Source organism: Gilliamella sp. wkB112 (assembly GCF_001690685.1).
Lineage (GTDB): Bacteria > Pseudomonadota > Gammaproteobacteria > Enterobacterales > Orbaceae > Gilliamella > Gilliamella apicola_J.
The window spans coordinates 1-115,343 of the sequence record NZ_LZGL01000005.1; the positions used below are offsets into that span (position 1 = coordinate 1).

Below are 115,343 nucleotides of genomic sequence, written 5' to 3' on the forward strand. Positions count from 1 at the left end.
CAGACTTTTAAGTTAAGTAGTAATAAAATACATACCAAATTCGGTGGAGCGGTAGTTCAGTTGGTTAGAATACCTGCCTGTCACGCAGGGGGTCGCGGGTTCGAGCCCCGTCCGTTCCGCCACCTTATTTAGGGGCGTAGTTCAATTGGTAGAGCACCGGTCTCCAAAACCGGGTGTTGGGAGTTCGAGACTCTCCGCCCCTGCCACACATCGATGATTTGCTTTAATTTTAACCAATCAGTCAAATCTATCTATATAAATTACAGAAAAATGTTTACAGATTAACTTAGTTAATTATAATTCCCGCCCAACTATGTATACAACCTAGAGGATAGAAAATGGCTGAGAGTTTTGTAAGTCAACAACGTTTTTTTGATAATAAAAATTATCCAAGAGGATTTTCTCGTCATGGTGATTTTACTATTAAAGAAGCTCAAATTTTAGAAAAATATGGTTGTGCCTTTAAAGATCTTGATGCAGAAGTCAGAAAACCTGCTACAGCGGAAGAAAAATCATTTGTTTCTGTTTGTAAAGGGAAAAAGGAAGCATCTACAGACTTTGAAAAAGTATGGCTTAAATATCTTGCTCGTATAAATAAACCAAAACGTTTTCATACATTATCTGGAGGTAAACCTCAAGTTGATGTTAGTGATGATTTTGTTGATAATGATGACTAAATTTTTTTAGCCAATATTTTTGTGTAGTTGAATCAATAAACGATCCATAGAACGATAACTCAATGCTTCTGAAAGATGTTTTCGTTCTATAGTTTCCGACAAATCCAAATCAGCGATAGTACGGGATACTTTCAATATGCGATGCCATGCTCTTGCAGAAAGTCCTAGTTTTATTAATGCCTGCTCTAAATAATCACTATCGGCGTTAGATAATTGACAATAAAGTTGAATTTCTTTCGACATTAATTGGCTGTTTAGTTTTTTGTTTCTTTTTAATTGTTTTTCTCTACTTTGTAATACGCGAATTTTTCTTGATTGTGTCGATTCAGCGTGAACTATTTTCTTACTTAATGTGCCTTGTGGTAATAAAGGTACTTCGATAGAAAGATCAAACCTATCCAAAAAAGGTCCCGAAAGTCGATTTAAATAACGAATAATTTGTTGGGGAGTGGTGCGGTTATGTGTACCTTGATAATGTCCAGTTGGACTTGGATTCATGGCTGCAATAAGCTGAAATTTAGCAGGAAACTTAATTTTAGCATTTGCTCTTGAAATCGTAATTTCTCCTGACTCGATTGGTTCACGCAAAGCATCTAAAACTTTACGATCAAATTCAGGTAATTCATCTAAAAAAAGGATACCATTATGGGCGAGAGATATTTCACCCGGTTTAGGAAGACTGCCGCCACCAACAAGTGCGGCAGGGGATGAACTGTGATGAGGTGATCTAAATGGTCGTTTACGCCAGTTCTTAATTGAACCATTTAGACTAACTAAACTAGTTATTGCTGCACTTTCAAGCGCTTCGTTATCAGTCAAGGGTGGCAATAAAGAAGTTAAACGTGTTGCCAACATGGTTTTACCTGTTCCTGGGGGACCGATCAATAGTAGATTGTGACCACCTGCCGCAGCAATTTCTAAAGCTCTTTTGGCATGTTCTTGACCAATTATATCTTCTAAATTAGCTTGTTGATCCTCAGTATTTTGATATTCACGATATTCAACGCTAGCTAAATCAATTTGTTCAAATAAATGTTGACATAATTCAGATAAGTTATTGGTAATTAAAGTATTATTATCATGAATTAGCGAGATTTCAGATTGATTTTCTGCAGAAATAATTAACGTTCTATTTTTTCTTTTAGATGAAATTGCTGCTGGAATTGCTCCTTTTACTGCTCTTATATCACCTGAAAGTGCTAATTCACCTAAAAATTCGTATTGCGCTATATGTTCTGTAGGGATTTGTTCTGTTGCAGCAAGAATAGCAATAGCGATTGGCAGATCAAAACGGCTGCCTTCTTTAGGTAAATCCGCAGGAGAAAGATTTACAGTTATTTTTTTAGAAGGAAACGTAAATCCGCTATTAATAATGGCACTACGGACACGGTCTTTTGCTTCTTTCACTGTAGTTTCAGGTAACCCGACTAAAACAAAACCAGGTAAACCATTACTTATGTGAACTTCAACATTAATTTGTGGTGCCTGAATACCAAAAGAAGCTCTAGTATAGATAATTGCAAGTGACATAATATGGATAAACTGTAGCTATAAAATATTGGTATAGAGTAAATCTAATTATAATAAGAAATAGGCTAAATTTGTCACTTTTGAGGACTATCTTCCATTAAGAATTGTAATGTTGCAAAAACTATCAATTTCATTGTTTGGTAAAAAATTTGGTAATCAATAGAGATATAAAAAATAAACAAGTGTTAGTTAATACAACAGAAGGTCCAGTTGGTGTATCATAAAGAAAAGAGCAGTATAAACCACCAATAATTGATAGCATCCCTAATATTATTGCAATTAAAGCCATATGTTCAGGAGTTTGCGAATAATATTTCGCGGTTGCTGCAGGAATAATAAGTAATGAAGTAATAATAAGTGCTCCTACAAACTTCATTGCGATGCCAATTGTAAATGCTAACAAAATGGTTAAAAGTAACTTAGTAAATTGTATATTAATCCCATCACTAAAAGCTAATTCTTCACTGACAGTAATAAATAGGAAGTGATTCCAACGCCAAATTAATACAAGACCTATTATGAGTACGCAACCAGTAATCTGATAAACTTCTGTCATGGTGACGGATAAAAGATCACCAAATAAATACCCCATTAAATCAACTCTAATATTTTTCATTAAGCTGATCACAACCAAGCCTAGTGATAATGCACTATGTGCCAAGATGCCAAGTAATGTATCAATAGGAAGTTGTTTTTGTGATTCTAACCAAAGTAATCCTAGAGCTAATATAAGAGTAACAAAAATTACCGCATAAAATAGATCAACATGCAGTAAAAAACCAAAAGCAATCCCTAATAAAGCTGCATGTGATAATGTATCACCAAAATAAGACATTCTACGCCAAACCACAAAAGTACCTAATGGTCCGGTGACCATTGTTAAACATAATCCCGCTAATAATGAAGGTAATAATAACTCAATCATTTTGTTTTCCTTGCCCTATATTAGGTAAAATTATGTGACTTGTATTGTTATGATTATTTTTGCAACAATCATGTTGATGGTTGTGATGATGTTGATAAACCGCAATACTAGTAGCACCTTGCTGACCAAAAAGAGCAATAAACTCAGGATCGTTCGAAACACTAGCAGGAGTACCAGAACAGCAGATATGGTGATTTAAGCAAATAACTTCATCCGTTTTGGCCATAACTAGATGAAGATCATGAGAAACCATCAGTACACCGCAGTTGAACTGGGTTTTAGCATTAGCGATTAGATCGTATAACAGGATTTGACCATTAACATCTACACCTTGTGTTGGCTCATCAAGAATTAGTAATTGTGGATGTTTGGCTAGTGCTTGAGCAAGTAATACTCGCTGTAATTCGCCACCAGATAACTGATGCATGGATTTATTAATTAAATAATCAGCATTTACCATTGATAGTATATTAATAATATCATGATTTTTTAGTTGTTTATTCAACTGCATAAAACGTTTAACAGTAATTGGTAAAGTAGGATTCAAATTTATTGTTTGAGGTACATAACCAATAGTTAAATTAGGATCTCGGTTAATGGTTCCTGAAGTAAGTGGAATTAAACCTAAAATAACTTTAACTAGAGTTGATTTTCCAGCCCCGTTTGGTCCAATTAATGTAATAATCTGATTAGGACTTACTGTAAATGAAATATTATCTAATATTTTTTGTTTATTGATTTCAACACCAACCTTATCAAGGCTAATTAATCGAGACACGGTAATGATAATCCTTGTTCATCCATATGTTATGTTATATTATAACACTCATAAAATTTATTCCAGCACATTTCATAACCATTGGGTAATAAAGTGAAAAAATATATTGTCGTCGATGTCAAACAGCTAATTCAGCATTTGATAATAGGTATTTTATTTTTGGTAATCGGTACGTCATTTTCATTTGCTAATGCTAAAGTTATTTCGTCGGTAAAGCCGATAGGTTTTATTACCGAGGCTATAACTGCGGGAGTAGTTGATACTGATATTCTATTACCTGATGGTGCATCTCCGCATACCTACTTTTTAAAACCTTCAGATTTAGCTAAGCTTAAATCTGCTGAATTGGTTATTTGGGTTGGTGAAGATATGGAAACCTTTATGCCAACTGTTTTAAAGAATGTTGATAAACAAAAACAAATAGAATTGATGGCAGTGCCAGAAATTAATGCGCTACTACAGATTAGTAATGAAAAACATGAAGATTTACAGGATAATCACTCAGATTCTCATCATGGTGAATATGACGAACATATTTGGCTTTCACCAGCAATCGCTAAAATTATTGCTAAAATAATTCATGATAGACTTATTATACTATATCCAGATAAAAAAACTTTAATTGACCAAAACCTAAACGAATTCACTTTAAAACTGGTTGAAACAGAACAAAACATTGCAAAAAAATTAATTAGCGTTCAAAATAAAGGGTATTTTGTGTTTCATGATGCTTACGGGTATTTTGAGTCACAGTTCGGATTAAAAAATCTAGGTAGTTTTACCATAAATCCAGCAGTACAGCCAGGTGTTCAAAAAATTTATGCTATTCAACAAGAGCTAATAGAACGGAAAGCTGTATGTGTTTTTAGAGAGCCACAGTTTAGCCCTGCAATGATTGAAAAATTAGTGAGTGGAACGAATGTTCGGATTGGAGAATTAAATCCATTAGGAACAGGTGTTATTCCAGCAAAAGATGCGTATTCACAATTTTTATTAACATTAACACAGCAACTGTTGGATTGTTTAGATAATAATTAGTTAAGGTTAATTTTGGCACAACAAATTAAATCCCCTAATGTTGAAAAAAATAAATTTAAAAATCCTTATTTTTCAGTATTAGGAGTTCTTGTCATTGTTATCTTGTTCACTATTTTGTGGCGTCCTCTCAATTTGGATCGCACTGTTTATGTTCCTTTAAATCCCCAAGCTGAAACCACAGTAACTGATAATCCTCATTCCTCAGTGGTTGTAGGTGATGGTAAAATAGAGATGGTTGACAGTAAAGCGTCTAAGCAATTAACTGAATCATCAGATATTCCTGAGGATGAGATAGCTAAAGATGAACTTGATGATATTATTGATGATAAAGATAACACGGTACAATATACCATAGCGCGCGGTGATACTTTGCATGATATTTTGTTACGTTATAATGTTAATAAAAATGATGTATATCAACTAACTACAAAATTTAAACAACTGGCAAATTTAAGAATAGGTCAACAAATCAGTTGGACTACTGATGATGATCATAATTTACAAAGTTTTAGTTGGACAATTTCAAGTAATAATATTCGTATATATGAAAAATCAGGGGATAAATTTGTCGAAAGTTCGGAAACGGCGGATGGTGTTCCTCAAGATATAGTCATTAAAGGTGAAATTAAATCTAATTTTGTAGCAGATGCGCGTAAAAGTGGATTAACCAGTAGTGAAATAGGTATTATTACCCGGGCATTACAGTGGCGGTTAGATTTTCGACGTTTACAAATTGGCGATAAATTTTTGGTGTTATTATCACGAGAAATGCATGGCAAACGTATGTCTAATAGCCAATTATTAGGTGTTCGAATTAAAAATGGTAGTAAAGATTATTATGCAATTTTAGCTGACGATGGTAAGTATTATGATATAAATGGTGGTAGTCTAGCGCAAAGTTTTGTGCGTTATCCGTTATCAAAACGTGCGCGAGTATCTTCAGCTTTTAATCCGCGTCGTTTACATCCAATAACTGGTCAAGTTACGCCTCATAATGGTGTCGACTTTGCAGTATCTCGGGGAACACCAGTGTTATCAGTAGGTAATGGTGAAGTAGTCATTGCCAAATATAGCGGTTCCGCAGGTAATTATATTGCGATTCGCCATGGACGCCAGTATATGACCACTTATATGCACTTAGATAAAATTCTAGTAAAATCAGGTCAACAAGTTAAGCAAGGGGATAAAATTGCCTTATCCGGGAATACGGGGCGCTCAACTGGACCGCATTTACATTTCGAATTACATATTAATAATAAACCAGTAAATCCATTAACTGCAAGTTTACCGATTTCTGAAGGTTTAACGGGTAAATCTAAAAATGCATTCATTGCAAAAGTTAAGAACATTAAACCACAGCTTAGCTTATAACAATTTCTGTATTCAAACGTTAGCCTGACCTGAAACTTCTTTACAAAAAGAACACAGATATATAGCATATAAATTGTGTTATTATAAATCATTTTATTATGAATATTGAATACTAGGTGTAGTTTGAAAAAGTCAACCAAATCAAATCAAAAAGACAAGCAAATCAAAAAACGGACACTTTCACGACGATTGTGGTCACTATTGTTTAAACTATTTTTAATTTTTGTTGCTGTTACGGTAGTGTACGGTATTTATCTCGATCAACAAATCAAAGAAAGAATTGATGGTAATGTTTGGGAATTACCGGCTGCAGTTTATGGACAAATTATTGATTTGGAACCTGATAGTGAATATAGCTTAAATGATATAGTCACAATGCTTGTTGGCGCACAATATCGTCAACAAGATACCAAAGCAACAAGACCAGGTGAATTTATTGTTAGTAATGATAGTGTCGAAATTTATCGGCGCCCATTTACTTTCCCTGACGGTGAAGAACAAGCTTTTCGAGTCAAAATTACTTTTTATGATAATCGTATTGACCGTATTACCAATTTAGATACAGGGCGCGATTTTGGATTATTAAAAATTGATCCTAAATTGATTACTATGATGCATTCACCTAACGGCGAACAGCGATTATTTGTTCCTTTGAAAGAGTTTTCTGATTCATTGCTACAAACGTTAGTGGCGACTGAAGATAAAAGATTTTATGAACATCATGGTGTAAGTCTTTACTCTATTGGTCGAGCAATTTTTGTCAACTTAACTACCGGGAGAACAGAAGGGGGTAGTACTTTAACTCAGCAGACAGTTAAAAATCTCTTTTTAACCAATGAACGTAGCTTAAGCCGTAAAATACGTGAAGCCTATATGGCGATAATATTAGAGTCTCGTTACAGCAAAGAGCGTATTTTAGAACTTTACTTGAATGAGGTATATTTTGGTCAAGCTGGAAGTGAAGAGATCCATGGTTTTCCATTAGCAAGTCTCTATTATTTTGGTCGACCAGTAAATGAACTCACTCTTGATCAACAAGCAGTACTTGTTGGTATGGTAAAAGGTGCTTCATTGTATAATCCATGGACTCAGCCACAGCAAGTTATAGAGCGCCGTAATGTGGTATTGAAGTTAGCTCAGCAACAAGGGATTATTGATGAAGAGTTATATAACTTATTAAGTCAACGTCCACTTTCTGTATTACCTAAAGGGGGCGTTATTTCGCCGCAACCGGCATTTATGCAAGTTGTTCGTAGTGAATTGCGTAAACAATTAGTCGATCAAGCAGATCATCTTTCAGGGATGAAGATTTTTACTACATTTGATCCTGTTGCGCAATCTGCGGCAGAGCAATCTGTAACCAACGAAATTGAAACCTTACGTAAATCAACGAATAAAGATTTACAAACGGCGATGGTGATTGTAAGTCGTGAAACAGGTGAAATTAGATCGATTATTGGTAGTGCCGAACCTCGGTATCCAGGCTACAATCGTGCATGGTTAACTCGGCGAGCTATTGGATCGTTGGCTAAACCATCAACTTATTTGACGGCATTAGGACAACCAGATCGTTACCAACTTAATACTTGGCTTAATGACAATCCATTATCAATTAAACTTGATAATGGCAATTATTGGGAACCGAAAAACTTTGATCGTAAATATCGTGATCGGGTAATGTTGATTGATGCTTTAGCTCTTTCACTCAATGTGCCAACGGTGAATTTGGGCATGGCGCTTGGACTTGATACAACCAAAAATACTCTACAAGCCTTAGGAGTACCAGCTGATCGTATTCCTAATTTACCATCAAGATTGTTGGGTGCTTTAGAATTAACACCTCTAGAAACAGCTCAGATGTTCCAAACTATTAGTAATAATGGGCAGCGTTCGCCATTAACAATTTTGCGTTATGTATTAAATGAAAAAGGAGAATTAGTATATCAAAATTATCCTCAGCAAATTCAGGCTGTATCACAACAGTCCGCGTATTTGACTACTTACGCAATGCAACAGGTTGTTGAATCAGGTACCTCACGTTCATTAAAATCAAAATATGGAGTATTCAAATTAGCCGCTAAAACAGGTACTAGTAATGATTCTCGTGATAGCTGGTTTACTGGTATTGATGGTAAAAATGTAGCGGTAATTTGGATTGGACTCGATGATCATTCACCAATGAAATTAACCGGAGCAACAGGTGCATTAAAAATTTATAGTGAATATTTACAAAATAATCCGCCTAAAAAACTGATATTACCAGTACCACAAAATATTTATATGGTACCAATCGATAGTAATGGTCGCTGGCAATGTGATAGTGGAGCAGGACGAACTTTACCTGCGTGGACAGTTAGTCCGCAAAGTTTATGTTCTGGTAATAACCAATCAGTACCTGAGCAACAAGCACCAACTTGGGTAACTGACCTGTTGAATAATTAAGTTGAAAATTATGCCCGAATTACCTGAAGTTGAAACGAGTCGCCAAGGGATTTTACCTTATTTAAAAGAACAAACTATCCAACAAATCATTGTTAGACAACCTAAACTACGTTGGCCAGTGGATAAAGCAATTACACATGCACAAGGTCAAGTCATTTTAGATGTAAAACGACGTGCTAAGTATTTGTTATTGCAATTGCCAAATAATTGGATTGTCATTCATTTAGGTATGTCGGGTAGTTTGCGGATTTTATTAAATAAGCAAGAACCATCTAAACATGATCATGTGGATCTGGTATTAACTAATGGAGTCATTCTTCGTTATACAGACCCTAGAAGATTTGGTTGTTGGCTGTGGGCAGATTCAATTGATGATGTAACTCAGTTAAAGCATTTAGGGCCGGAGCCGTTAAGTGCTGAATTCTCGGCCGAATATCTGCTAGAAAAAGCTAAGAGAAGTCATAAACCTGTTAAAAGTTGGATTATGGATAATCATATTGTGGTAGGTGTGGGTAATATTTATGCCTCTGAATCACTTTTTATGGCAAGAATTAATCCGAACCGCAAAGTTAATTCTTTACAGTTAATTGAACTAGAAAATTTAGTTACGGCAATTAAGCAAGTGCTAGCTAAGTCAATTGAACAAGGAGGCACCACCCTAAGGGACTTTTTGCAATCGGATGGTAAACCTGGTTATTTTGCACAACAGTTGCAAGTTTATGGAAGGACCGGCGATAAGTGCCAAGTTTGTTGTAATGAAATCCAATCACAAAAAATAGGTCAACGAAATACTTTTTACTGTATAAATTGCCAAAAATAAACCAAATTAACTAATTTTTGTAAATCAAAATTTCCTGTTATTAACCTTATGTTATTAATAACCAATGAATTGTAGTAAAAAAAATCTTTTCAAATACTTTAAACATAACTTAAATCGGATTAGTATACTCAAAAAAATTATTATGATTATTTATTATTGTTAATAATTATATTCAAATAAATATTAAAAATCTTTTTAGATTAAGAGTATGGACTTGTTACACGATATCGGCTATCTTTCTTGCTGTAAAAATATTTATTTTTGGGGAGAAGTAATATGTGACACTCATTAGTGATAACATATTAATTATATAAAAGTTTTATATTTTGATTTATTAACTAGTTAAATCTATTTCAACGTAGTATTTTCGTTTTATATTAAGGAATTTAAGATGATCAAATTTGCTTCTCGCTTTTTGATGACTTTGTTTATTTTATTTTACTCCATGGTCAGTAATGCTGAAGTACATATTGTTATTACTGATGGAGTTAGTTCAGCTAAACCAATTGCAGTTATACCATTTAGATGGACTGGATCTGGTGAACCACCACAAATGATTGAAGAAATTGTTGCTTCAGATCTACGTAATAGTGGTAAATTTAATCCTATCGATGTCAATAGCATGCCCCAAAAACCAACAACTGCTTCCGAAGTTACCCCAGTAGTATGGAATAAACTTGGAATTTCTGCGGTTGTTGTCGGTAGTATTCAACCTGACGCTTCAGGAAAATATCTTATCACTTATCAATTAGTGGATACAGTAAGTCGTCCAGGAGCTATTTTAGCGCAAAATCAATTTTCTATTGAGAAACGTTGGGTTCGTTATGCTGCTCATACAGCTAGTGATGAAATTTTTGAATCTTTAACTGGTATTCGCGGTGCATTTAGAACACGAATTGCTTATGTAGTTAAAACTAAAGGACCATTTACCCATGAACTTCGTGTTTCAGATTATGATGGTTATGATCAAATGACAGTGCATCGTTCCAAAGAACCTTTAATGTCGCCTACTTGGTCACCAGATGGAAGAAAATTAGCTTATGTAACTTTTGAAGGTGGACATTCTTCACTGGTTTTAAAAACATTAGATAGTGGATCTGTTGAAACGATTGCCTCTTTTCCACAACACAATGGAGCTCCTGCATTTTCTCCGGATGGCACTAAATTAGCATTTGCTTTGTCAAAAGGTGGAAGCTTAAATTTGTATATGATGAATTTAAGTTCTAAAAAAATTACTCAAATAACTTCAGATCGTAGTAATGATACAGAACCATCTTGGATGCCTGATAATCAAACTATTGTTTATACATCGGATCAAGCTGGTCGGCCACAACTATATAGTATTAATATTAATGGTGGATCACCGCAAAGATTAACATGGGATAATACTCAAAACCAAAATGCTCGTGTTTCACCTGATGGTTCTTTTATTGCTATGATTTCCACCAATAATGGTGAACAACATATTACCCGTTATGATGTATCAACAAATACATATCAACGTTTAACCGATACATTTTTAGATGAAACTCCTAGTATTGCACCAAATGGTACTATGATTATTTATAGTTCATCGCAAGGCTTAGGAACAATTTTAAATTTGGTTTCAACAGATGGAAACTTTAAAGCTAAGTTACCAGCGTCCGATGGACAGGTAAAATTCCCCGCGTGGTCACCATATTTGTAAGGAGTGCTTAAAATATAGTCAATATTATAAATATTAAAATTGTACAAAACGAAAGGTCGTTATAATATATACTGCTAATCTTCCTAATCGATAACATAAAGTGTGTTACCTGAAGCGGGTTAGATGTATAATAAAATATAAGTAATAATTTATTCAAACATAAAGGAGTTAATACAATGCAATTTTCTAAATTTATTAAAGTAGCTGCGGTTGCTTTACCATTAATCGCTGTAACAGCTTGTTCGTCTCATAACAAGAATAATATGAATGGTAATGCAAATGGTTCTTTAACCCAAGCAGAACAAGAACTACTTCAAAAACTACAACAAATGAATACAGTATATTTTGATTTTGATAAATATAATGTTAAAGCAGATTATACAAGAATGTTAGATGCTCATGCTGAGTTCTTACGTGCACATTCTTTCTTAAGAGTAGTTATTGAAGGTCATGCCGATGAACGTGGTACTCCAGAATATAACATCGCTCTAGGCGAACGCCGTGCTTCTGCAGTTAAATCTTATCTACAAGGTAATGGTGTTTCATCAGATCAAATGTCAATCGTTTCTTACGGTAAGGAAAAACCTGCTGTATTAGGACATGATGAAGCAGCTTACGCTAAAAACCGTCGTGCAGTAGTTACATATTAATTATGTCTTATAGCGGCTGATTATTCAGCCGTTTATTTTTTAAGTTCACGTTCGAGTCTTATAATATGTATAAAAAAACTCTCTCATTGTTCTTATTTCTTATTTTTGCGGGTTATGGTTGTGCAGCAGGTAGTTCTGAAATAGATAGGACGGTGCAAGCTCAAGGGCAATTATTGATTCAAAATCAACAAAAGATTAGTGAGTTACAATCAGATGTTGATACTCTACGAGGGCAGTTGGAAGAAACTAAATATCAACTCAATCAAACGATTGAACGTCAAAAAATGATATTGCAGCAAATGACCAGTGGTTCAGGGTTAACTTCGAGTACTAATTCTGATTCAACTCCTGACGATTCGGCCACATCAACTTCAAATTCAACTGTAATTCAATCATCTTCATCATCTCAAGTTGCAGATTTATCTGGCTGGACAACATCAGGGAATGATAAAAATGATTATAATTATATAATGCAGTTTGTTGGCGATAGCAAACAAACTAATGAATCAATTGCCGCATTTCAACAGTTTTTACAAATCTACCCAAAGTCTAGTTATCGATCCAATGTTAACTATTGGTTAGGTCAATTATTTTATAAACAAGGTAAGAAAGATGATGCTTCATTTTATTATGCTACTGTAGTAAAAGATTTTCCTTCTTCGCCTAAAGCGGCAGATAGTCTTTATAAAGTTGGAGTAATTTTATTAGATAAAGGCGACAAGAAAAGTGCTAAAGCAGTATTTCAACAAGTTGTCAACAAATATGCTAATGATAAAAATGCAGTTGATTTAGCAAATAAAAAATTAGCATCGCTTTAATTATGTGTATAAATAACCATCTGTTGAAAAAAAATTGACAGAAAAAGGTTGCGCAGTTTAGCAATTAAAAGTACTATAGCAACCCGAAATCGCTTGTAGCCTTAACAATTAAGACCACAACTATTTCAATTCAAAATGGGTTGTTAGCTCAGTCGGTAGAGCAGCGGACTTTTAATCCGTTTGTCGAGCGTTCGAATCGCTCACGACCCACCATATTTCTCTCCTTATACTTCAATTAACAAAAGCACTTAATTGATAACTCAAAAAGCATTGAAAAACTAAAATTCTGCTAGGTCATTTGCAGTATTGATGATAACCACTAAAAATAAAAGTCGTGTTTATAATGATGAATTTTCATCATGAGATGGTTATGGAAATTAAGATGATAAGTTTAAATAGCAATCAAAAAGGGAAATTAATCCCTTTTAGAATATTAGTGCATTTTAGCTGCTAATTCGATGATTTTCATTGTCACTTCAAATGATTTATGAAATGATGAAAGCGGCAGAAATTCATAACAAGAATGGAAGTTATGTGCGCCAGTAAAATAGTTAGGTGTAGTAAGACCTCTGGCAGAAAGAGCTGAACCATCTGTCCCGCCACGCATAGCAATCGTATTTGGCTGAATATTTAATTGTTCAAATGATTGATAAATTAAATCAATTGAACGGCGATCATTACCTAAATAGTTAGCTATATTGCTATACGTATCAGTTATTTTATACTTAATTTTAGCTCGAGGGTACTTACGACTAATAAAATCAACTACGTCTTGTATATAACTTTTGCGTGCCTCATATTTGGCAAGATCAAAGTCCCGAATATTCATCTTCAAAGTTGTGGTACTTTGATTACCTACAATATCATTAAACCAAAAATAACCTTCTTTACCTTCAGTATGTTCAGGGGTCTCAAAGCTATCAAAACAGTTAATAATATCGTTTGCCACACGGATAGGATTGATTAAAACGTTTTTTGCTGACATAGGATGAGCTGATACACCTGCAATTTCAATAGTTGCAGAGCCTGCATTAAATGTTTCATAAACCACTTCACCTAACTCACAACAATCTATGGTATAAGCAAAATCAGGTTTGAAGCGGTTTAAATCTAACTTCTTAGCTCCATTAAGCCCCACTTCTTCGTCGGGTACAAAAGCGACATAAATGTCACCATGAATACATTGTTGTTGCTGCAATTGGTCTAACATTGTCATCACTACAGCAATTGCCGCTTTATTATCGGCACCAAGTACACTAGTTCCGTCAGTTACAATAAGTTCATCATTAATATATTTATTTAATTCAGGATGTTCAGCTACTTTAAACCAAATATCTTTTTGTTTATTTAATAAAATATCTTGACCGGTAAATTTAACTCGTTGAGGATTAATTTTATCTGATAATGCCACATCAACCGTATCTAAATGCGCAACGAATCCAATTTTAGGTGCATTTGGCTTATTACCCACTAATTTAGCCGTCACGATACTGTGCTCATCAAGGAATACTTCTTGTAAATTAAGTTCAATTAGTTCTTGTTTAAGCACTTTTGCTAATTCGGTTTGACCTGGTGTCGATGGCACTTGTACACAACCAAGCGCACTTTGGCTTGGTATGCTGACATAACGTAAAAAACGGGTAACTAGTTGTTCTGTAATATTCATAATAGATAACTCCTTATTAATGGCTAAAGATTTGCTGCAGGGTAAACATAGCCACTATCAAAGCCAATAGGTAACCCTAAGAACCAAAATAGCAATAGATTTACTGTTAATGCAATAAGTAAGGCTGCTGTATATGGGATCATCATTGAACTTAAAGTACCAACTCCAGTATTTTTGCAGTATTGCTGGCAATACGCAATAATTAATGGATAAAAAGCAAACATTGGTGTACTAACGTTAACGGCTGAACTGATGCGATACGCAGCTTGTGTTAATTCTGGAGAAATACCGACTGACATCAACATAGGCACAAAAATTGGAGCTAATATCGCCCATTTAGAAGAAGCAGAGGTAATTAGTACATTTAACATACTAGTTAAAATAATAACGCCAAAAATTGTTACTACTGACGGCATATGCAATGCTTTTAAAAATTCTGCGCCAGCAATTGCAATCAATGTACCAATTTGAGAATTAGAAAAAACATAAAGAAATTGCGCACAAAAGAATGCAAAAACAATAAATGGAATTAATGATTTAGTTATATTTTCCATCGATTTTACAATATCGCGAGATGACTTAAATACACCAGTAATAAAACCATGTATCAGACCAGGAATAGCAAAAAATAAAAATAGTAGTGGCACAATAATTTGCATTATGGGAGCTTTATTACTAGTCATGCTCCCATCTGGTGCTCTTAATAATGAATTTTCTGGGAGTAATAATAAAACAAGACTAATTGCAATAATCATAAACACAATTGATGCTAATTTAAATCCACGATTTTCAATTGGCGTAATAGCTGGTGAATCAGCAATATTATCCAATTGTAAATCTTTATTCAAAGGCATAGTGGCATGCAACCGAGGCTCTACAATTTTATCCGTAACAAACCAACAAGCTAATAAAACAAAAAAAGTACCACCAAAACTTAAAAAGTAATTACACAAAACATTGACTTGATAAGAAGGATCAATAATTTGTGCGGCACTTTGGGTAAAACCTTGCATAATTGGATCAATTATTGATGGAGTATAACTTGAACTAAAGCCTCCAGCTAAACCTGCAAAAGCCGCAGCAATACCAGCAAGTGGATGACGACCTGTTGCATAAAACATCATCGCTGATACTGGCATTAAAATTACATAAGCGGAATCAGAAGCTATGTGGCATACCATACTGACAAAAATAACCGATGGTGTAACTAATTTTTTAGGTGTTACAGCAAGTAATTTTTTAAGTAAAACATGGATATAACCACTACTTTCCGCAATACCTATTCCCAAAGTTGCGACAATAGTAATTCCTAAAGGGGGAAATGTGACAAAGTTTTGTACCATTTTGGTTAAAAATATCACCAAATGATCGGGAGCTAACATATTGACTACAGCTAATTTTTCTTGTGTCACAGGGTTTATATAATTAAAACTCACAAAAGAGAGTAATAAAGAAGCAACAAAACAAATAATTAAAGCGTAGAAAAAAAGTGTAGTTACATCGGGGATTTTGTTTCCAATTCGTTCTATGGTATTTAAAAAGCCACCAGTTTTTGTTTGCGAAGGGCTAGTTGTATGATTCATAAGAAATTAGTGTAAATATTGTTCGGGGCGCCAATTTATCACATAATTTTATAGCAAGCAAATAGCTAAATATTACTATGTTTTATACTTAAACATAAGTATTGTCTTAAACAATTTCACATTATAATTACTTATAAGATCGTTAAATTTGAAATTTACTTTAATGAGCATACTTGCAAATATTTGGATATGATATTTGTAAGTGAATTTATTCACCTTCAACAGAAATTCATTTCTATAATTACTAAAAACTTATCAAGTTGTTTCAACTTAAGTATGAGGGTTAGTATAAAATTGCTTTTTTTTAAATTAATAGTATATTTGATTGAATATTTAGTTATTAAAAGTGAATAAATATTCGTTTTATATTGTTTGTTGATGAATATACAAATAAGAAATAATATTAGCAATGGGGATTTATTATGGTTTATGATATTGATTTAATTGAATATATTTATCAACATTATCCGCAAAAAATTGACATAATTCGTCAAAAACTTGGTAAGCCGTTAACTTTGACGGAGAAAATTCTTTATGCACATCTTGCGCAAGGAGAAAATCTTAAAGCATATAAACGTGGTGAGGATTATGTTAATTTTTCCCCTGACCGTGTAGCTATGCAAGATGCAACTGCGCAAATGGCACTTTTGCAATTAATGAATTCAGGCCGTAAACGAGTAGCTGTGCCTTCGACAGTACACTGTGATCATTTAATTCAAGCATATAAAAATGCCCATGATGATTTAATTATTGCAGAAAGTAATAACCAAGAGGTTTATCAATTTCTACGCGATGTTTCAAATAAATATGGTATAGGTTTTTGGAAGCCGAATGCCGGCATTATCCATCAAGTAGTACTTGAAAATTATGCTTTCCCTGGTGGCATGATGATAGGTACTGATTCTCATACTCCTAATGCTGGTGGTTTATCAATGATTGCAATTGGCGTTGGAGGTGCTGATGCCGTTGATGTAATGGCTGGTATGCCGTGGGAATTGAAAATGCCAAAAATCATTGGTGTCAAATTGACAGGAAAGTTATCTGGTTGGACATCACCAAAAGATGTAATTTTAAAACTTGCTGGTATTTTAACTGTTAAAGGTGCTACAAATTCCATTATTGAATATTTTGGTGAAGGAGCGCAATCATTATCCGCAACAGGAAAAGCAACTATCTGTAATATGGGTGCAGAAGTAGGTGCAACTACTTCAATTTTTCCATATAGCCAAAAATCGGCGGATTATCTAATCATGACAGGTCGCCAAGAAGTAGTGGATTTAGCCAACACATTAATTGACTGTTTCAACCCAGATCCGCAAGTATTGGTACAACCGACAGAATATTATGACCAATTTATAGAAATTAATCTTAGTGAGCTAGAGCCTTATGTTAATGGGCCGTTCACTCCAGACCTAGCTTATCCAATTTCCCAGCTCGCTAAAGCGGTTAATGAACACCATTATCCGGATAATATGGAAGTTGGCTTGATTGGTTCTTGTACTAATTCTTCTTATGAAGATATGATGAGAGCTGCATCGGTGATTGATGCTGCTAATCAATTGGGATTGACTATTAATGCCAAATTAATTGTCAATCCTGGTTCAGAACAAGTGAAATATACTTCAAAGCGTGATGGTATATTGACTCATTTTGAACAAGCAGGCGCAGCGATTATGGCCAATGCATGTGGACCTTGTATAGGTCAGTGGCGCCGAGATGAAGTTGTCGACGAACATAAAAATTCAATTGTAACTTCGTTCAATCGTAATTTTGCCAAAAGAAATGATGGTAGCCCAAATACTTATGCATTTGTATGTTCTCCTGAAATAGTAGTGGCATTATCTATTGCAGGTAAACTTAGCTTTAATCCACTCACAGACACGTTGGTAAATAACAAAGGACAACAAGTCAAATTACCAGAACCAACGGGTGATGAATTACCAAAATACGGCTTTGCTGTTGACGATGCAGGTTATGTCGAGCCTATCGCTGATGGTAGTCAGGTGGAAGTACGTATTGCCCCTAATTCACAACGATTACAACAACTTTTACCTTTTTCTCCATGGGATGGTAAGGATATTATTGCACAACCTCTATTGATAAAAGCGACGGGTAAATGTACCACAGACCATATTTCTATGGCTGGTAAATGGTTAAAATTTCGCGGACATTTGGATAACATCTCCAACAATATGTTAATTGGTGCGGTAAATGCATTTAACCAACAGACTAATTCAGTATTAGATGCTCAAACAAGGAACTATACTGAGGTACCGGCCTTAGCGCGAAAATTTAAAGCAGAAGGATTGGGATCCATTGTTATAGCTGAAGAAAACTATGGTGAAGGTTCATCGCGTGAACATGCAGCGATGGAGCCTCGCTTTTTAAATGTTAAAGCAATTGTAGTTAAATCATTTGCGCGTATTCATGAAACTAATTTAAAAAAACAAGGGATGCTAGCTTTAACTTTTATTGATAAAAGTGATTATGATAAAGTCCGTGAAGATGACAAAATTAGTATTACTGGATTGACCGATTTTATACCAGGGAAAAATCTTACTTTAACACTTCATCATAGTGATGGAAGCCTGGATTCATTTGCTGTGGCGCATACCTATAACCAAGCCCAAATTGATTGGTTCAAAGCCGGCAGTGCTTTAAATAAGTTAAAACAAGAAGTTAACTAAAACCTAAAATAAAAAGGAACCGATAATATGAAGCAACAAGTTTTAATTGAAAATGGACAATTAGTTGTACCTGATCATCCTATTATTCCTTTTATTGAAGGGGATGGTGTCGGTAAAGAGATTTGGGGGGCAGCCCGTCAGATTTTTGATAAAGCAATTGCAAAAGCTTACCAAGGTAAACGAAGCATTGAATGGCATGAAGTACTTGCTGGTGAAAAATCATTTAATCTTAATGGTTCTTGGCTACCAGATGAAACAATGAATACTTTTAAACAGTACCTTGTTGGTATTAAAGGTCCTTTAACTACGCCAGTAGGTGGTGGGATTCGTTCGCTTAATGTCGCACTTCGTCAAGAGTTAGATCTTTATGTGTGCTTGCGACCAGTACGTTGGTTTAAAGGAGTTGAATCACCAGTTAAATATCCGGAAAAAGTTAGTATGACTATTTTTCGTGAAAATACTGAAGATATTTATGCTGGTATTGAATGGCAGCAAGGTACACCGGAAGCGGAAAAATTTTATCAATTTATATCACAACAAATGGGAGTAAAAAAAGTCAGGTTTCCTAACACTTCATCATTTGGTGTTAAACCCGTTTCAATTGAAGGCTCTGAGCGCTTGATTCGCTCGGCTATCGAATATGCGCTACAACATAAACTACCGTCGGTTACATTAGTACATAAAGGTAATATTATGAAATTCACTGAAGGTGGATTTAAACAGTGGGGGTATGCATTAGCAGAGTGTGAGTTTGCTGATAGCGTTTTTACTATGAACCAATATGCAAAACTTCAAAAAGAACAAGGTAATGAAGTAGCAAAACAAGCATTACAAGCAGCAAAATTAACGGGGAAATTAATTATAAAAGATGTCATTTGTGATGCATTTTTACAAAATACCTTATTAAAACCTGAAGACTATTCTGTGGTTGCTACATTGAATCTCAATGGCGATTATGTATCAGATCAGCTTGCTGCGATGGTAGGAGGTATTGGTATAGCACCGGGTGCCAATATTAATTATATGACTGGTCATGCTATTTTTGAAGCTACTCATGGTACTGCACCAGATATCGCTGGCAAAAATCAAGCAAATCCTTCTTCATTATTATTATCCGGTGTAATGATGTTTGATTATCTAGGTTGGTATGAAGTAGGGCAACTGATCACAGGAGCAATGGAAAAATTATTTCAAAATGGTAAAGCGACAGTTGATTTAGCTCGATTTATGAAAGATGGTGAAGAGTTAACTACCAGCCAATTTACTCAAGCTGTTATTGATAATTTATAGAGTCAGGAGTTAAACGAAAATGAAAGAAAAATTCTTGGTTTATAAATTATCTGAAACAATAAAAAGTACCAGTAAAATAGATACACATTTATTCGAAAAATTCAATGTTAAACGCGGATTGCGTAATGCAGATCATACAGGAGTATTAGTCGGTTTAACCAGTATTGGTGATGTAGTTGGATATGAACGTTTGCAAGATGGATCATTAAAACCGATTCCTGGTAAATTATTATATCGAGGGATTGATATTGATGATTTGGTACATAATGCACAGCAAGAAAAACGTACTGGTTTTGAAGAAACTATCTATTTGCTATTATCTGGTAATTTACCAGATGCAGAAGAGTTACATGATTTTTCACGCTTACTATGTGAATCGATGGCGTTAGAAAAGCAAACTAAAATAGCCATTATGGAACTTGAAGGCCATGATGTGATGAATATTTTAGCTAGAACTGTGCTCGAAATGTATACCTATGATCAAGAACCTGATGATACCTCACGCGATAACTTGATGCGTCAATCAATTGATTTAATTGCTAAATTTCCTGCTATTATTGCTTACGCCTATAATATGTTAAGCCATAGCGCTAAAGGAAAATCACTGCATATTCGTCATCCTCATGAAGATTTTTCTATTGCTGAAAATTTTTTATATATGATGAAAGGATCGAACGGTTATACTGATCTTGATGTTAGAGTACTAGATTTAGCAATGATTATTCATGCTGAGCATGGTGGTGGTAATAATTCTACATTTACAGTGCGTGTGACTAGCTCAACTGGAACAGATACCTATTCATCGATTGCTGCCGGCATAGGTTCACTAAAAGGTCCATTACATGGTGGTGCTAATCTACAAGTCGGCAAAATGTTAAAGCATCTCAAAGAAGTAATTAAAAATTGGGCAGATGCCAGCGAAATTGATAGCTATTTACAACGTATCTTGAATAAAGAAGTGTTTGATAAAAAAGGTTTGATTTATGGTATTGGGCATGCGGTTTATACGGTCTCCGATCCTAGAGCTGTATTGCTTAAAGAGATGGCCTATGAACTTGCCAAAGAGAAAGGTCGCGAACAAGAGTATAACTTTTTAAAGTTGCTTGAGGAACGAGCAATTCAGGCCGTTGTTAATCGTAAAAATGCCAGAACCAAAAAACAGGTTTGTGCTAATGTCGATTTTTATTCCGGATTTGTTTATGACATGATTGGTTTGCCTAAAGAGGTATATACACCACTATTTGCTATGTCCCGTATTGTTGGTTGGTGTGCCCATCGAATTGAAGAACTAAACTTTGATGATCGCCGAATTATCCGACCTGCTTATAAAAATGTGGGAGAGATTATGGAATTTGTTCCATTAAAAGATCGTTAAACTTACTCATTGTTCGTAAGCAACTGACGGTGCTTTATAATCTAAGTTTATTGAAAAAAGCATGGTGATTTAAAAGAATAATTTGTAGACTATGCCACAGTATTTGTTTTAGGCTGTATATATGAATCTTCTAAAATCTTTAGCGGCAATTAGTTCAATGACCATGGTTTCACGCGTATTAGGTTTCGTACGTGATGCCATTATTGCTCGCTTTTTTGGGGCAGGGATGGCTACCGATGCTTTTTTTGTCGCCTTTAAGCTACCTAATTTACTCAGACGTATTTTTGCTGAAGGTGCTTTTTCTCAAGCATTTGTGCCCATTTTAGCCGAATATAAAAATCAACAAGGTATTGAGGCAACGCGAACTTTTGTTGCTTATGTTGCGGGTTTATTAACCTTAGTTTTGGCTATAGTTACGTTAATAGGTGTGGTGACTGCTCCTATTGTTATTATGATTACGGCACCAGGATTTTTACAAGAATCTACTGAGAAATTTGAGTTAGCCACAACCTTGTTACAAATAACGTTTCCCTATATCTTTTTTATTTCACTTGCTTCTCTGGTAGGTGCAATATTAAATACTTGGAATCGGTTTTCTGTCCCCGCATTTGTGCCAACTTTGCTTAATATAAGCATGATTGTATTCACATTATTTTTAACATCTTACTTTAATCCACCGGTTATGGCATTGGCAGTTTCTGTAGGAGTAGGGGGGATTTTGCAATTACTTTATCAACTTCCATATTTGAAAAAAATTGGCATGTTGGTGTTACCTCGTATTAGTTTTAAAGATAGTGGTGTTTGGCGAGTATTAAAGCAAATGGGGCCGGCTATTTTAGGCGTATCAGTTGGCCAAATTTCGTTGATTATTAACACTATTTTTGCTTCCTTTTTAATTTCAGGTTCGGTATCTTGGATGTATTATGCCGATCGCCTAATGGAGTTTCCAGCTGGTGTACTCGGTGTGGCTTTAGGGACTATTTTATTGCCATCGTTAGCTAAGAGCTTTGCCAAAGGTGATCATAAGCAATATTCAGAACTGCTTGATTGGGGATTACGGCTCTGTTTCTTATTAGCCTTACCAAGTACTGTAGCTTTAGGAGTAATTTCACGGCCATTAATATCAACATTATTTGAGTATGGGCAATTTACTTTAAATGATACATTAATGACGCAACGCGCCTTAGTGGCCTATTCTATAGGATTACTCGGTTTGATTTTGATTAAAGTATTAGCTCCAGCATTTTATTCACGACAAGATATTAAAACTCCTGTAAAAATTGCTATTTTTACTTTAATTTTAACGCAATTAATGAATCTTGCTTTTATTGGTCCTTTAAAGCATGCAGGTCTTTCACTATCAATAGGTCTTGCTGCTTGCTTTAATGCCGGATTATTGTTTTGGCAACTACGCAAAAAACAACTTTACCAACCACAATCAGGTTGGCGAGGATTCCTTATTAAAGTGATTATAGCTGTTATTTTAATGTCAGTAGTATTATGGTGTGGTGCACAGTGGCTACCTGATTGGTCAACAGGATCAATGTTAACACGAGTTATACGCTTATTGTTGTTAGTTATTGTGGGGATTATAGTTTATTTTGGATCACTTGTTGTGATGGGTTTTAAAATTAAACATTTTATTAAACGTATTGAATAATAGGAATATATGTAAAAATGTTTCAGGAGAGCATAATGTTTAAGTATAAAATCCTTAATAAAAAAGGAAAGTTAAGTGCAAAAATTATCTTTTTTTAAACTGCCAATGATTGGTACAATAATATACTTTTTAATCAGTTTTCTCTTATATTTTCTATTTACTGTACTTTATTTTTCTTATCAATTACATCACCCATTTACTTACTTATCATTTAGAGATATTGGAGAAAGAATAATTGTTCGTCTCTTTCTTGAAACTTTATGGTTATTTGGATTTCTATCTTTAATACTGTGCTCAGCAACCATCAATATGGTTAATAAAACTAATATAAGATTGTTAGTTATCACTATGCCGATATTGTCATTCATTGCTTATTTTATTCGATTAAGTATAAGATCCAATATTATAGGCTTCGGAATGTTCTTTGATATATTACTTAATATCTTTGGTACTATTATTAGTTTGTTATTTTATAGCCTATCTGCATACTATTTAATGAAGTTTTTTGGAAGATTTTTTATAAAAAATCAATCACCATTTGTAATTACCACAATGAATAGTGTTAAAATCCATTTTATTTTGTTTTTAGTATTTAACAGTTATATATTGATATTAGGATATAACTTAATCGTAAATTCATTCGAACATGTTTATATTCTTGGCACTAAGCAGTATCAAAGCATTAACTTTTTTAATATTTTCTTTGTAATAAGTCTACTATTGAGTATTTTTTCGTCCAAAAAAAATTTTTTATGTGCTTTTAAAAAAATTCAATACGATAAACTTATCAATAGTTCACTGATAGCAAGTGGTATCATTTTAATTTGTATCTTTATAGATTATTTTTTTATGCTCCAATACATGGATAAACTGTATATTAATTCATTTCGAGAAGTTTTTAACTTACCTTATTTAATCTTTTTGTTATTATTACAACCACTTTTCTTTTGTTTGATTCTAAATATCGTTACCAGACGTTATTTTTCCTAGAAAATAAATAACACTAATTATTATTAAACATAATATTGAAAGATAGTTTATCTATATTGATAATAATAACTTTATTATCATTATTCAATTAAAGAAGATTGGACTTACTAATTAGGGAAGTTAAATGGAAAAAGTATCTTTTTTTAAATTGCCTTTTATTTTTGTTGTGTTGCTTTTTGTCTTAGACTCATTAATTTGTAATGTCTTGTTTATGTTTAATGTTCTGGCAGTTTATGACGATTATTTAACCTTATTGCCTTTTTTGAGTCGAATGATCGTTTATCAACTATTTCGTTTGATTCCTGATTGTTTATTCTTTTTTGTGGTTTGCTCCATAGCACTATATCGTTCGAATATTCATATTGTTACATTAAAAAATATAGCAATATTATTATTAAATATATGTCTGCTTAATGCGATATCTTATTTGTTATTAGAGTCAGCCGATTTTCTTTATAGAAGTATGCTATCTAATATTATTCCTTCTGATTCATGGCTAGTTTTTCTGTTTATAGGTACTATTCCTAGCTATTTAAGTTATATTTTGGGCAGTTTATGGCTTTACTTTTTTATCAAATTTTTCAGTAAATGGTTTGATAAAAGTAAGCAACCATTTGAATTAACTAGCGATAATAGCCGTCTAATTCATTTAACGTTATTTATGGTAGTGTTCTTGTTTATTGGGCTTGAGGTGACTTCATCTATTATGGATGTTTCGATTTATCAAAATAAATTCTATATTTCTTACACAACCAATATTATTTTGCCGCTAATCACTTTTATCATTAGTGCATTGATAGTCATATTGATAATTGGTAATTCATTTACTCAAACCTTTATGATTTTACAAACAGGTCGAATTATAAGAAGTATCGCAGTTGCATTTTTGTTATTATTCTTAGTTAATTGTTTTTTTATATTTACTATTTTTATACTCGATAATTGTGTGGATTGGTCACATTCATCTTTTTCTTTGTTAGCTAAGATAGTAATAGGATTAGTCTCATTTATTTTCTCTTGCTTAATTCTTCGTTATGTCACTCAAAGATACTTTTCGCGAAGAAATAAATATTGTGATAGTTTTTAATTTGTTTGATTATTAGCAGTTTTTTGCAAAAAATCACAAATCTCTTGTTGCGATTTTAAAACTCTGATTTGTTGAAGGAGCTCCGATGCTTGTCCATAATATTGTTTCAAATAGGCTAGCCATTGTTTAATACGTGCAGAATGATAAAGTGGCTTAACATTATCAATTGGTGTGGTGGCGTAGCTAATTAATATTTGCATTACAGCTTGCCAATTCAACGCCGGTTCAGAATAACGAATCATATTGGCTAGGTTAGGAATATTTAGGATACCACGACCAAGCATAATATGATTAGTTCGACTTTGATTGACGCAATTTTGTGCATCTAATGCTGAAGAAATTTCACCATTGGCAATAACTGGAATTGTTAGTTGTTGTTCAATCAACCCAATCGTATGCCAATCAATTTTATCTGCCCTGTAGCCGTCTTGTTTTGTTCTACCATGAATAACAATTTCGTCGGCTCCGGCTAATTGGATGGCATCAGCAATATCAAAGCACAATGATTTATCATCCCAACCTAAACGAATTTTTACTGATAGTATGTTAGTTTTAGTAATAGCTTGTCGTACTTGTTTAACAATATTAAATATCTGATCAGGGTACTTTAATAAAAAAGCCCCACCTTGACTGCCGACTACGGTTTTTGCCGGGCAACCAAAGTTAATATCCACGCCAAATGACCCTAATTCAATAGCTTTAACTGCATTTTCTGCCATCCATTCTGGTGATTGTCCAAGAAGTTGTACTCGAACCGGTGTCCCAGATTTAGTTTTGCCTTGATTATGCAATTCCGGGCAAAATCGGTAAAAAGTTCGTTGAGATAGTTTATGATGGGTAACACGTATAAACTCAGTAACACAATAATCAAATTGATTAATTTCAGTTAAAATTTGCCTCACGTTATAATCTAGCACTCCTTCCATGGGAGCTAAGATAATTCTTTTCAGTTCCATTAATTAACCTTATGTAAGTTTTTAGTACCACATACGGGGCAATTAGCTTGTTTAATTATAGTTACCTGATTAAATTGCATATTCATCGTATCAACCATAAGTAAACGACCAATCAACGGTTGGCCATAATTGGTTAATACTTTTATAGCTTCCAATGCTTGCATAGAACCAAACATTCCCACTAATGGAGCCATTACTCCAGCCTCAACACAAGTAAGTTGATCTTGACCGAATAAGCGACTTAAACAATGATAGCAAGGTTGATCATTTTGATAAGTAAACACCGTTAATAACCCTTCCATACGAATAGCCGCACCGGAAACTAACGGTTTTTTTACGGCATAACAACAACGGTTAATTTGTTCACGAGTAGCTAAATTGTCAGTGCAATCAATCACAATATTATGCTGTTTAATTAGTGAAATTAGCTTAATATCATCAAGTTGTTGATTAACTGTTTCAATGACTGTATCTGCATTAATATTAGTTAAGACTTGTTGAGCTTGCTTAACTTTATATTGATTTACAGATTTTTCAGTATATAAAATCTGCCGATTTAAGTTGGATTTTGACACCGTATCAAAATCAATTAATGTTAATTTGCCAACCCCCGCAGCGGTTAAATAGAGTGAAGCTGAACAACCGAGCCCACCTAAACCAATAATGAGTGCTGAACTGTTTTTAAGTATTTGTTGTTTATCAATATCAAATCCACGTAAGGTAATTTGTCTATCATAACGCAGAAGTTCTTGATCACTAAGTTCTTGCATGGGGATAATTTCAGTTATCAATAATTGAAGTACATTATAGCAGAAACTTGGCACACCAAAGTGCCAAGCTATTAGAATTATTCATCAAAGTCAGTTAATGTATTAAAAATTATCTACGGTTATTAGTGGCTTATAGCTTGAGATTGAATACAATAAAATTATTACAAAATAACTACTCTGCTTAACATAACGTATTAGCATTAACAAATCGGTACGTTAATATAAAAGATAATTAGAGTATTTAAAAAATAATTAAATAAATCGCGAGTAAATCTCAATAAATACCTTTATATGGGGTTTATTTAATTTATAATACTTAATATTTTATAGGTTGATATTTAAACAGGATATTTTATGCGTTCGATTTATTGTGGTCAGTTAACAGCAGCTCATATTAATCAAGAAGTAACATTATGTGGTTGGGTCAATAAACGCCGAGATTTAGGTGGTATGATTTTTATTGATATGCGTGACCGTGAAGGGATAGTGCAAGTCTTTTTTGATCCTGACTATCAACAAGCCTTCCAACTGGCTAGTGAATTGCGTAATGAATTTTGTATTCAGATTAAAGGCAAAGTAAGAGCGAGACCAGAAGGGCAAGTCAATAAGGACATGGCTACAGGTGAAGTTGAGGTTCTTGCTACAGAACTGACGATTTTTAATCGTAGTGATGTTTTACCACTTGATTTTAACCAAAATAATAGCGAAGAACAGCGTTTAAAGTATCGTTATATTGATTTACGCCGTCCGGAAATGACCGCAATTTTTAAAACTCGCGCTCAGGTGACAGCATTTGTACGTTCATTTATGAATGAACATGGTTTTTTAGATATAGAAACACCGATGTTGACTAAGGCTACTCCTGAAGGGGCTAGAGACTATTTAGTACCAAGTAGAATTCATAAAGGTGAATTTTATGCTCTGCCACAATCACCACAACTATTTAAACAATTACTGATGATGTCAGGTTTTGATCGTTATTATCAGATTGTTAAATGCTTCCGGGATGAAGATTTAAGAGCAGATCGCCAACCTGAATTTACGCAAATCGATGTTGAAACTTCCTTTATGACTGCAGAGCAAGTACGCGAAGTTATGGAACAAATGATTCGTGAGCTTTGGTTGCATGTGAAAAATATTGATTTAGGTAAATTCCCGATTATGACTTTTGCGGAGGCAATGCGTCGTTTTGGTAGTGATAAACCTGATTTACGTAATCCTCTTGAGATTATTGATGTTGCTGATTTAGTCAAAGATGTTGATTTCAAAGTATTCTCAGCACCTGCAAATGATGCTAATGGTCGTGTTGCATTGCTATGTGTACCTAATGGTGCTCAGTTAACTCGTAAACAATTAGATGAGTATACTCAGTTCATTTCAGTTTATGGTGCCAAAGGTATGGCATGGATTAAAGTAAATGAACGTAGCAAAGGCCTTGAAGGAGTTCAAAGCCCTGTAGCTAAATTCTTTAGTGCAACACAAATGGATGCCTTACTTAACCGTGCGAATGCTAAAGATGGTGATATCTTATTATTTGGCGCTGATAGTTATAAAGTAGTCAGTGATTCATTGGGTGCATTACGATTGAAGGTTGGTAAAGATTTAGGCATAACTGACGAAAGTAAATGGGCTGTACTTTGGGTAGTAGATTTCCCTATGTTTGAAAAAACAGATGAAGGGCTAAGTGCTATGCACCATCCATTTACTTCTCCTAAAGACTATTCTCCGGAAGAATTAATTAAAAATCCTGAAAATGCTGTAGCAAATGCCTACGATATGGTTATTAATGGTTACGAAGTTGGTGGTGGGTCAGTAAGGATTCATCGTCCTGAAATGCAGCAAGCTGTCTTTTCGATTTTGGGTATTAATAAACATGATCAGCGTGAAAAATTTGGTTTCTTACTTGATGCCTTAAAATATGGTACGCCACCGCATGCCGGACTGGCGTTTGGTTTAGATAGATTAACCATGTTATTAACTGGAACTGATAATATTCGCGATGTGATTGCTTTTCCTAAAACTACGGCGGCAACCTGTTTATTAACTGATGCCCCAAGTCCGGCTAATCCAGTAGCCTTAATTGAACTTGGGATTGAAGTTAGCGTAAAACAGTGACAGTTTAATGCAAAACTTTAAAAAACCGGAATCCGTTTTAGTGGTGATTTATTGCCAAACAACCATGCGTTGTCTTATGTTGCAACGCATAGATGATCCTAACTTTTGGCAATCTGTGACAGGTAGTATGGAGGATAACGAACGGCCTTATGATACGGCGGTTCGTGAGATCTTTGAAGAAACGGGTATTGATATAATTAAGCAAGATCTAACATTACTTGATGCTAAGCATACGGTTGAATTTGATATTTTTCCGCAGTTTCAGCATAGATATGCGCCAGGTATAAAAGTAAATAAAGAGCATTGGTTTTATCTGCCACTTTTAAGTGAAATGACACCAGTACTTACAGAACATTTAGCTTATCAATGGTTAAGCATCAGTGATGCGATCAATCTTACCTTATCGCCTAATAATGGTGAGGCTATTGGTAAAATTGATCACTTTCTTAAAATTAATTAGGAGGTAGAAAATGAAATTGAGTCAATGTGCCATCGTTCTATCTAGCTTATTGTTTTTTACACATAATAGCTATGCGGAGATAAATATAAAAAAATGCGAACCTAATCCAAGTAGCTATATTTTTTTTGATGAAATTGATTCTGAAAAAGCCGAAAAACTGATTAATTACCAGTTACATGATCAACCAGAAAAACGAGAAAGTAGTGTAATTAAAATTTTTACCAATGAAAATGCGGATGATAGAAACTATTGGATAGCATCGTTTAAATCCGATAATCAATCTGAACAATATCTATTTTATCAAGTGGATCAAGATAAAATAATTAAAATCGACGATAAACAATTTCAAACATTATTACCAAAAATTATTGCATGTAACCTAAATAAACAAGTACCACTGTATAGTGAAAACTTTGATGCCGATTAATTACACGTAATTATTTAATTTTTAAAATAATAAAGTATATTAAGGTTATTAAGTAATATTACAAGGTAATGGAGTAAAAATAGATGAATTTTGCTAATTTTCGTGAATTCTTAGATTACCTTGAGCAACAAGGTGAATTAAAAAGAATCACTTTTCCTGTTAATCCTTACCTTGAAATGACTGAAATTGCTGATAGAGTATTACGTTGCGAAGGCCCAGCTTTATTATTCGAAAATCCAGTAGGTTATGATATGCCAGTTCTTTGTAATCTATTTGGTAGCGCTAAACGTGTGGCAATTGGAATGGGTCGGCAAAACACTTCACAATTACGTGAAATTGGAGAATTTCTGGCTTTCCTACGCGAACCTGAACCACCCAAAGGAATTCGACAGTTTTTTAATGTATTACCTAAATACAAACAAGTATTAAATATGCCAGTTAAACACCGTTCATCTGCACCATGTCAGGAAGTAATCTATAAAGATGAAGAGGTGGATTTAACTCGTTTGCCCATTATGAAATGTTGGCCTGAAGATGTTGCGCCATTGTTAACTTGGGGATTAACCATTACTAAAGGACCTCTAAAAGATCGACAGAATGTGGGTGTTTATCGTTTACAATTACTTGGACAAAATAAGTTAATTATGCGTTGGTTGTCACACCGTGGTGGGGCGCTTGATTTTGCAGAGTGGCAACAAGCTCATCCCAATGAAAAATTTCCGGTGGCTGTAGCAATCGGTGCTGATCCGGCTACAATTTTGGCCGCGGTCACCCCAGTTCCAGATACTTTACCAGAATATGCTTTTGCAGGATTATTGCGAGGTGAACGCACTGAAGTTGTAAAAGCACTGTCCAATGATTTAGATTTACCAGCAACAGCTGAGATTATTCTTGAAGGTTATATTGAACCGAATGAAACTGCCCCCGAAGGTCCTTATGGCGATCATACGGGGTATTATAATGAAGTTGAAAAATTTGCTGTTTTTACTGTAACTCATTTGACTCGTCGTAAAGATGCTATTTACCATTCGACTTATACTGGGCGCCCACCTGATGAACCAGCAATCATGGGATTAGCATTGAATGAGGTATTTATTCCAATTTTACAAAAGCAATTCCCCGAAATTGTTGATTTTTATTTACCACCAGAAGGGTGTTCTTATCGGATAGCTATTGTGACGATTAAAAAACAATATCCAGGACATGCTAAACGGGTGATGATGGGGATTTGGTCTTATTTACGCCAATTTATGTACACCAAATTTGTGATTGTATGTGATGATGATATTAATGCTCGCGATTGGAAAGATGTCATGTGGGCTATTTCAACACGTATGGATCCTCACCGTGATACAACATTTATTGATCATACTCCAATTGATTATCTTGATTTTGCCTCACCGACATCTGGTTTAGGTTCTAAAATGGGTTTAGATGCAACTAATAAATGGCCAGGTGAAACCGCACGAGAATGGGGAAAAGTTATTAAAAAAGATCCTGAAATTATTGCTCGGGTGGATAAAATTTGGGATGAACTTGGATTATAGTTTATCATTTAATTACTCTACATCTATGTTTCATTATTGACTAAAACTGCAATGTTTTTAAAAAACAAAAACTATTCCCATATGATTCATTTATGTATAATTAAAACTTAAGTAAAGATAACCAGATAATTATGAAAAAAATTCAAATTTTGTTGACTTTGTTGCTAGCTATTTCTGGTAGTGTGATAGCTAGTGAAACCAAAATCCCTTCTGATGCGGAGCTAAACGTTGCAGATCCTAGTGCATTGATTCCTTCTTTGCGCACATCAGCGGAAAAAGGCGATGCGCAAGCTCAATACTCGCTAGGTAGCATATATCAACAAGGGCTAGGTGTTGAAGTTAATCATATTCGAGCTTTATTTTGGTATAAAAAAGCTGCTGATCAAGGCTTAGCTAAGGCACAAAATAATGTAGCCTATATGTACCAAAATGGTTTAGGAACAACCCCTGATTTAGTTTTAGCATTTAAATATTTCAAATTAGCTGCAGATCAAAATTATGCATTAGCTTTATATAATTTAGGATTAATGTATAAAGATGGAGAAGGAGTACAAAAGAATACTGTAACTGCTATTAATTATTTGATAAAGGCAGGAGATAAAGGTATTTATGACGCTTATCTTAATTTGGGAATTATGTACTTTTTTGGTGATGGTGTAAAACAAGATCGCATGGTTGCAGCAGATTGGTTTAGTAAAGCCGCTAAAAATAACGATCCGGAAGCCCAATATTATCTGGGATTGATGTCAGAATATGGCGATGGTTTAACTAAGGACTATGTTGCCGCAAATTATTTTTATACCCAAGCTGCAGAAAATGGATATGTGTTGGCTATGTATAATTTAGGGATTATGTTTGCAACAGGTACAGGGACTAAACCTGACAATGTTCAAGCGGCACATTGGTTTACTAAAGCAGCTGAGGCAGGTAATGCTGATGCTCAATATAATATTGGTGTGATGTACGAAGTCGGTGGCGGTGTACCGAAAGATGCTAAAAAGGCTGTTGAATGGTATACAAAAGCTGCCGAACAAGGTAGTGTCGATGCACAATATAATTTAGCTATTAAATATTTAGAAGGTGAAGGCATTGAAAAAAATAAAAACCGTGCTGTGTATTGGTTTACAAAAGCGGCAGAACAAGGTGATCCAGATGCTAAAGCTTATTTAGATGAATTATTGAAAGACAAATAAAAAAGGACAAATGTCCTTTTTTTGTATACTTTATTTTAACCTGAATTACGCATACCAGCTGCAATTCCTGAAATAGTGATCATCAAACCTTGCTCTACTGTAATATTCTCATCATCATGGCTATGCCGTGAACGGTTTAATAATTCTACTTGTAGCAAGTTTAATGGCTCAATATAGGTATTACGTAAAGCAACTGATTCAGCAATCCACGGCAAGTCAGCCATCAAACTAATGTCATCAGTAATACTCAATACAGTGTTGATATCTTGAGTTAACAAATTGCGTAATTCTTCACCAAGTGGCCACATAGCAGGTTCTACTAATCGTTGTTCATAATATTCATGAATGTTGGGATCAGCTTTAGCATATACCATCTCAAGCATACCTAAACGTGCATTAAAGAATGGCCATTTATGATACATTTCTTGCAGAAGGGCTTTTTGTCCTTTCTCAATGACAAATTTTAAAGCATCTCCTGCACCAAGCCAAGATGGCATCATTAAACGATTTTGCGTCCAAGCAAAAATCCATGGAATCGCACGTAAGCTTTCTATACCACCGCCAGTTCGTCGTTTTTGTGGTCTTGAGCCAAGAGGTAATCTGCCTAATTCAGCTTCAGGAGTAACAGATCTAAAATAATTAACAAATTCTGGACGTTCACGTACATAGCTACGATAACATTGGCAGGAAATATCTGACATTTCATCCATTATAGATCGCCATGCTTGTTTAGGTTCAGGTGGCGGCAATAAATTTGCTTGTAAAATAGCTGAGGCATATAGCATTAAGCTACTTAATGCAACTTCCGGTAAACCAAGTTTGAAACGGATCATTTCCCCTTGTTCTGTAACTCTCAATCCACCTTTTAACGATCCTGGTGGTTGTGAAAGTAATGCCGCATGAGCTGGAGCGCCACCACGACCAATCGAACCACCACGGCCATGGAATAGCACCAGATTAATATTATATTGATTGAATAAATTTACTAACTCTTCTTGTGATCGATATTGTGCCCACGATGCAGCAAGTGAACCAGCATCTTTGGCGGAGTCAGAGTAGCCGATCATTACCATCTGTTTGCCTTGGATCTTATCGCGATACCAAGGAATATCCAATAGCCTTTGCATTACTGTTTTAGCATTATTTAAGTCATCTAATGTTTCAAATAATGGTGCTACCGGGATATTTTTTTCACAATTTACAATTTTAAGAAGTAAGTAAACCGCTAGAATATCAGAAGGAGCTTTCGCCATGGAAATAACATAAGCGGCGATTGATTCTTCTCCTGCCTTTTTTATTACTCGACAAGTATCTAACACTTCTTGAACCATAGCATCAGGTTGCCAATTATAGGGTAATAAAGGGCGATTAGATTGTAACTCAGTCAATAAAAATTCTTGTTTTTCTTGTTCTGACCAAGAGGCATAGCTGCCTAAATTAAGTTCTTTAGTTAAGGCATCTAATGCTTCAGTGTGCACAGAACTATCTTGGCGAATATCTAGTCTTACTAATTGTAAACCAAAACTTTTTATGCGGCGTAACGTATCTAATAGAGGTCCATGAGCGATAGTCGACATACCATTGTCAATTAATGATTGGTAACAGGTATAAAGTGGAGTCCATAATTGTTCATTCTTAACTAAAATGTCAGTTGGAGCTAACACTTGCTCATTATTAAGTAACGATACAATATAGCTATGCGTTTTCACCAGACGAGATCGCAGTTGCTTCATTACTGCTCTATAAGGTTCAGATGCTAATTTATTCGGTTCATCTAATAGATTAATAACAGATTGACTACATTCTGTCATTGATAATTCACGAACTAATATTTGAATGTCAGCTAAAAATAATTCAATGGCTTTCAAACGAGCCTGTAACATCACTTTGCTAGTGACTTTGGCTGTAACATTTGGGTTACCATCGCGATCTCCACCCATCCACGAAGTAAATTTAACTGGAACATGATCAACTGGTAATTGTTCATCAAAAGCATCAACTAATTGATCGTTAAACTCACGTAAAAATAGTGGTACACCTTCCCATAAACTGTCTTCAATAACCGAAAACCCCCATTTAGCTTCATCTATAGGAGTAGGGCGTTTTTTACGAATTTCATCGGTATACCATGCTTGGCATACAAGTTGTTTTAAGCGACGCATAATTCGATCTACTTCATAGTCAGCTAAATCGTTATGATCCAGTTGTGATAGACAACTATTAATAGCGGTATAAGTATTAATCATGGTTCGACGATTAATTTCTGTAGGATGAGCAGTTAATACCAGTTCAATGGATAAATCTTGAATTGCTTGGTAAATAGCTTCCTTGGAAAAATTTAGATTTTTTAGTGTACTAAATAATTCCTTCATTTTTTGAGGACTATTAGATGCTTCCCCATGCGGTGAAATGCCATAATATTCAGCCGCAGTATTAACCAAATTTAAAAATTGATTAAATGCACGAGCAACATGTAATAAGTCCTCATCATTAAGATTTTGAATTAATTTCAATAGTTCATTATGAGCTTGTTTATTACCTTGCTGGGCTGATTTTGACAACTGCCTAACCCGCTCTACTAATTCAAATGTTTCATTACCCGTAGCACGTTTAATTGCATCACCGAGTAAAGTACCTAACATATTGACGTTGCTTCGCATAGAAGAGTATTGAATATTCATTGTATTCTCGTTGTGTTTTTATTATAGCTAAGCAACTTTAAGCAAAATTATTAAGGCGTTAATCTAAAGTTGTTTAATTATAAAAAGTGGTTAATTTAGCAAATTATATATACTTTATAACAATGTGATTGTTAGGTTAAATCATAAAATTTTATATTATTAACTTGTATAATTGGTTTTAGTTATAAGAACTAAATAAATATACTAAAACATACATTAAATCTAAAATATTTTTTTCAAAAAAATTTTCATAAGTATTGGTTTTTTATGAAGACAAATCATCAGTAAACTGTATCTTGTAGTGATTTGGGTATATACTATCAACATGATAAATGTAAGTTAGGTTATTTAATGAACATTGTTTTTTATATCGCGTCGATTATAGCAATCTTCGCTAGTATAAAAGTGATTAGTAGCTTACGTGTAGATAAGGCTATTTTATATCTGGTTATATCGTTTTTTGCATCAGCTTTAATATTTATTCTTCTTGATACTTATTTTTCGGCTATTTTATATATTATTTTATTTATCGGTGGTACAGTTACCTTGTTTTTATCGGTGGCAACTATTCTCCAAATTCGTATTGATAATATTGAACAAGGTAAGCATGGCATAAGTCCTAAAATTTGGTTAGGTCCACTGATCCTAGCTTTTATTTTATTAGTTGTGCTTCTTTATGCAGTAGTGAGCACTGACTATTCAAACTTGAAACAAGCAAATGATTCGTTGCACGAAATGTCATTAAACTCGTATATTTTGATTATTGAGTTAGTCGGTTTTTTATTATTAGGTGCGGTAGTAATTACTTATCATTTTATGCATCGCCTGTTATCGGAGAAGTAATATGATACCACTCATGTATTGCCTTATCTTTGCTGCTATTTTATTTGTGATTGGATTATTAGGTATAATGATTCGCCGTAATCTTTACTTTTTATTACTCAGTTTCATGATAATGAGTAACGGTGCGATTATTGCGTTAGTTGCAGCTAGTAGTTATTGGCAACAATCTGATGGGCAAGTACTTGCTATCATAGCAGTCATTGCTGTGTTAGCCGAAATTTGTGTAGGGCTTGCTTTACTTGTTAAATTAATTTACCGACGTAAAATCTTTAATATTGATTCACTGAGTGAAATGAAAGGATGAATTTACTTTATTTAACTATTATTGTTCCATTGATCTCCTTTTTGTTATTACTTAGCTTAGGGAGACATATTCGCTCAATTAATATCATAATTATTGGTATTAGTACTATGCTAATGATTATGCTAATTACCATTTTTTCCTGTATTGATTTTAGTAAAAATACGGTTCCAGATATGTCATTAGTTTATACTAGACCATTGTGGAATTGGTTTTCCGTTGGTGATTTTGTAGTTCCCATTTCATTGACATTGGATGGCTTATCTCTGACTTTTTTAGTGTTAATTGCTTTCTTTGGTTTTTTAATCTATTTTTTTGCGGCTTGTTACTTAACCTCTAGAAAAGAGATTTATACATTTTATGCCTATAGTAATTTATTAATTGCTAGTATGTTGACCATTGTTTTAGTTGACAATCTTTTGGTTATGTTAATTGGTTGGGAAGGAGTGAGTATAAGTACTTACTTACTTATTGGCATTTATTATAAGCAAGTCCGTAACGGTTATGCTGCGGTTAAAGCATTTGTTATTATGCATTTAACTGATATCTTTTTAATTATTGGTATTTTCCTGCTGTATCAAACTGTAGAAACTTTAAATATTCGTGATGTATTAACCCAAGCACATGATAATTTAGCGGTTGATTCCGACATTATATTTTGGATCACCTTAATGTTATTTCTGGGGGCTATGAGTAAGTCAGCACTTTTCCCTATGCACTCATGGTTTGCGGAAACAACATTAGCGCCAATGCCAGCAGTAGCTTTAATGCAATCTTCAACTGTTATATTGGCTGGGGTTTATTTAATATTAAGATTAAATAATCTATTTATGATGTCTAGCGATATACTAACTGTAATGACCTTAATTTCGTCATTAACTCTGTTATTTGCCAGCACGATTGCGCTAGTTCAATATGATATTAAACGTATTGTCACTTATACTAATTTAGCGCAAATCAGTTACCTTTTTTATGCATTTGCTACCGAAAATTGGAATCTATCATTAAACTGTTTGATTAACTATGCTGTTACTAGCACATTACTTACTTTATCGACTGCTATTTTAATAAAAAAATGTCAAGGTGAACGCGATATTAGTAAATTAGGTGGTTTAATCAACAATTTTCCTATTTTGTATAGTATCTTTTTATTAATCATGCTGTCGTTAAGTGCAATGCCTTGGATATCTGCATCTTTTTATGTTAAAGGCGATATCATTTGGGGATTAATGGCAGAGGAAAATTTAGTTGCAGGTACCATAGGTTTACTTGGAGTTTTATTATCCAGTTTAAATATTTGGCGATTAATTTTTATGGTATTTTACCATAAACAAAGAATTTACCATTTTACCAAGACTAAATGGATAGCTTATTGCCCTATTTTTATCTTACTGATTTTTACAACAGCCTTGTTCATTTATTTCCCTTTACCAATTCAAGGAGTTATTCCAATTGCTGATTTAGACACTAATGGTCAGTTATCCTTTCAACTTCTGTTAGCGGCGGTGACTTTATTAAGTTTTCTTATTGCTTATTTATTGTATGCACATCCAAATAGTGAAGTGCAAGAGGTATTAAATACTCCAATAGTCAAATTCTTAGTGCGATTATGTTGTGGTGATTGGCGGTTTGATTTTTTACTAAATACTATATTTGTTAAACCTTATATCTACTTAGCTAATGTCTTTAAACGAGACCCTTTAGCTATGTGGGATGATTGGATTATATGGGGAATCAAAAAAATAAATTCGTATATCGTCAACCTAGAAAATGGGCAACTAAGATGGTATATGGTATCGATGGTAATAGGTAGCATTATTATCTTGATGTTACTGATTTTTATTTGATTAAGGTGTGATTTTTCATGTTGCTGTGGCTTGTTTTCTTACCCGTAATCGGCGGACTTATTGGATGGTTATGCCATGTATTTTTACAACGGATAGTAAACTCTGTAAATATCCAAGTTCGGTGGTATAAGTTACCAATAGTCGTAGCCTTTATAACCATTGTCATTACATTACTAATAGCGATTAATTTATGGATAGAAGCTATAGATGTTTTACAACAAGGAACCAATTGGATAGATGAAGTAAATATTGAGTGGATCCCATTGCTTGGCATACAATTTCATCTGGTTTTAGATGGATTTTCATTATTAATGATAACCGCAACACTCTTTATTGTGATGTTGACGATTATTTATTCTATTAAAGAAAATTTAGGTAATTTAGGGCTGTTTTATCTATGCATTTTATTTATGACATCGGCAGTAATGATGTTATTTGTGATAACTGATCTTTTTTTACTATTCTTTTTTTGGGAAGCAGTCGCAATTCCAATCTATTTCTTGATTTCATTATGGGGAAGGCGAGACTCAAGTTCACAATTGCGTTTTAATGGCGCAAGTAAGTTTTTGATTTATACCCAAATTAGTAGTTTATTAATGTTAGTATCTATAGTTTCGTTAGCTTTAATAAATTGGAATTTAACTAATACTTGGACATTTGATTATCAAATTTTAACTAAAACACCTATCTCCAGTTACACAGAGTTTTTATTAATGTTAGGTTTTTTGGCCGCTTTTATAGTGCGTATACCATTTGTACCATTTCATAATTGGTTTATCGAAGCGCATATTGAGTCCTCTACAACCGGATCTATGATGATAAGTGGTTTGTTACTAAATACAGCAACATTTTGTTTATTACGTTTTGTTATTCCGCTATTTCCCAATGCATCTCTGATGATTATGCCATTAATGTTGTTGCTGGCTTTATTTACAATAATTTATGCCGCTTTATTAACATTTAATCAGACCGATATAAAAAAAATAATAGCCTATGTTCATATAGCTTTAATGGGATTTGTAACAGCTATTATTTATAGTGGTTCTATACTTGCTTATCAAGGAGTGGTGATTCAGATGATTGCCATTAACTTGGCTATAGTGGGCATGTTTATTATAAGTGGATTATTAGTAGAGTGTTATTCTACTCGTAATATTAGTCAGTTTACAGGACTCAAGGAGCATGTTAGATACCTTTCCTCGTTTTCATTATTCTTTATACTGGCTGTTTTAGGAATTCCCGGTACTGCTAATTTTATTGGTAATTATATGATGTTACTAGGTAGTTATACTTCATTCTATTTTTATTCAATTTTATTAGTGATTGGCCTATTATTGTTGTCGATTTCATTTATTATCCGTATGCAACCTATTTTTTATGGCGTAGTTGATAATGGCACCATTACCAAACGGTTGCTTAGTAAAAAGGATATTTTGTTGTTAACCAGCATATTATTTGTACTTATTTTTATTGGTTTATACCCGCAGTTGATTCTAGATATGTCCTATTCCGTTATGAATCAAATACAACAATATATAATTTCAGAACGAATGGGAGAGTAAAGCATATGCTAGCCTTATCACCGATTTTTATATTAAGCTTTGCCATCATTGTTTTGCTGTTTTCAGTGTTTATTTTAAAAGTAAACACCAGATGGTGTACCATTTTAACTGTATTAGGCCTGCTCGGTGCTTTAATTTGTTCTACTGCAATTGGTTATAAAATTTCTATTAATACGCAAATGATTACAGATATAAGTAGTGACAATATGCAAATATCTGTACCTTCATCAACACCAGTTACAGACGCTAATTCTTCTAATGAAGAAACCATAGCTATTGATGCGGTACCGACCGAACCAGTAGTCCCAGCCAGTAATAGTGAGAATAATCATGACAACGTTAGTAGCGAAACAAATTTACAGTCCAATGTCGATAAGAATGAATGGCAAGCTCACAATATTACGGCCTTATTTACCTGTGATGGTTATGGGCTCCTTTATACTAGTTTAATTTTGATTATTGCAATTATAGTAGCAAGCCTAACTTATCGTTGGTTTATGCACGAACAAAATCATCATGGTTTATTCTATGTAATTTTGTTATTTATGACATTGGGTGGAGTAACACTCGTTTATGCTAGTCATTTGATGTCCTTCTTTATCGGTTTAGAATTATTGTCAATTCCATTTGTTGGACTAATTGGTTATCAGTATCAACAAACTCACTCACTGGAAGCGGCAATAAAATATATGATTTTATCCGCTGTTGCCAGTGTGTTTTTATTGTTGGGTATTGCTTTTTATTATGCCACTACGGGCGAATTAACCTTCAGTGGTTTAAGTTATCAACTATCGACAATGTCATATCCAAGTACATTACTGTTAACTGGTGTTTGTCTGATGTTAGTGGGAATAGGCTTTAAATTATCACTAGTTCCGTTTCAACTTTGGCTGCCTGATGTCTATCAAGGATCACCAACTGTAGTTGCGTTGTTGTTTTCAACAGTGGGTAAAGTGGCCGTATTTTGTGCTATAGCTAGATTATTTTTGTTAGCACCGATTGTGAATAATGAAACCATTCGTATCATTTTAGTGATCATGGCATTTTGTTCTATTTTGTGGGGTAATTCATTAGCCTTAATGCAAAGTAGTGTGAAAAGGCTATTGGCTTATTCATCAATTGCCCATTTCGGTTATTTATTAATTGCTTTAATCGCGGTGCAATATCAAGTATTGGCATTAGAAACCATTGGTGTTTATTTAATTAGTTATATATTAGCCAATATCTGTATATTAGGAGTGATTAGTTTAGAATCACATTCTGATGAATTACAAGATCATGAAAATGAAGTTGATTTATCAGGATTATTCTGGCGTCGTCCAATTCTTGCCTTATCAATGGGGTTAGGATTATTATCATTAGCAGGGGTGCCACTTACCGCTGGTTTTGTTGGTAGATTTTTACTAGTATTGCTAGGCGTTACAGCCGAATTATGGTGGTTAATGGGGGCGGTAGTCATTGGTAGTGCATTGGGGCTTTATTTTTATGCGCGCTTGATTATTAATCTTTATATAAGGCCAGTAAGTCGGGATGATCAACTATCAATGAGTTCTGTAATAAAATTAAAATGGCAAGATATTAGAATAAGTGAGTTATTTATTGCCATTTCAGCTCTATTAACACTGTTATGCGGGATTTACCCTAAATGGTTGTTTAGCTTAGTAAGTATGGCCCAATATTTAACTACATAATTATTATTAAGCTATAAACTTTTCTGGTAGATTAATCGTGCTGACAAGTATAAATTATAGTCTTCTTTAATTTATACTTAAACGTATGCCACTCCTGAAACATTTTTACAATAAATAGTTAATATTAGATTCATTTATTGTGTTATAATTTCGAACTTTAAAAAGTAAATTTGAATTAAGAGGACAAGTATGGACTTTTTTATCTCTAAAGCGTATGCAGACGCTGGTCAAGCAACTGAAAGCAATCCTTATTTCTTACCTATCATGTTGGTAGTATTTGGCTTATTTTTCTATTTTATGATTATGCGCCCACAACAAAAACGTGCTAAAGCTCATCGTGAACTTATGTCTGCTATTTCCAAAGGTGACGAAGTGTTAACTAATGGTGGTTTAGTTGGTCGTGTATCTAAAGTTAACGAAAATGGTTATATTGCGTTAGAGTTAAATGATTCTACTGAAGTAGTAATTAAGCGAGACTTTATTACATCAGTGTTACCAAAAGGAACAATGAAATCACTATAATAAGATAATCTTGTTATAGTTCATTGTGTTAATTACCTAACCCACAAGAGAATATGTCGTGTTAAACCGCTATCCTTTGTGGAAGTATATAATGTTGGTCGTCGTGATTTGCGCCGGCCTACTTTATGCACTTCCAAATATTTATGGTGAAGATCCTGCTATACAAATATCCGGTTCACCGGGTTCTGAAATTACTGTAACCACACAAGATAAAATTAAAAAACTACTGACTGATAATAATATAGAACCTAAGTCATTTGTATTTGAAAACAAATCTATTTTAATTCGTGTTGGTGATAATGATACACAGCTAAAAGCCAAAGAACTAATTTCTGAAGAATTAGGTGACACTTATATTGTTGCCTTAAATTTAGCTCCCGCAACTCCAGCTTGGCTTACCATATTCGGTGCAGAACCAATGAAATTGGGGCTTGATTTACGTGGTGGTGTTCACTTTTTAATGGAAGTGGATATGACAACTGCTTTAAGTAAACTAGCTGAACAGTCTATTGAAAATTTAAAAGTTGAGTTTACTAACAGTAAATTAAAATACAAATCTGTTGCAAAAGATAGTAATCAGCAAATTGTTATGCAATTTGAGAATACAGAAGATCGCAATAAAGCAATTACTAAAATTAATGGTTTACAGGATTTCAACGTTGCTTCTCAAAGCGAAAATAGTATTGTACTTAATATAAGTGAACAGCGATTACAACAAGCAAAAAATGATGCTGTACAACAAAATACTACAATTTTACGTAATCGTGTAAATCAGTTAGGCGTAGCTGAACCAATAGTCCAACGTCAAGGTTCAGATCGAATCGTAGTAGAATTACCAGGTATTCAGGATACCGCTTTAGCTAAGCGAATTTTAGGGGCTACAGCAACACTAGAGTTTAGACAAGTAAATGAAGACAATACCGCTAATTTACCCGCTATGCTAAATGGTGATATGCGAGTACCTTATGGTTCAGAAATTAAATATATGGCTAATGGTCGTCCTGTTTTGTTGTATAAGCGTATTGTTTTGACCGGCGATCATATTACTGATTCTTCCTTCAGAGTAAATGAATATAGCCAACCAGAAGTCGCTATTACCCTTGATGGTGCAGGTGGTAAAACCATGTTAGATTTTACTCAGAAAAATCTGCATAAATCTATGGCCACATTATTTGTTGAATATAAAGACACCGGCAAACGTGATGAAAATGACAAGCCAATTCTAGAAAAACAGGAACAAATTATTAATGTTGCTACTATTCAAGGTATCTTTAGTGATCGCTTCCAAGTAACCGGTATTAGTAATGTAGATGAAGCTAAAAATTTATCTCTGTTGTTACGAGCAGGGGCATTAATTGCGCCGATTCAAATTATTGAAGAACGGACTGTTGGGCCATCAATGGGTCAAGAAAATATTACTCAAGGTTTGGAATCTTGCTTATGGGGCTTATTGGTTTCAGTTATCTTTATGTTAGCTATGTATCGATTATTTGGTCTATTCGCTAGCTTAGCCTTAGTTGCTAACTTAATTTTAATTGTTGGCGCTATGTCTTTATTGCCGGGGGCAACACTAAGTATGCCAGGAATTGCCGGGATTGTGTTGACTGTTGGTATGGCAGTTGATGCTAACGTATTAATAAATGAACGTATCAAAGAAGAACTGAGTAATGGTCGCGGAGTGCAACATGCAATTAATGAAGGTTATGCGGGTGCATGGAGTAGTATTTTTGATGCCAATTTAACCACATTAATCACAGCAGTTATTCTTTATGCTGTTGGAACCGGCTCAATAAAAGGTTTTGCGATTACTTTAGGCATTGGTATTGTAACATCAATGTTTACTTCGATTGTAGGTACGCGAGCACTAGCCAACTTGATTTATGGCGGCCGTCGTGTCAATAAGTTATCAATTTAGAGGTTTATTGTGATTATTAATAAAAAAGAAAATCATGATGTTAGAGAGCTGAATCATGGTCGCAGAGTCCTCGACTTTTTGAAGTTTGGTTTTATTGCTTTTGTTATTTCAATGTTATTAGTTGTCGCCTCATTTGTAGTGATCTTTGTCAAAGGTTTTAACTTAGGCCAAGATTTTACCGGCGGTACTACCGTTGAATTAACCGTAGTTAAATCAGTGAATCTCGATGACTTACGTAACAGTTTACGTGACGCCGGGTACCATGAGCCAATTGTGCAATATTATGGTAGTAGTAAAGATATCATTATTCGTTTGGCTGCAGCTAAACAAGAAGATGGTAATGTTTCATCGGTGATAGATAATGCTTTAGGTACTAAAATATCTAATCTAATTCATAAAGACATTGATGCAGATGCTCAAATCAAACGTATTGAATTTGTTGGCCCGACAGTAGGTGCCGAACTTGCACAAGATGGTATCTTGGCAATTTGTGCCGCGCTAGTCTGTATTTTGATCTATATTGCCTTCCGTTTTGAATGGCGATTTGGTACAGGAGCTGTAGTGGCATTAGCCCATGACGTTGTGATCACTGCTGGTTATTTATCGCTATTTGATAGAGAGCTAGATCTGACAATTATTGCGGCAATGTTATCGATAATAGGTTACTCACTTAATGATACCATCGTAGTATTTGACCGTATCCGAGAGAATTTTAGAAAAATTCGTCGAGCTTCACCTTATGATGTAATTAATATTTCATTGACCCAAACATTACATCGAACTTTAATGACCTCAGGAACGACACTAGCGGTAGTTATTATTTTATATATCTTTGGTGGTTCTATGTTAAAAGGGTTCTCGGAAACATTAGGCGTAGGAATTTTACTTGGTACTATCTCTTCTATCTATGTTGCTGCTTATATGTCACTTAAACTAGGTGTCAAGCGCGAACACTTTATGCCACCTAAAGTTGAAGCTGAAGGTGCAGATCAACCTTCTATTTTAAGGTAATTAGTTAAACTCTGCCGATGAGTGGCAGAGTTTATTTGATCGCATTTTAAACAACTAGTATCAAATAGATTGACAGTTATCATGTTGTTGCATATTATTAGCCGCAGTTTCACACTTTCTATTGGGGCCATAGCTCAGCTGGGAGAGCGCAACGCTGGCAGCGTTGAGGTCAGGGGTTCGATCCCCCTTGGCTCCACCAATTCACTATCCCAATCCATATTAGCTCGCAAATTTCAACCGAGAGAACAGATATGTGGCACTATAGCTTATACATATATTTATATGTCCGATAAATACAAAATTAATTTATTAGAATCAGAAAGAGATTTGATGCACATGTGGGATAGTATGTATAAACTGAGTGTATGGGAGTGTGGGCGTAATGAATTGTTAACGGAAATTCAGGGTAATAATAATAAATTTGTTACTGAAAGGTGTAGATGAACAATGCCAAGATTTAGCTTTAGTGGATAGGGTATTTTATTATTCGCATTAATAAAATACCCTATCCACTAAAATAATGAATTAATTTTCACACTAAAAAATCAATGCTACTATGTATATAATTTTATATTAAAACAATTAATTTAATCTATTAACTATATAAGGACGTAAAGATGAAATTTTGTGTAGCTTGTTCAATGCCTCTTGAAAAAGAAGAATTTATAGCGCTCCATAATTCGAATGGTGATTTTTGTATTTACTGTGTTGATGACCAAAAAAAAGTAAAGTCATGTGAAGATATTTTTAAAGGTGGCGTTGAGTATTTTATAAATGAAGAAAACTACCCTAAAGAATATGCTGAAAAAATAGTTAGAAAAAATATGACGTTGCTTCCTTATTGGAAAAATAATCCATCAGCTTGCTTAAAAGGTGAAATGCTTTCCGATGAGGAATTTAAAAAACTATTTTGTGAATAATATTCATTAATGTAAATAATTGTGTCAAAAATAGTTTTTGCTAATTAATTTAAGCACAATTACAAGTCATCACTAGGAAACATAATCTTATGAAAACACCAGAACAATGCCTTAATATGACGGAAATTCGTACTGAAATCGATAACATTGATCATAGTGTTATTCAACTATTGGCGACTCGATTTACCTATGTGAAAGCTGCAAGTAAATTCAAAAAAATACTACCGAAGTTCAAGCCAAAGAGCGTTTTAATAGTATGCTAGAACAACGCAAACAGTGGGCTATTGAGTTAGGATTAAATGGTGATATTATTAAAGACCTTTATGCCGATTTGGTTAGATATTTTATTAATGAAGAATTAAAGCATTTCAATAATAAAGAAAAATAAGTGAGTTTGCCCATGGGATATACTAATAAACAGCAGTTATTAACTGAAATTAATAAAACGGCTCAATTATTTATCGATGAATTTAGTTCGATCCCTGAGTCGCAAAAAGATGTTTTAGTTGACGGCGTCGATCGAACACCCTCACAAATGCTTGCTTATCAACTTGGTTGGTTAAATTTAGTTAAATCTTGGGATGATCAAGAACTGGCTGGTGAAAATCCAATATTACCGGCTCCTGGTTATAAATGGAATCGCTTAGGTGATCTCTATCATGAATTTTATAAAACCTATCAAAGTTTATCGTTACAAGAGTTAATCTTGTCATTTAAACAACAAATTAAAATATGGAATAATTGGATTGAGTCTTTAAGTGAAACGACACTCTTTACTAAAGATGATCGTAATTGGACTAAACCCTATCCTGAAGCTTGGACTGTTGCGAAGTTTATTCACATTAATTCAGTCGCACCTTTTAAATCATTTAGAACCAAAATCAGGAAATGGAAAAAATTACATACCGCAATTTGAGATAATTTTAAACAGTTTATTTCAACATTGTTAAAGAGGGAAATTATGGCTTTTTCAGAACAGGAATATAATCAACTGGCGGCATTAAAGTTTGTTGGAGCCAAAATAATCGAGCGCCTTGAACAAATGGAACTCGATTCCTTTGCTAAATTACGCAACTCTTCATTAGAAGAAATTCTTAACAAAGGTGCATTACTAACCGGATCTAGCTGTTGGAAAAATAGCCATCAAGCCAAAACCGCTATTTTAAATATTTTAACATTGGTTAAACAAGCATAGTTGTTTTGAATTCTTCTCTGGTATCAATTTAAAGCGTTTTATAGCCTTTATTTTTTCAAAATCTGGTAACTAAGTATTTTGTCGGATCCTATAAGTATATTAAATGAAACGGTATACATTCCTGAATATTTTTTACAATCGGTTTATCCCTATGTGTATAGGGAACAGGGAGCGATCATCACTCGCAATTAAATCAGATTCGGTTTATCCCTATGTGTATAGGGAACAGATCTGATGAATCCTGGTATTTATCAATTAAACGCGGTTTATCCCTATGTGTATAGGGAACAGACCAATTATAACCTATTGTTTTATAATTAAAATAGGAGGAGCCAAAATTCTACCAAATTTTTAGCTGATTTTTTAATCATAAATATTGAGAAAAAATTTGATTGTTATAGTATTAAAATTTAAGCATTAATTGGCATAAAATCCTAGTTCTTTTGAGTAAAATAATGCGGTTTTGTCTTTTTCAATTAAGATGATAATAGCATTGGGGCGGTGAATCTGTTTTCTAAGTTTTTCTAAACGGTTTTCGTCAAGCTGTGGGATATTACGTTCTACTTTTAACCATTTTCTTTTATTCAATGTCAAACGACTTTGTTCCCAAGCATAATTACTATTTGTTGAATATGGCATAATTGTATCTTGTTCGATATATGCAAGATAAATATCAACATTATCACTTGTTAAGCGAGTTGAAATCTCCATATTATTTTGCCATATATCATGACTTCCTCGGCAGTAACCGTTTTCAAAATTTAATGTATTGTGTTCAGCTATAGATGCTTGACTGAGTTTTTTTCCTTCTGCATCATAAAAACTATTTTGTAAACCACTTGGTGGTTCAATCTCTTGATTATAGACCGATTCAATCAATAACCGCGCATCTTCAGGCATTTTAATATAACCTAATTGTTTAAGTGTTTGTTGAGTTAACCATAATAGTGCATGATTGGAGTACACATAACTAGTATTACGAAAAATAGGACTATTTAGCCAATCTTCATTAGGATTATCTTGCCATATCGGTGCTAAAATAGTAATTATCGGTTGACCGCGATCATCATTAGCTTGTATATGTTTATCAGAAGGTTTGATATTTCCCTGTTGATCTCGAACGTGTCTTTGTAAGCGTCCTGCTCGTTGGATCAATAAATCAATAGGAGCAATATCACTAATCATCTCGTCAAAATCGAGATCTAATGATTGTTCAATCACCTGCGTAGCAATAATAACTTTTCCGTGACGGATGTCATGATTTGAGGTTTTGCCAGCCCAGTACAATGTTTTTTCTTCGATCGCTAATCGATCACAAAATGCAAAACGACTATGAAACAGCAAGATACTATCAGTATCTAGATTTAATTTCAGTTGTAGTTGCTGATATAAATCAATAGCATCTTGGACACTATTTTTGATCCAACAAATGATTTTGCCTTGTTGTATTGTTTGTTTGATTTTATCGATACCTGAGTCAATATCAGTAATCCAATCAATTTTCACTTGCCTTTTGACTTCATCTCGGGTTGGTAAAGCTTGTTCAATGAGTCCATTATGATTGAGTTGTGTCATTAATGGGAAGGGTGCTTGTTGATTGATTGTTAAACCTTCATTACTTGCTGTTAATCCTTGATAAAAAGCATTAAGTAATTTATCACGTAAAAAAGTAGGTAATGTTGCGGTAAGAATAATAGCACTACCACCTTGCATGGCATGATAATTTAATAGAATTTCTAGCAATTTAATCATGTAACTATCATAAGCATGGATTTCATCTAAAATAAGTAATTTATGTTGTAAACCTAATAACCGTAATGTTTGATGTTTAAATGGTAAAACGGCTATAAGGGCTTGATCAAGCGTACCGACACCCACTTCAGCTAGTAACGATTTTTTTCGGCTATCAACAAACCATTCATTACACTCGGCAATAATACTTGGTTCATCGTTTTTATATTGTTGTTGACTATTATCATCTTTAGTTAATATCGATTGATTAAAGTGTGGGTTCATATGGCTTGCACCATGCGCTAACACTAATGACGGATGGTTATCTGCTTGATATAACTGCCCATAAACACTTGCCATGCGTTGATAAATCGCATTAGCTGTTGCCATAGTAGGTAAAGCAATATAAATGCCGCGGGCTTTTTGCGCGGACATGAGACGGTGAGCTAAAATCATTGATGCTTCAGTTTTGCCAGCTCCGGTGACATCTTCTAAAATAAATAGCTCGGCGCCTTTATCTGTAATCGGACAAGATAAGGCATGTTGTTGTAATGGTGTTGGTTTTTCAATAAAGGGAAATAACGTTGCGATATCTTTGAATGGGATCATTGGTGATGATTTAGGTAGCGTTGCTATGGCTTTTTCGGCCTGAGGCATGGCGTGTTTATACCAATACTCCGATAACGGCATGATTTCAGAGCAAAATGGGAAGTATTGTTCATTCGAACCGAGCCAGTCACTTATTACCGTTATTGCCGCGAATAACCAACTTACTCGTTTGAATTTTTTCCTTAGTTTTTTATCAAAAAAGTAAGGTGGATATTGTTCTAATTTATGTTCTGTCAAAAATAATTGATTTATTGCTTTGAGGTAAGCTAATGATGCTTGTTTATCCTGTTTAGTAAAAGCTAATGAACCATAAACATTTTGTAATTCTGGTGGTTTACCATGATGTCCAGTCATGATTAACAACCAAGTATCTAGTGTGGAGTCAATTTTTTCATCATAATTGTCAAAAAAGATTTCATTTTGGTTTATGAGAAAGTCCCGCCATAGCCAAAAACCAAGTGAATCATGTCTGGTAAGGTATTGCTTGCTATGATCAGCGGCAATTAATTGTGGAAAGTTATGTTTGAATAATTGTTGAAAACCGTTGGCAAATTTACCAATATCATGCCATGCTAAAAAGTAAGCAAACCATGATGCCGCTTTTTCATTTTCATCGGTTTGAAAACCGATTTGTTCAAAAAGTTCAGCTGAGTTAAAGTAGTTATGTTTAACTAGTTGATACCCACATGCAGCGACATCTAAATTATGATAAGCGAGTAAATGGTAGCAAGCAGTTTGATCACCTTGATGACATTTTCCCCAATATTGATAAAACGGCGCTGTTAACAAAATTTAGCTCCTGATACTATGTTTAGTTAGGAAGATAGTTATTACAATATATATTCCATTTGTATATCACAACGTTGATAAGGGGATGAATACCCAGTGATTTCTTTAAACCCAAGTTTTCGATAAAGTCCTATTGCTGGTTTTAATTTGGTGTTACTTTCTAAATAGATTTTTTTAGCGCCGAGTTCTTTCGCCTTATCTAAGGCTGTTTTTCCTAAAAGAAAGCCGATTTGTTTCCCTTGCGCTTTAGGTGATACTGCCATTTTGGCTAACTCATAATCATAATTGTTACTATTTATTTTAATTAAAGCGCAGCTACCAACAGGTATATTTTCTAATAGAGCAATAAAGATGTGCCCTCCATTATCCAGAATATATTCTTGCGGGTTATCCAGTGCTTTGTAGTCTGATTCTTCCATTTCGAAGTAATTTTTGATCCACTCTTCATTTAATGATCTAAACATTGCTTGATAACAAGCTTGAAATGGGACAATTTTAATCATTTTTTGCCTCTAATTTGTTTATAACCCATCAACCGCTAATTTAGTAGTATCGCGGATGTTTTTTATTAATTAATATAACTTCTTTTCTTTAAAAATAAAGTCTAATTTTAACTCAAGGAATTTAGCATGTTATGATTTAATTATATACTAAAGTATTATGTGCCCCTGAAACATTTTCACACAAGGTGAGTTAATTTTTTGTGCCTTGAAACGCTTGAATATTAATAATGTAAAGCGATTGTTTATAGTAATACTATAACTTATTTTTAAGATTGTTAATTAGGTTTTGCTCATTCGATTGAAGTTTGGCAAAATAGACAACTTAATTAGTAAAAATAACATCGTCAATAAATGGGTAGTAATAAATTTTAGGTGGAAGATTAAGCGCAGTTGACACTGAGTATTTGATAAAACAGGAATTAAATTAGGATGATTGAACAGATTAAACAAAAAATACTAGCATTGTTCCTACTTAGTTGTCTGAGTGGCTTAGTCATTTTTTCTGTGCCTGTTTATGCTGATCAAGCAACACCAATGTCATCTGAACCACAACCAGCAATAGATACAACGGAACCAATTTCATCATCTGCAAGCACAGGTTTACATCAAACAACAGAGAAAATTTATCATCAAAAAGTGTTTTCATTATTGGGTGAGCCTAAATATGCCGATGATTTTGACCATCTTGAGTATGCTAATCCCAATGCTTATAAAGGTGGAACCATAAAATTAGCTGAAATAGGTAATTTTGATAATTTTAATCGATTTGCTAGTCGAGGTGTTCCTGAACGAAATTCAGCCTCTCTGTACGATACTCTTTTTACTAATACCGCTGATGATATTACTAGCTTTTATCCACTTATTGCTACTTCGATAACTTATTCAGATAGTTATCGTTGGGCGGAAGTTACCATTAACCCCGATGCGCGTTTTCAAGATGGTAAACCGATCACCGCTGAAGATGTGGCTTTTACCTTTCATAAATTTATGACTGAAGGAGTTCCTCAATATCGAGTCTACAATCAAGGGGTAACAGTTAAAGCAATAGGTAGTAATCGAGTACGTATTGATTTGCCAGCTACTGACCGCGAAAAATTACTTTCTTTTGTTGGTAATATACCAGTTATTCCCAAACATTTTTGGCAAGATCATGATTTTTCGGAACCAATTAGCACTCCACCAATTGGTAGTGGTCCTTACTATATTAGTGACTATAAGATGGGACAATATGTGGTTTACAAGCGTAACCCTAATTACTGGGCGACTAATTTGCCAATTAATAAAGGCTTATATAATTTTGATGAAAAGCGTATTGAGTACTACATGGACAACAGTATTGCTTTGGAGGCATTTAAGGCAGGAGAATACGATTTTCGTGGCGAATCCCAACCTAAAAATTGGTTTACTCAATATGAAGGTAAATATTTTGATGCCAACGAGATTATAAAGCAAGAAAAACCAGTACAAACAGCTACAGATAGTCAGTGGTTAGCTTTCAATTTGCAAAAAGATCTATTTAAAGATATTAAAATTCGCGAAGCAATAACTTTAGCTTTTGATTTTGAATGGTTAAATCATGCTTTTTATTATGAGAGTTATAAAAGGCCTTACAGCTTTTTTGAAAATACCATTTATGCAGCGATAGGCAAACCTACTGAACAAGAATTGAAATGGTTGATACCTTATAAGCATATTGTTCCTGAACGTGTGTTTGATAATGCTTATTATGTACCTAAAAGTGATGGCACGGGGTTTAACCGTGACAATTTACTGAAAGCTAGTGAACTATTAAACCAAGCTGGGTGGATTATTAAAGAGGGGAAACTTGTCGATGTTAAAACACAGCAGCCTTTTGAATTTGAACTGATTGCTGATCTTGGGGATGATATTAAATATGCTATTCCTTTTCAGCAAAATTTGGCTCGTTTAGGGATCACCATGAAAATTACAACCTTGGATCATGCGCAATTTATTCGTCGCTTGCGTGAACGAGATTATGATATGGCGCCACGTAATTATTATGCGGTGAATTACCCAAATTCAAACTTAATGATCAGTTGGGGTAGCCAATACCTTAATTCATCTTGGAATGGTTCAGGTTTACACAATGAGGCCATTGATAATCTCATTGTAGAGATCATTAAGAATGTGGACAACCAAGAAGAATTAATTCCGCTCGGACGGGCACTAGATAGAATATTAACTCAAGAATATCCAATGATCCCGATGTGGTATAACAGTAAAACTTATTACGCATTTTGGAACAAATTTGGTCAGCCAGCTATAAAACCGATTTATGGTATTGGCATTGATAGTTGGTGGTATGATGCCAATAAAGTAGCTAACTTATCAAAGAATCGGGAACATTAATATGCTAAATTATCTTATTCGTCGCTTATTATTGATTATTCCTACACTATTTGTGATTTTAACGATTAACTTTTTCATTGTGCAAGTAGCACCTGGCGGTCCAGTTGATCAAGCACTATCTATCATTGAGAACGGTCCACAAACTGGTCAGGGATTATTACCCGGAGGTGATAGCTCTGCGGTACCATTACAACAACCTAAAAATGAATCTAATTATCGGGGTTCACGTGGACTTGATCCTCAAATTGTGGCAATGATAGAAAAACAATATGGTTTTGATAAACCAATTATTGAACGTTATATGGAAACACTTAAAAAATATGTGGTTTTTGATTTTGGTAATAGTTTTTTTAAAAATGAATCGGTACTAGGTTTAATTGCTAAAAGTTTACCTGTTTCAATTTCTTTAGGGCTTTGGAGTACCATAATTGTTTATTTAATTTCAATTCCTTTAGGTATTCGTAAAGCAGTTAAAGATGGTTCAACTTTTGATTTTTGGTCAAGTACTCTGATTACTATTGGTTATGCCATACCACCTTTTTTATTGGCAGTATTACTAATCGTATTATTTGCTGGTGGTAGTTATTGGGATATTTTCCCATTACGCGGATTGGTTTCTAACCATTTTGAACAACTGGACTTATGGGGTAAAGTTAAAGACTATGCTTGGCATATTTGTTTACCAACTATAGCTATGGTAGTTAGTGGTTTTGCATCATTAACAATGTTGACTAAAAACTCATTTTTAGATGAAATTCGCAAACAATATGTTATTACTGCACGAGCCAAAGGATTAACTGAACGGCAGATTTTGTATAAACATGTATTTCGTAATGCCACTTTATTAATTATCTCAGGCTTTCCTGCTGCGTTTGTTGGAATTTTATTTACTGGTTCGTTATTGATTGAAATTATTTTTTCACTTAATGGACTTGGACTATTAGGCTATGAAGCCATTATTCAGCGTGATTATCCGGTAATTTTTGGTTCCCTGTATATCTTTACCTTAATTGGACTTATAACTAAATTGTTATCTGATTTATCTTATATGATGATTGATCCGCGTATTGATTTTGAGGTTCGCAACTGATGACCACAAACTATTCTATTAATCAGCAACGTTGGCAACGATTTAAACATAATCGCCGTGGTTATTATTCTTTGTGGCTATTCTTGATTTTTTTTGTAATTAGTCTGTTTTCAGATTTTATCGTTAATGACCGACCTATTTTTATTAAATATCAAGATAATTACTATTCACCAATTTTTCATTTCTATCCTGAATCTGAATTTGGTGGGCAGTTTGCCACCCAAACTAATTATTTAGATCCCGCAATCCAAAGTAAAATCGAGGCTAATGGCTGGATCTTATGGCCACCATTTCGCTATAGTTACAATACATTAATTGCTGATACTCCAAGCACTTTCCCAACGCCGCCATCGACAACTCACTGGTTAGGCACCACCGATGCCGGTTTTGATGTGTTAGCTAATATTTTGTATGGTTTCCGAGTCTCAATGTTATTTGCTATTTTTCTAACCTTCATTACCTCAATTATTGGGGTGATAATCGGCGCTATTCAAGGTTATTATGGTGGTAAAGTTGATTTAATCGGGCAAAGGCTGATTGAAATCTGGAGTGGTCTACCGGAGTTATTTGTGATTATTCTATTAGCCAGTATTTTACCTCTTAATTTTTGGTGGTTACTTGGTATTGTAGTTCTTTTTGGCTGGATGGCTTTAGTGGGTATTGTGCGTGCTGAATTTTTACGTACCCGTAATTTTGATTATATTCGCGCAGCAAAAGCCATGGGGGTTAGCGATAGTAAAATTATGTTCCGCCATATGCTACCTAATGCAATGGTTGCAACATTAACTTTTTTACCATTTATTTTGTGCGGTTCAATTACTACTTTGACTTCACTAGATTTTTTAGGCTATGGGTTACCGATTGATTCTCCTTCACTTGGTCGTTTATTGCTACAAGGGAAAAATAATTTACAAGCACCATGGCTAGGTATTAGTTCATTTTTAATTATTGCTACCTTATTGTCATTATTAATATTTATTGGCGAAGCAGTAAGAGATGCATTCGATCCTAACAAAGGAGGGTATCGATGAGTTCTCCTTTATTATCGATTCAGGATTTAAGTATTGCATTTACAAAAAATGCAAAAGAGCAATTACAAGTTGTAAGTAATATCAGTTTTGATATTAATGAGCAAGAAACCCTAGCATTAGTTGGTGAATCAGGTTCAGGTAAAAGTGTGACTGCGCTTTCGATATTACGCTTACTACCTAAAGAGCAAGTTACTTATCCAACTGGTGATATTTTGTTTGCAGAAAAATCTTTGCTTAATACATCAGAAAAAGAGTTACGAAAAGTCCGTGGTAACCAGATTAGTATGATTTTTCAGGAACCTATGGTGTCACTTAATCCATTGCATACGGTTGAAAAACAGTTGTATGAGGTTTTATCATTGCATCGAGGGATGCGCCGTAATGCTGCTCGTGGTGAGATTTTGCAATATCTAGATCGAGTGGGGATTAAACAGCCTAAAAATAAATTAGCGGCTTATCCGCACCAATTATCTGGAGGTGAAAGGCAACGGATAATGATTGCAATGGCAATTTTGACTCATCCAAAATTATTAATTGCTGACGAACCGACAACTGCATTGGATGTATCAGTACAGGCACAAATCATTCAGTTGCTTAAAGAGCTAAAAAATGAACTCAACATGAGTATGTTGTTTATTTCTCATAATTTAAGTATTGTCAAAAAGTTAGCTGATAAAGTTGCGATAATGCAACAAGGGCAAATTGTTGAGTGTAATAATCGGCAACGTATATTTTTACGTCCAGAACATGAATATACTAAAACATTATTAAATTCTGAACCCACCGGTGATCCGGTACCGTTACCTGATATTCCGGGAATATTACTAAATGTTAACCATCTTAAGGTTGAAGTGACAGGTAAAAAACACCTATTTGGTACAGAAAAAAAGAGGATTGTTGACAATATAGGGTTTGCTGTCCATCAAGGTGAAACAGTTGGTATTGTTGGTGAATCAGGATCAGGTAAGAGTACGACAGCTCTAGCTATTTTACGGTTGCTTAAATCGCGAGGAGACATTTTATTTGATAGTCATCCAATACAAAATCTGAGTGGAAAAAAACTGTTGCCATTTCGTAGCCGTATCCAAGTGGTATTTCAAGACCCATTTTCTTCACTTAATCCACGTTTTAATGTGGAGCAGATAATTAGTGAGGGATTAGTTACTCATAAAAAATTAAACAAAGCGGAACGTGAAAAAGCCGTTATTGATATTATGCAAGAAGTGGGCTTAGAGCCTGATATGCGTTTCCGTTATCCAACGGAGTTTTCTGGTGGACAACGGCAACGTATAGCTATTGCTAGAGCTCTTATTTTACAACCGGAACTATTGATTTTAGATGAACCGACTTCATCACTTGATTACACAATTCAACGACAAATCATCAATTTGTTCAAATCATTACAAGAAAAACATCAATTGAGTTATATATTTATTAGTCATGATTTATCAGTAGTTTATTCATTGTGCCATCAAGTTGTAGTAATGAAAGACGGTAAAATTATTGAGCAAGGCTCACGTGAAAAAATCTTTTATTCGCCAGACACGGATTATACGAAAGCATTATTATCTTTTTTGGATAAACCGCCAAAACCAAAAACAAAGACACTTATTCATGTTGATAAAGTAGCTAAAGTAGAACCAAAAGAAGATTTAAAAGAGAATAAAAAACAAGATGAAGAGGTCAATTGGGCTGATGCTTTATTAATGCGGAAAAAGTAAGATTTCCATGAAAATTATATAGGGTTTTAATATACTGATATTAAGATAATATTATTTTTAATAAATAGATTAATTAGGTTAGCGAGTTATTATGAACAAACGAACTTTAGCTTTTTTATTAACACCATGCCTATCACTTTTCTCAATTAATGTGTTAGCGCTTACTTGCAGTAATGAAGTCGGTGAAAATATTGTTTCATCAAATAATTATATTTTCCAGATACTCGATTTTATCGACACCCCTGTGAAGGGAATTAAGCAAGAAACTAGAACTATTAATACGTCAATTGATGGAAAGGGTGTTACTGCAACAGCTAAGCAAACACTACAATACGATCGCAATGGATTAATTTCCCAAAGTAAATATGATCTGTACTCAGGACAAAATCAACGACTTTATTCCGAACACTTGCATAAAAATACTACAGGTTGGGAAAATATTATTGAAGATGTAGAGGATAAAACTACTAGTATCGTGCAATTTACTACTGACGATCAAGGTAGAATTATGCAGTCACTACAAACTAAAAAAGCTTTAGATTTTGTCTTTGTGGAAACCGATACTTACCATTATGACAATAACAGTTGCTTGATTAATAAGAATGTTCAATGGCAACTTAAAGAAATTAATGCCAATGGTAAATTTACTGGTACAAATCAAAATGGGGCATCAAAATATACTTTCGAATATAAAGAAGATCAATTAGCGCATGTTTTATATGATTTTAGTAATAACATGAAAAATGAAACGGCTTTCTTATATCAATTCGATGATAATAAACGCATTAACACTATTCAATCGTCGTTCTTATTTGCTCGTAAAGATGCGACTCAATATACGACCAAATTTTTTGATTTTAACGATAAAAATGATTGGCTTTCAGCAAGTAAAGTAAAGGCAAACCAAGACAATAAACATATTAGTATTACTAGAGAACTGACCTATTATTAGTTGTCCTAATTACAATAGCGTTATGTTTGATAACGCTATTTTTTATGGAATTAAGTTAATTTAAACTCGTATAAATAATATGTAAATTGCGTGAGCTGTCCAAGCGAGTGCCAAGGCATAAATAAGAAATTTCCCGCGTTTAGGATAAATTTTAAATTCACTCAATATAGTTAATATTTTGGGTAATCCAAACCAGATTGGCAGTGAAATCATAAGTAATAAAAATACTCTACCAAGATCAGTATTAACTAATTTAAGAATATAAGAACGGCTAAGTGCATTACCATATGGAATAATAAACGCCATAATAGCAATTACAATTGGTGAAAAGATTGCCGCCCAAGTCCCACCAAGTACAAATAATCCTTTAGCAACTGTACTATTTGATTGTTTATTTTCTGATTGTTGATTTTTCATTATTTAAATACCACTTATTTTAATACCAATAGAAGTAAATAAATCGATATTGCTATTGTTACGATCCATAAAAAAGCAGAGATTAACCATGCTCGTGATTTTTGATTACCCTGATTTAAAGATGCTATTTTAGTTGTTGAATTAAACCATAGTATTGAGTGTAATAAAGCAATTAATAGTGCCAAACTATTGAGCGCAACAACAATTGGATTATGTAAAAAAAAGATAAAGCGATAAAATTCATCTTGCCCCATTGCATTGGTGTACATGCAAATAACGCCAAACATTAACACTAGGCTCACCCAAATCATAGCAAATGGAATTAACCTTCGCATGATAATAATCAACCGTAAGGACTTTGTTTCGGGTTGAAGAATATTAAGGTTATTACAATTACCTTGATAATCACTAATTGGATATTTATCATTATTTTTTGGATTCATAAATCTCTCAATGTTACTTTTATATTTGTGCAACTTCATTCATGGCTAAAGGTTAGTATTGCACTTACATTGTAGTGGTAAACCTATTTTAGGTTGCTAAATTAAATCGCGTAATAATATCGGTTTTTAATAATATAAAGCTTCGCATAATGTGCGTCATATTTTATTTTGTGTATATATAATAGATTTAAAATCAGTTATATTGATAAGCGGTACCGATAAATTATTAGTTTTGTTCAAGGAGGAGTTAACTTGTCTTCTTTATCTCTTTTAGATGAAAAATGGATCCCGGTGATTCATTTTGATGGTCATCACAGCAAGATTAAACCCAGTGAGCTTATTGATGAAACTATTTCTGATATCGCTTACTTTCGTTCAGATTTTCAAGGCGCCGCCTACCAGTTTCTTATCGGTTTATTGCAAACTACCTTTTTTCCCGAAGATCACGATCAATGGCAGGAGTATTGGCGAGAAGGTATTGAACAATCTGAATTAGATAAGGCATTTACTCAAGCCAAATCAACAATGCAATTTGGTGTAACTAAACCTGCTTTTATGCAAGATTTTACTAAATTAGACGGTAATACCGTTGCCATATTCTCCTTACTTGTAGAAGCGCCGGGTGAAAATGCTATAAAGAAAAATACCGATCACTTTATCAAACGTGACTTTGTTAAAGCAATCTGCGCCCATTGTGCGGTAATTAGCTTATTTACCTTACAAACAAATGCTCCCTCTGGTGGGCAAGGGCATCGTGTCAGTTTGCGTGGCGGTGGGCCTATCACCACCTTAATCATGCCTGCATTAAATACCGCAACACCATTATGGAAAAAGCTATGGTTAAACGTTATGCCACTCGACAAAAAAGAGAGACCCTCTAAATTTGATGAATTGGTTTTTCCGTGGTTAGCACCAACCCAAACCAGTGAGCCACCCAAAAATCTGAGCGTCTTTCCTTTGCAAGCAAATTATTGCCAAGCTTTTTGGGGGATGCCGCGTCGAATTGAACTTGATTTTGAGCATACCGAGCAAGGTCACTGTGATTTATGTGGTGAAGCTTCATCGCAACTCATTAAACAGTATCAAACTAAAAATTATGGTATTCAATATCAAGACTGGATACACCCCTTAACTCCTTATCGTAAAGATAATAAAACAGGTGCATCAATACCCATTAAAGGGCAGCCGGGAGGGTTAGCCTACCGTGATTGGCTGGGTATGGTAATAAACACTAATGATACTCAATCGGCAGAAATTGTAAGCGCGCATTATCAGCGTAGGTTTAAATCAACCGAAAAATTTGGATTATGGTGTTTTGGTTATGATTTTGACAATATGAAGGCTCGTTGCTGGTATGAACACGCTTTTCCTGTCATTCCTGCTTTAGCTGAGCCTGACAGTGATTTAGAAGATCTCATTTCATTGTCGTTAGCACTGGCTAAAGATACCTTACCGCTATTACGCAAAGCTATGAGTGCAATAAATCGACAATCAAGCGCGGTAGATATGGCCTACTGGCAAGAGACTGAACCAGCATTCTATCAATTTGTGAATCAACTTATTGAGGAAAAAGATAATGCTAATGGGCGGTTTACATGTTTATCTAATTGGGCTAAGAGCTTACGCAATTATATTACGCAAACTTTTGATAAAAACGCTTTTGCTAATCCAGATGAGCGAATAATTGCAGAAATTAAAATTAGTGCCAGAGATAAGTTACTCACTGATTTTAATAAACTTAAACAGGCTAAAAAGATAAAAGATGCCCAGTAGCATTGCTTGCAAATATGGAGAATAACATGTTAGATAATTTTATCAAAAAGCAGATCATCTTAAATGAGAGCCATAAAAAGTGTATTAATGAGTGGTTTGCATTGTTACAACAACGGTCATACACATTTAATGGCAAAAGCTATAATGGTTTAAAGTTACGTGCCGAGCTACGCCGCGCATCATCACTGGATGAGGTAAGGAGTCAGGAAGGCTACTGGATTTTAGCTGATATCTTTTTCGCAGAAGGTAGCGGTTTAGCGGAAAACACTGTTCATCATCAAGCTTTAACGCTGTTTGTAGCGGTGGTGATTTATGCCAAAGCCAATAATAGCAATGCCCCCTTTGCTTCTCAACTGAGTGAAAAAGTGCGAGGTGGTGAACGTAACTTTTTATCTAAGCTCCGTTTTGAGCAACTTGTAAATAGTGAAACGGATGAAGAGTTTTGTCGTCGTTTAATTCGTGCCGTTAAATTACGCGGAGCCAATGGCGTAAACCTTTTTTCGTTAGCTGATAGTGTTTTTTTATGGGTACAAGAGAGGCATGATCGTCTACATGATTTACCCGCCAATTCCGATCCGTTTAAACGTAATTCTGTTCGCTGGGCAAAGGATTACTACTCGACTAAAAAAACTTCTAAGGAATAATGACTATGACAACATTTATTCAATTACATTTGTTAACTGCTTATGCACCGTCTAATTTAAATCGTGATGATCTTGGACGCCCCAAAACGGCCAAAATGGGGAATAGTGATCGCTTACGTATTTCCTCACAGAGTTTAAAAAGAGCGTGGCGAACATCAGACACTTTTTATCAGGCATTAAGTGACCATATTGGTACTCGTTCACGACGTTTTGCCAGAGAGTGGGTGTATACACCAATGCATGATCAAGGTATTTCCGATAAAATTGCTATGGCGAGTGCGGCAAAAATAGCTAGCCAGTTTGGTAAAGTTAAAAATGAAAAAACACCAAAAGATCCGCTAGCCAATTTGGAGATCGAACAACTGGTACATATCAGTAATGCTGAACAACAAGCGATTGATAAGTTAGTGAAACAGTTAATTAGTGATAAACGTGAGCCAACCGATGCCGAAGTTAAGTTATTACGTAAAGATAATAGTAGTATTGATATTGCGCTATTTGGGCGAATGTTAGCAGATAATCCAGCATTTAATGTTGAAGCCGCTTGTCAAGTATCTCATGCTTTAGGCGTAAGTACCGTAACAATTGAGGATGATTTTTTCACCGCAGTTGATGATTTAAATACCAATGAGGAAGATGCTGGTTCGGGTCATTTAGGTGAACGAGGATTTGCATCAGCATTGTTTTATACTTACATCTGCATTAGTCGCGATTTACTACTGGATAATTTAAATGGTGATGAAGCGCTGGTTGAGAAAACGCTCAAAGCGTTAACCGAAGCCGCGAGTAAAGTTGCGCCAAGTGGAATGCAAAACAGTTTTGCTTCGCGTGCTTATACCTCTTATTTACTGATTGAAAAAGGTTCTGCTCAACCACGTTCTTTAGCGGTTGCTTACTTTAAACCGATTCGTAGTGAAGATATGGTGAAAGATGCAATTGAACGTTTTGAGCAACAACTTGATAAGTTTGACCAAGTCTATGGTCAATGCGCCGATAGCCGTTATAAACTTAACACTGAAACTGGAGAAGGAACCTTCGCTGAGGCATTAGATTTTGTTGCACAAAAATAGGGAGTTTTAAAGATGACCAAACATCTTATTTTTCAGATTTATGCGCCATTTACCTCATGGGGCGAGCCTGCTGTCGGTGAGGTTAGGCATAGCAACGTTATTCCTTCGCGTTCGGCATTATTAGGGTTAGTTGCCGCCGCATTAGGCATTCGCAGAGATGATAGTCAACTTGATAACTTTAATTGTCATTATCACTTTGCTATTCGACCCTTTATTAGTCAATGTAGCTGGTTTAGCGATTTTCATACGCTACAAGTGCCAAAAGCTAATAAAAAACAGTATTTGGCTACCCGATTTGATGAGCTACGGCGTGATCCTCAAGAGTTAGAAACCTTACTTTCTCGGCGTGAGTATTACAATGATGTTTATTATCAAATTGTGATGACCGAAACTGAAAATGCGCCTTATCTGGTTATGGACATAAAGCAGGCGTTATTAACGCCTACCTTCCCGTTGTACATTGGTCGCAAAAATTCACCATTAGCCTTACCTTTATCACCAGTTATCTTTGAAGGATCACTTTCTGAGGCATTTATTTTTGCGGATCAACACTATCAGCAATATCCTTCAATTAGTCTTTTATTGGATGAAAAAGCTAGTGAATATTATTGGGAAAATGCCGGTCAAGATGCCACATTGGTAGTGAAAAAAATCCAACTTCGCTACGATCAGCCAATAAACCGGAAACGTTGGCAATTTGAATCGCGGTTGCAATATTCAGGATATTTAACAGGGAGCGAATAGATGTATTTTTCTCGAATTACACTTAAATTAGAGTGTCTTCCTTACGCCATGCAAAAGAAAATCCACAGTATGAAACAATACGCCATTCATCAATGGTTATGGCAACTGTTTCCTAATGAGGAGAAAAGACCATTCCTTTTTCGTGAACTTCAGTCAGGTAGAAATCAGCAATATTACCTATTATCTGAGGTTGCACCACTTACTCAGCATGAACTATTCTTGATTGAGAGTAAACCCTACTCACCACAATTAACAGAAGGTATGGAGTTAACTTTTTCGTTAAGGGCAAATCCGGTTATTTGCAAACAGGGTAAACGTTATGATGTGATGATGAATGCCAAATATTTAGCAAAAAAACAGGGTTTATCTACGGCGGAAGTCAAAATTAATCAAGACCAAGCTGCAATTGATTGGTTAGTTAAACAAGGTAAACAAAGAGGATTCTCCCTATTACAAGATGCTAATGGGCAAATTAGTTGTCAAGTTATGGATTATTTTCAACATCAATTTATCAAGAAAAAAGAACTAAAACCTATCAATTACAGCAGCGTTGATTTTGAAGGTATTTTGAAGGTTACCGATCCCAATCTTTTTTTAGAAACGATCTATCATGGCATCGGTAAAAGTAGAGGGTTTGGTTGTGGTCTATTCTTAATTAAACGCCATTCATAGGTAAGTGATATGGTTTATATTCCTTTAAACCCGATCCCGTTAAAAGATAGAACATCAATGATATTTTTACAGTATGGTCAAATTGATGTTATCGATGGAGCGTTTGTTTTAGTCGATAAAAATGGCATTAGAACTCATATCCCTGTCGGCTCTATTGCCTGTATTATGCTAGAGCCAGGTACCCGAGTTTCCCATGCGGCTATAAAATTAGCCGCCACTGTCGGCACTTTACTTGTTTGGGTCGGTGAAGCAGGAGTTAGAATGTACTCATCGGGGCAACCTGGAGGGGCAAGATCCGATAAACTCCTCTATCAAGCAAAGTTGGCGTTGGATGATGATTTGCGTTTAAAGGTAGTAAAAAAGATGTTTGAATTACGTTTTGGTGAACCCGCCCCAAGTCGCCGTTCTATTGAGCAATTACGGGGAATAGAGGGGGCACGAGTACGCGAAATCTATTCATTACTCGCCAAACGTCATCATGTTAAATGGCATGGGCGACGATATAATCCCAAAGATTGGCAAAAAGGCGATACAGTAAATCAATGTATCAGTGCTGCAACATCTTGCTTATATGGGATAACGGAAGCGGCTATTTTAGCAGCAGGTTACGCGCCGGCGATTGGTTTTGTTCATAGCGGCAAACCTCTTTCTTTTGTTTATGATATTGCAGACATTATCAAATTTGATACTGTGGTACCTAAAGCTTTTGAAATCGCCACTAAAAAGACAGGCGATCATGAACGAGAAGTTCGTATCGCTTGCCGAGAAATTTTTAGAAGTCAAAAAACGCTAACCAAGTTAATACCATTAATTGAAGATGTGTTATCTGCTGGTGAAATTGAACCACCACCACCGCCAAAAGATATCCAACCTCCGGCAATACCAGAACCACAATCACTTGCGGATTGTGGTTTTAGGAGCCACTAACATGAGTATGGCTGTTGTGGTAACCGAAAATGTACCGCCAAGGTTAAGAGGGCGTCTTGCTATCTGGTTATTAGAGATCAGGTCTGGTGTCTATATAGGTGATATATCCCGACCAATTAGAGAAATGATTTGGCAACAAATCATTGAACTGGCTGAAGAAGGGAATGTTGTCCTTGTCTGGGCAACCAATACCGAATCAGGTTTTGACTTTCAAACTTACGGTACTAACAGAAGAGTTCCGGTAGATCTAGATGGTCTACGATTAGTCTCATTTTTACCTGTTTAAAATCAATAGGTTAAAGTTCTTTAAAAATAAGGAAAAGTTGGTAGAATTGAAGTGTTGTTATAACTTTAAATAAATCAAATATCTATGATTAGAGTGTTCCCTGTACCCACAGGGATAAACCGAACGTTCTACATTTGAACTCTATCTTATGTGGGTGTTCCCTGTACCCACAGGGATAAACCGACGATCTTTAAAGACAGAAAGTGAAATTCCTAGTGTTCCCTGTACCCACAGGGATAAACCGGAACGTGTAAATGAAACAATGTTACCAAGCGGGTGTTCCCTGTACCCACAGGGATAAACCGGCATTATTACGGAAGAAGAATTTCAAGCGCAAGTGTTCCCTGTACCCACAGGGATAAACCGCCCTAGATCGCATCATGATCGGTTTTAATGGTGTGTTCCCTGTACCCACAGGGATAAACCGAATTATCAAATCAATTATGGGATCGTGCCGAAGTGTTCCCTGTACCCACAGGGATAAACCGTAGAGACCTATTGGATAATGCAGTACAAGATTTGTGTTCCCTGTACCCACAGGGATAAACCGCTCGATGTTGGCGATCCATTCTCTTCAAGAATGTGTTCCCTGTACCCACAGGGATAAACCGGCAACTTACTTAAGTACAGATATAACGACGAAGTGTTCCCTGTACCCACAGGGATAAACCGCGACATTTCACGAATATCTTGCCCCATTTGCTGTGTTCCCTGTACCCACAGGGATAAACTGTCGACCAATTTTACCAACAGCAAACAGCAGATATGCCCCTTGTTAAATATTTTGTTCCTAAATTCATTATCGGTTGCAATTAATTCAGTTAATCAATTAGAAGATCTTAGCTATTATTACCTTAAATTATATAAAAAAGTTATTTAGTATCGATATTTTCTTAGACTATTACATAATAATAAAACAAAATTTTTTACTTTATATTGCTTGAATTATTTATCTTATGCTAAGTTTCGCTTAAGTATATTTTACTGTATGCAGAAATGAATAATTCAAATCATAAAATTCCGGTTGGAATTATTGGTATTATTAGTGCTATTGGTATTGTATATGGTGATATTGGTACTTCACCATTGTATGTACTCAAGTCTATCATTCATGGTTTACCAAATAATCAGTGGGCTGACCCTTTTTATATTTTAGGAGCTGTTTCATGTGTGATTTGGACATTAACTATTCAAACAACACTCAAATATGTGATCATTACTTTACGTGCTGATAATAAAGGCGAAGGTGGTATTTTATCTTTATATGCTCTTATTCGCCGACGTTATCAATGGACATTTGTTATTGCAATTATTGGTGCCGCTGCTTTACTGGCGGATGGAGCCATAACTCCTGCTATCACCATTATTACTGCGATTGAAGGTTTGAATGTTATTTATCCTTATATTCCAGTGATTCCGGTAACCCTATTATTAATCGCGATTTTATTTTTTATTCAACCATTAGGAACTGGATCATTGGGTCGTTATTTTGGTATAGCGATGACGATCTGGTTTACAGCATTAGGTATTTTAGGGCTTTACCGATTAGTGCCGCATTTGAATGTATTGGCTGCTTTTAACCCTATTTATGCGCTACGATTTATTATTGAAGCACCTGATGCATTAGTTATTTTAGGGGCTATTTTTATGTGTACCACTGGGGCCGAGGCGCTATATTCCGATTTAGGTCACTGTGGTTTGAAAAATATTCGTATTTCTTGGGGATATGTGAAAAGTTGTTTGATTATTAATTATTTAGGGCAGGCTGCATGGATAATTTATAATCCTGAAGTCATTAGCCCTGATGTCAATCCTTTCTTTATGATGATGCCGGAATGGTTCAGATTAATTGGTATCATCATGTCAACATTGGCAGCATTTATTGCCTGTCAGGCGTTAATTAGTGGTGCATTTACAATTATTAGTGAAGCTATTTCATTGGATTTATGGCCAAATGTACGAGTTAAATATCCGACTTTAATTAAAGGACAGATGTTTATCAGATCGATTAATTATATCTTGTTTATTCTTTCTGGATTAATGGTACTCAGTTTTCAATCGTCAATTAACCTAGAAGCTGCTTACGGATTAGCTATTACTCTTAGCATGTTGATGACCACGGTATTATTATTCTTTTATTTTATGAAAAATAATAAACCACTTTGGTATAGCGTACCGTTAACACTATTTTTCATGTTAATTGAAATCGGTTTTTTTGTTGCTAATATACAAAAATTCTTCCATGGTGGTTTTGCCTCAATTTTAATTGCTGGTTTTATTTTTATTATTATGTACTCTTGGTTTACCGGGCGCCGTTTAAAACGTGAACATAATTCATTTGTTAAATTGGATTCTGAATATTTAGCTAAAATTATTGCAATTAGTCGTGATAAAACTATTGAGAAAACTGCCACTCATCTTTTTTATTTAACTCGGGCGCAAGGTTTACACGCGGTTGAGAGTAAGATAACTTACTCGTTATTTGAGCGCAAACCAAAGCGTGCAGACACTTATTGGTTTATTTCTATTAATCGGATGGATGAACCATATAAATTTGAGTATCAGATTGAAGTTTTAGCACCATATAAAGTCTTTCGTATTGATCTAAATATTGGTTTTAAAGTGGATATGCATGTTGAACAATATGTACAATTAATTGCAACTAGGATGGAACAACAAAATTTAGTTAATTTATCCTCAAGGTACCCTTCAATAAAAGAACAACGTGGTGATAGTTTATATGTAATTGTCGAACGTACATTGCGTAATGTTGATATTAATTTTATAAATCGTCCTTTTTTAGCGCTTTATTCTTTTATCAAAAGAAGATTCACTTCTGATGCAGAAATGTTTGATATCGATTCAACTCTAACTTTAGTTGAATTTGTGCCCATGATTGCTAATGAATATGAAACAGATGGTGAAACCTTAAAACAACTTATTGAGCAATCACAAATGGGAATTACGGGATCGTTAGATGTTTCTGATACGGGATCTGATATTAATTATGATTAACTTAAAAAAAATTAAAAAATAGGTAGAATAGTACAATTGTAATAGTAGATTAAAGTTTCATAAATTATTTACAGTTTATTATTCTAACAATAATAAAAGGGAGAAGCATGACCGGCAAATTTATTGTCATTGAAGGGCTTGAAGGGGCGGGTAAAACTACTGCGATTAATACCGTAGCTCGCATTTTAAAGCAACATAATATTGGTGATTTGCAATATACTCGAGAACCTGGCGGTACGCCAATTGCTGAGGCATTACGCAATATTATCAAAAATGGTATAGATGATGAACCATTAACAGATAAAGCCGAACTATTAATGCTATATGCTGCGCGTATACAACTTATTGATAATGTTATTAAACCTGCCCTAAAATTAGGTAAATGGGTTATCGGTGATCGCCATGACTTATCAACCCAAGCTTATCAAGGTGGTGGTCGCCAACTCGATAGAACGTTTATTGAGATGTTAAAACAACAAGTATTAGGTGATTTTAAACCAGATCTCACGTTATATTTGGATATTGATCCAGAAATTGGTTTAATGCGAGCAAAATCTCGAGGAGAATTGGATCGAATTGAACAACAATCTTTATTATTCTTTAAGCACATTCGTCAACGTTATCAAGAAATTGCACAAAATGATGATACTATTATTACTATCGATGCCTCCCAATCAATTGAGAATGTAGTTAAGCAAATTGAACAAGTCTTAGCAAAATGGTTATCAAAACAGGATAGTAATGTATGAATTTTAGTGATTATCCTTGGCTTAAGTTACCTTATCAACAATTGGCTAGTGGTATTTTACGTCAACGTGCTCACCATGCTTTATTAATTCACTATGTTCAAGGTAGTGGTGAAAATGAACTTATTACACTATTAGGTAATCGGTTATTGTGTGAAACAGCACACCAATTAGAACCGTGCCTGAATTGCCATAGTTGTCAGTTGTTTTTGGCTAATAATCATCCTGATTATTATGTGATTACTAATGAACAAGGGAAGCAATCAATCGGTATTGATCAAATACGTAATATATCCAGTAAAGTTTATGAAAAATCTCAGCAGGGCGGGAACAAGGTTATTTGGATTAAACACGCGTCTTTAATGACTGAAGCAGCAGCTAACGCGTTACTAAAAACGCTAGAAGAACCACCGGAAAAAACCTATTTTATTTTAAGTGATGAGCATAATCGTCACTTATTACCTACAATTTATAGCCGTTGTTTCAGCTATTTATTGGCTGTTCCTGAGTTAGAACAATCTATAGAGTGGTTAAAAAAACAACATAATCAACAGTATAATGATAATGAACTTGCCACTGCATTATTATTGAGCGAAAATGCGCCATTAACTGCTTTAGCTTTATTAGAACCAGAAAAATGGCTACAGCGAAAACAGTTTTGTGATAATTTATCGAATTTATTGCCACAAAATAATTATTGGCAATTAGCAAAAACTTTTGATCATGAGCAATTTTTAGAGCGAATTAATTGGTTTAGCACTTTATTAAGTGATGCGCTAAAAGCAAAACAAAAAGTTGGTCGCTTTATTGTTAATCGTGATCAAGTACCATTAGTTAGGTTACTGGCAACCAAGAATAATGAAAAAATTGTAACTCTTTATGATTTATGGTTGCAAGCAAGATCTCAGCTACTTGCCGTGACTGGATTGAATAAAGAATTAATTGTTTATAATGTACTAGCTCAATCAGAATTGATTAATTAATGTTCTGAACTTTTGGTTGATTTGTAAAAATGTTTCAGGTTAGGTATATGTTTAAGTAAAAAGGGATTGTAGTGACTTATTTATCTATCGAATTTGGTTTGCTATTTATTGCCTTCTTCGCCTTATATTGGGGGTGCCGTTTACGACCCAAATTACAAAATAGATTATTGTTAATCGTCAGCTATTTAGTCGTTAGTAGTTATAGCTGGCAATTTGCACTTATTCTATTTGTTTATACCTGTGTTATTTACGGCTTGTCTATTAAGATATCTAAATCACAATTTCATGCCAAACGATGGCTCATTGTAAGTTTATGTGTAGCTATTACTAACTTAGCTGTATTTAAATATTTTGATTTCTTTCGCTATGAGCTACAAAATCTATTGAATCTTTTGAATATATCGTTGCTATTGCCTGTGGTTTCGGTATTGATTCCGATTGGCATTTCATTTTATACCTTCCATTCGGTAAGTTATTTGGTATCGGTAAAGAAGCAAGAATTGCCGGTGGCTAAATTTTGGGATTTTGCTTTATTTTTATCCTTCTTCCCAAGTATTATTGCCGGACCAATTAACCGAGCTAAAGACTTTTTACCTCAAATTACTATTACCGAATCGCGGGAAATTTTAGAACCATTTCGAGCCTTTACCTTGATTATTTTAGCAATAATTAAAGTATATTGTTTTGGTGGTTTAATTAGTGATAATTGGGTTAAACCTATCTTTGCCAACCCATTAGAATTTAGTGTTATCGATTTAGTTGTTGGGCTTTATGCTTACGCCATACAGATTTACTTAAACTTTTCTGGCTATACGGATTTAGTAACAGGTATTGCTTTGTTATTAGGTTTTCGTTTACCTATTAACTTTAATTGCCCATATTTATCGTTAAATTTACGAGAGTTTTGGGGGCGTTGGCATATTAGCTTATCTCACTGGATCCGTGATTATATTTATATTCCTCTTGGTGGTAATCGTCGCGGTTTTACTCGAACACAAATTAACGTTATGGTGGCGATGCTACTTTCCGGGTTATGGCATGGAGCGGGTATTAATTTTATTATCTGGGGGGCTTGCCATGGTATTGGCATTGTAGCCTTAAATATAGGGGATAAGTACTTGGGTCGCGATTGGTTAACTAAGCGATCACCATTTGTAGCACGTTTGTTAACTTGGCATTATATTTGTTTTACGTGGTTATTTTTTAATAGTGAAAGCCTTGCTGATGCGATAGATTACTTAGTCGCATTAACGCATAATTTTTTAGTTGAACCGCATTATGCTGGGGCATTTTTAATAATCTGCTTTATTTATTTGGCTTATCCAATATGTAAAAATCTACCCGACTGGTTTACAAACCAAATTAGTAAAATAAATCGAAGTTATTTGCCTTTTGTTTTTATTTTGATATTGTGGTTGGCTATTTATATTGCACCATCTGGGGTGCCAAATTTTATTTATGCTAATTTTTAATTATTATGATATATAAAAAATCGTTTGCAAAAAATAAAAAAAAACCTAGATCGAATTCTAAACGGCAACGTCATAATTCGCTGAATAAAAGTGCTATTAAGTTAACAGATAAATCAAAAAATAATCATAATAATTTGCCTATAAATACTCAGAAACCTTTGACTGCAAAGTATATTTTAGTTGTATTGTCATTTACAGCTATTGTATTAATGGGTATTTATTACAAATCAATACTTATTTATTGGCAACAAACTTATCATTCGGATCTTTTGCATAGCGATTCCTTAACGTATACAGCAACTGAACAACAAAATGATGTAATCAGTGAAGATGAAACTAATCAACAAAATATTGCTTTGCTTGAAAATGATGTTCCAACTCAATCAAATGATATTGCATTACCAGCTAATGATGTTCAACAACCCAAATTGGAGGTAACGCAGTCTGAAGTTATAAAAGAAGATGGTGATGGTAAACATATTGAAAAACAATCAAATCAAGTTGAATATAGCCATGAACAAATAGTTAAAGATAACGTTGAACCAGAAACATCTAACCATATAGATAATCAAAATTTAACAATGAATCAACAAGATGTTACCTTAACTGAAGTGTCAGATGTACCATTGCTTGATTCTCCGGCTCCAATTGTATTAACGGAACATGATAAAGTTTTCTTTGCCGGTGATTCGTTAATGCAGGGAGTTGCACCATATGTCAAAAAAATGTTATTTAAACAGTATAAAATTGAAAGCTTTGATTTAAGTAAACAAAGCACAGGACTTGCTTATCCTAGTGCTTTTGATTGGCCAAAGGCTATTAATGATAATTTAGTAGCCAATCCTTCAATTAAACTACTTGTGGTATTTTTAGGACCAAATGATCCTTGGGATTTTCCTGTTAAAGGGTACGTTAAATATGCTAAATTTAAATCTGAACTTTGGGAAGAGCAATACCGTTTACGGATAGAGGCAATTTTAAATAGTGCTAGAGAGCATAATGTTCAAGTACTTTGGCTAGCAGCACCTTGTATGCGTAAACCAAAGCTAAATGAAGGTATGATTTACTTGAATATTTTATATAAGTCAGAGTTAGAAAGGAATCAACAACATTTTTTAACAACCAATAATTTATTAGGTTGTACTTATGAAAAATTCAATAACTTTATTGAAACAGATAAAGAAAAAATTAAAGTGAGAGTTGATGATGGAATTCATTTTACGTCAATGGGTCAAAAAATACTGGCAAAGGCCATTATGGAAAAAATCACTTTCAAAGAATAAGAGGTTATCTATAATGCTTAAGTTTTTTAAATATATTATTGCTGCCCTTGCCGTGACTATTACTGTTGGATGTAGTGTGGCAGAAAGTAAAACAACCACGACTGTATCAGGCGTTATTGATTTTGGTGATCCCAACACAAAACAATTTGTAACACGATTAAAATCGATAGCAAGCAATAAAAACAAAGGTCAAGTGGTTAATATAACTCAATTTGGGGATTCACATACGGCTGCTGATTTTTTTACTGGTGAATTCAGAACATTAATGCAAGAAAAATATGGTAATGCTGGGATTGGTTGGGTAACTCCGGTTTCAATAAAAGGGCAAAATCATACCGCGGTCAATTGGAAATTTAAAAATTGGGATGTATTAAGTAGTAGAACTTTAACTAATCAAGATTTCCCTATGGGTGGATTTATTGCTAAACCGACTAAAGATCAGGCAACAATCCAAATCATTCCCAGCACTTTAAACAATAAAGATTGGCAGGTTAAATTAACCTTTAAAACACTAAAAAACTCGACCGATTCAATTAAACTTTATGACGTAAATAATAAGCTGATTAGTTTTAATTATAATCCTAAAACTAATATTTGGCAAACATCTTCAGTTACTTCTAAACTGCCATTAGTGATTACAAGTAAGAACGATGTTGAATTAGGTGGTATTTGGTTAACCAGAAATCATCAATCTGGGGTGGTGGTTTCGGCTATTGCCACCAATGGAGCAAAACAAAACATTTGGCAAAAATGGAGTCCAAGTTGGTTTAAAGAATTGGCCTCCTCGCAAAGCGACTTAGTGATACTTGAGTATGGAACCAATGAAAGCTTCGACGAAACCTTAGATTTTAATGAATATCGTAAAAATTTAGTTAGTAATATTCGTCAAATTCGTAAGTCATTACCTAAAGCTGCAATTTTGTTGATATCACCGCCAGATACCATGGCGAATGAAAAACAAGCACCAAAATCGTTTGCACAAATAAAAAATATCCAAAAACAAGTAGCAAAATCTGAAAAAACATTATTTTGGGATTGGCAGGCGGCAATGGGTGGTAAATATTCTATTAAAAGTTGGCGGCAAAAAGGACTTGCTCGACCAGATTTAGTTCATCAAACCTTACAAGGTTATAAAGAGAGTGCTCGGATCTTTTATGCTGATTTGAATGAATTTGTTAAAAAAAATAAATGATAGTTAAATTTTAAAAAAGGAATAAATAAATTATGTCATCACCAATCATTGTTGCTGTTGATTTTGCTGATGTTAAATCGGCTTGGGAATTTATTGATCGGGTCGATCCTAAAGATTGCCGTCTAAAAATTGGTAAAGAATTGTTTACTCATGCTGGGCCTGATTTTATTAAACAGGTTATGCAAAAAGGTTTCGATATTTTTTTAGATCTTAAATTTCATGATATTCCTAATACAGTGGCTAAAGCAGTAGCGGCGACAGCTGATTTAGGCGTGTGGATGACCAATGTGCATGCGAGTGGCGGTTCTCGGATGATGGAAGCTGCTAAAGATGCTTTGTATGTATATGGTAAGGATGCGCCATTATTAATTGCTGTTACCGTATTAACTAGTATGGAATCAGCGGATCTAAAAGAAATTGGCATCAACGTTTCACCTCTTGAACAGACCACTAAATTAGCCATTTTGGCAAAGAATTGTGGCCTTGACGGAGTCGTATGCTCAGCTAAAGAAGTTCAAAGCTTTAGGACTCGTTTGGGGGGTGATTTCAAATTAGTTACGCCAGGTATTCGACCGGCTGGCTCTAATCCTGATGATCAACGTCGTATTATGACTCCACAACGAGCACAAGCTGCTGGATCTGATTATTTGGTAATAGGACGGCCAATTACTCAAGCTAAAGATCCTTCTAAAGCATTACAATCAATTTTATCTACCTTAGATTTAAGCATAGGTTGATACTGGTATGTCAGGAAATCCACTTGTTTATAGCACTGATCAAGGGCGTATTAAACCGACAGAAACAATGGCAACTCGTCCCAAAGGGGATGGGATTATCCGTATTCAACGACAAACATCAGGACGTAAAGGTAAGGGAGTTTGTGTTATATCAGGATTTGATCTTAGTGATACGCAACTACTGCAATTAGCTGCTGAGCTTAAAAAACGTTGTGGTTGTGGCGGATCAGTTAAAGACGGGTTAATTGAAATTCAAGGTGACAAACGTGATTTATTAAAGTCTCTACTTGAGGATAAAGGCTATAAAGTTAAATTAGCAGGTGGTTAATTTTTTGATTGTAGTCATAACTCCCCTTATGATTAAAGTGGGAGTTATTATTGTATAAATTAATTTGATCTATACGTGCGCATTTTTTTGCTGATTTCTCGGCGTTCTTTAGAAATTTCAGCATTTTTAATAATATAATCATCCACACGATCGTCATAGTCGCTTTTCATATTAGCAATAATAGCTTGTAGTTCATCGTAAGTCATTTCAGGCTTTATATACTCGCTCAAGTTTTCAAGCAATAGAACTCGTTTTTGGTTATCACGGATTTTTTTCTCGTTATCTGAAATTTCACGTTTTAATTTATTTAAACGACGTGATAAGCGAATGTATTCTAGCACATCTTGAAATGATGGTGCGGCAGATTTTTCCTTGTCCATCTATAACCCCTTCTTTCTAAAAATGGAAAATTAAATGATTATTAATTATATACTATTAATTTTTTAATATCATATTAATTATGACTGAATAATTAAATGAGAATATATGTGACTGACAAAATAGTAAGTTTTTTATCCAGAATAATTATTCATTTTTTAAATTAAAACAGAATGTTATTCTAGAATCCATTGTTTAAAATTGGATAAAAACAAAAACAACTGTTAAGAATTACTACAAAGTATTATACAATAGCGCGATATTTGAAAAGAGTACCAGATTGAGAGAGCTATAATGAGCTGGATTGAAAAAATTCTAAGTAAAAATAATATATCGGCTGATCACAAAAAAGCAAATATCCCAGGTGGAGTTTGGACGAAGTGTAGTAATTGTGAACAGATACTTTATCAAGCTGAACTAGATCTTAATTTAGAAGTTTGTCCTAAATGTGACCATCATATGCATATTCCTGCAAGGGTTAGATTGTATCGCTTTTTAGATGAAGATTCAGATGTCGAGATCGGATCAGATTTAGCACCTAAAGACATTTTAAAGTTCAAAGATACTAAAAAATATAAAGATCGATTAACTGCAGCACAGAAAGAAACACATGAAAAAGAAGCCTTAGTGGTCATGAAGGGTAAATTATTTGGTATCCCGGTGGTGGTTGCCTGTTTTGAGTTTGCATTTATTGGTGGCTCAATGTCTTCTGTAGTCGGAGCTTTATTTGTTCGTGCGGCAGAGCAAGCTATAGCGGATAAATGTCCTTTAATTTGTTTCTCAACTAGTGGTGGAGCTAGAATGCAAGAAGCGCTTTTTTCGCTGATGCAAATGGCAAAAACTAGCGCTATTTTAGCCAAGATGCAAGATGAAGGATTACCTTACATCTCTGTCATGACTGATCCGACCATGGGTGGAGTATCAGCTAGCTTGGCTATGCTAGGTGATATAAATATCGCTGAGCCTAAAGCTTTGATTGGTTTTGCTGGCCCTCGTGTGATCCAGCAAACCGTTCGGGAAACTTTGCCCGAAGGCTTTCAACGTAGTGAATTTTTACTAGAAAAAGGTGCAATAGATCTAATTGTTCATCGTAAAGATATGCGTCCCAAAATTGCTAGTTTATTGGCAAAATTGATGAAACGCCCTGATCCTTTCAATGACCCAACCGTACATGAGACAGTCTGATTGATCATGCAAAATAAAGTACCTAATGCCATGTCTGATTTATCGACATGGCTTTGTTATTTAGAGCGACTACATCCTACAACCATTGATCTGGGATTGGATCGAGTAAAAACTGTTGCTCAACGACTTGATTTATTACGACCAGCAGAAATGGTATTCACCGTTGCTGGTACCAATGGTAAAGGTACTACTTGCAGAACACTCGAAATGATTTTACTTGCTGATGAATATCAAGTTGGGGTTTATAGTTCTCCCCATTTATTAAGATTTACTGAGCGAGTTCGAATTAATAATCAAGAATCAACCGAACAAGATACAGTTAAGGCATTTGCTGAAATTGAAAAATCACGTGGTGATATCTCACTTACTTATTTTGAGTATGCGACACTAGCTGCTCTTTATCAATTCAAACAAGCACAATTAGATGTGGTTATTTTGGAAGTAGGGCTTGGTGGTAGGTTAGATGCGACTAATATTGTTGATGCAGATATATCCGTAATAACAACTATTGGTATTGATCATGTTGATTATTTGGGTAATACTCGTGAAAGTATAGGTCGAGAGAAAGCCGGTATTTTTAAACCTAACAGCATTGCGATTATCGGTGAACCAGATATACCAGAGTCGATACTTGAGGTAGCTAAAATAATTGGCTGTCCACTTTATACGGTTAATCATAATTGGTCTTATTCACAGACGGATAAACATCAGTGGCAGTTTGATTCGCCATTAGAACAGTACCAATGCTTACCTATCCCTCATATTCCTTTAACTAATGCCGCAACTGCAATTGCAGCTTTAACTTATTCATCCTTAAAAATTAATCAACACGCTGTTCATGAAGGATTAACACAAGCAAGTTTGATGGGTAGATTTCAGCAACTGCAAATTTCACCATTGGTGATTATTGATGTTGCCCACAACCCCCATGCGGCAAATTATTTATATAATCAGTTAGAGCAACTAAAATCCGAACGTTTGTCCGTCGGTAAAGTTAGATTTGTGATTGGCATGCTTAAAGATAAGGATATTAAAAGTACTTTAGCAATATTGCATGGTGATGTTTGGTATTGTGCATCGCTTTATGGTGAAAGAGGATGTAGTGGCGAAGTTTTAAAGCAATACCTATTGGAAAATGGTGTAATAGATGTGACTTCTTTTGATACCGTTGCTGATGCTTATCGAAAGGCAATGCAAGATGCCAAAGAAGATGATATTATCATTGTATGTGGTTCATTTCATACAGTATCTGATGTGTTAGTAAATTTAAGTGAAATCAATCATGGTAAATAATCAAACGAACAAAACTAATACCCAAAATAGAGTACGTAATCGCCTAGTAGGTTTGGCAACATTATTATTAATTTTAGCCGCTATTGCACCATGGATTTTAACGGATAAATCAAGTTCACGTACATCAACAACTCCTATTTTAAAACCAGACGTAGTTAATCAACAAAATCAAGTAACTCCTTCAGCGGATGATTCTAATAATGATTTCGCTAATAATACTAATAGTTTACCTGATATCCCCTATATTCCTAATGATGAGCAAAATGCTGATTCAACTATATCATCTGACATGGCTGATGAAGTGGATACTGCAACTCAAGTTTCTAGTACCAGTCAAGTAGAACCAGATTCTAAGCTATATATGATTCAGTTAACTGCCTTGAAAAATAAACAAAAAATAGAAGAATTAGTTGCTCTTTTAAGATTGAATAATTATAACGTTAGGATAATACCGAAAAATCCGGAACCTAATCAGTTAATTAAATTACAAGTGGGTCCTTATGCTAAAAAAGGGCAAGCAGAACAGGTAATTATAAGTTTAAATAATTTGACGAAATTAAAGGGAATCATTGTAGCTAACTAGCTAGTTCAATAAATAAAAATTGGCTATAACATAGGTTTAATTTAAACATTTCTGTTTAGAATTATAAAAAGTAATTAAAAGATATTATTAACATAATTGGCGAATTATTATGATGAATTGGGTTGATTTTACTATTATAGGTGTGATTGTTTTTTCAGCATTAATTAGTATTGTAAGGGGCTTCGTTCGCGAGGCTTTATCACTTGTTAGTTGGGTACTAGCTTTTGTTATTGCCAGTCGGTTTTATATTTATATCACTGAATATTTGACCTATTTTGATAGCGATTTAGTGCGTAATGCGGTAGCAATAGCCATTTTGTTTATAGCTACTTTGCTTGTGTGTTCAGTGGTATCTTACGTTATTGGTGAATTAATTCAAAGAACTGGATTATCCGGTACAGATCGTGTATTAGGTATCTGCTTTGGTGTATTGAGAGGTATATTAATTGTGGCGGCGGTACTGTTTTTTGTTGATACGTTTACGCCATTATCGCAGTCACCTTATTGGGCTCAATCACAGCTTATCCCTCATTTTCATTTTATTATTCGCTGGTTTTTTGACTATATACAAAATTCGTCCTCGTTTTTAGTTCATTAACTTTAAGGTAATTATTGTATGTGTGGTGTTGTTGGTATTGTTGGATGTAGTGCAGTTAATCAATCTATTTATGACGCGTTGAATGTTTTGCAACATCGTGGTCAAGATGCCGCAGGTATCGTTACCATTGATCAGGAAAATCGCTTTCGGTTACGAAAAGCTAACGGTTTAGTAAAAGATGTTTTCCAAGAACATCACATGCAACGTTTACAAGGTAAACTTGGTATTGGGCATGTTCGTTACCCTACTGCAGGTAGTTCAAGTCCTTCAGAAGCGCAACCATTTTATGTCAACTCTCCATATGGTATAGCTCTTGCTCATAATGGTAACTTAACCAACACCGATGAATTACGTGATAAAGTATTCGAATTAGCAAAACGCCATATTAATACTAATTCTGATTCAGAGGTATTACTTAATATTTTTGCCCATGAACTTGATAAATTCCCGACTTACCCACTCAGTGCAGATAATATTTTTAGTGCAATACATAATGTTCATGAAATTATTAAAGGTGCTTATGCTTGCGTGGCAATGATCATTGGTCATGGACTTGTTGCATTTAGAGATCCCTATGGTATTCGACCGTTAGTAATTGGTAAAAGAGTAACTGAGAATCAACAAATCGAATATATGGTGGCTTCAGAAAGTGTGGCATTAGATATTTTAGATTTTGAACTTATACGTGATGTTCAGCCTGGTGAAGCGATCTATATAACTGAAGATGGGCAGTTTTATGCTCAGCAATGCGCCAATAATCCACAATATTATCCATGTATTTTTGAATATGTTTATTTTGCTAGACCAGATTCTTTGATGAATGGTGTATCAGTGTATCAATCACGTATTTTAATGGGACAAAAGTTAGGAAAAAAAATAGCTAAACAATGGCATGATGTAGATATTGACGTTGTAATTCCTATTCCAGAAACATCTTGTGATGCGGCACTTGAAATTGCACGTATTTTAAATAAACCTTATCGTCAAGGATTTGTTAAAAATCGCTATATAGGTCGAACTTTTATTATGCCCGGACAAAACGCTCGTAAGCAATCAGTAAGGCGTAAACTTAATGCTAATCGTATTGAGTTTGAAGGTAAAAATGTTTTATTAGTCGATGATTCCATAGTTAGAGGAACCACTTCTCAACAAATTTTGGAAATGGTACGTTCTGTTGGCGCCAAAAAAATATATTTAGCATCAGCAGCTCCAGAAATTAGATATCCAAATGTGTATGGAATTGATATGCCAGTTGCCAGTGAACTTATTGCTTATAACCGTACTGTAGTTGAAATTGCTAAAGATATTGGTGCTGATGGTCTTATTTTTCAAAATTTGGAAGACTTGATTGACGCAATAAGACTGGAAAATCCAAATATTGAACATTTTGAGTGTTCAGTATTTGATGGTAAATATGTTACTGAAGGTATTGATAATCATTATTTATCATTGCTAGAACAACGGCGCAAAGATAATAAAAGGACTCCTCTTCTAAAAGAATCTGAAAACCTAGAAATTTATAATGAAGGTTAATACTAAGCTACTTAGAATTAATATAAATGACAAAATTATTAGAAAAAGATGTAAAAATTATAGTTTTTATTTATTTTTATCTATAAAAAAATAAATATATTTTCATATATACTTAAATTAACAAGTAAGTCATTTTTTAATTATCTATATTATTCAATATATTAAATTTTTGTAATGATTTTCATTATTAATTTATTCAAATTTAACTATTTGAATAATATAGTTATAAATTCTCCATATGAAAAAAAATCAAAAAATAAAATAAAACACTTTGTTAAATGACTTTTTTGTAATAAAATCCATCCTGTTATAGTTTCGTTATTGTAAATAAATTTAAAACTTTTAATAAACTAGAAAGAAAACTGGCATATAACAGACTTGATATCTAAAAAAGAATAAATAATTATCAGATAATATTAGCGGATAATTAAAGCGTTAATATTATTGTTATATATGAAATATAAGGAATAATTAAGATGAAAATGAATCTTAATTTAACAGTAATCTCAGCATTTATCATGGTAGCATTAAGTTGCCAGCCGGCTTTCGCGAATAAGGCTGATTCAGCTTCGCCAGTTGTAGCTGTAGATAGCAATAAAGTGATTGAGTTAAAAGATGGTTCGAAGGCTCGAGAGATGATAAATAACCAGCAACGGAGTCTTTACCAAATTGCACTTTTAAGCAGTATTTCTATTGCTGAATTACGTGAAATGAATGCTGGCCGTTTTAATAAAAAAGATACTGTTGAAGTTGGTGAGCGTCTTGTTCTTCCAGAGAATTCTCCTATATTACCGCCGATTAAGAAAGTAGATTCCGCTAACAAAGATAAATATTCTAATTTGCCGCAATTAGGTTCTGATGATAATTATAATCCTAAAATGGATAAAGATGCATTGGCAACTCAAGTTGCCTCAACATTACAAACACTATCATCACAGGACTGGAAGCAAATAACCTCTTCAGAAAATGGTGGTATATCCGGACATCTTAAAAATAAAGGTAAAGATTATGCCGAAAATTATGTCCGTAATGGAGTTAGGAATCAAGTAGTTGATCCTCTACGTAGTGCAGCACAAGATTTATTAGGTCGCTTTGGTACTGCACAATTACAGTTTGATGTCGGTGACAAAGGTGAATTTAATAACCTTAATGTGAAGTTATTTAGTCCTTTGTATGATACTGATAGCACTTTAATATTTACTCAAATGTCATTTCAAGAGTATGAACATAATCGTGGTATAGGTAACTTTGGTATTGGTCAACGTTGGGACGTTGCCGATAATAAATGGTTACTTGGTTATAATGTCTTTTTTGACCATGACTTCCAGCGATCTCATAACCGATTAGGTATTGGCGCAGAAGCGTGGTCCGATTATATGAAATTTGCAGTTAACTATTATCATCCGTTATCTAGCTGGAAAGATTCCCGTGATTTTGATGATTATTTAGAACGAGCAGCTAAAGGTTTTGATATCCGTTTTCAAGGTTATTTACCTCAATATCCTCAATTTGGTGGTTCACTAATGTATGAACAATATTTTGGTGATAAAGTTGGTTTATTTGGAAAGGATAATCTGCAAAAGAATCCTAAAGCTGTAACAATAGGTTTAGATTATACCCCGGTTCCTCTTTTTACTATCAAGGCAGAACATAAGCAAGGTCAAGATAGTAAACATGAAACAAAAGCTGAATTAACCATGAATTTGCGCCTTGGCGTACCTTTAAAAGATCAGCTGGATCCAGACATGGTTCAAGTTGCCCGTTCATTAAAAGGTAGTCGCTATGATCTTGTAGATCGTAATAATTACATTGTTCTAGAATATAAAGAAAAGAAACTTAGCGTTGATTTAGGACTTGAAACCCTTCAATTCATGGAAGGTGAAACTTACGGTGTAAATATTAGTGTTCATAATGGCAAGAAGCTTAGTAGTTTATCCTGGTCTGGTGATATGGCCGAAATTGACGCTGGTGGTGGTTTCTTCTGTTTTGCAACCGGTAATTGTGATTCTTCAAATTGGCGATCGCCGCCTACCGATACCAACAATTGGAAGATTGTTGCACCAAATTATCTTGACCAAAATGGCCAACGCCGTCCGGTAAGCACCAACGGTAAGTACACATTATCTGTTACAGTCACCAATTCTAGTGGTAAATCGGCGACTTCCAATCCAGTTACTTTTGAAGTATTACCAAATTTAACTTTGCGTAAACTTGCAGTATATGCAATTGATAGATCGGGTGAAAAAACTATTCTAGCTAATAGCTTAGCTAATGGTTTAGCTGCTACAACTTTAATGGCTAGCTTAGTTAAAGCGAATAATATTAATGGCGTCATAACCTCGGCTGCTGATGCAACTGGCTTTAGTGATGAAGCAATTATGTCACAAATACCGGATACTTTTGAGGCAGTGCAAAAAAACTGGACGGCAACAAGTAATGGTAAAAAAGTTACATTGATTGATGGTACTTCAGGAAAAGTGAATGTATGTCCAAGTGCAGAACCTTGTGTAATTGTTAAATCATTTGAAAAAGTTAAAATGGGGCAACAGGTATCCTCTAATGCCGCTACTGCATCAGGGACTACAGTTATTGGGGATACTTATACATTAGATGTAGCTTCCAATATTGATGGGTTAGTTGATTTCAATATGACTATAGATGAATATGGTACATCTTTTAATAAAGTATCTGTTAATTTTGCCGGTGGTAGAGCTAGTAGTATACAAGTTTGGAATGCTAATGTATTAGTTGCTGAAAGTGTAGGTGATTCTTTGGAATTTGACACTAATTTACCAAAAGAATTACAACAGTGGAAAGTTGATAACGAATATTATGTAAAAGCTTTTTCGTTGGGCGCGCAAGATGAACTAGTGCCAATGGAGGATCCATTTGTTATTTGGTCACTAGTCGGTAGTAATACTGCGGCATGTCCTGGTGCAGCCGCTACAGCTGCTTTACCGGATGCTATTAGTGATCCGAAAGGGCCTTGGTTTAATGTCGCTATGGGTGTAGATGCGCATTATAAAATAAGAAGTACTAAAACTCTAAGTTACGCAACTTCTGGTACTAGTATTGAGAAATCAGCTGATGTACCTGCTTATTTAGATTTAAAATTAGAGCCTATAACAGCTTCTCCTACTGCTTGTGCAGGTGATCAAGGGTTTAAATTGCAAGTTGCTGTTTACTAATTAGTGAGCATTAAGTTTAAAAAGAATTTTGGGAAACTGATGTTATTGGTTATCCAAAGTGGGACACCACAAAATGGTGTATTTATATAAATACAACATGTTAATTTGAGAAATAAAAATAGGAAGTTAAAACATGAAAAATTTAACCGTTAAAAAAGTTGCATTAGGCTTATTTTTAGCCGGTTATGCAGCGAGTAGCGCATTTGCAATAACTGCATCAACAAAGAATTTCATTCAAGGTAATCTACCTGTCTTTAAGTCTAATGAGCAAGGTGCTGCTGAGCATACCATGACTTTTAAGATTATGGACCAAGATAAGCCGACAGATCAAATTGGTTCTCGACCAGCTAAAGTAAAGGATATTATTAGAATTGAATTTAATTTAGAAGATGCTGATAAAGATAAATTGTCCGCTGATAGAATAAAAGAGACTTTTAAAATCTTTATAAAGAAAAATAAAAATGATAGTACTGAAGCGTGGAAGGAAGTTGATCATGCTGATTTGACAGATCTAAAAGTGGAACTAAACAATGATACTGATAAGGATAAGGCTGTAATTTCATTTGTAATTTCAGATAAGTTTGCTGGTGCAGAACATATTGGTTATCAACTATTAGAAAGAACAGAGTTTGGTGCTCCGTATGCTAATAAATGGTTGTTGGTAACCGATGTCTGGTCTCAAGCAAACCCAAATGCTAAAGATCCTTCAGATGAGAAAAATCCAACTACACCACCAAAAGATCCGGATACAGGGGATTATGGTCCAGGTGATAGTACCAATAATGGTTCAGGACCAATTGAATCAACAAAAACAAGAATTGGTATCTTTAAAATTACTGGTGCAGCTGTAGATGTAAATAGTATAGACTATTCACGAGAAGACAAAATACCTGAATATGGTGACAAATTTGCAGCTGTAGTTTGGATGGAGGACATTGAAAATGATAAATTAGATGCCAATGAAGTTACTAAAACAGGTAGTTATACATTTACTTGGTCATTAACCGGTGATTATGATTATAAAACGCTAAATAACCTCGATAAAGATAAACTATCAGCTAAAAAAGATCAAAATGATAAATATGAGGCACTTACACAGAATGTCTCTAACGGAACCGGCGATTTGGATAAAGGTACTAATAACGTTATTATCTTAGGTTCAACAGCCCCTGACGTTACTAAACATAATGAAGTATATGACACAAGCTATTATCCTGCTGGAGCTCAAGGATATAAGCTTACTGTGACAACCAACTAATTATTAGTTTATGCATATTAAAAACCACTCTAAAGAGTGGTTTTTTTATAAGTCTAATTTTTATTATAACAGGGGTATTAGATTAGTGACATCTATTAAACAACTAATATTCAATTAAGAGTAGTTTTTTAGTGATTCAATTTGTAGATAGTTTTGTAAATAAGTTTCAGGTTAACTATATGTTTTAGTATAAATGTAAAACAGATTATTTTAATAAGACATAAAACTAAAATTACTCTTCTTATTCTACATTTGATACTTTAAAATAACTATAATTTAAACTCACTATAATCAAAATATGATTATTCCTTGGCAAGATCTTGATCCTAAAACATTAACAAATTTAATAGAATACTTTGTATTGCGTGAAGGTACTGACTATGGTTGCCAAGAAAAGTCATTACAAGAAAAAGTTAATGATGTGAAACTTCAATTAGTTAATGGTTCTGCCGTGATTTATTGGTCAGAATTACATGAAACAGTAGATATTAAACGTTTAAAATAATGGTTAAATTCATCGATTATGAGTATATAAATTATTGTGTAACTTTGTTATAGTGTATAAGTTGTAAATTAAATGGAGAGGAAGGAATTATGCTAGGTAAACAGCAATCAGATACAACATTGGAATGGTTTTTGTCTCATTGCCATATTCATAAATATCCAGCAAAAAGTACCCTTATTCATCAAGGGGAAAAAGCCGAAACTCTCTATTATATTGTAAAAGGCTCTGTTGCAGTATTGATAAAAGATGATGAAGGTAATGAAATGATTTTATCCTACTTGAATCAGGGGCAATTTCTGGGTGAGTTAGGGTTGTTTGATGAAGGAACTGAGCGCAGTGCTTGGGTTAAGGCCAAAAGCAGTTGCGAAGTGGCCGAAATTTCTTATAAAAAATTTAAACAACTCGTTCAAGTTAATCCAGATATTTTAATGCGGCTTGCAAGCCAAATGGCTAGTCGTTTACAAGTAACGTCAGAAAAAGTGAGTAATTTGGCTTTTTTAGATGTTGCCGGACGTATAGCACAAACCTTACTAAATCTTGCTAAACAACCTGATGCGATGACTCATCCTGATGGTATGCAAATTAAAATTACTCGCCAAGAAATTGGTCAAATAGTTGGGTGCTCGCGTGAAACAGTTGGTCGAATATTAAAAATGCTTGAAGATCAGCATTTAATTTCTGCACATGGTAAAACAATCGTAGTTTATGGCACACGTTAATTGCCTAGACAAACATTATATGGCGTAAGTGCAAAAATGATTGAAACAGTACAGAGTATGACGGTATGACCCAACAACAATGTGTTCCTAGTCATGTGGCTATTATTATGGACGGGAATGGTCGTTGGGCACAACACCGAAACCAAATACGTGCTGTTGGGCACAGAGCTGGCTTAAAGGCAGTTCGAAAAATTGTAACCTATGCAGCTAGTATTGGTGTAAAAGTTTTGACCTTATATGCATTTAGTAGTGAAAACTGGAAGCGCCCCTCAACTGAAGTTTCAGCATTAATTTCTCTATTTATCTACGCATTGAATCGTGAAATGAAAAGTTTAAATAAAAATAATGTCCGTTTAAACATTATTGGTGATATTTCACGGTTTAGTAACCATCTACAAAATATGATAATTAATGCTGAACAATTAACTAAAAATAATTCGGGTTTGGTTTTAAATATTGCGGCTAATTATGGTGGGCGTTGGGACATTTTGCAGTCAGCAAAAAAAATTACTGAACAAGTTGTAAATGGTCATCTAACCTTAGATGATATTACCGAAGAGCGTTTTAGCCTTGAAATGAGCTTATATAATTTGCCCGAAGTTGATCTAGTTATTCGTACTGGTGGGGATTATCGGATTAGTAACTTTTTGTTATGGCAAATTGCTTATTCTGAACTTTATTTTACCGATATTTTGTGGCCTGATTTTAATCCATCGTTATTTGATGAAGCAATTAAAGCATTTAATACCAGAGAACGGCGCTTTGGTGGTATTGATGATAAGGAACAAACATGCTAATTCAACGTATATTTGCTGCAATTATACTTATTCCATTAGTGTTCATTGCACTTTTTATAGCCCCTTTATCGATATTTGTAGGTATCATGATTGTGGTTGCTGGTTTGGCTGCTTGGGAGTGGGCACAATTTCTGCATCTTACCAATAAACAATCAAGGTTAGTTTTTTCACTAGCAACTATTATTTTGTTAAGTTTACTCTATTACTTTCCTATGACAATTGTAGCCAAATTACAGCTATTTAGTGTGCTATTAATTCTGGCTGCTGCTTGGTGGGTAGTTGCTCTGGTTTTGGTTGTTAGTTACCCAATCACCTCCAAATATTGGTGTAATTCAGTGATTGTAAAATTATTATTTGCTTTTTTTACTTTAGTACCGTTTTTTATCGGTATGATTGAATTAAGATCTATTAATTATATGTCCAATACTTATACTGGTGCTAGTTGGTTAATGTATGTATTTGTTTTGGTGTGGGCAACCGATACTGGTGCTTATTTTGCTGGGCGTAGCTTTGGTCGACATAAATTAGCTCCTAAGGTATCACCCGGTAAAACTATAGAAGGTTTTATTGGGGGAGTGTTACTTGCAATTATAGTGAGTTTGCTCTCTTATGTTTCTGGAATTTTCGCAATTAACTTTAGCACTTATGCTATCAGTTCTTTATTAGCTATTTTGGTTTCGGTATTAGGTGATTTAACTGAAAGCATGTTCAAACGCGAAGCCGGGATAAAAGATAGTGGTCATTTAATTCCTGGGCATGGTGGTATTTTAGATCGCATTGATAGTTTAACAGCTGCAGTTCCAATCTTTGCTGTATTATCCTTATATTTATTATAAAAAGGTGATCGATTTTGCTTTGGGCATTATTGTTATTTATTATAACTATCAGTATATTAGTTACTGTTCATGAATTTGGGCATTTTTTTGTTGCTCGCCTATGTGGTGTTAAAGTAGAGTGTTTTTCAATTGGTTTTGGTAAAAAATTGTGGTCACATAAATTTTCGAGTGGAACCGAATTGGTTATTGCTATGATTCCTCTTGGTGGTTATGTTAGAATGCTCAATAGTAAATTAGTGACATTATCAACTAATGAAGAAAAATTTGCTTTTGATAACAAGAAAATTTGGCAAAGAGCTGCAATTATTTTTGCAGGGCCGTTGGCTAATTTTTTATTAGCTTTTATTTTTTATTGGCTGATTTTTTTAATGGGTGTGATGACTTATCCGGTTCAAATACAGGCAACAGTCCCCGGGTCACCTGCCGCAACAGCGGGCATTCCACCAGGAGCAGAGTTAAAAGAGATTAATAATATAAAAATAGACAGTTGGGATGATGTAAATTTAACATTAATTTCCATTTTGGGGCAAGATAGTGTATCTTTATCTTATTTAGAAAATTATGATAAAAATCAATCGGAAGAATTTAAAAAAGATATTAATATTAGTCACTGGCGTTTTGATATAGAAAAAGAATCTGCTATCACAGCATTTGGTTTTATTCCTAAAACATTGGAAATTTATCCAATTGTGAGTAAAATTGTAGCAGGTTCCGCGGCTGAAAAAGCTGGTTTGCAAAAAGGTGATAAAATTATTAGCTATAATGATCATTCTTATGTTAACTGGAATGACTTTTCAGCCGAAATTAAAAAATCTATTCCTATGATTTTAAAGGTTAATAGAGAAAATAAGGATATTTATATTAACTTAGTACCAACAATTAATGCAAATGGTGAAGGCATTGCAGGAATATATCCTACATCCAATGCAGTAGTTAAGCAGTACGGTTTTTTTGAAGGATTTGGTAAAGGATTGAGGCAAACAGGATTAACGACAAGATTAACTGTTCATTCACTTTATCAGTTAGTAACAGGCGTTATTGGTCTTAAACATTTATCTGGACCAATAACTATAGCAAAAAGCGCAGGGCAAACAGCAAGTTATGGTTTTACTCCCTATTTATATTTTTTAGCATTTATTAGTGTAAGTTTGGGTGTGATCAATCTTGTTCCATTACCAATGTTAGACGGTGGGCATTTAGTATTTTTATTTTTAGAAAAGATAAAAGGAAATGCCTTATCAGATAGCACACAAGAACTGTTGTATCGAATTGGTTTTGTTTTATTAATGGTAATTATGGGAATTGCACTATTTAATGATGTTTTACGATTGTGATGGAATGAGGTTATAAACATTTACAATGAAAATAAATAAATTACTTATAGCATCTTTGCTGTTTAGCACCACAGCAGTATATAGTTCCAACGCATTTTGTGTTGAAGATTTTGTGGTTAAAGATATTAAATTTGAGGGCTTACAGCGAGTAACTGTAGGCGCGGCATTACTGGAAATGCCTGTGCAAGTTGGTGATTATGTTAATGAAGCTGACTTAGGTAAAATTATTAAATCACTTTATTCTAGTGGTAATTTTGATAATATTAGCGTTTCGAGAGATGGCGACAGATTAATTGTTCATGTAGAAGAACGCCCAACTATTGCGAATATTACTTTCTCTGGTAATAAATCTGTTAAAGATGACATGCTGAAAAAGAATTTAGATAGTTCTGGCGTTCGTGAAGGTGAAGCCTTAGATCGTACAATGCTCTCTGGTATTGAGAAAGGTCTTGAAGATTTTTATTACAGTGTTGGTAAATATAATGCTCAAATTAAAGCAGAAGTAATACCATTATCACGTAATCGAGTCGATTTAAAATTAGTAATAGCTGAAGGTAAATCAGCATTAATCGATCAGATTAATATTGTTGGAGCCAAAGCTTATTCTTCAGAAGAACTTATTTCGCGGTTTTCCTTACGAGATGAGGTTCCTTGGTGGAATATGCTTGGAGATCGTAAATATCAAAAACAAAAATTGGCTGCGGACTTAGACGAGTTGCAAAGTTTTTACCTCAATCGTGGTTATGCACGCTTTAATGTTGAATCTACCCAAGTAAGCTTAACACCTGATAAAAAAGGCATTTACGTTACCATTAATATTCATGAAGGTGAACAGTATAAATTATCAGATCTTGACTTCAAAGGTAATTTTGCTGGGCATAAAGAAGCTGTTGCCAAAATAGCAAAAGAACGAGTTGCTGTAGGTGAACTGTATAATGGTAAAAAAATAACTGAAATAGAAGATAATGTTAAGCGTCTATTAGCTAATTTTGGTTATGCTTATCCTCAAGTTGTGATTCAACCAGAGATGGATGATACCGCGCATACTGTAAAATTGACCGTACTTGTAGATGTTGGTCAGCGTTATTATGTTCGCAACATTAAAATAGTGGGTAATACCATAACCAGTGATAGTGTTGTTCGCCGTGAACTTCGTCAAATGGAAGGTGCATGGTTAAGTAATGGTTTAGTCGAATTAGGTAAAGAACGTCTAAATCGTTTGGGATTTTTTGATACCGTTGAAGCAAGTACAGAACGAGTTCCTGGTGTAGATGATCAGGTAGATATTATTTATAAGGTCGCGGAGCGTAATACTGGTAGTATCAAGTTTGGTGTTGGTATTGGTTCTGATAGCGGAGTTAGTTTCAATGCGGGTATTTCGCAAGATAACTGGTTAGGAACAGGTAATAGTGTTTCATTTGATATTAATACAACCAATACCGATAAAACTGCCTCAATTTCAATTGTTGATCCGTATTTTACTGTTGATGGTGTAAGTTTAGGTGGTAGCATCTATTACAATACTTACAAAGCTGATGATGATGAAGAATCAGAATATTCTAGTAAAACATGGGGTGCCGAAGCCAATTTAGGTTTTCCAATTAGCGAAAATAACTTCCTGCGTTTTGGTACTGAGTTCGCGAATCATAAGCTATCTGATATGGACCCACAATATAGTATGTGGCGTTATTTTGATTCGATGGGCGAAAAAATGAAGAATAAAGGTTCATCATTTACTTATAATACTAATGACGTGTTATTGAATGCTTATTGGACTTATAACTCTTTAGATCGAGGATTTTTCCCGACTGATGGCTTAAAAATTACCGCAAATGCAAAAGTTACTGCGCCGTTATTTGATAACCGGTTCTATAAATTAATCACTGACGCTTCTTACTATTATCCAATAGATACTGATCATAATTGGATATTTTTGACTCGAGGTCGTGTAGGATATGGTAATGGGCTTGGTGGTAAAGAATTACCGTTTTATGAAAACTTCTTTGCCGGCGGCTCATCAGTTCTTCGTGGTTTTAAATCCAATACCGTAGGTCCAAAAGCAGTGTATTTTAATAGGATTGGTTGTGATTTGGATAATACTAAAGAATGCGTTAAATCTAAAGATGCCGTGGGTGGGAATGCTTTGGCCTTTGGTAGTGCCGAGTTGATTGTACCAACGCCATTTGCTAGTGAGAAATATGCAAATAGTATTCGAACTTCATTTTTCTTTGATGCAGGTACTGTATGGGATACAGAATGGAACGTAAAAAGTAACCATGATATACCAGATTATAGTTCCCCGTCTGATGTGCGAATGTCTGCAGGGCTGGCAGTACAATGGATGTCTCCGCTAGGACCATTGGTATTTTCTTATGCCCAACCATTTAAGAAATATGATGGAGATTCGTCTCAACAATTTCAGTTTAATATAGGTTCAACATGGTAGTTTAGTGTTGTAAATAAATAAATTATACATAGGTGAAAAAAGTGAAAAAAATTATATCTATCCTTGGCGTTAGTGCGGCATTATTATTTACTGGCATGGCCAATGCAGAAGTTAAAATCGGTGTTGTAGATGTAATGTCTGTATTACAACGTATGCCTCAACGTGAAACAGTTGGAAAAGCTTTAGATAAAGAGTTTGAAGCTAGAGCTAAATCATTACAAGAAGAAGAAAAGAAAGCTGGTGATGCTTCCGCTCGTTTGAAAAAAGATGGTTTAACATTGTCTTCATCTGAAAAAGCTAAATTAAATAAAACTATTTCTGATTTTGAAAATAAAGCTAAAGCTTTTTCAGCAGATTATCGTAAGCGTGAATCAGAAGAAGCTGGAAAACTATTACTTAAAATTCAAGAAGCAGTTAAAGATATTGAGAAAAATGAAAAATACGATATTATTTTGAAAGCTGAAGCAACATTATTTGCATCAGATGCAGTAGATATTTCAGATAAAGTATTGGACAAGGTTAAAAAATAATGTTTGCTTTTCGTTTAGAGCAACTAGCAGAAAAACTTGATGCCAAATTACATGGTGATGGTGATTTAATCATTACAGGTGTGGCATCAATGAAAAGTGCAATAGCCGGGCAAATAACTTTTTTGTCTGACAAAAAATTACAGAATCAACTAATCTCATGCAAAGCTTCTGCTGTAGTAATGACGCAAGACAGCATAGAACATTGGCATGGGGCAGCTCTAGTAGTAAAAGATCCATATCTTACTTATGCCAAATTAGCCCAGAGCCTTGATACCACGCCTTCGCCTGCATATGATATTGCACCATCAGCGGTAATAGATTCCACTACTAAATTAGGAAATAATATTGCTATAGGTGCCAATGCAGTTATAGAAAGTGGTGTAGTATTGGGTGATAATTGTGTAATAGGTGCAGGGTGTTTTATTGGTAAGAACACCGTAATTGGTTCTGGTAGTAAACTATGGGCAAATGTATCCATTTATCATAATTGCGTGATTGGTAAAAATTGTTTGATCCAGTCAGGAACAGTGATTGGTGCAGATGGGTTTGGTTATGCTAATGATAAAGGTAAATGGATCAAAATCCCTCAACTTGGTCGAGTTGTAATAGGTGACAATGTAGAAATTGGCGCTTCAACCACGATAGATCGCGGGGCTCTTGATGATACTATCATTGGTAATGGTGTTATTATTGACAATCAATGTCAAATTGCCCATAACGATATCATTGGTGATCATACAGCGGTAGCTGGTGGTGTTATTATGGCCGGAAGCTTAACCATTGGTCGCCATTGTTTAATCGGTGGAGCAAGTGTTATCAATGGACATATGGAAATCTGTGATCAAGTTACAGTGACTGGAATGGGGATGGTAATGCGTCCAATTAGTAAACCTGGTATTTATTCGTCAGGTATCCCATTACAAGAAAATAAAGTATGGCGAAAAACTGCTTCATTAGTCTTGCATATTGATGAAATGAATAAGCGTTTGAAAGCACTTGAAAAGAAACAATGAAATGTCTCGACGTGAGTGACTACGCTCGGTATAATGCCTGCCTATTTTGAAAGTTTTTTAACTCAATTATATTTTTTATATAATTATGAGTAGATAATATTTAATAATTCCGAGGTATAAAGATGCAAGTTTCGGTTGAAACAACACAAGGTTTAGGTCGACGTTTATCTATTACTATTAAAGCTGAAGATATTACAAAAGCTATTGAAAAAGAGTTAGTTAATACAGCCAAAAAAGTACGTATTGATGGTTTCCGTAAGGGTAAAGTACCTTTAAAAATTGTCGAGCAACGTTATGGTGCTTCTATTTTGCAAGACACATTAAGTGATCTGATGCAAAGAAACTTTGTGGAAGCAATTATCCAAGAAAAACTAAACCCCGCAGGTGCACCAATTTATACTCCTACCGAGTTCAAAAATGGTGCGGATTACACCTTTACTGTTGAATTTGAAGTTTATCCACAAGTTGAAATTAAGAATTTAGATAAAATTGAAGTCGAAAAACCTGTTGCAGAAATTAGTGATGCAGATATCGAAACTATGATCGAAACTTTACGTAAGCAACAAGGTACTTGGAAAGAAGTTGATCAAGCTGCTAAAGAACAAAATCGGGTAACTTTAGATTTTATAGGTCAAGTTGATGGTGCCGAGTTTGATGGTGGTAAAGCTAATGATTTTGCATTAGTATTAGGTCAAGGTCGTATGATCCCTGGTTTTGAAGATGTTATTGTTGGTCATAAGGCCGAAGATAAGTTTGATATTAATGTAACTTTCCCGGAAGATTATCATGCTGAAAATCTGAAGGGTAAGCCTGCAGTATTTGCAACCACACTAAAAAAAGTTGAGAAACTTGAACTTCCTGAACTGACTGCAGATGTTATAAAGCGTTTTGGTATTGCTGACGGAACTATTGATAGTCTCCGGGCAGAAGTTAAAAAGAATATGTCACGTGAGCTTAAGGCAACAATTCGTAATAAAATCAAGACGCAAGTCATTGATGGATTAGTGAAAAATAACGAAATTGAAGTGCCAGTAGCATTAATTGAACGTGAAATTGACGTGTTACGTCAACAAGCAGTATCTCGATTTGGTGGTAATTCTAAACAATCTATGGATCTTCCCAAAGAGTTATTTGAAGCAGAAGCAAAACAACGTGTTACTGTCGGATTATTATTTGCTGAGTTTATTGAAAGTAACAAACTTAAGGCTGATGATGAACGAGTGAAATCGTTGATTGATGAAATAGCTACTGCTTATGAAGATCCTAAAGAAGTTTTAGAATATTATAGTAAAGACAAAAAAGCGATGGATAACATTCGTTCTGTAGCATTAGAAGATCAAGTAATAGATTTATTGTTAGCGAGTGCTAAGGTAACTGATAAGAATTATTCTTTTTCAGAGTTAATGAATCAGCAACCAGCTTAATTTATTAACTATTTTATTTATTACAATAAGATCATTATAAGCCCAAATTAGGAATATCTGTTTGGGCTATTTTGTTTAATAGGAGATATAAATGTCTTTGGATCCATATATGAGCGTTATTCCCATGGTTGTTGAGCAGAGTTCTCGTGGTGAAAGAGCTTATGATATTTATTCACGATTGTTGAAAGAACGGATTATTTTTTTGACAGGTCAAGTTGAAGATAACATGGCCAATCTTGTTATTGCACAAATGTTATTTCTTGAAGCGGAAAATCCCGAAAAAGATATTTACTTATATATTAATTCACCTGGTGGTGTGGTCACGGCTGGTATGGCTATTTATGACACCATGCAATTTATCAAACCTGATGTTAGTACTATTTGTTTAGGGCAAGCATGCTCAATGGGGTCTTTACTTTTAACAGCTGGAACTAAGGGTAAACGTTTTTGCTTACCTAATGCTAGAGTTATGATTCATCAACCACTAGGTGGTTTTCAGGGACAAGCTTCTGATATTCAAATTCATGCACAAGAAATATTACAAGTTAAGAGTAGGTTAAATAATATTTTGGCTTTGCACACAGGGCAAGATATTAGCGTAATTGAGAAAGATACTGATCGTGATAATTTTATGTCTGCTAAAAAAGCAGTTGAATATGGTTTAGTCGATGCCATATATAGTAAACGATCTTAATATAATAGGTAGGTGTTAATAGTGAATAATGAAAATTCAGAAAAATTACTCTATTGTACTTTTTGTGGAAAAAGTCAGCATGAAGTGCGCAAACTGATTGCTGGTCCATCATCTATTTATATTTGTAATGAATGTATTGGATTATGCAATGACATCTTAAAAGAAGAGACAAAAAGCTTCCTTTCGCATGAAGAGTTCATTAATAAACCATTACCTACACCACATGAAATTCGAGCGCATCTTGATGAATACGTAATTGGCCAAGAACGCGCCAAAAAAGTTTTATCGGTTGCGGTCTATAATCATTATAAACGTTTACGTAATTACACTAATCGAGATGATGTTGAATTAGGTAAAAGTAATATTTTATTAATTGGTCCAACAGGAAGTGGTAAAACTTTATTAGCTGAAACTTTAGCCCGTTTTTTAGATGTACCTTTTGCTATGGCTGATGCCACAACGCTTACCGAAGCAGGTTACGTTGGCGAAGATGTCGAGAATATTATTCAAAAATTATTACAAAATTGTGACTATGATGTTGAAAAGGCGCAACGCGGTATCATTTATGTAGATGAAATTGATAAAATCTCACGCAAATCTGATAATCCTTCCATTACTCGGGATGTATCTGGAGAAGGTGTTCAGCAAGCTTTATTAAAAATCATTGAAGGCACTGTTGCATCGGTACCCCCCAAAGGTGGACGTAAACATCCTCAGCAGGAATTTTTACAAGTTGATACATCAAAGATTCTTTTTATTTGTGGAGGCGCTTTTAGTGGCTTAGATAAAGTTATTGAAAATCGAGTTTCAACTAATACCGGAATTGGTTTTAGTGCTGAAGTGAAAAGTAGCAAGCAAAAGGCGACGCAATCAGAACTATTAGCACAAATAGAACCGGAGGATTTAGTTAAATTTGGATTAATTCCTGAATTTATTGGTAGGTTACCAGTTATTGGTACTTTATCTGAATTGGATAAAGATGCTTTAATTAGCATTTTAACCGAGCCTAAAAATGCCTTAACTAAACAATTCCAAACGTTATTTGATTTGGATGGTACTAAGCTTGAATTTTCTAAAGAAGCACTAGATGCTATTGCTATCAAAGCAATGCAACGGAAAACTGGGGCGAGAGGATTGCGTTCAATTGTGGAAAATATTTTATTAGATACCATGTATGACTTACCATCTACTAGAAATGTAAAAAAAGTCATTGTAGATCGAGAAACAGTTGAACAATCTCAAGCACCACAATTAATTTATGAGTCAAATACCGAACTTTCAGCTTAAAATATCAATTACTTATCGCTATAAAATGGCGATAAGTAATCTAAGTTATCTGTACTAATTTTTATTGAAAAACAAGTTTCGGACTTTTAAAAATAGTATATATATTGTGTGATAAAGTAGGCTTGAATATCTAAAAATAATCCCAATAATTAGTAGATAGGTTGGTACTAATAGAGAGAATGAAATGAAAACTAAACAAGCAAAACAGATGATTATGCCTATATTGCCATTGCGTGATGTGGTGGTTTTTCCACATATGGTAATTCCTCTCTTTGTTGGCCGAAATAAATCAATACGTTGCCTTGAAAGTGCAATGGAAATGGATAAACAAGTTTTTCTCGTTACACAAAAGAATCCATCACAAGATGAACCAGATGTAGATGATTTATACGAAATCGGAACAGTAGCTAATATTTTACAGTTACTTCAACTACCAGATGGTACAGTAAAAGTGTTAGTTGAAGGAGTTGAGCGCGCTGAAATTGTAGATATTGTAGAACGAAAAGAGGATGACTTTTTAATTGCTAATATTACTCCTTTAAAAGAGAAAAAAAAGTCAAATGATTTAAATGAAGCGCTTATCCGAGTTGTGTTATCTAATTTTGATGAATATGCAAAGCTTAATAAAAAAGTCACTCAGGAAGTGGTTGACTCCATTCGTTTAATTAAAGATTCTTCACAGCTTGCAGATTCGATTGCGGCTACTTTATTTTTAAAAGTAGAACAGAAGCAAGAAATATTGGTAACAGCTGATCTTGAGAAGCGTTTTGAATTGCTTATTTCTATGATGGAAGCAGAGATTGATTTGTTACAAGTTGAGAAAAATATTCGCCAACGGGTTAAGCAACAAATGGAAAAAGCCCAAAAAGAGTATTATCTTAATGAACAAATTAAAGCAATTCATAAAGAGTTAGGTGATATTGATAGTAAACCTGATGAATATGAAGAGTTAAGAACTAAAATCATTAAAGCTAAAATGCCACAAGAAGCTACTGATAAAGCATTAGCTGAATTGAATAAATTGAAAATGATGCCAGCCATGTCGGCAGAAGCGACCGTAGTTCGTGGATATATAGACTGGATGATTCAAGTTCCTTGGTATAAACGAAGTAATGTAAAAAAAGATATTGAAGGTGCTCAAAAAGTTCTAGATAAAGATCATTATGGACTTGAAAGGGTAAAAGATCGTATCTTGGAATATTTAGCAGTACAAGGACGAGTTAATAAAGTTAAAGGCCCAATTTTATGTTTAGTCGGTCCTCCAGGAGTAGGTAAAACTTCACTTGGACAGTCTATAGCCAAAGCCACGGGGCGTAAGTATGTTAGAATGGCTTTAGGTGGTGTGCGTGATGAGGCGGAAATTCGAGGTCATAGACGTACTTATATTGGTTCTATGCCGGGTAAGTTAGTCCAACGTATGGTTAAGGTAGGCGTTAAAAACCCATTATTTTTACTAGATGAAATTGATAAAATGGCATCTGATATGCGTGGAGATCCTGCCTCTGCATTATTAGAAGTACTTGATCCAGAACAAAATAATGCTTTTAGTGATCATTATTTGGAAGTTGATTATGATTTGTCGGATGTGATGTTTGTTGCTACAGCAAACTCCATGAATATTCCTGCACCTTTGTTAGATCGTATGGAAGTTATTCGCCTTTCTGGTTATACAGAAGATGAAAAATTAAATATAGCCAAACAACATTTAATAACCAAACAAATTGAGAATAATGGTTTAAAAGTAAGGGAAATCAGTATTGATGATTCCGCTATTATCGGTATTATTCGTTATTATACTCGAGAAGCAGGAGTGCGTAGCTTAGAACGAGAGATTGCTAAAATTTGTCGAAAAGTAGTCAAACAATTAGCTTTAAATAGCAAATTGAAAAAAGTTACTATAACTCAAGATAATCTAAAAGAATTTCTAGGTATTCAACGATTTGATTATGGTAAAACTGATAATGAAAATAGAATTGGTCAAGTTATTGGTCTTGCTTGGACTGAAGTTGGTGGCGATTTATTGACTATTGAATCGGTAAGTGTACCAGGTAAAGGAAAATTAACTTATACCGGGTCTTTGGGTGATGTTATGCAAGAGTCTATCCAAACAGCTTTAACTGTTGTACGTTCTCGTGCTGAAAAATTAGGTATTAATCCTGATTTTTATGAAAAACGAGATATTCATGTGCATGTGCCTGATGGTGCTACTCCAAAAGATGGACCTAGCGCAGGTATTGCAATGTGTACTTCTTTAATTTCAACGTTAACAGGTAATCCTGTTCGTTCGGATGTGGCAATGACTGGAGAAATAACATTGCGTGGTGAAGTCCTACCAATAGGAGGGCTAAAGGAAAAATTATTAGCCGCCCACCGAGGTGGCATTAAAACAGTTCTTATACCTGTTGATAATGTTAAAGATTTAGAAGAAATTCCAGATAATGTTAAAGCGGAACTAGATATTCATCCTGTTAAATGGATTGATGAAGTTATAGCTATTGCCTTACAGGATAATCCTTTTGGTATAGCCCCAGTAACAAAAAAGGCTACTGTTAAATCTATTGCTAAAAAGTCAATCAAGAAAGTAAAAAGTAATATTGAAGTTCCAAGTCGGTTGAACTAATTTTATAATCTTAAAAAGATCAACATAACGTTGATCTTTTTTTTACACCTTAATATGCAGAGAATAGCCAATTTAAGTAAATATGCTATACTTGCCAGTATTCAACGTTAGGTTTATGGAGAATCGCAAGAAATGATGGAGACAATCCGAACAGCGGCAAACCATGTTGTCGTTAAAATTATTTTTGCAATAATAATAGTATCTTTTATTTTTACGGGCATCGGTTTTTTGGGTTTTGGTGGTGGTAATAGCTCTCGAGATCAACAAGAATATATTGCTAAAGTAAATGGTGAAGGTATCAGTCGTGCTGAATTTGAAAATCAGGCTAGAAGAGTTACTGCCAATGCAAATGGGGATAGTTCTTTTATTAAGCAATTACGGCGTAATGTTTTGTATTATCAAATTGATAATTATTTGGCTTATAAATTCGCTGAAGATTTAAATACTAATATTAGTAATGATCAAGTTAAGGATAATATTCGAAAACAGGTGGATTTTTTTGAAAATGGTCAGTTCAATAATGATAAGTATTTAAAAATATTAGAATTAAATGATTTTACTCCCGATGCTTACGCTGAAATATTAAGGAAAGTATTACAACAACAACAAGTTTTAAATGCGGTAGTTATGACTGATTTTGTTCTACCAATAGATTCAGAAATATCATCATTACAAAAACAGACAAGAAGTATTTATGCTGACTTAATTAATACATCGGCAGTTAACATGGATGATGTTAATATAACTACAGAAGATGAACAAAAATATTATGAAGAACATCAAAAAGAGTTCTTTAGAAAAGAAAGAGCAAAAGTTAAATATATTGTAAACACTAAAGAAGATTTATTAAAGACAATTAAAGTCACAGATAATGAAATTAAACAGGAATATGAGACAAATAATAAAACCTATAGATATCCAACTAAAAAGTCATTTAGTGTAATTTATGTAACTAATAAAGAAGAAGCGGATGATATTAATAAAGAACTTTTATCTGGTGTTGATTTCGATAGTGTTGTAAATAAAGTTAACCAAAATAGTGAAATATCACCTTACGGTAAAAATGGTTCTTTAGGTTGGTTTACTGATGATGATTCTTTACCGCAAGCTTTTAAAGAGGCTAATTTAGATAATATTGGTCAAATTTCTACACCTATTGCCACTGATAATGGCTATGTAATTGTTAAATTAGAAAACATACAAAAGTCAACACCTATGGATTTTGATTATGCGAAATCTGTAATTGGTTCAAAATTAAGAAAGCAGAAATTACAACAAGCTTTTCTGAATATTGAGAATAAAATGAAGGAAGGTTTAGAAGAGCCATCGGTATCAATTGAAGATCTTGCTAACAAAACTGGACTTAAAATTTTTAACACTAATTGGATTTCTTATAATAATCAACTTTCAATTACGGCTTATCCTGAAGTAAGAGATGTAATCTTTAGTGATGAAATGATAGTAGATGATAAAGCTACTAATAAAATTTCTGAATTAATACATGTTGGTAAAGATTTAGATGAATATGATTTTATTATTCAAGTTGTTGATTATCGTCCAGAAGGTATAGCACCATTTGAAGAAGTTAGGGATATAATCAATAAAAAACTATACATAAGTATAGCGAATAGTCGTTTTAAATCGACGATTGATAACATTTTAGATGAATTAAAAGAGTCAGGAACTTCTAGCAATGTACAATTTACAAAAAATTATACATTAACTCGTGATTCTAAAGACTTGGATAAACAAATTGTAGATATGGTTTTTGATCTACAACCATCAACAACCGGAAAAGGTGTTTTTGGTGCAAAATCTTTAAATGATAAAGAAGCTTATATTGTAGCACTAACAGGAGTAAATACACCAAAAGAATACCAAGATATTAGTGCCGAATTACGTCCTTTGTTGATTGATAATACACATTTTTATTTTGCTGCTGATATTCGATCAAAAGCTAAAATTGAATTTATGCCAAATTCTAATTTGTGATTTATCTCGAAAAATAGCATCAAAATTATAAAAATAGAAAAGCCACTTATGTGGTTTTTCTCATTTTTATAACTATAAAAAATTTTTTATTTGATTTATTGAGATAGTTGTAAGGCAAAATTAATTGCATAACAATTTTTAGAGGTTAGTCAAATGAAAATATTTTCAATATTATGTTTTTTATTATGTAGTATAACATTTTCTAATATAAGTCTTGCTGATTCAACAGCTATAGAATCGGTTAATCAGGAACAGAAACAAAAGCAAATTGAGCAAGTTAACATTAACACCGCTTCTGCAGAAGAACTGACTAAAGTCTTAAATGGGATAGGTGCAAGTAAAGCCCAAAAAATTATTGAATATCGTGAAAAATTTGGACCTTTTATTTCTGTAGAGCAATTGAAAGAAGTATCAGGTATTGGCCAAGCCACATTGGATAAAAATTTAGGTAAAATTATTTTATAATTTCTTTAAACCACCGGTTCATATCGGTGGAAATTAGATTAAATCTAGTTATCAATAGGATCAACATCAATACTCCATCGGACTTTTGGTATTTCATCCCATTTTTCCATAGCAATAATAAGTTGATCTAATATTTGTTGTAATTTTTGCCGGTTAGTATGTTGCAATAATAACTGCCAACGATTGTAGCCTGCTTTTTTAGGTTGGTTTGCTGGCATTGGTCCCAGTTGCCATAATGCCTGGTCGCTATTAATTTTTATCCAATCATAAATTTTTTGCAAAAAATTTGGCGCGTAATGGTTATTACGATCTGCTGCACGAATAAGCACTTGATAGCTGAAGGGAGGTAATTGAGTCTGTTGTCTTTCTTGTAAGGTAAGCTTAGCAAATTCTTGATAACCTTTGGTTAGTAGAACATTTAATAATGGGTGATCTGGATGATAAGTTTGTAAAATAACTTCTCCAGTTTTGTTTTCTCGTCCGGCACGCCCCGATACCTGAGTGTAAATTTGCGCAAATCTTTCAGTTGCCCGAAAATCACTAGAAAACAATGCGCCATCTACATCAACAATCCCAACTAATGTAACATCAGGGAAATGATGACCTTTGGCTAAAATTTGTGTGCCAACTAAAATATGAGCACCACCTTGTTGAATATTTGTTAAATAACTATTTAATGCTCCTTTTTTGCTTACAGTATCACGATCTATGCGACTAATTTTGGTATTAGGGAATAATATTTCTAGTTGTTTTTCTAATTGTTCAGTGCCAAAACCTATAGGAATTAAATGAGTAGAACCACATTTAGGACATTGTTCTGGAACTATTCTTGTTGTATCACAATAATGACAAATAAGCTTATGTTGTTTTTGATGATACGTATAAGGTCGATCACAGCGTGGGCATTCGGCTATCCAACCACAATCATGACAGATCAACAATGGTGAAAAACCTCGACGATTTAAGAATAATATTATTTGATTATTATTAGATAAATGTTGTTTTATTTTTGCTATTAATGGTTGTGATAAGCCAGCTTTAAGTACTAGTCCGCGTAGATCTAAAATAGATTGTTTAGCAAATGTAGCATTACCTGCTCTTTCTGTCAGTGGTAATAATTGGTACTTACCGTTGTGGGTATTATTTAAAGTTTCTAATGAAGGCGTAGCTGAACCTAAGATAATTGGTATATTGTCGATTTTAGCTCGAATAATAGCTAAGTCACGGGCATGATAGCGCCAACCTTCTTGTTGTTTATAGGAACTATCATGTTCTTCATCGATAATAATCATCCCTAAATTTTTGAATGGCGTAAATAAGGAAGAACGAGTTCCAATTAAAACAGCCGTTTCACCATGTTTACTTCTTAACCAAACATTTAACCTTTGTTTTTCCGTTAATGCTGAATGCAGAACATCAATAGGTGCATTAAAACGTTGTTGAAAGCGTTTAATTGTTTGTGGGGTTAGACTAATTTCAGGAACAAGTACTAGTGCTTGCTTACCTGAGGCAAGAATTTTAGAAAGAATATTCAAATAGACTTCGGTTTTTCCAGAGCCGGTTACACCGTCTAATAAAAATACACCAAAATGGTGATTTTGGTTATTTATTGTTGTAATTGCATGCAATTGCTCGTTATTTAATTTAATAGAATTTGGATTGATTGAAAAATTATTACGCCAATCTATTAGATTTTTGGGGATTATTTGTTGTTGTATAAGTAGTTTTCTTTGTAATTCATGATAGGTAGCTAATTTAAAATTAGTTTCTATAATTGAGTTAGCTCTAAAGGATGATAATAATAATTTTTGTTTAGGCGATCGAGATAATGTTTGTAAATCGATTTTTCGACCAAGCTCAGTTAATTGCCATTGTTTAATTTCATCGTTAATAGCTTTTCTTCCTTGCCTTAATAGAATAGGCATTGCATGAAATAACACTTCACCCATTGGGTAATGGTAATAATTTATCGCCCAATTTAGTAATTGCCAAATTGAATTAGTAAAAAGAGGAGTAGTATCAATAACTGCAATGATTGGTTTTAATTCTTCTATATCAAATTTGCTTTGTTGATCTATGTTTACAATTATGCCAATTGATTCTCGATTTCCAAAAGGGACTTTAACTCGCATACCTATTTGTGCAGGTATCACTAATTGATAATCAAAAAGTCGATAAATTGGTACAGGTAAAGCCACATGAGCAACAAGCATTAAAAAGTCACAATAAAAATTAAATAGATTATTCATTGTACGCAGTTTTTTTATAAGTCGCAAAATCTAGGCCAACTGATTTACTATTTTTTATACTGCTAGAATGATTACTTTGATATAAAACTATATTTTGCATTTGAATAAAATTATTTCATATTATTTTAGTTATAATCCATACAATGGAAAGGTGGTAAGCATTTTCAAATTTTGTTATCTTGTAACAAATACAGATAAGTTATGTGTAAAGGTTATGATTTATGTCACAGTCATTGTCTCATATTAATCAATATGGGGATGCCCATATGGTTGATGTTTCTGAGAAACTAATAACAACAAGAGAAGCAAAAGCAGAGTCTTTTGTGTTAATGGATGATGAAACGCTTAATATAATTATTGCAGGTAAACATTTTAAAGGTGATGTTTTTGCTACTGCACGGATTGCTGGTATTCAAGCAGCTAAAAAAACGTGGGAACTTATTCCTTTATGCCATCCTTTATTGCTTACTAAAGTTGAAATAAATATTGTAGCTGATACTGACAATAATCGTGTTAGGATTGAATCTATATGCCGAGTAAATGGTCAAACCGGTGTTGAAATGGAAGCATTAGTTGCTGCATCAGTTGCGGCTTTAACTATTTATGATATGTGCAAAGCTGTCCAAAAGGATATGGTAATTACTCAAGTTAGATTATTGAGTAAAACAGGTGGTAAATCAGGTAGTTTTGTTGCTGAATAATAATATAGATAATAAAATGAATAAAATTATTTTTTTTGCTCAGATTCGAGAATTAATCGGTGTTGAAAGTATTAAACTTGATGCTAGTAATTTGTCAGTTGCTAATCTTTTAGACCAGTTAAGCCTGCGCGGAGATAAATGGGCATTAACATTAAAAGAAAATGTGGCTTTATGTGCCATTAATCAAATATTAGTTGATGTTGATTATATTATTGAAGATGGTGATGAAATCGCTTTTTTCCCTCCAGTAACAGGTGGTTGAGATACTATGAATATTATACAGGTTACTGACCAACCAATTGCTATTGATAGTTTGTTTGATTGGTTATCGGAAACCCCTCAAGATGGCGCCGTGGTTACTTTTATTGGTAAGGTCCGTTCACTTGATAATCAAATCACAAGCCTTTATTTAGAACACTACTCTGGTATGACTGAAAAAGTTTTAGCTAAAATAGTTAATCAGGCTAGATCAAAATGGCAAATAAATAGAGTAGCTGTTATTCATAGAGTTGGTGAAATTAATGCTGGTGAGAAGATTGTTTTTGTAGGCGTTAGTAGTGCTCATAGAACAGATTCTTTCGCTGCAACTGAATTTATTATGGATTTATTGAAAAATGAAGCCCCATTTTGGAAAAAAGAACGAACGGATCAAGGGGAATATTGGGTCAAAGCGAAAAAATCTGATGCTGAGGCCTTGAAAAAATGGTATTGATCCCTATTTAAGCTTATAATATAGAATATATTATATAATTTATTTTGTGAGAGGTAATGAATGGCTAATTACTCGCCTAACGGTTCAATTATTGAACAATCTGGTAGTCGTATTCAAACATATATGAGTCATGTTTATGGTTGGATGACTGTTGGTTTGCTTTTAACTGCATTAGTTGCATGGTATGCTTCATCCAGCGAAGCAATGCAACAATTGTTGTTTGTTATTGATTATAGAGGATATTATTCACTTTCTGTTCTTTCATGGATTTTAATAATAGCTGAACTTGGTTTAGTTTTTGCTCTATCAGGAATGATTAATCGTTTATCTGGAAGTGCAGCAACAACCATGTTTATGTTATATTCCGTTTTAAGCGGTTTAACATTAAGTTCTATTTTTATTGCATATACAAGTTCGTCCATTGTTAGCGTATTTTTTATTACTGCAGGGATGTTTGCAACACTGGCTTTCTATGGTTATACCACTAAACGCGATTTATCCGCTTTTGGGCGTTTTTTATTTATGGGATTAGTTGGTATTGTTATCGCTTCTCTCGTTAATATGTTTATGCATAGTGCACCATTAATGTGGGCAATTACTTATATTGGCGTGTTTGTATTTGCAGGTTTAACGGCTTATGATACTCAAAAACTGAAAGAATTAGGTGAACATTTACCTCAAGATGATCAAAATGTGTTTAGACGTTTTGTTATTCTAGGTTCCTTAACTCTTTACCTTGATTTTATTAATTTATTTATAATGTTATTAAGAGTTTTTGCTGATCGTCGATAAGTTAACTTCTTAAATATATAAAGGACTCTTAAATGAGTCCTTTTTTGTTAATATTTCATTAGTAATTTATTGATGTAGTGTTAGTTTGTTAAAAACTTTCAGAAAAATACGGTTTTGGAGTATAAAATACTGTATTATTTGAAGATTATAGAATCTAGGACTTATTTATTAGTGAATTACTATGAAAAAATTATATTATTTTGTTCTGATCAATATCTTCATTTCATCATTTATAACAATACGTTATTTTAGTGTACCTGGAGCTTCATTTACTTGGGTTGGTAGCTTATTTTCAGTATTTGCTGTTTTAGGTCAATATTTTTTATTATATTTATTAGTTTTTTTTATATGTATTCCATTGCTTCGCTTTCGAAAATGCATTAAACATCTAGTTGTAGCAGTTATTTTTGGTTTATTACAAATTGCATTATACATTGATACAATAGTATTTGAGCAGTATCGTTTTCACATTAATCAATCTGTTATATCGCTAATTTTATCTGGGCAAGTGGTTGATTTTTCATTAATAACTTATTTTTTAATGTTTGGACTCTTGCTGATAGTATGCGGAATTGAATATGGTATTTTATGTTTCCTCGATAAGTTAATTGCTAGAAAAAAGCCATATCATCGACGTTCCTGTCTTGTCATTATATCGGTGATATTTCTAGGAAGTTCATTACTAATGAGCCATTTAGTGCATATGGTGGCATTTTATTATGCTTACGCCCCAATTATGGTTGTGAAAGAATATATTCCGCTTTACCGTCCATTTACTTCCAAAGAAATAATGAGCTTTTTTGATAAACAAGGACAACATAAAGTTCTTTATCAGAAGGATAACCAACATGCTAGTATTTTTTACCCACACACTAAGTTAATTATTAATCCTGATAATAAAATGCCACCCAATATTATGTTTATTGTGTTAGATTCTTGGCGTTATGATACTTTTAATGAGCAAGTATCTCCTAATACCTATCATTTTGCACAACAAAATAATGGGGTGGTTTTTAATAATCATTACTCAACTGGTAATGCAACAAGAACTGGTATTTTTGGCTTGTTTTATGGGATTCCAGGTACTTATTGGGATGCATTTTTGCGTAACAGTATTCCATCGTTATTCATCACAACTTTGCAACAAAAAAATTACAATATTGGTATATTTACTTCAGCGAAAGTCTCAGCTCCTGAGTTTGATCGTACTGCCTTTTTAACCATTGAAAATTTGCGGATTAGTAGTGATGATGGGCCAGCTGCTAGCAGAGATAAGCAAATAACAAATGATTGGTTACAATGGTATAACAAACGTAATAAAGCTGAACCAACATTTTCTTTTTTATTTTATGATGCACCACATGCATATGATTTTCCAAAAGACTTTTCGGTCAAATTTAGACCTATTAGTGATATTAATTATATGACGCTTGACAATGATACAGATCCAGAGCCAATTTTTAATCGTTATAAACAAAGTGTTTATTATGATGATTATTTATTACAAAATATTTACGATGAGCTGAAAGCTTCTGATACTTTAGATAACACATTAATAGTAATCACCGGCGATCATGGGCAAGAAATGAACGATAATAAACTCGGTTTTTGGGGACACAATGGTAATTATACCGATGCTCAAACCAAAGTCCCTTTTATAATTATAGGTGGGAAAGAATTAGATAATCTTAGAATTAATGCTAATCAACTAACTAGTCATGAGGATGTCGTGCCTTCACTCATGAAACATTTTTTAAATGTAAAAAATGACATAAATGATTATTCAACTGGCTATGATCTTTTTAATCCAATAGTTGACCGTAATTGGTTGTTAATGTCAAATTATAGTTCTTATGCAATTCGAACTATGGATAATATTTATTTTGTTAACCGTTTAGGCATTAGCCATTATATGGATTCACATAATCATGAGATTGATAGTATACCTAATTATGAATATATCCAATCAGCGATGAATAATATGCGATATTTCTTTAAAAAATAACCATAAATCCGCCAATAATGGCGGATATTTATTTTATTAACGAACATCAGCACAATTCAAACAGTAAACATAACGATTTTGAGCGTCGTGAAATTTATCCCATAAAGATACTTGATGCCGTAATTGTTTTACTTCCGGCATTTGTTCGAATAAAATTTCAGCAACTGATCGTGGTAATACCGTAGATATATCTGAATAAAATGCATCAAACCAATTATCATCATGTTTTTGCCAATCAATTTGATAATCAGATAAATTAGCTAATGTTGCTGCAATTTCAATAGCATCATCAATATCCCCTAATTTATCGACTAAACCATTTTTACTTGCTTCTGTACCTAACCAAACTTGTCCTTGTCCAATTTTATCAACTTGTTCTGTTGTCATATTACGTGCCTTGGCAACCAGTGAAATAAATGTGTTATAACCATTTTCAATATTAATTTGAATTAGCTGATTTACTTCCTGAGGTAAATCTTGAACAAGGCTAATATTGGATAGCGGAGATGTGGCAACTCCGTCACTATAAATACCGATACTAGATAATGATTTTTCAAATGTTGGAATAATGCCAAAAATACCGATAGAACCGGTAATAGTATTTGGATTAGCTATAATATAATCAGATTCGGTTGAGATCCAATAACCACCGGAAGCAGCCATTTCACCCATTGAAACTACCACTGGAATATGTTGAGCTCGTATGGCTTCAAGTTCTTGCCGAATTGCCTCAGATGCTTCAACACTTCCTCCGGGACTGTTAACACGTAATACGATTGCTTCAACAAGTAAATTGTTACGAATTTTTTGGAGTTGTTCAATAATATCCCTACTATCAGCAATTTTGTTATTTTTATTATTATCTTCAGATTCTGTTAGAGTACCATTAATAAAAACTACTGCTATCACAGGTTTAGATTTATTCTTCTCAGATTGTTCATTTCCCTGGCTAAGTTGATAATCGTATATGCTAACTTTATTAGGAGAAATTAAATCAAGTTCAAATTCATAATTAGAAGATATAACATCAATTAAGCCATTTGATAAAGCATATTGAGACATGCTTCCATTTACATTTTTCAGCTCTGATAACATAATATCTGTAGAAGGGACTAGTTGTGTAGCAGCATGTTTTCTCTGAATTGCAATATCATTGAGATAATTGTCCCACATTAATGTCAGCCAGCGAGAGGTATTGCTTTTTGCTTCTTGAGACATGTTATCGCGTATAAAAGGTTCTACTGCTGATTTATAGGTTCCAACTCTGAAAATGTGAGTATTGACTTTTAAATTATCAAGTAATGTTTTATAGTACAAGTTATTAGCTGACAAGCCATATACATTAATTGCACCTTGGGGATTTAAATAAATTTTATCAGCATAACTTGCTAAATAATATTGACTCTGATTGAAATTTGAACCAATGGCATATATAGGTTTTTTAGCGTCACTGAACTTAGATAAATATTTACCAATATATTGTAGTGAAGTCATATCAGTACCCACAAAGTTATCAAGCTTTAGGATAATACTGTTAATGTTAGGATCATTGGTGGCTTGAGCTATCTTTTGCGTTAATATAAATAGACTATTTTCACGCGAAGTATTTATCTTAGTTCCACGTATTTTATTCTGTAAAGTATAAAAATCATCAGAATAAGGTGTATTATCAACAATTACGCCTTCAATATCTAATACTAGCGCTCCTTTTTGTGGAACGGTTTCCTTTTTTTGAATTTCTTTTACAAATGTGATACCACTGATAACCAAAATGATTATTATTAAAAAAATAAGATTAAGGAAGATTTCTCTAATTAAGTTGATAACTTTCCAAATTGATTTAATTACAGAGAGAATAGACATAATAAATGACCTTTTTATAGTGATTTATTTAATTTCTTGGCTTCTATATTTCTTTTTTTGAAATATTTTTTGTCTTCAAAACGTAAGCAGGTTAATTTACCTCCCCAACAACACCCTGTGTCAAGAGCATAAACATGCTCAGGAGTACCTTTACCATTCAAAGCTGCCCAGTGACCAAAAGCAATGCTATATTCGGATGGAATTTTACTTGGTAATAAAAACCAAGGTTTAAGTTTGCTTGGTACTTGATCTGGTAATTTTTTATAATAGAAATCAAGTCTGCCATCACCATAACAAAAACGCATACGTGTTAAGGCATTGGCGATATAACGTAAACGCTCAAAACCTTGCAATTCTGTTGACCATTCATCAGGAAAGTTGCCATACATTTTGTCAAGGAAAAGAGGGTAGGAATCACTAGATAGAACTACATTTAGATCATAGGCACACTTTTTTAGCGTTTCAAGATCCCATTGAGGTGAAATCCCAGCATGCGTCATAATGAGCTTTAGTTGTTCATCTATTTGAATTAATGGTTGTTTACGTAACCAATTCATTAACTCATCATAGTCATGGGCAGCTAATACACTAGTAAGATTATCTTTTTTTTGGGGGGGGGTAACCTTAGCATAAATTGACAATAAATGAAGGTCATGATTGCCTAATACTAAACGAATTTGATCATTATTGCTTTTAACAAATCGCAAAACATCAAGTGAGTTAGGTCCTCTCGCAACAAGATCTCCAGTTAACCATAATGTATCGGATGATGAAAATTTTACTTTTTCAAGTAGTCGCATAAATTCATCATAACAACCATGGATATCGCCAATTAGTAAGTTCGCCATATTATTATTTCCATGCATTTGCAAGTAGACAATATTGTTCCACAGTTAGATTCTCAGCACGTAAATTAGGATCAATATTTAACTCTGTTAGTTGTTCAATAGTGAACATATTGCTCAAACTATTACGAATAGTTTTACGGCGTTGATTAAATGCTTCTGTTGTTAAACGGGAAAGTATTTTAATATCATTCACAATATAAGGCTTATTCTTATATGGAATAAGTTTAACTACGGCTGAATCCACTTTAGGAGCTGGTTTAAAAGACGTTGGTGGTACTTCTAATACAGGAATAATTTGGCAATAATATTGAGCCATTACGCTAAGTCTTCCATAATCTTTACTATTGGGTGCTGCGACTAGACGAGTGACAACTTCTTTTTGTAACATAAAGTGCATATCTGCAATCTTATCGGCAAACTTAAAAAGATGGAACATCAGCGGTGTTGAAATATTATAAGGTAAATTACCAAATACTCTTAAAGATTTACCATGCTGAGTATATAACTGATTAAAATCATATGTTAAGGCATCTTGTTCTATAACTGTGATTTTATGATTTAATAATGGATTTTCAAGGAGCCGACTAGCTAAATCACGATCAATTTCAATAACCGACAAATGCTCTACACATTTACTGACAGGTATTGTTAAAGCAGCAAGCCCAGGTCCGATTTCGACCAAAGCTTGTTCTGCCTTAGGCTGTATAGCTGCTACAATGCTTTCAATAATAAACTCATCATGTAAAAAATTTTGTCCAAATCGTTTACGAGCAAAGTGCCCTTGATGAACACGATTACTCATTTTTGTCTTCGCCTACAATTTTAATATAAGCGTCACCTTTTATTTCCTGAACCCAAACTTGGGCTTCCTCAGTAAATTTGCGATTAAAAATAAGTCGGTAAGCTTGTTCTTTCTTAGCTAAATTAGTACGATCAGTTTGTTTACTGTCGATTAATTGGATAAGATGCCAACCAAATGATGACTTAATTGGTTGACTAATCTCACCTTTTTTTAACTGTAATAAGGCATTTTTAAATGCACTATCGTAACGATCTGGTAGATTCCAACCAAGATTCCCTCCATTATCCTTAGAACCAGGATCTTCAGAATTAGCTTTTGCAGCAGCTTCAAAGGTTATGGCTCCACTCATAATTGATTTACGGAGATCATTTAACTTCTGTTTAGCTATTTGGTCAGTAACTAAGACATTTGTTTTAATTAAGATATGGCGAGCATTAACTTCTTGAGCCGTAATAGTTTTAGGTGCCTCAGAACGAGTATCATCAACTTTAATAATATGGAAACCAACACCAGAACGAATTGGACCAATAATACTTCCTTTAGGGGCTCGAATTAATCGTTCTTCAAAGATAGTAGGTAATTCATTTAATTTATGCCAACCCATGCTACCACCTTTTAAAGCACGATCATCATTGGAATAAGAAGTGGCTAATTTAGCAAAGCTTTCACCTTTTTGAGCTCGATTAACAATTTCGTTTGCTTTACTGGTGGCGGTATCAATTTGTTGTTTGGATGCTTTTTCTGGAATGGCAATTAAAATATGGCTAATGTTGACATCAATATTATTTGTTGGTTGTTGTGTAATAGTTTTAGCCAAATTTTCGATTTCTTTATCAGAAATTTTAATTCTAGGTCGTACCGCATCAAGTCTAGCTTGCTCCATCAACATATCATTATGGATGCGTTCTCGATAAGAACTATAACTAATCCCCATAGTGGATAATTTACTTCTTAATTCATCAATAGACATACCATTTTCTGCAGCAATGTTAGAAATGGTATTAGTTACTTCATCATCACTTATTGTGATTTTAGCTTTAGCCGCTCTTTGTAAAATTAAATTCTCAATTATCAAGCGATCTATAATTTGCTTGCGCAACACCTTATCGTCTGGCAGATTTTTAGCAGCAGTGCTAGCTTTGATTGTTTTCAACATATCATTAACGTCACTTTCTAAAATAACATTGTTATTGACGACAGCAGCAACTTGCTCAATAACTTTTGGTGCTGCATTGGCAGATAAAGAAGAAATAAGTCCAATACTAATACTTAAGTTTAATGCGATAATTAGTTTTAATAATTTCATGTTAATTCAACTCATTTTGTTGTTACAGTGTTATTACTGTAATAAATTAGTTATGTTTTTATTCAAATGCGGTTGTATAAGGTAACTTGCCAAAACTTAGCATTTTAGCTTTGGCATCACTTGTACGACCTAATCCTTGTAATTCAAAATTTACTGAAAATTTATTTTCATATTTACTTTCATTACGATCCCAGTCAGTTAATTTTCTGCCATATTGGACCGTCATTCCCCAACAGCAATCACTATAATGCAAACCAACAAAACCGTCAGCTGTTTGGCCTAATTTAACATCATAATAGTAAGAACCCACAGCGTTAACAGTCTGAGAAAGTGGCCAAGTAGTCATAACTCCGGCTTGCGAGATATCCTGTTTGTAATATGTATTACTATTTGAAACCGTATCTATATAATTATGATTAGCATAACGATAAGAGAGCTGTAGTAATTTTTCACTCGAAGGACGATATTCAAAAATCGTATTTGCTAACGAAATAGTATTAATGCGAGTATCATATTGTACTCCACTACGGAAAATCAAATCATCGCTTACTTGCCAAAAACTATCTGTAGCCCAAGTTATACTGCCTGTATCAGAATTTTTATCTAGTTCATTATTATGTTCGCTGGTTTTTGATTTGGTAAAATAAGTAATTTGTCCAATGGAAAAATTAAATTTTTCAAGTTTATTGTCATCATATAATCGAGTGGTAACACCCGCAGCTAAATTGTTTGTCGAAGCAATACGATCTAAACCACTATAGGGTTGATCTCTAAATAAACCAGTATAATCAAATTGTAGTAAAGTTGAATCATAGCTGCCAATATTGGATTGATTTCGATAAGGAATATAAGTATATTTTACCCGTGGTTCTAATGTTTGAGTATAACCCTCGATGAAAGGCATATCACGTTCAAAAACAACTTTGCCGTCAATACTAAACTTTGGTATAAATCGGTTAACATTGCGATCTAACTTATTTTTATCATTATTTGTAATTGATTCATTATGTTTTTTTATATTATCTTGATTATAATGGGTTGCCATTAAACCAGCTTCAGTAGTTACTGAAGCCCAAGAGTTGTTTAGTGTATAATTAAGCGTAGGCTCTATATGGGAACGCCATGCTCTAGGTTTTTTATTTCCGGAAGTAATAAAATGAGATATTTGCGAAAAAGTCTTAAATTTTAATGGCCCCATGTCATAATTATAATAATGTATATCTAATTGAGGTTGGGTTTGGTACAGGTCATCTTTCCCTCCCGTATATAAAGGTTGAAAGTGGCGATAACCTAAAGTAACATCCCAATTTTCATTATTATAACCAGCTTGGTAAAACTGGGTTAAGTAACCATCAGTTTCTGATGCATACTGAGAATCTAAGTCATTTGAATATTGATTATCACTCACTCTGGTCGTATTAGCATAAAAGCGCCAGTTGTAATTAATTAATTGGAATTCTTCCCAATGGAATAACCATCGATGCTGGTTGTTATCATAATTATTTCCATTTAATTTTTTATCTCTATCCTCACCGTACTGGGCATCATGTTGTAACCAATCAAATGCTAATGTGCCTAAGCCAATTTCATTTAAATAGCGAAATTCAGTTTGTAACTGTATACCTCGTTGTTGTAATACTCTTGGAGTAAATGTGGCATCGTAATTAGGTGCTATATTCCAATAGATGGGTAACGAAAAATCTATACCATCAACGCTATCATAACTAAAATTAGGTATTAATAGTCCTGAACGACGTTTATCACCTGTTGGTAATTGTAAATAAGGTGAATACAAAACAGGTACTTTGCCTATACGAAAAACTGCATTCCAGACTTCAAGTAACTGTTCATCTCTATCATGGATAACGGTAGTTCCTTTAATGTTCCAAGTACTATCATTTATAGGGCAAGAAGTATAACTACCATTTTTTAAAATAACATATCTATTGTTTTCGAGTTTCATCTCATCAGCATCACCACGACCAAGTCTATCGACTAAGTGATATTCACCCGGAGTCATATTAGTGTCATTATTATTAAGATTTATTAGAGCATTATTACCTTTCATCTTAATCAGATTGTCTTGATAAGTAATATTCCCTTCGAGTTTGGCTGTTCGATAATTTTTATCTTGAGTATCAATAGTTACCTTATCTGCTTTAACGGTACGGTTACCTTGCTCGATTAAAACATTACCTTGATAAATAGCAGTATTAGGATAAAAAGCTTCAAATTGGTTGGATTCGGCTTCAACAGGTAAAGTGTTGATATCACCATTGACTAAAGGACGATCAAATATAGGGACATCAATAAGACATTGAGGATTATTGCTTTCAGCTTTAGGTAGGTTTATAGCATAGCTGCTATTGTTATACAATGTGCAGGTAATGGCTATAGCTATAAATGATGGCGTTAATTTTTTCATCAATGTTCAAAAGGTAATCGTGATTATTTTGATTGAAGCATTATAGCGGTTATTTGTAAAAGTGCGAATGAAAAATTAACGTTTAACCCTACGTCTGCTTGTTTTATTTAGTTGTTTAACCATGGATATGCGTTTTTCAACACTAACCGATTGAAATTCATGCCACCATTTTGCTAAATCTAATAGTTCACCTTTTTCAATCGCTGAACGCATCTCAAGAAGATCGTAAGCGGCTCGAAACTTAGGATGTTCTAAAATAGCGAAGGCTCGTTTGCCTTCTCGTTTTTTCATACGTAATTGTAAACGCCAAATGTCTCCCATTACCGTAGTTAATCGTCTTGGAATAGCGATAATTCGACATTGTTCATTTAATGTTTCGTTAATTGCCATTGAAAAAGAATCAT

At 34.1% G+C, this 115,343-nt stretch carries 97 protein-coding genes, 4 tRNA genes, 1 pseudogene and 1 CRISPR repeat array (1 of these 103 running past the window's edge); of the genes and pseudogenes, 82 read left to right on the forward strand and 20 right to left on the reverse strand.

The window, feature by feature from the left end; all coding sequences use genetic code 11:
- Positions 1–45 precede the first annotated feature (45 nt).
- The 3 genes from A9G12_RS01075 to A9G12_RS01085 all read left to right on the forward strand — a co-directional run bounded on the left by A9G12_RS01075 (position 46) and on the right by A9G12_RS01085 (position 677).
- A tRNA-Asp gene (locus A9G12_RS01075) sits at positions 46–122 on the forward strand.
- Between the two features lie 8 nt (positions 123–130).
- Positions 131–206 (forward strand) — tRNA-Trp (locus tag A9G12_RS01080).
- A gap of 132 nt (positions 207–338) precedes the next feature.
- Positions 339–677 carry a DUF413 domain-containing protein gene (locus A9G12_RS01085; protein WP_065563869.1) on the forward strand — a complete coding sequence of 113 codons (339 nt, stop codon included), beginning with the start codon at positions 339–341 and terminating at the stop codon, positions 675–677.
- Between the two features lie 6 nt (positions 678–683).
- Here A9G12_RS01085 and A9G12_RS01090 read toward each other — a convergent pair whose 3' ends face one another.
- From A9G12_RS01090 to znuC, 3 genes are all read right to left on the reverse strand, one after another.
- Entirely contained in the window at positions 684–2,207 is a 1,524-nt protein-coding gene (locus A9G12_RS01090; RefSeq protein ID WP_065564043.1) for a YifB family Mg chelatase-like AAA ATPase, read from the reverse strand.
- A 130-nt stretch (positions 2,208–2,337) separates the two neighbouring features.
- A complete protein-coding gene (gene znuB, locus A9G12_RS01095; RefSeq protein WP_065564044.1) occupies positions 2,338–3,132 on the reverse strand; it encodes a zinc ABC transporter permease subunit ZnuB in 795 nt (264 codons plus the stop codon).
- Positions 3,125–3,910 carry a zinc ABC transporter ATP-binding protein ZnuC gene (gene znuC / locus A9G12_RS01100; RefSeq protein ID WP_065564045.1) on the reverse strand — a complete coding sequence of 262 codons (786 nt, stop codon included), beginning with the start codon at positions 3,908–3,910 and terminating at the stop codon, positions 3,125–3,127. The genes znuB and znuC overlap by 8 nt, the downstream gene beginning before the upstream one ends.
- Positions 3,911–4,039: 129 nt before the next feature.
- Here znuC and znuA point away from each other — a divergent pair, with 129 nt between their 5' ends.
- The 8 genes from znuA (at position 4,040) to A9G12_RS01140 (ending at position 12,949) form a co-directional block, all read left to right on the forward strand.
- The gene (gene znuA / locus A9G12_RS01105) at positions 4,040–4,948 is read left to right on the forward strand and encodes a zinc ABC transporter substrate-binding protein ZnuA (protein ID WP_442903461.1); all 909 of its coding nucleotides are present in this window, start codon (positions 4,040–4,042) and stop codon (positions 4,946–4,948) included.
- A 12-nt stretch (positions 4,949–4,960) separates the two neighbouring features.
- On the forward strand, positions 4,961–6,319 hold the full coding sequence (gene mepM / locus A9G12_RS01110; protein WP_065564046.1) for a murein DD-endopeptidase MepM: 1,359 nt from the start codon (positions 4,961–4,963) through the stop codon (positions 6,317–6,319).
- Between the two features lie 123 nt (positions 6,320–6,442).
- Entirely contained in the window at positions 6,443–8,761 is a 2,319-nt protein-coding gene (gene mrcB, locus A9G12_RS01115) for a bifunctional glycosyl transferase/transpeptidase (protein ID WP_065564047.1), read from the forward strand.
- 10 nt (positions 8,762–8,771) lie between these two features.
- A complete protein-coding gene (mutM, locus tag A9G12_RS01120; RefSeq protein ID WP_065564048.1) occupies positions 8,772–9,581 on the forward strand; it encodes a bifunctional DNA-formamidopyrimidine glycosylase/DNA-(apurinic or apyrimidinic site) lyase in 810 nt (269 codons plus the stop codon).
- A gap of 394 nt (positions 9,582–9,975) precedes the next feature.
- Positions 9,976–11,268 carry a Tol-Pal system beta propeller repeat protein TolB gene (gene tolB / locus A9G12_RS01125; protein ID WP_065564142.1) on the forward strand — a complete coding sequence of 431 codons (1,293 nt, stop codon included), beginning with the start codon at positions 9,976–9,978 and terminating at the stop codon, positions 11,266–11,268.
- A 176-nt stretch (positions 11,269–11,444) separates the two neighbouring features.
- Positions 11,445–11,918 (forward strand): peptidoglycan-associated lipoprotein Pal, encoded by a 474-nt coding sequence (pal, locus tag A9G12_RS01130; protein WP_065564049.1) that lies wholly within the window; start codon positions 11,445–11,447, stop codon positions 11,916–11,918.
- A 65-nt stretch (positions 11,919–11,983) separates the two neighbouring features.
- Entirely contained in the window at positions 11,984–12,736 is a 753-nt protein-coding gene (ybgF, locus tag A9G12_RS01135) for a tol-pal system protein YbgF (RefSeq protein ID WP_065564050.1), read from the forward strand.
- 137 nt (positions 12,737–12,873) lie between these two features.
- A tRNA-Lys gene (locus A9G12_RS01140) sits at positions 12,874–12,949 on the forward strand.
- A 220-nt stretch (positions 12,950–13,169) separates the two neighbouring features.
- On the opposite strand, the gene pepT is transcribed toward A9G12_RS01140, so the two are convergent.
- Positions 13,170–14,402 carry a peptidase T gene (gene pepT, locus A9G12_RS01145; protein WP_065564051.1) on the reverse strand — a complete coding sequence of 411 codons (1,233 nt, stop codon included), beginning with the start codon at positions 14,400–14,402 and terminating at the stop codon, positions 13,170–13,172.
- 23 nt (positions 14,403–14,425) lie between these two features.
- On the reverse strand, positions 14,426–15,985 hold the full coding sequence (locus tag A9G12_RS01150; RefSeq protein WP_065564052.1) for an AbgT family transporter: 1,560 nt from the start codon (positions 15,983–15,985) through the stop codon (positions 14,426–14,428).
- Between the two features lie 422 nt (positions 15,986–16,407).
- Between A9G12_RS01150 and A9G12_RS01155 the strand changes: the two genes are divergently transcribed.
- The 5 genes from A9G12_RS01155 (at position 16,408) to A9G12_RS01180 (ending at position 25,074) form a co-directional block, all read left to right on the forward strand.
- Positions 16,408–18,672, forward strand: coding sequence for an aconitate hydratase (locus A9G12_RS01155; RefSeq protein WP_065564053.1), 2,265 nt, complete (start codon positions 16,408–16,410; stop codon positions 18,670–18,672).
- Between the two features lie 27 nt (positions 18,673–18,699).
- Positions 18,700–19,962 (forward strand): NADP-dependent isocitrate dehydrogenase, encoded by a 1,263-nt coding sequence (icd, locus tag A9G12_RS01160; protein WP_065564054.1) that lies wholly within the window; start codon positions 18,700–18,702, stop codon positions 19,960–19,962.
- A 19-nt stretch (positions 19,963–19,981) separates the two neighbouring features.
- Positions 19,982–21,337: a citrate/2-methylcitrate synthase gene (locus A9G12_RS01165; protein WP_065564055.1), complete on the forward strand. Its 1,356-nt coding sequence runs from the start codon at positions 19,982–19,984 to the stop codon at positions 21,335–21,337.
- Between the two features lie 121 nt (positions 21,338–21,458).
- Positions 21,459–22,997, forward strand: a complete 1,539-nt coding sequence (murJ, locus tag A9G12_RS01170; RefSeq protein WP_065564056.1) for a murein biosynthesis integral membrane protein MurJ — start codon at positions 21,459–21,461, stop codon at positions 22,995–22,997.
- A gap of 1,114 nt (positions 22,998–24,111) precedes the next feature.
- Complete coding sequence (locus A9G12_RS01180; RefSeq protein WP_065564058.1) at positions 24,112–25,074, forward strand: hypothetical protein; 963 nt, start codon at positions 24,112–24,114, stop codon at positions 25,072–25,074.
- On the opposite strand, the gene dusC is transcribed toward A9G12_RS01180, so the two are convergent.
- Positions 25,071–26,030: a tRNA dihydrouridine(16) synthase DusC gene (gene dusC / locus A9G12_RS01185; RefSeq protein ID WP_065564059.1), complete on the reverse strand. Its 960-nt coding sequence runs from the start codon at positions 26,028–26,030 to the stop codon at positions 25,071–25,073. The two genes, A9G12_RS01180 and dusC, sit on opposite strands and share 4 nt — an antisense overlap.
- Complete coding sequence (locus tag A9G12_RS01190; RefSeq protein ID WP_065564143.1) at positions 26,030–26,800, reverse strand: molybdopterin-synthase adenylyltransferase MoeB; 771 nt, start codon at positions 26,798–26,800, stop codon at positions 26,030–26,032. The genes dusC and A9G12_RS01190 overlap by 1 nt, the downstream gene beginning before the upstream one ends.
- Before the next feature lie 354 nt (positions 26,801–27,154).
- Here A9G12_RS01190 and aspS point away from each other — a divergent pair, with 354 nt between their 5' ends.
- From aspS to A9G12_RS01215, 5 genes are all read left to right on the forward strand, one after another.
- Positions 27,155–28,915 (forward strand): aspartate--tRNA ligase, encoded by a 1,761-nt coding sequence (gene aspS / locus A9G12_RS01195; protein WP_065564060.1) that lies wholly within the window; start codon positions 27,155–27,157, stop codon positions 28,913–28,915.
- 7 nt (positions 28,916–28,922) lie between these two features.
- Positions 28,923–29,375 (forward strand): dihydroneopterin triphosphate diphosphatase, encoded by a 453-nt coding sequence (gene nudB, locus A9G12_RS01200; protein WP_065564061.1) that lies wholly within the window; start codon positions 28,923–28,925, stop codon positions 29,373–29,375.
- A 10-nt stretch (positions 29,376–29,385) separates the two neighbouring features.
- Entirely contained in the window at positions 29,386–29,802 is a 417-nt protein-coding gene (locus A9G12_RS01205) for a hypothetical protein (protein ID WP_065564062.1), read from the forward strand.
- Positions 29,803–29,885: 83 nt separating this feature from the next.
- Entirely contained in the window at positions 29,886–31,349 is a 1,464-nt protein-coding gene (ubiD, locus tag A9G12_RS01210) for a 4-hydroxy-3-polyprenylbenzoate decarboxylase (protein WP_065564063.1), read from the forward strand.
- Positions 31,350–31,480: 131 nt separating this feature from the next.
- A complete protein-coding gene (locus A9G12_RS01215; protein WP_065564064.1) occupies positions 31,481–32,542 on the forward strand; it encodes an SEL1-like repeat protein in 1,062 nt (353 codons plus the stop codon).
- 35 nt (positions 32,543–32,577) lie between these two features.
- On the opposite strand, the gene ppc is transcribed toward A9G12_RS01215, so the two are convergent.
- Positions 32,578–35,223, reverse strand: a complete 2,646-nt coding sequence (gene ppc, locus A9G12_RS01220) for a phosphoenolpyruvate carboxylase (protein WP_065564065.1) — start codon at positions 35,221–35,223, stop codon at positions 32,578–32,580.
- A 351-nt stretch (positions 35,224–35,574) separates the two neighbouring features.
- On the opposite strand from ppc, the gene A9G12_RS01225 reads away from it, so the two are divergent.
- From A9G12_RS01225 to A9G12_RS01285, 15 genes are all read left to right on the forward strand, one after another.
- Positions 35,575–36,066, forward strand: a complete 492-nt coding sequence (locus A9G12_RS01225) for an NADH-quinone oxidoreductase subunit J family protein (RefSeq protein ID WP_065564066.1) — start codon at positions 35,575–35,577, stop codon at positions 36,064–36,066.
- Between the two features lies 1 nt (position 36,067).
- Positions 36,068–36,370 carry an NADH-quinone oxidoreductase subunit NuoK gene (nuoK, locus tag A9G12_RS01230; RefSeq protein ID WP_065564067.1) on the forward strand — a complete coding sequence of 101 codons (303 nt, stop codon included), beginning with the start codon at positions 36,068–36,070 and terminating at the stop codon, positions 36,368–36,370.
- Complete coding sequence (locus tag A9G12_RS01235) at positions 36,367–38,214, forward strand: NADH-quinone oxidoreductase subunit 5 family protein (RefSeq protein ID WP_065564068.1); 1,848 nt, start codon at positions 36,367–36,369, stop codon at positions 38,212–38,214. Before nuoK ends, A9G12_RS01235 begins: the two co-directional genes overlap by 4 nt.
- Positions 38,215–38,231: 17 nt before the next feature.
- Positions 38,232–39,776 (forward strand): complex I subunit 4 family protein, encoded by a 1,545-nt coding sequence (locus A9G12_RS01240; protein WP_065564069.1) that lies wholly within the window; start codon positions 38,232–38,234, stop codon positions 39,774–39,776.
- A 5-nt stretch (positions 39,777–39,781) separates the two neighbouring features.
- Entirely contained in the window at positions 39,782–41,467 is a 1,686-nt protein-coding gene (locus tag A9G12_RS01245) for an NADH-quinone oxidoreductase subunit N (RefSeq protein WP_065564070.1), read from the forward strand.
- Between the two features lie 189 nt (positions 41,468–41,656).
- Positions 41,657–41,989 (forward strand): preprotein translocase subunit YajC, encoded by a 333-nt coding sequence (gene yajC, locus A9G12_RS01250; RefSeq protein ID WP_065564071.1) that lies wholly within the window; start codon positions 41,657–41,659, stop codon positions 41,987–41,989.
- A gap of 58 nt (positions 41,990–42,047) precedes the next feature.
- Entirely contained in the window at positions 42,048–43,904 is a 1,857-nt protein-coding gene (gene secD, locus A9G12_RS01255) for a protein translocase subunit SecD (RefSeq protein WP_081299611.1), read from the forward strand.
- Between the two features lie 15 nt (positions 43,905–43,919).
- A complete protein-coding gene (gene secF, locus A9G12_RS01260) occupies positions 43,920–44,915 on the forward strand; it encodes a protein translocase subunit SecF (RefSeq protein WP_065564144.1) in 996 nt (331 codons plus the stop codon).
- Positions 44,916–45,038: 123 nt separating this feature from the next.
- Positions 45,039–45,114: transfer RNA gene (locus tag A9G12_RS01265), tRNA-Ala, on the forward strand.
- Positions 45,115–45,131: 17 nt separating this feature from the next.
- A complete protein-coding gene (locus A9G12_RS12595; RefSeq protein WP_442903462.1) occupies positions 45,132–45,359 on the forward strand; it encodes an endonuclease in 228 nt (75 codons plus the stop codon).
- Between the two features lie 173 nt (positions 45,360–45,532).
- Positions 45,533–45,835: a zinc ribbon domain-containing protein gene (locus tag A9G12_RS01270; RefSeq protein WP_065564073.1), complete on the forward strand. Its 303-nt coding sequence runs from the start codon at positions 45,533–45,535 to the stop codon at positions 45,833–45,835.
- 116 nt (positions 45,836–45,951) lie between these two features.
- Positions 45,952–46,098 carry a chorismate mutase gene (locus tag A9G12_RS12600; RefSeq protein WP_442903463.1) on the forward strand — a complete coding sequence of 49 codons (147 nt, stop codon included), beginning with the start codon at positions 45,952–45,954 and terminating at the stop codon, positions 46,096–46,098.
- Positions 46,092–46,223, forward strand: a complete 132-nt coding sequence (locus A9G12_RS12480; RefSeq protein ID WP_255306341.1) for a hypothetical protein — start codon at positions 46,092–46,094, stop codon at positions 46,221–46,223. Before A9G12_RS12600 ends, A9G12_RS12480 begins: the two co-directional genes overlap by 7 nt.
- A gap of 12 nt (positions 46,224–46,235) precedes the next feature.
- A complete protein-coding gene (locus A9G12_RS01280) occupies positions 46,236–46,751 on the forward strand; it encodes a ClbS/DfsB family four-helix bundle protein (RefSeq protein ID WP_065564145.1) in 516 nt (171 codons plus the stop codon).
- A 45-nt stretch (positions 46,752–46,796) separates the two neighbouring features.
- Entirely contained in the window at positions 46,797–47,030 is a 234-nt protein-coding gene (locus A9G12_RS01285) for a Pathogenicity locus (RefSeq protein ID WP_065564074.1), read from the forward strand.
- A 417-nt stretch (positions 47,031–47,447) separates the two neighbouring features.
- On the opposite strand, the gene cas3 is transcribed toward A9G12_RS01285, so the two are convergent.
- Positions 47,448–50,159, reverse strand: a complete 2,712-nt coding sequence (cas3, locus tag A9G12_RS01290; protein WP_141674090.1) for a CRISPR-associated helicase Cas3' — start codon at positions 50,157–50,159, stop codon at positions 47,448–47,450.
- 41 nt (positions 50,160–50,200) lie between these two features.
- Positions 50,201–50,659: pseudogene (locus tag A9G12_RS01295) on the reverse strand (GNAT family N-acetyltransferase); the annotation flags it as partial.
- Between the two features lie 537 nt (positions 50,660–51,196).
- Between A9G12_RS01295 and A9G12_RS01300 the strand changes: the two are divergent.
- The 5 genes from A9G12_RS01300 to A9G12_RS01320 all read left to right on the forward strand — a co-directional run bounded on the left by A9G12_RS01300 (position 51,197) and on the right by A9G12_RS01320 (position 57,826).
- Complete coding sequence (locus tag A9G12_RS01300; RefSeq protein WP_065564146.1) at positions 51,197–53,032, forward strand: extracellular solute-binding protein; 1,836 nt, start codon at positions 51,197–51,199, stop codon at positions 53,030–53,032.
- A gap of 1 nt (position 53,033) precedes the next feature.
- Entirely contained in the window at positions 53,034–54,122 is a 1,089-nt protein-coding gene (locus tag A9G12_RS01305) for a microcin C ABC transporter permease YejB (protein WP_065564077.1), read from the forward strand.
- On the forward strand, positions 54,122–55,153 hold the full coding sequence (locus A9G12_RS01310) for an ABC transporter permease (RefSeq protein WP_065564078.1): 1,032 nt from the start codon (positions 54,122–54,124) through the stop codon (positions 55,151–55,153). The genes A9G12_RS01305 and A9G12_RS01310 overlap by 1 nt, the downstream gene beginning before the upstream one ends.
- Positions 55,150–56,874, forward strand: a complete 1,725-nt coding sequence (yejF, locus tag A9G12_RS01315; RefSeq protein WP_065564079.1) for a microcin C ABC transporter ATP-binding protein YejF — start codon at positions 55,150–55,152, stop codon at positions 56,872–56,874. Before A9G12_RS01310 ends, yejF begins: the two co-directional genes overlap by 4 nt.
- Before the next feature lie 91 nt (positions 56,875–56,965).
- Positions 56,966–57,826 carry a hypothetical protein gene (locus A9G12_RS01320; RefSeq protein ID WP_065564080.1) on the forward strand — a complete coding sequence of 287 codons (861 nt, stop codon included), beginning with the start codon at positions 56,966–56,968 and terminating at the stop codon, positions 57,824–57,826.
- 60 nt (positions 57,827–57,886) lie between these two features.
- Here the strand turns inward: A9G12_RS01320 and frdD are convergent, their stop codons facing one another.
- Both frdD and A9G12_RS01330 read right to left on the reverse strand, forming a co-directional pair.
- The gene (frdD, locus tag A9G12_RS01325; RefSeq protein WP_065564081.1) at positions 57,887–58,243 is read right to left on the reverse strand and encodes a fumarate reductase subunit FrdD; all 357 of its coding nucleotides are present in this window, start codon (positions 58,241–58,243) and stop codon (positions 57,887–57,889) included.
- A 14-nt stretch (positions 58,244–58,257) separates the two neighbouring features.
- Complete coding sequence (locus A9G12_RS01330) at positions 58,258–58,686, reverse strand: hypothetical protein (RefSeq protein WP_065564082.1); 429 nt, start codon at positions 58,684–58,686, stop codon at positions 58,258–58,260.
- 252 nt (positions 58,687–58,938) lie between these two features.
- Here A9G12_RS01330 and casA point away from each other — a divergent pair, with 252 nt between their 5' ends.
- The 15 genes from casA (at position 58,939) to yciH (ending at position 74,558) form a co-directional block, all read left to right on the forward strand.
- The gene (casA, locus tag A9G12_RS01335; protein WP_065564083.1) at positions 58,939–60,459 is read left to right on the forward strand and encodes a type I-E CRISPR-associated protein Cse1/CasA; all 1,521 of its coding nucleotides are present in this window, start codon (positions 58,939–58,941) and stop codon (positions 60,457–60,459) included.
- Between the two features lie 26 nt (positions 60,460–60,485).
- A complete protein-coding gene (gene casB / locus A9G12_RS01340) occupies positions 60,486–61,103 on the forward strand; it encodes a type I-E CRISPR-associated protein Cse2/CasB (protein ID WP_065564084.1) in 618 nt (205 codons plus the stop codon).
- A 5-nt stretch (positions 61,104–61,108) separates the two neighbouring features.
- The gene (gene cas7e / locus A9G12_RS01345) at positions 61,109–62,173 is read left to right on the forward strand and encodes a type I-E CRISPR-associated protein Cas7/Cse4/CasC (protein ID WP_065564085.1); all 1,065 of its coding nucleotides are present in this window, start codon (positions 61,109–61,111) and stop codon (positions 62,171–62,173) included.
- Between the two features lie 12 nt (positions 62,174–62,185).
- Positions 62,186–62,917 (forward strand): type I-E CRISPR-associated protein Cas5/CasD, encoded by a 732-nt coding sequence (cas5e, locus tag A9G12_RS01350; RefSeq protein WP_065564086.1) that lies wholly within the window; start codon positions 62,186–62,188, stop codon positions 62,915–62,917.
- The gene (gene cas6e / locus A9G12_RS01355) at positions 62,918–63,589 is read left to right on the forward strand and encodes a type I-E CRISPR-associated protein Cas6/Cse3/CasE (protein ID WP_065564087.1); all 672 of its coding nucleotides are present in this window, start codon (positions 62,918–62,920) and stop codon (positions 63,587–63,589) included.
- 9 nt (positions 63,590–63,598) lie between these two features.
- Entirely contained in the window at positions 63,599–64,516 is a 918-nt protein-coding gene (gene cas1e, locus A9G12_RS01360; RefSeq protein WP_065564088.1) for a type I-E CRISPR-associated endonuclease Cas1e, read from the forward strand.
- A gap of 1 nt (position 64,517) precedes the next feature.
- A complete protein-coding gene (cas2e, locus tag A9G12_RS01365; RefSeq protein WP_065564089.1) occupies positions 64,518–64,802 on the forward strand; it encodes a type I-E CRISPR-associated endoribonuclease Cas2e in 285 nt (94 codons plus the stop codon).
- Positions 64,803–64,895: 93 nt separating this feature from the next.
- Positions 64,896–65,535: a CRISPR direct-repeat array (repeat unit 29 nt; unit sequence GTGTTCCCTGTACCCACAGGGATAAACCG).
- Positions 65,536–65,798: 263 nt separating this feature from the next.
- Positions 65,799–67,817 carry a KUP/HAK/KT family potassium transporter gene (locus tag A9G12_RS01370; protein WP_065564090.1) on the forward strand — a complete coding sequence of 673 codons (2,019 nt, stop codon included), beginning with the start codon at positions 65,799–65,801 and terminating at the stop codon, positions 67,815–67,817.
- A gap of 107 nt (positions 67,818–67,924) precedes the next feature.
- Positions 67,925–68,566 carry a dTMP kinase gene (gene tmk, locus A9G12_RS01375; protein ID WP_065564091.1) on the forward strand — a complete coding sequence of 214 codons (642 nt, stop codon included), beginning with the start codon at positions 67,925–67,927 and terminating at the stop codon, positions 68,564–68,566.
- Positions 68,563–69,546: a DNA polymerase III subunit delta' gene (holB, locus tag A9G12_RS01380; protein ID WP_065564092.1), complete on the forward strand. Its 984-nt coding sequence runs from the start codon at positions 68,563–68,565 to the stop codon at positions 69,544–69,546. Before tmk ends, holB begins: the two co-directional genes overlap by 4 nt.
- Before the next feature lie 71 nt (positions 69,547–69,617).
- The gene (locus tag A9G12_RS01385) at positions 69,618–71,018 is read left to right on the forward strand and encodes an MBOAT family O-acyltransferase (protein WP_065564093.1); all 1,401 of its coding nucleotides are present in this window, start codon (positions 69,618–69,620) and stop codon (positions 71,016–71,018) included.
- A gap of 158 nt (positions 71,019–71,176) precedes the next feature.
- On the forward strand, positions 71,177–72,301 hold the full coding sequence (locus A9G12_RS01390; RefSeq protein WP_176701732.1) for an SGNH/GDSL hydrolase family protein: 1,125 nt from the start codon (positions 71,177–71,179) through the stop codon (positions 72,299–72,301).
- 13 nt (positions 72,302–72,314) lie between these two features.
- Complete coding sequence (locus A9G12_RS01395) at positions 72,315–73,493, forward strand: GDSL-type esterase/lipase family protein (protein ID WP_065564094.1); 1,179 nt, start codon at positions 72,315–72,317, stop codon at positions 73,491–73,493.
- 32 nt (positions 73,494–73,525) lie between these two features.
- Positions 73,526–74,230, forward strand: a complete 705-nt coding sequence (gene pyrF / locus A9G12_RS01400; protein WP_065564095.1) for an orotidine-5'-phosphate decarboxylase — start codon at positions 73,526–73,528, stop codon at positions 74,228–74,230.
- 7 nt (positions 74,231–74,237) lie between these two features.
- Complete coding sequence (yciH, locus tag A9G12_RS01405; protein WP_065564096.1) at positions 74,238–74,558, forward strand: stress response translation initiation inhibitor YciH; 321 nt, start codon at positions 74,238–74,240, stop codon at positions 74,556–74,558.
- A 59-nt stretch (positions 74,559–74,617) separates the two neighbouring features.
- Here the strand turns inward: yciH and tmaR are convergent, their stop codons facing one another.
- A complete protein-coding gene (gene tmaR, locus A9G12_RS01410; protein ID WP_065564097.1) occupies positions 74,618–74,938 on the reverse strand; it encodes a PTS system regulator TmaR in 321 nt (106 codons plus the stop codon).
- A 292-nt stretch (positions 74,939–75,230) separates the two neighbouring features.
- On the opposite strand from tmaR, the gene accD reads away from it, so the two are divergent.
- From accD to A9G12_RS01515, 21 genes are all read left to right on the forward strand, one after another.
- Positions 75,231–76,121: an acetyl-CoA carboxylase, carboxyltransferase subunit beta gene (gene accD, locus A9G12_RS01415; RefSeq protein WP_065564098.1), complete on the forward strand. Its 891-nt coding sequence runs from the start codon at positions 75,231–75,233 to the stop codon at positions 76,119–76,121.
- 6 nt (positions 76,122–76,127) lie between these two features.
- Positions 76,128–77,414: a bifunctional tetrahydrofolate synthase/dihydrofolate synthase gene (folC, locus tag A9G12_RS01420; protein ID WP_065564099.1), complete on the forward strand. Its 1,287-nt coding sequence runs from the start codon at positions 76,128–76,130 to the stop codon at positions 77,412–77,414.
- Positions 77,404–77,997 carry an SPOR domain-containing protein gene (locus A9G12_RS01425; RefSeq protein ID WP_065564100.1) on the forward strand — a complete coding sequence of 198 codons (594 nt, stop codon included), beginning with the start codon at positions 77,404–77,406 and terminating at the stop codon, positions 77,995–77,997. The genes folC and A9G12_RS01425 overlap by 11 nt, the downstream gene beginning before the upstream one ends.
- A gap of 112 nt (positions 77,998–78,109) precedes the next feature.
- The gene (locus tag A9G12_RS01430) at positions 78,110–78,595 is read left to right on the forward strand and encodes a CvpA family protein (RefSeq protein WP_065564148.1); all 486 of its coding nucleotides are present in this window, start codon (positions 78,110–78,112) and stop codon (positions 78,593–78,595) included.
- 18 nt (positions 78,596–78,613) lie between these two features.
- Positions 78,614–80,128, forward strand: coding sequence for an amidophosphoribosyltransferase (gene purF, locus A9G12_RS01435; RefSeq protein ID WP_065564101.1), 1,515 nt, complete (start codon positions 78,614–78,616; stop codon positions 80,126–80,128).
- A gap of 476 nt (positions 80,129–80,604) precedes the next feature.
- Complete coding sequence (locus A9G12_RS01440; RefSeq protein ID WP_065564102.1) at positions 80,605–83,316, forward strand: inverse autotransporter beta domain-containing protein; 2,712 nt, start codon at positions 80,605–80,607, stop codon at positions 83,314–83,316.
- 133 nt (positions 83,317–83,449) lie between these two features.
- Positions 83,450–84,574 (forward strand): hypothetical protein, encoded by a 1,125-nt coding sequence (locus A9G12_RS01445; protein ID WP_065564103.1) that lies wholly within the window; start codon positions 83,450–83,452, stop codon positions 84,572–84,574.
- Positions 84,575–84,872: 298 nt separating this feature from the next.
- Entirely contained in the window at positions 84,873–85,079 is a 207-nt protein-coding gene (locus tag A9G12_RS01450; protein WP_065564104.1) for a YheU family protein, read from the forward strand.
- A gap of 86 nt (positions 85,080–85,165) precedes the next feature.
- Complete coding sequence (gene crp / locus A9G12_RS01455) at positions 85,166–85,798, forward strand: cAMP-activated global transcriptional regulator CRP (RefSeq protein ID WP_065564105.1); 633 nt, start codon at positions 85,166–85,168, stop codon at positions 85,796–85,798.
- Between the two features lie 65 nt (positions 85,799–85,863).
- Positions 85,864–86,595 (forward strand): isoprenyl transferase, encoded by a 732-nt coding sequence (locus tag A9G12_RS01460; protein ID WP_065564106.1) that lies wholly within the window; start codon positions 85,864–85,866, stop codon positions 86,593–86,595.
- Positions 86,589–87,431, forward strand: a complete 843-nt coding sequence (locus A9G12_RS01465; protein WP_065564107.1) for a phosphatidate cytidylyltransferase — start codon at positions 86,589–86,591, stop codon at positions 87,429–87,431. Before A9G12_RS01460 ends, A9G12_RS01465 begins: the two co-directional genes overlap by 7 nt.
- 14 nt (positions 87,432–87,445) lie before the next feature.
- Positions 87,446–88,765, forward strand: coding sequence for an RIP metalloprotease RseP (rseP, locus tag A9G12_RS01470; protein WP_176701733.1), 1,320 nt, complete (start codon positions 87,446–87,448; stop codon positions 88,763–88,765).
- 25 nt (positions 88,766–88,790) lie between these two features.
- On the forward strand, positions 88,791–91,211 hold the full coding sequence (gene bamA / locus A9G12_RS01475) for an outer membrane protein assembly factor BamA (RefSeq protein ID WP_065564109.1): 2,421 nt from the start codon (positions 88,791–88,793) through the stop codon (positions 91,209–91,211).
- Between the two features lie 41 nt (positions 91,212–91,252).
- On the forward strand, positions 91,253–91,741 hold the full coding sequence (locus A9G12_RS01480) for an OmpH family outer membrane protein (RefSeq protein ID WP_065564110.1): 489 nt from the start codon (positions 91,253–91,255) through the stop codon (positions 91,739–91,741).
- On the forward strand, positions 91,741–92,754 hold the full coding sequence (gene lpxD, locus A9G12_RS01485; protein ID WP_065564111.1) for a UDP-3-O-(3-hydroxymyristoyl)glucosamine N-acyltransferase: 1,014 nt from the start codon (positions 91,741–91,743) through the stop codon (positions 92,752–92,754). The genes A9G12_RS01480 and lpxD overlap by 1 nt, the downstream gene beginning before the upstream one ends.
- A 122-nt stretch (positions 92,755–92,876) precedes the next feature.
- Entirely contained in the window at positions 92,877–94,178 is a 1,302-nt protein-coding gene (gene tig, locus A9G12_RS01490) for a trigger factor (protein ID WP_065564112.1), read from the forward strand.
- 91 nt (positions 94,179–94,269) lie between these two features.
- On the forward strand, positions 94,270–94,872 hold the full coding sequence (gene clpP / locus A9G12_RS01495) for an ATP-dependent Clp endopeptidase proteolytic subunit ClpP (RefSeq protein ID WP_065564113.1): 603 nt from the start codon (positions 94,270–94,272) through the stop codon (positions 94,870–94,872).
- Between the two features lie 21 nt (positions 94,873–94,893).
- Positions 94,894–96,159 (forward strand): ATP-dependent protease ATP-binding subunit ClpX, encoded by a 1,266-nt coding sequence (gene clpX / locus A9G12_RS01500; protein ID WP_304362709.1) that lies wholly within the window; start codon positions 94,894–94,896, stop codon positions 96,157–96,159.
- 184 nt (positions 96,160–96,343) lie between these two features.
- A complete protein-coding gene (gene lon, locus A9G12_RS01505; protein WP_081299617.1) occupies positions 96,344–98,779 on the forward strand; it encodes an endopeptidase La in 2,436 nt (811 codons plus the stop codon).
- Positions 98,780–98,911: 132 nt separating this feature from the next.
- Positions 98,912–100,771: a SurA N-terminal domain-containing protein gene (locus A9G12_RS01510; RefSeq protein ID WP_081299618.1), complete on the forward strand. Its 1,860-nt coding sequence runs from the start codon at positions 98,912–98,914 to the stop codon at positions 100,769–100,771.
- Between the two features lie 153 nt (positions 100,772–100,924).
- Complete coding sequence (locus tag A9G12_RS01515; protein ID WP_065564116.1) at positions 100,925–101,236, forward strand: ComEA family DNA-binding protein; 312 nt, start codon at positions 100,925–100,927, stop codon at positions 101,234–101,236.
- 44 nt (positions 101,237–101,280) lie between these two features.
- On the opposite strand, the gene priA is transcribed toward A9G12_RS01515, so the two are convergent.
- Positions 101,281–103,449 (reverse strand): primosomal protein N', encoded by a 2,169-nt coding sequence (gene priA / locus A9G12_RS01520; RefSeq protein ID WP_065564149.1) that lies wholly within the window; start codon positions 103,447–103,449, stop codon positions 101,281–101,283.
- Positions 103,450–103,706: 257 nt separating this feature from the next.
- Here priA and moaC point away from each other — a divergent pair, with 257 nt between their 5' ends.
- From moaC to A9G12_RS01545, 5 genes are all read left to right on the forward strand, one after another.
- Positions 103,707–104,186, forward strand: coding sequence for a cyclic pyranopterin monophosphate synthase MoaC (moaC, locus tag A9G12_RS01525; protein ID WP_065564117.1), 480 nt, complete (start codon positions 103,707–103,709; stop codon positions 104,184–104,186).
- Positions 104,187–104,202: 16 nt separating this feature from the next.
- Positions 104,203–104,448 (forward strand): molybdopterin synthase sulfur carrier subunit, encoded by a 246-nt coding sequence (gene moaD / locus A9G12_RS01530; RefSeq protein ID WP_065564150.1) that lies wholly within the window; start codon positions 104,203–104,205, stop codon positions 104,446–104,448.
- A gap of 6 nt (positions 104,449–104,454) precedes the next feature.
- Positions 104,455–104,898, forward strand: coding sequence for a molybdopterin synthase catalytic subunit MoaE (moaE, locus tag A9G12_RS01535; protein ID WP_065564118.1), 444 nt, complete (start codon positions 104,455–104,457; stop codon positions 104,896–104,898).
- A gap of 60 nt (positions 104,899–104,958) precedes the next feature.
- A complete protein-coding gene (locus tag A9G12_RS01540; RefSeq protein WP_065564119.1) occupies positions 104,959–105,690 on the forward strand; it encodes a Bax inhibitor-1/YccA family protein in 732 nt (243 codons plus the stop codon).
- 181 nt (positions 105,691–105,871) lie between these two features.
- Positions 105,872–107,695, forward strand: a complete 1,824-nt coding sequence (locus tag A9G12_RS01545) for a sulfatase-like hydrolase/transferase (protein ID WP_065564120.1) — start codon at positions 105,872–105,874, stop codon at positions 107,693–107,695.
- Positions 107,696–107,731: 36 nt separating this feature from the next.
- Here A9G12_RS01545 and sppA read toward each other — a convergent pair whose 3' ends face one another.
- The 6 genes from sppA to pcnB all read right to left on the reverse strand — a co-directional run.
- Positions 107,732–109,558: a signal peptide peptidase SppA gene (gene sppA, locus A9G12_RS01550; protein ID WP_065564121.1), complete on the reverse strand. Its 1,827-nt coding sequence runs from the start codon at positions 109,556–109,558 to the stop codon at positions 107,732–107,734.
- Positions 109,559–109,572: 14 nt separating this feature from the next.
- On the reverse strand, positions 109,573–110,406 hold the full coding sequence (gene apaH, locus A9G12_RS01555; protein ID WP_065564151.1) for a bis(5'-nucleosyl)-tetraphosphatase (symmetrical) ApaH: 834 nt from the start codon (positions 110,404–110,406) through the stop codon (positions 109,573–109,575).
- Positions 110,407–110,410: 4 nt separating this feature from the next.
- Complete coding sequence (rsmA, locus tag A9G12_RS01560) at positions 110,411–111,208, reverse strand: 16S rRNA (adenine(1518)-N(6)/adenine(1519)-N(6))-dimethyltransferase RsmA (protein WP_065564122.1); 798 nt, start codon at positions 111,206–111,208, stop codon at positions 110,411–110,413.
- Entirely contained in the window at positions 111,201–112,514 is a 1,314-nt protein-coding gene (surA, locus tag A9G12_RS01565; RefSeq protein WP_065564123.1) for a peptidylprolyl isomerase SurA, read from the reverse strand. The genes rsmA and surA overlap by 8 nt, the downstream gene beginning before the upstream one ends.
- Before the next feature lie 58 nt (positions 112,515–112,572).
- Complete coding sequence (gene lptD, locus A9G12_RS01570) at positions 112,573–114,939, reverse strand: LPS assembly protein LptD (RefSeq protein WP_065564124.1); 2,367 nt, start codon at positions 114,937–114,939, stop codon at positions 112,573–112,575.
- Positions 114,940–115,014: 75 nt separating this feature from the next.
- A protein-coding gene (gene pcnB, locus A9G12_RS01575) for a polynucleotide adenylyltransferase PcnB (RefSeq protein ID WP_081299619.1) crosses the window boundary here: on the reverse strand, positions 115,015–115,343 show its end. Its footprint extends 1,006 nt past the window's final position; the window shows 329 of its 1,335 coding nt (coding positions 1,007–1,335); its start codon lies off the right edge, out of view — the gene reads right to left on this strand; its stop codon occupies positions 115,015–115,017.

Bases quoted from the DNA above. Each gene is read 5' to 3' on its own strand.
- A9G12_RS01085 (WP_065563869.1), top strand. From the start codon at position 339: ATGGCTGAGAGTTTTGTAAGTCAACAACGTTTTTTTGATAATAAAAAT.
- A9G12_RS01090 (WP_065564043.1), bottom strand. From the start codon at position 2,207: ATGTCACTTGCAATTATCTATACTAGAGCTTCTTTTGGTATTCAGGCA.
- znuB (WP_065564044.1), bottom strand. From the start codon at position 3,132: ATGATTGAGTTATTATTACCTTCATTATTAGCGGGATTATGTTTAACA.
- mutM (WP_065564048.1), top strand. From the start codon at position 8,772: ATGCCCGAATTACCTGAAGTTGAAACGAGTCGCCAAGGGATTTTACCT.
- pal (WP_065564049.1), top strand. From the start codon at position 11,445: ATGCAATTTTCTAAATTTATTAAAGTAGCTGCGGTTGCTTTACCATTA.
- ybgF (WP_065564050.1), top strand. From the start codon at position 11,984: ATGTATAAAAAAACTCTCTCATTGTTCTTATTTCTTATTTTTGCGGGT.
- pepT (WP_065564051.1), bottom strand. From the start codon at position 14,402: ATGAATATTACAGAACAACTAGTTACCCGTTTTTTACGTTATGTCAGC.
- A9G12_RS01150 (WP_065564052.1), bottom strand. From the start codon at position 15,985: ATGAATCATACAACTAGCCCTTCGCAAACAAAAACTGGTGGCTTTTTA.
- A9G12_RS01155 (WP_065564053.1), top strand. From the start codon at position 16,408: ATGGTTTATGATATTGATTTAATTGAATATATTTATCAACATTATCCG.
- icd (WP_065564054.1), top strand. From the start codon at position 18,700: ATGAAGCAACAAGTTTTAATTGAAAATGGACAATTAGTTGTACCTGAT.
- A9G12_RS01165 (WP_065564055.1), top strand. From the start codon at position 19,982: ATGAAAGAAAAATTCTTGGTTTATAAATTATCTGAAACAATAAAAAGT.
- murJ (WP_065564056.1), top strand. From the start codon at position 21,459: ATGAATCTTCTAAAATCTTTAGCGGCAATTAGTTCAATGACCATGGTT.
- A9G12_RS01180 (WP_065564058.1), top strand. From the start codon at position 24,112: ATGGAAAAAGTATCTTTTTTTAAATTGCCTTTTATTTTTGTTGTGTTG.
- dusC (WP_065564059.1), bottom strand. From the start codon at position 26,030: ATGGAACTGAAAAGAATTATCTTAGCTCCCATGGAAGGAGTGCTAGAT.
- A9G12_RS01190 (WP_065564143.1), bottom strand. From the start codon at position 26,800: ATGCAAGAACTTAGTGATCAAGAACTTCTGCGTTATGATAGACAAATT.
- aspS (WP_065564060.1), top strand. From the start codon at position 27,155: ATGCGTTCGATTTATTGTGGTCAGTTAACAGCAGCTCATATTAATCAA.
- nudB (WP_065564061.1), top strand. From the start codon at position 28,923: ATGCAAAACTTTAAAAAACCGGAATCCGTTTTAGTGGTGATTTATTGC.
- A9G12_RS01205 (WP_065564062.1), top strand. From the start codon at position 29,386: ATGAAATTGAGTCAATGTGCCATCGTTCTATCTAGCTTATTGTTTTTT.
- ubiD (WP_065564063.1), top strand. From the start codon at position 29,886: ATGAATTTTGCTAATTTTCGTGAATTCTTAGATTACCTTGAGCAACAA.
- A9G12_RS01215 (WP_065564064.1), top strand. From the start codon at position 31,481: ATGAAAAAAATTCAAATTTTGTTGACTTTGTTGCTAGCTATTTCTGGT.
- ppc (WP_065564065.1), bottom strand. From the start codon at position 35,223: ATGAATATTCAATACTCTTCTATGCGAAGCAACGTCAATATGTTAGGT.
- A9G12_RS01225 (WP_065564066.1), top strand. From the start codon at position 35,575: ATGAACATTGTTTTTTATATCGCGTCGATTATAGCAATCTTCGCTAGT.
- nuoK (WP_065564067.1), top strand. From the start codon at position 36,068: ATGATACCACTCATGTATTGCCTTATCTTTGCTGCTATTTTATTTGTG.
- A9G12_RS01235 (WP_065564068.1), top strand. From the start codon at position 36,367: ATGAATTTACTTTATTTAACTATTATTGTTCCATTGATCTCCTTTTTG.
- A9G12_RS01240 (WP_065564069.1), top strand. From the start codon at position 38,232: ATGTTGCTGTGGCTTGTTTTCTTACCCGTAATCGGCGGACTTATTGGA.
- A9G12_RS01245 (WP_065564070.1), top strand. From the start codon at position 39,782: ATGCTAGCCTTATCACCGATTTTTATATTAAGCTTTGCCATCATTGTT.
- yajC (WP_065564071.1), top strand. From the start codon at position 41,657: ATGGACTTTTTTATCTCTAAAGCGTATGCAGACGCTGGTCAAGCAACT.
- A9G12_RS01270 (WP_065564073.1), top strand. From the start codon at position 45,533: ATGAAATTTTGTGTAGCTTGTTCAATGCCTCTTGAAAAAGAAGAATTT.
- A9G12_RS12600 (WP_442903463.1), top strand. From the start codon at position 45,952: ATGACGGAAATTCGTACTGAAATCGATAACATTGATCATAGTGTTATT.
- A9G12_RS12480 (WP_255306341.1), top strand. From the start codon at position 46,092: ATGCTAGAACAACGCAAACAGTGGGCTATTGAGTTAGGATTAAATGGT.
- A9G12_RS01280 (WP_065564145.1), top strand. From the start codon at position 46,236: ATGGGATATACTAATAAACAGCAGTTATTAACTGAAATTAATAAAACG.
- A9G12_RS01285 (WP_065564074.1), top strand. From the start codon at position 46,797: ATGGCTTTTTCAGAACAGGAATATAATCAACTGGCGGCATTAAAGTTT.
- A9G12_RS01300 (WP_065564146.1), top strand. From the start codon at position 51,197: ATGTCATCTGAACCACAACCAGCAATAGATACAACGGAACCAATTTCA.
- A9G12_RS01305 (WP_065564077.1), top strand. From the start codon at position 53,034: ATGCTAAATTATCTTATTCGTCGCTTATTATTGATTATTCCTACACTA.
- A9G12_RS01310 (WP_065564078.1), top strand. From the start codon at position 54,122: ATGACCACAAACTATTCTATTAATCAGCAACGTTGGCAACGATTTAAA.
- yejF (WP_065564079.1), top strand. From the start codon at position 55,150: ATGAGTTCTCCTTTATTATCGATTCAGGATTTAAGTATTGCATTTACA.
- A9G12_RS01320 (WP_065564080.1), top strand. From the start codon at position 56,966: ATGAACAAACGAACTTTAGCTTTTTTATTAACACCATGCCTATCACTT.
- frdD (WP_065564081.1), bottom strand. From the start codon at position 58,243: ATGAAAAATCAACAATCAGAAAATAAACAATCAAATAGTACAGTTGCT.
- A9G12_RS01330 (WP_065564082.1), bottom strand. From the start codon at position 58,686: ATGAATCCAAAAAATAATGATAAATATCCAATTAGTGATTATCAAGGT.
- casB (WP_065564084.1), top strand. From the start codon at position 60,486: ATGTTAGATAATTTTATCAAAAAGCAGATCATCTTAAATGAGAGCCAT.
- cas7e (WP_065564085.1), top strand. From the start codon at position 61,109: ATGACAACATTTATTCAATTACATTTGTTAACTGCTTATGCACCGTCT.
- cas5e (WP_065564086.1), top strand. From the start codon at position 62,186: ATGACCAAACATCTTATTTTTCAGATTTATGCGCCATTTACCTCATGG.
- cas6e (WP_065564087.1), top strand. From the start codon at position 62,918: ATGTATTTTTCTCGAATTACACTTAAATTAGAGTGTCTTCCTTACGCC.
- cas1e (WP_065564088.1), top strand. From the start codon at position 63,599: ATGGTTTATATTCCTTTAAACCCGATCCCGTTAAAAGATAGAACATCA.
- cas2e (WP_065564089.1), top strand. From the start codon at position 64,518: ATGAGTATGGCTGTTGTGGTAACCGAAAATGTACCGCCAAGGTTAAGA.
- A9G12_RS01370 (WP_065564090.1), top strand. From the start codon at position 65,799: ATGAATAATTCAAATCATAAAATTCCGGTTGGAATTATTGGTATTATT.
- tmk (WP_065564091.1), top strand. From the start codon at position 67,925: ATGACCGGCAAATTTATTGTCATTGAAGGGCTTGAAGGGGCGGGTAAA.
- holB (WP_065564092.1), top strand. From the start codon at position 68,563: ATGAATTTTAGTGATTATCCTTGGCTTAAGTTACCTTATCAACAATTG.
- A9G12_RS01395 (WP_065564094.1), top strand. From the start codon at position 72,315: ATGCTTAAGTTTTTTAAATATATTATTGCTGCCCTTGCCGTGACTATT.
- pyrF (WP_065564095.1), top strand. From the start codon at position 73,526: ATGTCATCACCAATCATTGTTGCTGTTGATTTTGCTGATGTTAAATCG.
- yciH (WP_065564096.1), top strand. From the start codon at position 74,238: ATGTCAGGAAATCCACTTGTTTATAGCACTGATCAAGGGCGTATTAAA.
- tmaR (WP_065564097.1), bottom strand. From the start codon at position 74,938: ATGGACAAGGAAAAATCTGCCGCACCATCATTTCAAGATGTGCTAGAA.
- accD (WP_065564098.1), top strand. From the start codon at position 75,231: ATGAGCTGGATTGAAAAAATTCTAAGTAAAAATAATATATCGGCTGAT.
- folC (WP_065564099.1), top strand. From the start codon at position 76,128: ATGCAAAATAAAGTACCTAATGCCATGTCTGATTTATCGACATGGCTT.
- A9G12_RS01425 (WP_065564100.1), top strand. From the start codon at position 77,404: ATGGTAAATAATCAAACGAACAAAACTAATACCCAAAATAGAGTACGT.
- A9G12_RS01430 (WP_065564148.1), top strand. From the start codon at position 78,110: ATGAATTGGGTTGATTTTACTATTATAGGTGTGATTGTTTTTTCAGCA.
- purF (WP_065564101.1), top strand. From the start codon at position 78,614: ATGTGTGGTGTTGTTGGTATTGTTGGATGTAGTGCAGTTAATCAATCT.
- A9G12_RS01440 (WP_065564102.1), top strand. From the start codon at position 80,605: ATGAAAATGAATCTTAATTTAACAGTAATCTCAGCATTTATCATGGTA.
- A9G12_RS01445 (WP_065564103.1), top strand. From the start codon at position 83,450: ATGAAAAATTTAACCGTTAAAAAAGTTGCATTAGGCTTATTTTTAGCC.
- A9G12_RS01450 (WP_065564104.1), top strand. From the start codon at position 84,873: ATGATTATTCCTTGGCAAGATCTTGATCCTAAAACATTAACAAATTTA.
- A9G12_RS01460 (WP_065564106.1), top strand. From the start codon at position 85,864: ATGACCCAACAACAATGTGTTCCTAGTCATGTGGCTATTATTATGGAC.
- A9G12_RS01465 (WP_065564107.1), top strand. From the start codon at position 86,589: ATGCTAATTCAACGTATATTTGCTGCAATTATACTTATTCCATTAGTG.
- bamA (WP_065564109.1), top strand. From the start codon at position 88,791: ATGAAAATAAATAAATTACTTATAGCATCTTTGCTGTTTAGCACCACA.
- lpxD (WP_065564111.1), top strand. From the start codon at position 91,741: ATGTTTGCTTTTCGTTTAGAGCAACTAGCAGAAAAACTTGATGCCAAA.
- tig (WP_065564112.1), top strand. From the start codon at position 92,877: ATGCAAGTTTCGGTTGAAACAACACAAGGTTTAGGTCGACGTTTATCT.
- clpP (WP_065564113.1), top strand. From the start codon at position 94,270: ATGTCTTTGGATCCATATATGAGCGTTATTCCCATGGTTGTTGAGCAG.
- lon (WP_081299617.1), top strand. From the start codon at position 96,344: ATGAAAACTAAACAAGCAAAACAGATGATTATGCCTATATTGCCATTG.
- A9G12_RS01510 (WP_081299618.1), top strand. From the start codon at position 98,912: ATGATGGAGACAATCCGAACAGCGGCAAACCATGTTGTCGTTAAAATT.
- A9G12_RS01515 (WP_065564116.1), top strand. From the start codon at position 100,925: ATGAAAATATTTTCAATATTATGTTTTTTATTATGTAGTATAACATTT.
- priA (WP_065564149.1), bottom strand. From the start codon at position 103,449: ATGCTTGTTGCTCATGTGGCTTTACCTGTACCAATTTATCGACTTTTT.
- moaC (WP_065564117.1), top strand. From the start codon at position 103,707: ATGTCACAGTCATTGTCTCATATTAATCAATATGGGGATGCCCATATG.
- moaD (WP_065564150.1), top strand. From the start codon at position 104,203: ATGAATAAAATTATTTTTTTTGCTCAGATTCGAGAATTAATCGGTGTT.
- moaE (WP_065564118.1), top strand. From the start codon at position 104,455: ATGAATATTATACAGGTTACTGACCAACCAATTGCTATTGATAGTTTG.
- A9G12_RS01540 (WP_065564119.1), top strand. From the start codon at position 104,959: ATGGCTAATTACTCGCCTAACGGTTCAATTATTGAACAATCTGGTAGT.
- A9G12_RS01545 (WP_065564120.1), top strand. From the start codon at position 105,872: ATGAAAAAATTATATTATTTTGTTCTGATCAATATCTTCATTTCATCA.
- sppA (WP_065564121.1), bottom strand. From the start codon at position 109,558: ATGTCTATTCTCTCTGTAATTAAATCAATTTGGAAAGTTATCAACTTA.
- apaH (WP_065564151.1), bottom strand. From the start codon at position 110,406: ATGGCGAACTTACTAATTGGCGATATCCATGGTTGTTATGATGAATTT.
- rsmA (WP_065564122.1), bottom strand. From the start codon at position 111,208: ATGAGTAATCGTGTTCATCAAGGGCACTTTGCTCGTAAACGATTTGGA.
- surA (WP_065564123.1), bottom strand. From the start codon at position 112,514: ATGAAATTATTAAAACTAATTATCGCATTAAACTTAAGTATTAGTATT.
- lptD (WP_065564124.1), bottom strand. From the start codon at position 114,939: ATGAAAAAATTAACGCCATCATTTATAGCTATAGCCATTACCTGCACA.